We start from the raw sequence: 115,343 nt of genomic DNA on the forward strand, positions 1-115,343 counted from the left end.
TAAATTAAGTATACAAAAAAACCCCCTATAAAGTAGTCCTTTTTTCAAAGTGTCTACTCTATAGGGTGCATTTTAAATGATGCGGTCTTTTTTTCATTATAGAAAGCAAGAATAAGTAAGTTATCATTGAGCATGAGAGCACATCATATACATTTGCACTCTCACCATCTCTTCCTATGTGTAAGCAAAATTCGATAAGAGAGTCGGATACGGATTTTAGTGATTGATTGTAGGGGGTGTGTGGTTATTGGTGGATTTGTTGTGATTCGAGGCATGAGGCTGGATCTTTACCGAAGAAAATGAATAAAATGCAAAAAAAAGTAAATTTATTTTGGGATCTGTATTGCACTTTCCAGTCTAATCCTATAAAATTGAGTTGATAAGTCGGAATTAAAATTCATAAAATAGCATGAGTGTTTTGGAAAATTGTGGAGTACCATGTGTGAGAAATGGTATAATCAAAAATGGATTTATTATTCATGATATGAAAATTAATAGGTTTGAGGTAGTCGTAGGAATGGAGGGGGAAATTTTATGACACAACAATTGTCACATCTTGATCAACTTGAGGCTGAAGCCATATATATTATTCGCGAAGTAGCGGCAGAATGTGAAAATCCCGTGATGTTATATTCGATCGGGAAAGACAGCTCGGTGATGCTGCATTTAGCATTGAAAGCTTTTTATCCGGAGAAACCGCCGTTTCCTTTCATGCATATTGACACGACATGGAAGTTTAAAGAAATGATAGATTTCCGTGATAGAAGAGCGAAGGAATTAGGCATTGATATGATTGTGCATACCAATCAAGAAGGAAAGAAACAAGGGATTAACCCATTTGATCATGGGGCGAACTATACGGATATTATGAAGACGCAAGCGTTGAAGCAAGGTTTAGATAAGTATGGTTTTGATGCGGCGTTTGGCGGCGGTCGTCGTGATGAGGAGAAATCTCGTGCGAAAGAGCGCGTATTCTCTTTCCGTAACCAAAATCATGCATGGGATCCGAAAAACCAGAAGCCGGAAATGTGGAAACTCTATAATACTCGTATTCAAAAAGGCGAAAGTATGCGTGTATTCCCATTGTCTAACTGGACGGAAAAAGATATTTGGCAGTATATCCGCAAAGAAAATATTGAAATTGTGCCATTATATTTTGCCAAAGAACGTCCGGTTGTGGAACGGGAAGGCAATATTGTGATGATCGATGATGACCGTATGAAGCTAGAGCCTGGCGAGAAGGTTGTGAACAAGAAAGTTCGCTTCCGTACCCTGGGTTGCTACCCTCTAACTGGTGGTGTGGAATCCGATGCGGATACGTTGGACGAAATTATCGAAGAAACATTAGGTGCGGTATCGTCGGAGCGTACGAGCCGAGTGATTGACCAAGAAGCGGCTGGAAGCATGGAACGTCGTAAGAGAGAGGGGTATTTCTAAAATGAAGAGTCTATTAAAGTTTATTACATGTGGTAGTGTGGATGATGGAAAATCTACATTAATTGGACATATGTTATATGATGCGAAACTATTATTTGCCGATCAAGAAAAAGCGTTGGAACTAGATTCCAAGGTTGGCAGCCGCGGCGGCGAAATCGACTATTCGCTTTTGCTTGATGGATTGATGGCAGAGCGTGAACAAGGGATTACGATTGACGTTGCATATCGTTATTTCACAACAGATGACCGTTCGTTTATTGTGGCCGATACACCTGGTCATGAAGAATACACAAGAAATATGGCTGTAGGGGCATCTTTTGCTGATTTAGCCGTGATTTTAGTAGATGCCACCAAAGGGGTTATTACCCAAACGAAACGTCACGCGCGCATTTGTGCGTTGATGGGGATTAACCACATCGTTTTAGCCGTGAATAAAATGGACTTAATCGGCTATGATGAGAAGCGTTTTGAGGAAATTAAGCAAGACTTTTTACAAATGACATATGGATTGAATGTGAAAAGCATTCAAGTGATCCCTGTCTCCGCGACAGAAGGGGACAACATTACCGAAAAGTCTGATAACACCTTATGGTATCAAGGGGAACCGTTATTGCCATACTTAGAAAATATTGATGTCGATGATGACGCGAACCAAGAGCATTTTGTGATGCCAGTGCAGCGTGTGAGTCGTCCGAATCATACATTCCGTGGTTTCCAAGGACAGGTCGAAGCTGGTCAGCTTTCGGTTGGCGATGAGGTAATTACGTTACCGAGTCAAGAAAAAGCGAAGGTCAAAAGCTTGTTGAATACCGATCAAGAAGTCAAGGATGTTAGCGACGGCCAAGCGATCACCGTACAGTTGGATAAAGAAGTGGATGTGTCGCGAGGCTGTGTGTTAACGACATCGGAAAACATTCAAGTCACGGATATGTTCACGGCGAATATTCTGTGGATGGATGATACCGAATTAGTCGAAGGTCGTAACTATTTAGTCAAAGTCGGTACGAAGTTGCTTCCAGGTACGGTGATGTCGATTAAACATAAGATTGATATCAATACTGGAAAAGAAGTGCCGGCCGATCGTATTTTCAAAAACGAGTTGGTAGAATGTGATATTTCCCTTTCGGAAAATATGGTGTTCGATAAGTTCGCCAACAACGAAGCGATAGGCGGTTTGATTTTAATTGACCGTGTGACGAATATGACATCAGCTTGCGGTGTGATCGAGCATGCTTTACGTCGTTCGACCAATGTTGTTTGGCAAGAGACAGACATTACACGTGACTTCCGTGCGCAGCAAAAAGGGCAAAAGCCTTTAACGTTATGGTTTACGGGACTATCTGGTTCTGGTAAATCCACGTTAGCCAATGAAGTGGAGAAAAAGCTTGTGGCGACAGGCCATCATACAATGTTGTTAGACGGAGATAATGTACGTCACGGCTTAAACAAAAACTTAGGCTTTAAAGAAAATGATCGTGTCGAAAATATTCGCCGGATTGCCGAAGTGGCGAAGTTGATGAATGACGCGGGTCTGATTACATTGACTTCGTTTATTTCGCCATATGAAGCAGACCGTCAAAATGCGCGAAATGTTGTGGGCGATTCCTTTATTGAAATTTTTGTCAGCACACCATTAGAAGAATGTGAGAAACGAGATGTGAAAGGTTTATATAAGAAAGCAAGAGCGGGTGAGATTCCGAACTTTACCGGTGTTTCCAGTCCTTATGAAACACCAGGAAACCCAGAAATTGAAGTGGACACGAGTCAATACAGCCTAGAAGAAGCAACCGACTATGTCGTGAAAGAGATTATGAAATATTTAGATTAAGAACATGTTAGAAAAGCTACTATCAAGGTCAAGGTAGTAGCTTTTCTTTACATGTTAAGAAAAGTATAAAATTTTAGCACGAAGTTACTCGACGTAGTTAAAATTTTAAGGTGCGAAGTACGACGAACAGGACGTTCTAGTATCGGCGATGGTCACAGGACGTGACCGATATTAGCCGATGCAAGTGCAACTACGTCTCTGACTTCGCCAAAGGCTCGTCAATCGCCGAGTTTTCTTTACTATTTTGATTGTATGAAGGAAAGGGGTATTTCCCGATGACCCTGGAGATGATTTTTGTATTGGTGATGATTGTTGCCATGTTCGCAGCACTGATTTTAGAAGTGGCACGTGCTGATATGGTGATTTTTACCGTGTTAGTAGTGTTTGTGACGACTGGGCTTTTAACCACAGAAGAAGCGTTTAGCGGGTTTGCCAATGAAGGGATGCTGACGGTTGCCCTATTATTTATCGTCGCAGGAGCCGTGCAAAAGCATGGTGTAATCGAACAATCGATGAAAAAGTGGTTAAATAAAAGCAAACATGTCACCAACTCGATGCTGCGTTTTTTTCTGCCTGTCTCCTTTGCATCCGCCTTTTTAAATAACACACCGATTGTTGTTACCTTTACCCCGATGATTAAAAAATGGTGTGAGGAAAGAGGAATTGCCCCGTCCAAATTTTTAATTCCTTTGTCTTATGTGACGATTTTAGGTGGGACGATTACGGTCATCGGAACATCTACAAATCTAGTGGTGCATGGGATGCTCTTGGAAAATGGCTTGGATGGGTTTCATTTATTTCAGTTTGCCATTGTTGGGATCCCATTAGCGATCGTCGGGATTTTGTATATATTTACAATCGGCTTCAAGCTGCTTCCAGCATATAAAGGATTTCGTGATCGAATCCAAGAAGATACCAGAAAATTTATGGCGGAGATGTTTGTCACGCCAGATTTCCCTTACCATCATGCGACGGTAAAAGAAGCTGGCTTAAGAGATCTTAAAGGGTTATATTTGGTCGAAATCATCCGTGAAGAAGAAAGGATCTCACCAGTTAAGTCTACGACTGTCATCTTGCCAGGAGATCGGCTTATTTTTACAGGGCTTATTTCTACTATTGCTGAGCTGCAAAACATTAAAGGGCTTGAATTGGAAACGGGGACGCATTTAGAGTTAGATGATTTAAATAATGGGCATGTACAGCTGATTGAAGCCGTCGTATCACATCAATCGTCGCTTTTAACCAAATCGATTAAACAATCCCAATTCCGATCCCGATTTGACGCCGGAGTTTTGGCGGTTCACCGTAACAATGAACGGATCAAAAGCAAGATAGGGGATATTGTCCTCAAGCCAGGAGACATCTTATTGCTTTTAGCAGGTTCCGATTTTGTTAGAAAAAATCAGCAGTCCTCTGACTTTTATGTTGTTTCTTCCATGGACACTCCGTCCAACTTACAAGAGAATAAGGGGAAGGGCTGGTTTTCCGTCAGTGTGCTGATCTCGATGATTCTCTTGGTGACGTTTGGAGTCTTAAGCATGTTTAAGGCCATGCTTTTAGCTGTGATTATCTTTTTTGTTACCAAAGTGATTACAGTAGAAGAAGCCAAATCTTATGTCCAGTTTCATGTCTTGTTGCTGATCGCCAGTGCGTTTGGTGTAGGGGCGGCAATGACGAAAACCGGGTTAGCTTCATGGATAGCGAACGGTTTGTTAGCATTTGGAGAGCCACTCGGGATTATCGTTATTTTATTTTTACTTTATCTGCTCACTAATATTTTTACTGAGATTATTACCAATAGTGCTGCGGCTGTCTTAATGCTGCCAATTGGGTTGGAGATGGCCGAGGCTTTACAAGTTGATTATATGGGATTTGCGATTACGATTGCGATTGCTGCTTCGGCAAGCTTTATTACACCGATTGGTTATCAAACCAACTTGATTGTATATGGGCCGGGCGGTTATAAATTTAGCGATTATATGAAAATCGGGGCCCCTTTAAGTTTGATCGTGATGACGATTACGGTGATGATTGTAAATATAGTGTGGTTTTAAAAAGGAAGGAGTTTGTTGCAATGTTATATGATTTATTTCAAGTATCGTTAAAAGCTGGGGAAGAGATTTTAGATGTTTATGCGCATGACTTTGATGTTGAGTTCAAAGAGGATGATTCCCCGCTTACCCAAGCCGACCAACGAGCACATCAGGCGATTGTGGCAGGATTGAAAGGTGTCGGGGGAGAGATTCCTGTTTTGAGTGAGGAAGGAAAAGAGATCGATTATCAAGAACGTAAAGATTGGGATCAATTTTGGCTGGTCGATCCTTTAGATGGAACGAAGGAGTTTATCAAAAAGAACGGCGAATTTACAGTGAACATTGCTTTGATCGAAGGTAAATATCCAGCTTTAGGTGTTATTTATGCACCGGCATTAGATGAGTTTTATTTTGGCAGTAAAGAGAAGGGGGCCTTTAAGCTGGTTGATGCTTCGAAAGCGGTAATTGCTAATGAAGAAGATTTGTTGGAAAAGAGCATTCGCTTGCCAGAAGTGAAGCAGAATGACGTAACCAATGTGGTAGCGAGTCGTTCGCATATGTCGCCAGAAACTGAAGCCTTTATTGAGGAATTAGAGGGCAAAGTAGAAGTCGTGTCCTCGGGAAGTTCGTTGAAATTTTGTTTAGTAGCGGAAGGAAAAGCCGATTATTATCCTCGATATGCTCCTACAATGGAATGGGACACTGGTGCAGGTCAAGCGATTGTGGAAGCTGCAGGTGGTAAAGTCACCAGACATGAAGATGGAGAGCGTTTTTATTACAATCGTGAGGATCTGTTGAATGGATGGTTTTTGGTGAGTAAAACATAAATATTAGGTCGGTTTGTGCCTGTTAGTTCTGCGGATGAAAAAAGTAGAACTGGCAGGTATTTTATTATGACATATTAAGACGCGGGTCTAGTAATTTTGCCCGTGAAACCTCTCTCTAGGATTCTACGAATAATATAAGGTATAATAACATAGTCTTGTTTTGTAAAATGGTCTATTAAAGTTATTTAGTTTTATATGTATGTTTACATATGGGAGGGAATCCTTTGAAGCAAAATATTTATGACCATCCTGTTTTCTTTAAAGAATACACGTCTTTACGTAAAAGTAGTGTCACTTATAACGATTTTATCGAACAACCAGCGATAAAATCAGAAATTTCAACACTCCGTGATAAATCTATTTTGGATTTAGGATGTGGAACAGGTGAATTTGCAATGTATTGCATGGAGAATGGTGCAGCTAAAGTAGTCGGAGTGGATATTTCCGAAAATATGATAGAACAGGCTAAAAGGGAAAATCACCATGAGAACATAGAATATATTTGTATGCCAATAGAAGATTTGGCATTAGAAAATCAGAAATTTGATATTATTATAAGCTCCTTGGCCGTTCATTATATTGAGGATTATACAAGTCTTGTGGTGAAGGTAAATGATTGGTTAAAACATAATGGAGAATTCATTTTTTCAACAGAGCATCCGATCGTAACTGCTCGAAAAGAGGGAAATAATTGGGTAAAAGATGAGGATGATCATAAATTACATTGGGCGTTAGATCATTATCAAGAAGAAGGGAAAAGAGAGCAGCATTGGTATATTGATGGGGTCGTTAAATACCATAGAACCATTTCGACATTGGTCAATACCCTTATAGAGAATGGATTAGTACTAGAAAAAATAACAGAGCCACAGTCTATTCCTGATGGATTAGAGAGAATGCCTAAATTAGTAAATGAAAAACGGAGACCGTCTTTTATTGTGATGAAATCTAGGAAAAATAAGTGAATGTTATGCTTTATGCCGGTGCTATTCTGACAAGAAAAGGAGTAGCTCTATTTTTAATAGAATGGTGTAAACTTACGGATAAATCCTTAAAACTTTAGGATAAATCAAAATAGTCACGGATAAAATATCAAAACTTCCGGATAACAGGAGGGTACATAGTTGTATAAAAAAAGACTGCAAACTAAGCGTGATGCAGCCTAATGAGATTTCCCTATGAATTTTTATCTTTCATGAACTGTAAATGATTCGAAATATCTCTTAAAATTGCATTCTTTTCTTTTTGTGTTTTCATAAAAGCAACCGCAAACCAAATGACTAGACCAATCATCACGATCGAAAAAATAAAAGGTAAGATAGCGAACAAACCAAACAAGTTCATCGAATTATTAGCTGACTCTTGCACAACAGTATCTGACATATGTATCACCTCCACAGTTAATATATTAACAAATATTCCCTTTTATTAATAGCCAATAGTGTACTAACTTATTCTTCCAAGAATGTAATAATTAGCATGAGCGCATATTCATCTTTTTCGCGCTTTCCCTTATATCAATGTGCTCTCGTATCTCATTTATGCTCTCTTATCTCCATCAAGTGCTCTCTGATCAAAATTTACGCTCTTTCCCCATATGTGTGTGTAAGGTGCTAAACCTTCATCTAAAAATAGAGAAACGTTTTCATTTATGGTATGCTTTTATTTGAGGTGATACTATGGCAACGATAAAAGATGTTGCGAAGCTAGCGGGTGTAGGAATTAGCACGGCTTCGCGAGTTATTAATAAATCTGGATATGTGAGTGAAAGTACAAAAACGAAAGTCCAAGATGCTATTAATAAATTAGGATATGTTCCCAATGAAACGGCTAGAGCATTTGTGACCCAAGATAATAAAATTGTGGCACTATTTTTACCATCGATTCATCACGCTTTTTTCTCTGAACTTGCTTATTATATTGAAGATGAATTGGATAAAAACGGTTACAAGATGCTCTTATGTAACTCTACTGGCAACATTCAGAAAGAACTGAGCTATATCAGTATGCTTAAGCAGAACAAAGTATCTGGTATTATCGGGATTTCTTATAACGAAATTGAAAATGAAATTCATAATTCGATGCCAATTGTGTTGGTAGACCGTCATATTGGATCGATACCTTATGTATCTAGTGATAATTACGGCGGGGGAAAGATCGCTTTTCAAGTATTAAAGGACACGGGATGTCAGCATCTTGCTTATATTGGATCTTATTCAAACCATGTACTAACTGAAGTAGAAAAACGACAAAAAGGGTTTGAAGATGCAGCAAAAGAAGATGGAATGGATTATGTCATCTATACAGAAGAAGATCCGATTAAAGATCAAACAGCATTTTTAAAGCGATTTCTAACTCAATATAAAAACGTCGATGGGGTTTTTGCTGAGAATGATCTTATGGCATTAGAGCTTTTTGAACTTGCCAAGGAACAAAATATTAAAGTTCCCGAAGAGCTGTCTATTATAGGTTATGATGGCATTAAAGTTTATGAAGTGTTAAAATCAAAAATTTCATCGATCAGACAACCAGTAGAAGTAATGGGAAGAAGTTTGGTGGAATTATTAATCAAAAGAATAAATGGTTCTTATGTAACGCCAGTTATACATCCGGTTGAATTTGTGAAAGGGGAAACAACGCGTTAAGGGAAAAATATTAAAATATGGATTGACAATACGAAGGGGATTATATATACTAAACTCAAAGATGGAAACATTTCCACAAAGTTTAGAAAAGGGGTTATCCCCTTTTAAAATCCACTAATGTGGAAACGTTTTCTTTTAAAGAGGAGGAGAAGTTATGAAAAATATAATTAGTTTTCTGATGATCTTGTTGATTTTCTTGGCATTAGTTGCATGTTCTAACTCATCAAATAATGCTTCTGAAAACAGTGATGCAGAAGAGGAAGTAAAAGAGTTGGAAGTATGGGTACATGTTCCTGCTGATGACCCAGAAGGAGAAAACTATGATGTGAGAGCGAAAGAATTCGAAGAAGCTCATGAAAATGTAGACGTGACGGTAGAACATATCGTCAAAACAGGGGGAGGCAGCGGCTATAATGATCGGGTCAATGCAGCGATCACTACTGGAGAACTGCCAGACATTATTGCATTAGAGAGCGTATATACTGCTTCTTATACGGATTCTGACATTCTATTACCGCTGAATGAATATTTGGATGAAGCAACATTTGATTCCTACCTGGATACGATCATTTCAGCTGGCAGTGTAGGAGATAATATTTACGCCTTGCAATCTTTTGATTTATCATCACCCGTTTTCTATAACGAGGATTTATTTGAAGAAGCAGGCATTGAGGTGCCAGCAGATGAAAATGGCAATTGGACATTGGATTTAGCTTGGAGTTATGAAGAATTTTTAGAGAATGCGAGAAAGCTTAAAGATCACATGGGACAAGAACCTGTCCACATGTTTACCGAAAATAACGGTTGGCATATGTATGCACATTCCCCTATTATTTTTTCCAATGATGCGAGAATGGTCGGAGAAAATGGTCTTGATACAGAAGGTTATTTAGATAGCAATAATACAAAGGAAGCATTACAATTCATAGACACATTATTTAGAGATGGCATTGTAGCTTCCACTACTAGAGAAGATGCCTTTGCTTTAGAGGAAGCGGCGATCAGTTTTGAAGGACCATGGATGGTGGATGTATTTGAAAATGAGTATCCAGAATTGAATTGGTCGATCATGCCTTATCCGTATGGTAAAGATGGGCATCAATCAGCACCGCATGGCAGCTGGTATATCGCAGCAACGCAAAACACAGAATATCCAGAACTGTCAGCTGAGCTAGTAGCACATTTAACAAACAAAGATAGTGCGGTCAAAATGGAAGAAGAAGCTGGATTAATTCCAGGTCATCAGGAGTTGCTAGATTCCTCCGAAACATATAGTGATTATCCAAGAAAGCTTATGTTAGATCAGTTAGTCAATACGAACCATCTGAAGCCAAAATCCCCTATTTTCCCAGTGTTGGAAGATGCACTTGGTGACATTATGGAAGGAATTGCATTAGATAATGGATCACTCGAAAGTCTCATTAATGATGCGAAGGAAAAAGTAGAGCGTGAGGCAGATAGGTTTAAGTAAGGATTAGAAAATAGTGAGTGTACGCTAAGCCGTACACTTCCTATTCCATCAAAGGAGTATTTGTTATGCATAATCTCAAGCAAAAGATGAAACAGAATAAAACTCTTGATTTTATTTTTAGTGGAAAAATATTATTTTTGCTTCCGGCTTTTACACTGATCAGTATCTTTGTTATTTATCCACTAATGTTAGCCGTTGGTTATTCTTTTACTGATTATTATTTGCTGAAACCAAATGATATATCTTTTGTTGGATTTGATAACTACATGGAAATAGCTTATGACAAATATGCTAAGAAGGCTTTCTTTAATTCAGCGAAATACGTTATTTATATTGTGCCATTACAGGTTATTTTATCTTTATTTTTGGCCACTTTGATTGCGAAAAAGTCCAAAACGAACACACTTTTTCGAACGGCTTTCTTTTCACCATATATTTTGTCTATTATCGTTGTTTCCTTATTGTGGAAAAATATCTTAGATCCCAATTCAGGAATTGTAAACGAATTTTTGGCTTCATTAGGTTTTGCGAAACAAGAGTTTTTCTCTGACCCAAATTTGGCACTCCCGACCATTTCCTTCATTATTCTTTGGCAAGGGATCAGTTTTCAGATGTTAATCTTAATGGCTGCTCTTCAGGATATACCATCTTCTCTTTATGAAGCAGCTTCTATGGAAGGGGCAAATGCTTGGCAGAAATTCAAACATATTACGCTTCCTAGTATAAAAGGTCAGGTCGTATTTGTACTAATTGTCGTAACTACAGGAACTTTTAAAATCATCATTGAACCTTTAGTTTTAACAAATGGCGGACCACAAGGCAGTACATCAAGTATTCTTCTATATATGTTTGAACAAGGAACAAGGTATCGTCAAATAGGTTATTCCAGTGCCATCACTGTGATTTTTGCCTTCATCTTGATTTTCATTGCCTTTGTTCAAAGAAAGCTAGTAAAGGAGGAAGAAGGGTGAAAGGGTTTACGGTCATTCGTTTATTAAAATATATCGTATTAATCGCCTTTGCTATTTTGTTCTTATTTCCCACTGTTTGGATGTTTGTGAGCAGTACAAAAACCGTGGCGGAAATTTCAGAAGAGATAGGTTCGATACAAAGCTTTATACCGAACTTCAGTAATATTCAAAATTGGTTAGTGCCTTACCAAGAAATGTTTAGCCGATTTAATTTCTCGATCCATTTCTTTAACAGTGTTTTTTACACTTTTGTTATTGTATTCGGAAGCTTATTAGTGAATTCACTGGCAGGATATGCTTTAGCTGTATTTGATGTACCCTTTAAAAAGTTTATTACAGGCGCTTTAATTATTTTAATTATTTTCCCATTTCAATCTGTATTTATTCAAATTTTTATCATTATCAATCAATGGAATCTGACAAATACAGTTTGGGGATTAGCGCTTCCTCATATTGGAAGTGCCTTTTATATTTATCTGTTTATGGTATTTTTTCAAAAAATCCCTAAAGAACTAAGGGAATCTGCCTATATAGATGGAGCATCTAATTGGAAGATATTCACCAAAATAGTGATACCAATCTCCAAACCTATTTTTATGACCATTGGTATATTAGTTTTTGTCGGTGCCTGGAATGATTATGTTTGGCCGCTAATGGTTTTTACAGAAGAGAGTAAATATCCATTATCAGTTGCGGTAAATATTATGAATGAAACAAAGCCTGCTTATTTAAACCAAGTTATGGCAGGATTAACTGTTACCACTATTCCGATTCTATTAGTCTATATTATGGGGCAAAAATACATTACTCCTCAGAATTCTTCATCTGGGATTAAATAATGAGAGGTGTGTTATGAGTCTAATATATGATCTTCCTTTTCGTGAAGGAAAAGGTAATCAAACAAAAGAAGCGATTCGCGGCAATATATTGCCCATTCATTATGTATTCAATCATGCAAAATATAAAGCAAATTGTTCTCCTAATTGGGTGGAATCACCTGTTTCTGGATATGCAGTGGACTTTGATGGTTATTCCACTTATATCCAAGATCAACCTTTAGAAGTGAATGGATCTTTTTCTATATCAGCCTTTCTTGCACCTAGGTGCTTTGAAGCATGTCACGGGGATGTACCTACTACTATAATTGATCAGCTTGATCCGTCGAGTCAACAAGGATTCGCTTTAAGTATTTTCCGTCATGGGGAAGTGCAATTCGAATTAGGTGATGGCAGAAATATTTATCGATTTAGAACCGATAGACAACTTGAATTGTTTATAAAATCTTTCCTAACGGTGACATTTAACCAAGAAGAACACTCCGTTACGATTTATATAAATGGAAAGAAGGAAATAGAAAGTACAAACATCAAACATTTCCGGCCTGCTGATATCGCGTTATCCATCGGGTTAAATAATCACCCATTTGAGATTAGTGACGTGTTTAAAGGTGGTATGTTTGCTGGACTGATAGATTTTATAAAGGTATATAATCATGCACGGACAGATAAGGACATTCATAAAGAATATGAGAAAATACGTGACAAGCGATCAGTGCCATTAGAAGATATCGAGCTCGATGAACAAAAACTATTAGATGATGTACATCGCCCTCAATATCATGCCATTCCTCCGCAACATTGGATGAATGAGCCACATGCTCCTTTTTACTATAAAGGGAAATATCACTTATTCTATCAGAAAAATGCATCTGGTCCTTATTTTTCCCATTTACATTGGGGACATTGGACAAGTGATGATTTAGTATTTTGGAAAAATGAAAAAACGGCTCTCTTTCCGCAAAAGGGAGATTTGACACCATCGGGGGTATGGTCTGGTTCCGCCACCATAGGGCCGAATAACACGCCTTATCTTTTCTATACCTTTGCTAATTTCAACAAAACATACAATCAAGGTGTAGCAATTGCTCGTCCAGAAAATATAGAAGATATCCATTTAGTTGATTGGAAAATGGAACCACAAGGAGCCATTTATCAAACCGATCAACAAGGAATGCCTGCACAATTTCGAGATCCATTTGTTTGGAAAGATGAAACAGAAGAAAAATGGTATTTGATCATTGGAGGCGGTGTGAAAGATAAAGGGCCTACAGCTTGGGTATATACATCCACTGATTGTGAGAATTGGGATTTTGAAGGGGAATTATTTTCAGTAGATAGCAGTCTTTATCCATACCTCGGAACCAATTGGGAGCTCCCTGTTTTATTACCAGTACGTGATCAGCAGGGGCAAGTGAAGTATGCCTTTATTTTTATGAGTTTCTTTGATGATGAATCGAAATACGAAGTGGATACCTATTATTATTTGGGAGAATTCGATAAGCAAAAAGTCGAATTTATTCCGGATACAAAAGAACCGCAATTAATGGATTACGGTCGGTTTAAATTCAGCGGCCCAAGTGGATTTGTCGATCCTGTTACAAATAAAACGATTGTTTTCTCCATTCTTCAAGGAGATCGAAACGAACAAGAAGAATATGATGCAGGATGGGCCCACCACGCAGGACTGCCCATTGAGTTATTTTTGGAAAATCAGGAGTTACGCATTCAACCTTTAGAAAATTTAGCTTCATTAAGACAAGAGCTGTTAGTCCATGAAAACAATAAGTCTATGGAAGAAGTCAATCATAAATTGAAAAACATTCATGATAAAATGCTTGAGATCTTGATTGAATTTGAAGAAACAGAGAATCTAGTTGGACTAGAGTTAAAGAAGGATCCTACTAACCAAGAAAAAACAAAGCTTCTTTTTGATAAAGCAATCGAAAAAGTTTGGCTGGATAGAACGGAAAGCAGAAAGGATAAAGAGGGCGATATTCAAGGCGGACCACTAAAACTGGATGAAGGTTTGAAAGCCCATATTTTTATTGATCATTCTGCGGTGGAATGTTATTTGAATCAGAAAAAGATGATTTCCAGCAGAGCCTACCCTGTATTACCTAATAGTGATTATCTATCCATTATTGGTAACACGGATACTAGAATTAAATCTATCAAAATTTTTAAACTACAATCTATTTGGAAAAACGAAAGAGATGAGTGATTCAATATGAAAATCAATACGAAAAAGACAAACGAGACTTACCGACATCATTATCATCTAATGCCGGAATACGGCTGGATGAATGATCCTAATGGCTTTTCCTTTTTTAACAATAGATATCATTTATTTTATCAGTATTACCCGTATGATACTGTTTGGGGGCCAATGCATTGGGCTCATGCTGTTAGTGATGATTTAATGAAATGGGATCATGAAAAAATCGCTTTAAAACCTGATAAAAGTTATGACAAAAATGGTGTTTTCTCAGGATCAGGGCTTCAAGTAGGGAATGAACATTGGTTGTATTATACCGGGCATACTGATTCGTTCCTCGATATTTTATATGATCAAGATTTGAAAAAGAAAGAGGGGGTGATAGAAAGCGAAGAAGTTGTTCCTTATATTAGACAGGTTCAATGTTTAGCCAAGTCAGCGGATGGTATCACATATGAAAAATATGAACATAATCCAGTCATTTCTTCCCAACAGGTTCCCGCCAACATAAGAATGGAAGATTTCCGAGATCCAAAAGTTTGGAAGCATCATGATCGATTCTATATGATAGTTGGAGCAAAGAGTCATGAGGATGTTGGACATGTTTTATTTTACCAGTCTAATGATGGTGTCACGTGGGAATATTTAAATCAACTCTCTCTAGGTCCAGCGTATGGAACGGCATGGGAATGCCCGGATTTAATTGAATTAGATGGAAAGCATGTGTTGATTTTTTCTCCTCAAGAAATTCCGCGTATCGGGTATCGTTATGAAAACATTCATTCTACGATGGCATTAATCGGAGAGTTCCATTATGAGACAGGTGAATTCATAGTGGAAAACGAACAGGAACTGGACCAAGGCTTCGACTTTTACGCTCCGCAAACTACCTTGTCTGAAGAAGGAAAACGGGTGATGGTTGCTTGGATGAATATGTGGGATATGGAATATCCTTTACATTTACTAGGACATGGGTGGAATGGTTCCATGACACTGCCGCGAGAACTATCGTTGAAAGATGGAAAGCTTATTCAAAAACCGTATCATAAAATAGACAAATATAGAGAGAAAAAGATAGAGTGGAGTCATTTTAGCATAAAAGATGATTATATGAATGATAGGTTACTTGGGAATTGTCAGCAAATGGAACTTCAATTTCATATGGATGATAGTGATTATTTTAGCATGGAATTTTTTAAAGGGGACCGAGAAAAAATCTTATTAAGCTTTGATAAATCTAGGAATGAAATAGTCCTAGATCGGCGAAATGCTCAATTCCCTATTAAAAATTTAGTGATCCATAATGATTTTACGAGAAGTCAGTTTATAGATTTAAATCAGAAAGTTAAGCTAAACATTTTTTTAGATGTTTCTTCGATCGAAATTTTTGTGAATGATGGGGAACACGTATTTACTTCATTATTCTTTTCAAAAGAATTAGGAGAGCAAGTGTTGCTTCATTCAGAAGGTAAGACACATATCGATGAATTGATCAAGTGGGAACTTAGCTAACCATAAAGGGGTGAGTGTATAAACACCGCTCCAGAAATATACTTCGCTTTCCGGGGGCACGGCTTCAGCTTCCTCGGCAGCAAGCTGCCTGCGGGATCTTCAGCTCGCGCTGTTCCCCCAGGAGTCTACGTATATTTCTTCCGCTGATGTGAAGTGAAAATCATGATTATTTCTCACTCAAAACGAGCACTGATCCAAGCTGCGGAAAAATGCGAGACTCCTGTGGGAAAGGAACAGTCTGAAGACCCCGCAGCGAGCGTTTTTTGCTCGTGAGGAGGCTGAAGCGTTCCCCACGGAAAGCGAGTGTTTTTCCGCAGCGACGATTAAGCACTCATCTTTAAACGAGTGGGAGGAAAATATTTATAAGTTATTTCGCCGTTTATGGATTATGTGCAATTAGGCTTATTATAAAAAGCAACAGTTTTTTAGAAAACAGTCTTAAAATAAGTTTGAGTTGTTTAGTTTTTTAATGAATTTAAATGAAAGCGTTTTATTTTAGTTTAACACAAAGAGGAGGAAAGGAAAAAAGATGATTAAACAGATTAGTATATGTTTTATGATAATCTTGCTTTATTGCAGTCATTGGATGATTTCAGAAAATATAACGGTTGTAAAAGCTGCCAATACCATTACAAACCCAGGATTTGAAACAGGGGACTTGTCAGGTTGGGAGATCGTCGATGGCACAGCTTTTACGGACGCAGATATCAGCTCGGATTCAGAGTATTGGGACAAACAATCCTTTAATCAACGTAATTTCTGGCATATTTGGGGAGGAAGAGGAGACAATTCGAAAGTTGGCGTGATGCAAAGTGAGACTTTTACGCTTGGAGGAGATGGACAAATAGATTTTCTTACTGGAGGTGACAATGATTTAGATAATCTATATGTTGCCTTAGTAAGAGAATCAGATGGAGAAGAATTGATGAAAGCAACCGGTACAGGCACAGACACTTACAGTAGGGTGGAATGGGATGCATCAGCACATACTGGTACTGTCGTTCGAATAAAAATCGTGGATAATAGTACAGAAGGGCATATCAATCTAGATGATGTAAATGTACCGCCAACTCCGTCCTTACATGAGCATATTGAACCGTCGATCTATAACCATGATTTTGAGTATACAGCATTACCACCGAATGAAATAAGAGGGTGGGAAGTGGTGAGTGGTGATGCATTTGGCCCCGATAGTTTAGTCCATGAAAATGAATGGAGCCAAGGGGATATGTTTCATCATGAAGGGGATTACCATTTGTGGAGTTTTCAAGATGGTGGTGATGCACCAACAGGTGAATTGCATTCTGAAACCTTTACACTAGATGGGTCAGGCGGCATCGATTTTCTGATTAGCGGTGGTGAAGATGAAGAAAACTTATATGTGGCGTTAGTAAGAGAATCCGATGGAGAAGAGCTATTTAAAGAAACAGGGCGAAATACAGAAAAATATCAAAGGGTGTTTTGGGATGCATCCAAATATATAGGGGAAGCAGTCTATATAAAAATTATAGATAATGCAACAGGTGATTGGGGACATATAAATGTCGATGACTTCCATGTGTACAATTCTGTATATGATCAGGATTTAATTGGTTATTGGAATTTGGACGAAGGCACAGGAAAAGTCACGACAGAACAGGTATCAGGCATACAAAACCCAGTGGATTATCATTTGAATGAAGGCGCTTTCCAAACTTCACAAGATCCATTGTGGCGAAGTGACGGGATTTCCAATAGCGCTTTATTGTTTGATGGATATTCTACTTGGGTGACACAAACTCCGGATAAATTCCCTGCACCGGATAGCGCCATCACAGTGGAAGCATGGGTAGCACCACGTAATTTCGAACATGGTGATGAAGGCAGGTTATCCGCTATTGTCAATCAGCATGATCGGGAAGAAAAAGAAGGATTCATTTTAGGTAATTTTCGCCATGGCACTTGGGGCCTTAAGTTCGGAACTGGATCAGATTGGTATGAAGTCATGTCCGATACACTTTTACCTTTAAAAGAGTGGTCCTATATAGCGGCAACGTATGATAGTGCATCAGGGGAAGCCGTTCTTTATCAAAATGGTAAAAAAGTAGCTTCACGAGATTTCCCTGCTGGCCAAAAGATGAAACCAAGCGTGAAAGATTTATTAATTGGTAAAAACAATGATGGCATGTGGTTATATGGATATGATTTAAATATGTTCAGTGGTTTAATAGATGAGGTGAAAATTTACAATCAAGCATTAAGTGCAACAGAAATTCAGAATGCTTATGATTCATATCTAAGTCATTTGAATGGCAATTTACCCACTCCAGATATGAAAATGGATAGAAGTATTCTGGCAAATGATAAACATCGTCCGCAATTTCATATGTCACCTCCAAACCATTGGGGAAATGAACCGGGAGGACCTATTTATTTTAATGGACAGTACCATGTGTTTTATCAAAGTAATCCAAGAGGACCTTTTTGGAATCATATTCGTTGGGGACATTTAGTGAGCGATGACATGGTACATTGGCGAGATGTGGATGATGCTGTGATACCAGGTAAACATGATGTGGATCCTGATGGTGCCTGGGCTGGCGGAGCTGTCGTGGATGATAATGATGTACCGGTTATTTTTTATACCGCAGGAGATGATCGTGATTTTCCTAATCAGCGGATTAACATTGCGAGAAGTACTTATCCAGAAGATGGGGATAATGATTTAAATCGATGGGAAAAGAACCAGGAAGTAATATTAGAACAGCAAGAGGGAGAGGGAATTCAAGGAGAATTTCGCGATCCATTTGTTTTTAAAGATGGAGATACATGGTATATGCTGGTGACTTCAGGGAAAGAGGATGAAAATGGCGATCCTATTGGAGGTACAGCACTTGTATACTCCACGAAAGATTCTAGCTTTGAGAATTGGACATTTGAGGGAGATTTATTTGTAGGAGATTATGATCAGTATCCCAAAACAGGCCGTGTATGGGAATTGCCAATATTACTGCCATTGGGAGACAGTGGAAAGTATATCTTTTTAATGAATCCTGCTAAAACATCCAGACAAGAATATCAATCGAGATACACCTATTATTGGATTGGAACTTGGGATCCGGATACAGCTCGTTTTATTCCTGACAAGGAAGAGCCCACTTTATTAGATGTTGGGGAGCATTTTACTGGTCCAGCAGGTATGGTAACTCCAGATGGAAGAACGGTTATTCACAGCATAACGCAGGGACGAAGACCTGGTAATGATGATTATGATGCTGGCTTTGCTCATAATTATGGATTACCGCTAGAGGTTTCCTATCGATCAGATGGTAAATTGGGAATGCAGCCTATTCAAGAGCTGGAACAATTAAGAGGGGAACAATTAGTTGATATTACCTCAGATACATCATTTGACGATGCGAATCAGATTCTTTCTTCTGTAAATGGAGATATGTTGGAAATTGAATTAGAGATAGATCATGGCTCTGCTAATGAAGCGGGGATTAGTTTAAGACGTTCACCAAATGGAGAAGAAGAAACGATCGTGTATCACAAAGAAAGTAGCCAAGAACTCTGGATAAATCGTTTGAAATCCAGCCTTGATCCGGATGTGGAAAAATGGTATCAAGGTGGAAACGCAGATATAGGGACAGATAATATTAAACTTCATATTTATGTGGATCGTTCAGAGATTAATGCGTATTTAAATGGATTAAAAGGTTTAACGACAAGAGCATATCCAACTCGCGATGATGCGACTGGATTAAAGCTTTGGGCAAATGATAATAGGGATACTGTTGTAGTTAAATCACTTAAGGTTTGGGAAATGAATTCGGCCTATACCCCTGTAAAGGCTGCAGGAGTTTCGTTAAGTCCGAGTAGTATGGAGTTAATAGAAGGGGATAGTGAATTACTCACAGCTACTGTTACACCGTCTGATGCAACGAATAAAGAAGTGATTTGGACATCGGATAATCCATCGATTGCTACCGTTGTAAATGGTAAAGTAACAGCACATGCTGAAGGAAACGCTACCATAACAGCGAAAACAAGAGATGGAGGATTTACCGCAACTAGCAACATCAATGTCGTACCTGAACCAGAACATGATGAGTTAGTCAATCATGATTTTGAAACACCTGATTTATCAGGGTGGACGATATTGAGTGGAGACGCCTTTACGGATTTAGACGTGACAAGTGCAGACGACTGGGGATGGGGTGGACCATTTAATCATCAAGGAAACTATCATTTATATAGTATTGATGAAGGCGATGATTCACAAGTTGGTGAGATTCGTTCCCAAAAGTTCATCCTGGGAGGTAATGGACAAATAGATTTTCTAGTGTCGGGTGGAAATAATATTTATGATTTGTATGTGGCACTAGTGAGAGATTCTGATGGTAAAGAGCTAATGAAGGCAAGTGGTGGAGATCGAGAAGGATATACACGTGTTCATTGGGATGCTTCGGAGTATATAGGGGAGAAGGTTTATATAAAGGTGGTCGATCAAGCTACTGGTTCTTGGGGACATATTAACATTGATGATGTAAATGCTCCGGTGCAGCCCCCTGAGAAATATGATATCACCAATGCCAATTTTGAAAGTGGAGATTTAACAGGCTGGCAAATCGTGAGTGGAGATGCATTCAGTAATCAAGATGTCACAACAGATACAGAGTGGGGATGGGATTGCTGCTTCAATCACGAAGGAGATTATCATTTATGGAGTTTTAAAGATGGCGGTGATAGTCAGGTTGGAGAATTGCAATCCGAACATTTTACACTACGCGGAAGCGGATGGATTGACTTTTTAATAAGTGGTGGAAAAGATATTGATAATTTATATGTATCCTTAATTCGAGCATCTGATGGGGATGAACTATTTAAAGCAACTGGCTCAGAAGAGGAAGAATATCACAGAGTGTATTGGGATGCTTCAGATTATGTAGGAGAAGAAGTTTTTATTAAAATAGTAGATAATGTCACGGGTGATTGGGGGCATATCAATATCGATGATTTTAACGTATATAACACAGAAACGGATGTCACAACAAGTGATCGTTATCAGCAGTATCGCTCTAGCTTTCATTTTACCCCCGACAAGAAGTGGATGAATGATCCGAATGGTTTGGTTTATCATGATGGGGAATATCATCTTTTTTATCAGTATAATCCCACTAGCACGACATGGGGCCCGATGCATTGGGGACATGCTGTGAGTACGGATTTAGTAAATTGGGAGCGGCTTCCTATGGCATTGGAAAAAGATGAAAAGGGTTTCATTTGGTCAGGAAGTGCCGTTATCGATAAAAATAATACAGCTGGATTTGGGGAAAATGCAATGGTCGCAATGTTTACCCATGAAGAAGGCGGTGAGCAAAGCCAGAGCTTAGCATATAGTACAGATAAAGGAAGAACTTGGTCAAAATATACAGGCAATCCTGTCATCGATAATACGGAAAATCTCCCAGTATTTAGAGATCCGAAAGTATTCTGGCACGAAAATTCCAATAAATGGGTGATGTTACTCGCAGCAGAAAATGATGCACAAGAACAATTTGTCCAAATATATACATCTCCAGACTTGAAAAATTGGTCTTTTGCCAGCGATTTTGGTAAAACAGAGGGATCACATGATGGCGTATGGGAAATGCCTGATTTATTCGAATTACCGGTTGATGGGGATTCCAATAACACAAAATGGGTGTTACAAGTGAGCTTAAGTGATGGAGCTCCAGCCAAAGGATCGGGCGTTCAATATTTTATCGGGGAATTTGATGGGGAAACTTTTACGAATGATCACTCATCAGATACTGTCCTCTATTCAGACTTTGGGGCAGATTTCTATGCACCATTAACGTTTGAAAATATACCTTCTCATGATGGAAGACGTATCGAGATGGGGTGGATGAACAATTGGAATTATGGGCAAAGCATTCCTACATCCATTTGGAGAGGGAAAATGTCTATTCCTCGTGAATTAAAGTTAAAAAATATTTCTGGACAAGGAATACGTTTGGTTCAGGATCCAGTATCAGAATTAGAGGTATTACGTGATCAAGTGGATAGTTGGAATGATGAGACAATATCTCCAGATCAAAACCTATTATCAAACGTTACAGGGACAAATGTTGAGATCGTTGCTGAATTCCAAACCGATACAGCTACTGCATCTGAGTTTGGATTCAAGGTTAGAACAGGGAATGGTCATGAAACAACGATCGGTTATGATCAAGTAAATTCAAAGCTCTTTGTTGATCGCGCTGAATCGGGAAAAGCCCATTTTAGCACCGATTTTAATGTGAGACATGATGCCGATATGTCACCAGATAATAATACAATAAGTCTTCATATTTATATGGATCGATCATCGGTTGAAGTATTCGGAAATGATGGTCAAGTCGTCTTTACCAATCAAATATTTCCTGATTTAGACAGTGACGGCTTAGATGTATATGCTATAGATGGGGATGTTACCTTAAATTCTTTAGATATTTATCACTTAAAACCAGCAGAAATGGGAAATGAAGGTGGTTAAGGATAGATCGAATGAAATATCGGTGATGCGGAACAGTTTACTTAACGAAATATAATGATAGGTGAAAAAGGGTGGTGCCAGGCGCCGCCCTGTTTGTACGTTAGTAAATTAGCAGGGGAGTTACTAGACTTAATGAAAATTTTAAAGTTTGAAGGTTATTAATTAATATTCGACATATTTTTGCACAATTCTTCTTTTCATGTTCTATCTCTATTAGATTTTGGTAATAATCTAATAGAGGAGGTGATTTTATGTATCTTTTATTTATTTCAGTTTTGGTTTTTGGATTAGTTGTTTATTTCATGCCAAAGAAAATCACTTATTTTGAAATGTACACAACATCACTATTTTCAACTGTTTTACAACTAATAATTGATGTATATTTAGAATTTAAATATGATTTATATGGGTATTTTAGTCCAGGTGTTGACTATATTACACTTTGGGTCGTGTTTTGGATTTTTCCAACAGTTAATATTATATTTTTAAATTTTTACCCCAAATCCCGTACATTACTATGTAAAGTGTTTTATATTCTTGGTTGGAGTGCCTTTGCCATAACATATGAATGGTTTGCCGTATATCATTCAGATTTCTTTTACTATAATGATTGGAAGCTGTTGTATTCCGTTCCAATATACCCCATACTTTACATTCTTATATTGTTAAACTGGAAAATAATTAAAACGTTACATCTTAAAGCCTTAAAATAGTCATTTGCATTTTCGTTTACTAGATCGATAGAAGAATGACTTTAGCCATTATTTACCGAATATTATATAGACCTCCTATGGAAAAGAGGGAGGAGCGCGTAAATTTAAGTCAAAGCGCATTTTAATCGATTCGCGCTTTCTCATATACCAATGTGCTCTCATTTTCATTAATGCTCTCTCACGCGTATCATTCGCGCCCTCACCATGCTGCTAAGACAAGAACCGTTTCACATAATCCATATGCTTAGTTAATTCATAACTATAACTTTTATACAATTCCCTTACTAACCGGTTCGGATTTCCTAGAAAAAACCGTTCATATTGGGTTTGTCTGCTGCCAAATGCACTCATTGTGGCATCCCAAGCCAGCCGGAATAATTGGACCCGATCTTTTGCTTCTAAAGTGGCACTTTGCAAATATTGGTCAAGATCTGGCCTTATCTCTGATTCAAAATCTACCTGCGTTGGAATGGACACCATCCCGCTCGAACCTAATAATTGTACAATGTCCGCTATACGAGGATATACCTTTGTAAAAGTAGAAGTAGCTACTTGCAGTGGGGCGACTTCTGGACACATAAGGCCGAATGCGTCTTTCTTCGCATTGGATTCTGCTTTGATTAATAAAGCTGTCATTGTCTCATAGGCAGTAATCAATTCAGCCATCATTTCTTGCACATGCGGATATTCCCTTATGTTAATCGTATCAACGATCGATTCTGCTAGTCCCAGCATGAATTTCGTCTTCACGACCTGCCTGCTCACGATTTGATGCAAGGTGAACGGTGTAAAAGCACTTTCATTCTTAAAGGTGTTGGATACTTGTAAATGATGATAGAAAAATACCCGTTCCCATGGTACAATCACATGATCAAACACCACGATACTATCTGACTCCTCAAAACGGGAGCTAAGAGGATAATCATAAACAATGTCCCCACCCACGAAGGAATCGCGGCTAATGAATCTCAACCCATCTGTATCACTAGGAATCGCAAAAGCAAATGCGAAGGCCTTATCCGTCACACCGCCAGGAGAAAAAACGATGATCTCATCCGTAATACCGCCTTGTGTTGCGAGCAGCCGAGCCCCTTGTATCACCAATCCTTCTTCGGTTTCGTCAATAATTTTGGCAGCAATCGGCTCCTTGGAATCTTCAAAATATAGCTGCGAACGATTCACCTGCGGGCTGATAAATGTATGCGTAAAAGAAAAGTCCTCTTCTCTCGCCTTTTCATAAAAGTCAATCAGACGCTTCGGAAAACAATTCGTTTTTCCTTTTAACAATTTCGCTGATGCCGCCAAACTCATCAGCACCGTATTCATATAATCAGGACTCCGACCAAGCATGCCACCGCTCATACTCGCCCAATGCTGAAACATTTTCCGCCGCTTGATCAAATCCTCGATTGTTTTCGGCTGCAAATAAGAAGTCCCAACCGCATCCCCCGTTAAAGGCGAAGAATAAGTCATCACATCTTTGATATCCTCATCATGCTGCCGGTCATAAAGGGATGCCTGGCTTTTGATCACACCTTTAAAAGCAGGATGTTCCAAGATATCCTTCACTTTCTCCCCATTATGCCAAAGATCTATCTCACGATTTTTTAAACGATCCATATATTCCTTCCCTGTTATCGCTGGCATCCATTCGCACCCCTTTTTTACGGAAAATAAACTTACTTTATTATATTGGTTAGAAAAAAATATGTGCTTGCCCAAAAGACTGCTCCGTCAAGCTAGGCGTCAGAGCCTCCAAATCAAATGACCAAATGCTGCCCGATCACATATACTTTCATTATCGATTGATAGTGGAGGGATCGTAATGATTACCATGGCATCGAATAGCGAAATACAGTATATTTTATCCAATGCGAAGGATGTAGCGAATGAAGGGGCGGTATTAGATAATGTCATCAGCCAGGAACAAGCGGTTGAAATAGCATTGGCTGTATTGGATCAAGGCGGCTATTATCTCGTTTACCGAACCTCCCATCAAATGCTTGCCGGCTGGATTTTAATTGGAGAAACGATGGATTTTTTAACAGGGAAAACACATGCTTTTCTTTACGAATTGTATGTTCTCCCCGAGTATCGAAATCTGGGAATCGCCAAGCAATTAATGCATGCAGCGATGAGAAATTGCAAGAGGCGTGGGTATGAGGAAGTTCGGCTCAATGTGTTTGCCAATAATTTTGCAAAGGATTTATATGAAAGGATTGGATTTGAGGATTTACAAACGGTAATGTATAAGAAGTTATAGGGTTTAGACCTGTCACTCCTCATTCGGGAGCGGGCAGGTATTTTTATTTTTCATAAGAAAAAAATCCAAACAAAAGAAGACAAATACATCAAATAAATACATGTTATTTGTGATAGCTTTCCTTATATAATATTAAATGAAAGCGCTTTAAATTAGGTAAGGAGGGTTGGTGTATTTTTGAAAGCGCTTCAATGGGAAGGGAGGTTATTTATTCATGACATCTTTTCTTCAGCTTAACAAAACATCTAGGCTCGTTCTGATGATTTTTTTGCTCGTTTCAGCAGTTTTCATGGTACTTTTTGTTGGTACCGCAAGTGCATCGGCAGCCATCACCATTGATTCCCACACCGATGGTCAAGATGTACCAGTCGGAGTGGAACGTATTTCTGGTACCTATACGGATGCTTATAACATGGAGCTTGTTATTAATGGGACGAAAATGGTGAAAGTGCATATGGATGACCCTAACGGGGATGATGCAGGGACATGGTATTATGATTTAGATACTTCCAATTATGACGGAGATATAGAGTTAATTGCTAAAGGACAGGATGCGATTTCAAGGTATAATACATGGTCTGATTTTCTTCATATTCATGTGGATAATAAAGCAGCTAACGTTCCAGCAGTCTCGATTGATAGTCCTGCAGATGGCAGCAGTGTCAATGGAAGTGTGAATGTTCAGATATCTGTAGAGGCAAGAAATAGCTTAAATAGTGTGGAAGTCAGAATAAATGGAGGGGATTGGACGGAAGCTGCATTAAAAGGTTCCAACTATAAATACAATTGGGACACATCAGGTATTGGGGATAAAACATCCAGTATAGAGGCAAGAGCAATCGATTCGCAGGGCAATGTTGGGAAAAGCTTAACAACGTATGTGAAAGTAGGAGACGGAACAAATGAGACCATATCCGCTGTAAGTCAAGACCGTGCGATGTGGATTTGGGAAAAGGCTTCTTATCAATTGATTCTCAACCCCGGTTCAAGGACAGTGCTAGATGCGATGGCAAAGGATACCACTACATTTGATCAGGATCCGATTACGACATTATACTTTGGTGTGGATACTTTTAATGGAATGGATATGCTGGAAGATGAAAGGGAAAAAGTACGAGATTTTGTCAGTTGGGCCCATAACAAAGGCTATCAAGTACATGCACTCATTGCAGGGGGAACCGATCCACCTTATTTTGGTGCGTATAGCAGGTATCATGATTTAGCTATTCGTGAATTTGAGAAGGTTATCAATTATAATATTTCATCAGCACCAAATGAAAGGTTTGACGGGGTGAATGTAGATACGGAGCCTTATATATTACCAGATTTTAGATCTGATTATCCTTCCGTTCAGCTACAATATTTAGATTATTATGAAAAAATTATGCAAAGAAGGGACACAGCGGGTTATAGTCTGTTAGTAGGTCCAGCGATTCCAAGGTGGTATGATTCTTCTACGTATGCGGAGAATATAACTTGGAATGGCAGTACAAAGTGGATGTCTGAGCATATACAGGATATGGCTGATTATATTTCCATCATGGATTATCGAGATAGAGCAGATGGCAGTCCAGGTATCATTTCAGATGCACAAGGAGAAATGGATTATGCAAATCTTATCGGTAAGCCGAACTCTGTGATTATTGGTGTAGAAACGAAGGATATTGCAAATGGTGGTGATCCAGAGACTATCTCTTTCCGTGAAGAAGGCCGGACCTATATGGAATCAGAGTTAGATAAGGTTTATACTGCTTTTAATGGAGATGATGCCTTTGGAGGTATTGCATTGCATCATTATGACGAGATACGTGACTTGCCATCTTCCTGGGGACCCTTCGGTTATTTATGGGAACCGCCTTCTGATACAACAGCCCCTTCAGCACTCGAGAGAGATCCAATCGCCACTGCTTTTGACTTCCAAAGTATTGATATTGAATATGGCAGAGCTTCTGATAATACAGCGGTAGAGTTTTATCATATTTATCGCAGTACTACAAGTGATTTTACACCTGATGCTAGTAATCTAGCAGCAACATCAAGGGGTCTTTCCTATACGGATAAAGGTTTACTTCCAAACACGATGTATTACTATAAGGTAGCTGCTGTGGACGTACAAGGGAACATTGGTCCGGTATCTGCTGAAGCCTCTGCAGTTACGGACGATACGACATTAAAGCCTATGATTATTAACGGTATGGATGTGACGTATGATGGTGAAAGCGGTAAGGTTTCTCTACAAGTCGTAGATAAAGATACATTACAAGGGATTCAGGCTGATGTACATGGAAGATTTACTCATATGGGCGGAAAATATATCGATATATCGACAGGTACGAATGGAAATATGTCAGCCACATCCGAATCTGTGGTTGAAAATTCGGGAGAGATAGGATTTGAGCCGAGAAGAATCATGTCCGATGGATATTACTGGGCACAAGCTTATGATAATCCTCACACAACGTCCACCACATGGTTTCAAGAAACCTATACAGTTTCTGAAGATGCCCATGTCCGTGGAGGAGATTATGCAGACATGAACTTTGGTACAGACACCATCATTGAAATAAAAGATGCATCAGGAGGAACCTATTATGATCGGCTGGGATTCTTTAAATTTGACTATTCTAGCTTCTCTGGTTCAGCAGTAAATTCGGCTGTATTATATTTTTATTTAAATACTGGTGTAACGGATGAAACCGTTTCTTATGTGCCTGTAACCATAAGAGGGTTGCATACGGATAATTGGAATGAAAGCACGATAAACTGGAACAATCGCCCTAGTATAAGCGATTCTACTACCATCGGAACAATCGATGTCACTGGAGCAGGATGGTACAGTATGGATGTAACAAGCTTTATTAACAATGAAATGGAAGATAAAGTGGCCTCATTTAGATTTTCTGATGATGCCACAACGGATAGGCTGGTTAAAGTAGACAGTAAAGAGAATGCGAATCCGGCTTATCTTGTGCTGGAATAAAACGACGTTAAGAATGCGTTTAAGTGTTGGTATTTCACCGTTCGGGTTCGCTCTAGGCGGACGCTTTCACCTAAAGGCACAAGTGCAACATCTACTCAAGCACAAATCGCTTTCGTAGTGTTTTCTATGCCGCTAAGCATGGCCTCAGCCAGGGGGACTACTTGAAATAACATATTTGTTCCCTTGCACTATGGAGCCTACTACGAAGCTATACTAGAAGACACAGGTGCATCCTGCGGGGTCTTCGGACTCATGCTTTTCCCGCAGGAGTCGCCGCCTTCCTATACGGAAATAAAAAAAACTTTGTCAAAATAGTACTTAAACCACCATTAAGTACCAAAATGAATCACCTCACGACCAAAAATGACACTTATAACGGTGATAAGTGCCAAAATCAAGACTAGATCTAATAAACTTGGTACTTAACAGCTAAATAAATACCAAATCAATAAGAAATATAATGAAAATGACACTTATCGTCCACGATTGACGATCTATTTTTAAGTACAATAATTCACATACTCTCTATCATTTTAACATAAATTCCCAATATTCTTGATTAATCTTTATAAGTGCTGAGATTTATTAAATTTTTGCGAGCATGATAACAACACAATTAGCAGCTGATTTAGTCCATCTTTTAACAGGAGTGCAAAAATTATTGTATAAATGTGATTTGGTATGCTAAAAGGGGTGCTAATTCACATGTTGAAATAGTTTTTTTGCTCATAATCGTTGATATATCAACGAAAATAGGAGGTGCATTGGCATGCTAATGCACCTCTAAAAGCAGTGTTATTTCGTGTTTTCTCCCTATTAACCGAATGGGTTATTCTTAATTTCGGAGGGCTTTTTCAGTGGCTTTGAATGAGAGCTGCTGGTGGTCGGAAAAAACCATCGGTAAAGGAAGACTTAGAAAATCCCTTATTATTGCATTTGCTTTCGATATTCATTAGGTGTCAGACCATAATATTTTTTAAAAGATTTACTAAAATGCGGGTAATCTGAAAATCCTACTTTAAAAGCAATATCCGTAATTTTTAAATCAGAATCTTGTATCATCTCTTTCGCTTTTGCCAATCTTAATTTAATTAAGTATTTGATAAAACTAATGTTCATTTCTTCTTTAAAAGAACGACTAAAATAAGATTCAGAAACTCCAACATAATTAGCTGCTTCTTGTAATGATAACTCCTCTAATGCATAATTTTTTTTCATATATTCCACAGCTTTTAAAATGTTTTGACGTGAACCTAAATTTCGAGAGCCTTGAACAGTTTCTATCATATGACTAATTTCTTGTTTGGCTTTTTCCATCATTAATTCCCTTGTATTTGGCCATTTAATTTGTTCAGGAAGACAGTTTGGAAGACTTATGTTTCTATTAATTAATTCATTCTCTATATCTCTTAAAAGGTTTTCCAATAACTGTGATAGAGACAGGGGATTATTTGGTGTGTGATGATACCCTTCAACGATGGTGTTTATTTTTTCGTAAGCCTTCGCTTCATTCGATGTCCAAATATGTTCAACCATCTCTTTTTTATCTGTTTCCAGCAGTATGACCCAATCATTATACTCTGTATAGGAGCGTTCGTTTTTTTTCATTTGTGTATACATTTGATCCATGGTAGAGAGTATTTGATCTGGCACAATCGGCTTTAATATAAAGTCAGAAACACCAAAACGGATCGCTTTTTGAGCGTAATGAAAATCATCATAACCAGAAATGATGATAAACTTCATAGTTGGATCTATTTTTTTGGCCGCTTCTATGAATTCAAGACCGTCCATTTCAGGCATCCAAATATCTGTAATAACTAGATCGATCGAGTGGTTCTCTACCAATAAAAGCGCTTCTTTTCCATCTTCCGCAACCCCTGCTACGGAAAATTTATCCTCTATTTTTTCTAGAAGCTTTTGTAAACTTAAGTGAATCATATGTTCATCATCAACAATGATGACGTTATACATCGTTTTCCTCCTCCTTTCGATAGGGAAGCATGATTTCCACGATGGTTCCAGTACCTGAACTGCCATCTTTGATGTGCAATCCATATGGGGTACCAAAAGCTAAACGGGTTCTTTCATGAACATTCCATAGCCCAATACTTTTAAACTGTTTTTCTTTATCATAGATGTGTTGGTCATCTAACTCCTTAAAAGCACGGTTATAATCTTCTTTAATTTTTGGATCCATGCCATAACCATTGTCTATCACTTGAATGACATAGTAATCGGACTTTTTGAAGGTATGAATGCCTATATAGGAAGCTTTCCTTTTATGCTTTTGATATCCGTGTAAAAAGGCATTTTCCACTAATGGCTGCAACGATAAGCGTATGATGGAAATGGAATCGAGGCATTCATTATCTATTTGTATATCTACTTCTAAATGCCGATGCCTTTCTTTCTGAATCTCTAAATACGAATGGATATGGTCCATTTCTTCCCTCAACGAAACTACTTGCCTTGCATCACCAAGGTTATAACGAAACATATGTGCTAAAGAGGTCGTCATTTTACTGATGACCATATTATTTTCTAAGATGGCATGTGAGTTAATAATGCCCAGCGTGTTATAGAGAAAATGTGGATTGATTTGAGCCTGCATCGCTTGAAGTGCGGACTCTTTTTGTTTAATCTGCATTTGTTTTTCTTGTAATTGAGCAATATGAACTTCTTCATATAGTCTCTTTAGTTCATTCACCATCGTGTAAAAACTTCGAAACACATTTCCAATTTCATCTTTGCGTTCCTTCATGCTCAAGTTCGGAACAGTTAAATTTCCTAACTCCACTTTCTTCATCAATTTTTGAAGAGTGGAGAGGGAACCAGTTAAAGATAGAGAGAATCCTCCAAATACTGAAAGTGCTACTATAACAATAACCCCACCTAACAAAATCGTTAATGATCTTATTTTTAGTAAATCGCTAATAATTTTCTTATGGGGAAGTTGCGCAATTAAGACCCAATCGGTAGCTTGAAAATGCTCATATATAAAAATTTGTTTTTTATTGTTAGTTGTCGTTGTAAATACGTCACTTGTATTCGATAGATATCGATTTAATACAGAAGTGCGAACAAACTCTCCAATTCGATTAGGATTCGTATGATAAATGATTTGCCCGGTATCATCCATTATCCAAACATTTGAATTCTCGATGGACAGGTTATTACTTATATTGGAAATTTGACTCAGGTTGATATCCACAATTAGCAAAGCTTCGTATAAATAAGAATGGTTGCTGTGTATCTTTCTGGACACTGTTATAACGGGCTGCGAACCAATTTCCCGCAATCCGATGATGTTAAAGTTGTCCATTTCATTCCCACCTTGTAAAAGTTGATTATTCCTATTCCTGATGTGTTTCATATCTAATAATTCGGTACTCTGATAGAAATTTATCTGTCTGCCTTTTTTGCTAACTAAGGATATACCGACAATATCGGACCTTCCATCCATCATTTGTGTAAATAATTCTTTTTCAATTTGTTCGGACAAAATAAAAGAGTCATATTTGCTTAATATATCACTGTTGATAAACCTCTGTATTTGACGGTTAGAAATAAAAGGGTAAGTAGAATTTTCTATGTTGGAAATGTACAAGTTCAAGTAATCATTTACTTGCTGAATTAACTTTTTATTGGATTGGATAGCTTCTTGCTCAATGGTAGTTGTAGAGGTTTCAAACCAAATATAACCGATGATAGATATAGGTAAACATACAAAAAAGATAAAGATTAAAAAAAGCTTCTTTTTAATTGAATGTACTTTCATATAGGAAACATCCCTTACTATTAAAACTGAATGCTGTTGTTTTTGCCACCGTCGGGTTCGCTCTAGGCGGACGCTTTCACCCAAGGGCACAAGTGCAACATCTACTCAAGCAAAAATCGCTTTCGTAGTGTTTTCTATGCCGCCGGGCATGGCCTTAGCCAGGGGGACTACTTGAAATAACATCTTTGCTCCCTTGCACCGAGGAAGCGTACTACGAAGCTTTACTAGAAGACGCAGGTGCATCCCGCGGGGTCTTCGGACTCATGCTTTTCCCGCAGGAGTCGCCGCCTTCCGCTCTCCCGAACTGATGATTGTTTACACCAAAAGCTACAATGTTTTAGAACACGCGATAAAGAAAAATCATTCCGTATGGCTACAAGTTATTAATAATAATATATGTAATGGAAAGGTTGTCCATGTCTAATCATAGAGTACGATTCGTCCCTGTTAGAAAAGGAAAAAAACTTGAGAAGATCAAGGAGGCGTGTGTATATAAAGACGCAGAGGTTCTACAGCTGTTTTTCGGCCTACTGGACAACTTCTATTCAATTAAGAGCAAAAAAGGACAAGTGAACAAAGAAAAACCATTCCATATTGCAGGAAAATATTTAATAATCTATGTAAGCGCTATAATAAATGCTTAAAAATAGGAGGTTTTAAAGAATGAAGAAAAATTTATCTGTTTTATTTTCACTCGTAGTAGTATTGGTATTATTTGTGGCGGGATGTACAAATAATTCACCAACTGCAGAAAATTCATCATCTGATGAAAATGATACATCAAATTCAAAAGAGGAACAAGTGACTATTAACCTTGGTTATTATTCGGGAGGGAAATCTGATGAAAAAATGCAAGAGTTAATTGATAGATTTATGGACCAGCATCCCAATATTAAGATAACCACGCAGAGTGCGCCTTATGGGCAGTTCTTCCAAAAGCTAGATACACAAATTGCTGCTGATGAAGCCCCGGATGTTTGGTTATCAGATGGTGTATTAGTTATGAAGTACGCAGAGCGAGGAGCAGTTAAAGATTTAACGGATTGGATTAATCGAGATTTGGAAAAAGAAGACTATTATGGATTAGATTTTAATAAGGATGCAGACGGAAAGTATTGGGGGGTTCCGCAAGGGATTCAAATTGGAGCCTTGTATTACAACAAAGATCACTTTGATAAAGCCGGTGTAGAGTATCCTAGTGAAGACTGGACTTGGGAAGATTTAAAAGAAGCAGCGGCTAAATTAACATTAGATGCCTCTAATAAGAAACCAAAGGATGAAGGATTTAATAGTGAAAATATACAACAATTTGGTTTAACATTCTTTAGTATTACGGAGGGTTGGTTCTCTGTTCTTAAATCCTATGGTGGAGGGATCTTAGACGATTCATTAAATCAATCCATTATTAATACAGAAGAAAATAAACAAGCGTTTGAGTGGATGGTAGATGGCATGGATAGCGGTATTATAACAGACCCAGCTGATTTAAAAAGTTTCCAAAGTCCAATGGCCGTTTTCCCTAGTGGTTCAGCTGCAATGAGAATTGGCATTTATGCTCGTGTGTTAGCTGCCAACGAAGCCGGTTTAAATTATGATGTAACTTTGCTGCCAAAAGGTCCAGATGGTAAGAGGTTCTCACCCGTTATCGCAAACTCTTGGGTTATTAATGATAGTGCAAATGATAAGAAAGCAAAAGCTGCTTGGGAATGGGTGAAGTATTGGGCAACGGAAGATGAAGTGCAAAAAGAGTGGGCTGCCCTTGGAGAAGCGGTACCAGTTAAAAAGTCGGTTGCCAATTCTGAAATATTTTTAAACTCATCTGACACACCTGAAAACAAAGAGGCGTTTTTAGAAAGTTTTGATTTTGCAGGAACCCTTGATACCAATGCAGTATGGGGTGAATGGGTGGCAAAATTTAATGAGCATGCCCAACGCGCTTTCCTTCAAGAAACAACCATTGATGAGGCATTAGAAAATGCGGATAAAGAGGTGCAGGAAATTTTAGATGAATTCTATAACGAAGAATAATTGAAGGGGGCTGATCATATGGAAAGTGAACGTATCAATCGATCACCTACTAATCTGGCAGCAAAAAAACGTAGCTTATTAACTTACGAGGGGAAATGGGGACTTCTTTTAGTTTCCCCTTATCTCATTCAATTTATCGTGTTTGTGATTGGACCTTTAATTGCTTCCTTATACTTTAGTTTTTCAAAATACGATATGTTAAATCCTCCTCAATGGATTGGTTTAGAAAACTATGAAAAGCTGTTTAATGAACCTTTATTTTATAAATCTCTTTGGAATACACTCTATTTTGCCATTTTATTTGTTCCAACCCAAGCTTTCTTCGCTTTATTGTTAGCAGTAGCTCTTAATCAGAAAATCAAAGCATTAAAGTTATATCGTATGGCACATTTTATTCCAGTTATTTCATCATGGACAGTCGTGATGTATGTGGTAGATGCCATTTTCAATCCACGTTTTGGGTTTGCAAACTCTTTTCTTATAAAACTAGGCCTTGAACCACAACGATGGTTAAATGATGAGCAGCTGGTCATTCCTCTTCTAGTGCTAGTGGCAGTTTGGAAAGGAATAGGTTACATGATGGTCATTTATTTAGCTGGATTACAAAATGTTCCGAATGAACTATATGAAGCAGCTGACATGGATGGAGCTGGTACGATAAAGAAGTTTTCATCTATTACCCTGCCATTAATTTCACCAACTACTTTTTTAGTTATCGTTCTAAGTACGATTACCACCTTCCAAGCATTTGAACAGATTTATGTTATGACAGGTGGAGCTACTGATATTACGGCAGCAGGTGGGCCGAATAATGCAAGTTTAGTACTGATGCTTTACTTGTACCGGGAAGGCTTCTCTTTCTTGCATATGGGATATGCTTCAGCTATCGCTTGGATTCTGTTTACTATTTTATTTATCTTAACGCTGCTTCAGTTATGGGGGCAAAAGAAATGGGTTCATTATCAATAAATAAATTCGAACGAGAAGGAGGGGTTATATGAAGAAGAAGCGTAAGTTTTTTACAGCTAAAACTATAGGGTATATCATTATAACCATCAGTGCCTTAATTATGGTAATGCCGTTTATTACTGCGCTATTTAACTCTCTGAAAACTTATGCTGAGTTTACAGCCGTTCCACCTAAATGGATTCCATCAGTATTCCAGTGGTCTAATTATCCAGAAGTATTTAAGCTTGGTAATTTTATAGATTATACCATTAATAGTTTTATTGTGACGATTTTATCGGTTTTAGGTGCGGTCATTTCATGTTCCATGGTAGGATATGCGTTTGCTCGTTTAACATTTCCATTTAAAAATATGTTATTCGTCATGGTATTAGGAACGATGATGATACCGCCAATTGTTGTCATTATCCCACACTTCATGATCTTTCAACAGATGAACTTATTAGATACACTCACACCTCTTTGGCTTCTCGAATGTTTAGCACAACCATTTGGAATATTCTTAATGAGACAGACTTTTTTAAGTATCCCAAAAGACTACGAAGAGTCATCAAAATTAGATGGATGTAATCCCTTCCAAACATACTGGAGAATTTTCATGCCTATGGTAAAACCAAGTTTGGCAACAGTAGCCATTTTTACTTTTATGACGAAATGGAACGAAATTTTAGCTCCTTCTATTTATTTAACGTCTAATGAAAAATTCACGTTGCCAATTGGTATTTTATCACTTGGCGGTCAATGGTTTGGGAATGAACAATATATGGTGGCAGCTGCATTATTGAGCTTAATTCCTATTTTAATTGTATTCATGTTTGCCGAACGATACTTTGTCAGCAATTTTACAAACTCAGGTATTAAATAGGGAATCTGTATAACTTATACTACGCTCGTCTCCAATGAGTGCTTAATCGACGCTGCGGAAAAACACTCGCTTTCCGTGGGGAACGCTTCAGCCTCCTCGGAAGCAAAAAACGCTTCCTGCGGGGTCTTCAGACTGTTCCTTTCCCACAGGAGTCTCGCATTTTTCCGCAGCTTAGAAAGCTTTTCTATTGTATAAAGAAGGAATTCTTAAAATGTTTATTACAGGGACTTCCTCCTTTTATACATTAGACCATTACTACCAGCGGAGACAACATACGTAGACTCCTGCGGGAACAGCGCGAGCTGAAGATCCCGCAGACAGCGAAGAATGAGCTGTCGAGGAAGCTGAAGCCGTGCCCGCGGAAAGCGAAGTATGTTGTCGGAGCGGATTATAGCAGTGTCAAGATGAGGAAGATATAAGCACTAATATTTTACTATGTCGTATAATTGTTCTACTTTTCATTTATGCATGTAAAAAAACCGGGTTTTGCTCGTTTTTTCATTATTTTTTAAAAAAAGGAGTATGGTTATGAAATTTGCAGCTTTCAGCGGGGTGTTTATCGATTATAGTATTCAACAAGCAATGTCTATTTCTAAGGAATTGGGATTTGATGGAATAGAGATTGCTTGCAGAGAACCGCATTTATCTCCCAGCACATCACGTCAAAGAGTGGAGGAAATAAAGCATTTAGCTAGTAAATTGGATCTCGAAATTCCAGCTCTTGCAGGGTATATGGGGCATTTTTCTACTTCTAGTGATAAGGAATGTGAAAAAGCATTACAAGAATTCAAGCAACTGGTGAAATGGGCAGATATTCTTGGTGCGGATATGGTACGTGTATTTCCTGGAGGGCCCAATGCATTCCTAGCGGAGGATTATCATTATGAAAAAGCGGCTTTTTGGTTAAAGAAGTGTGTAGAGGAGGCCAAACCATATTCCATAAAAGTAGTCATGGAAATCCATAATCTTAGTCTGATAGAAACCGTAGAGCAAAGTAAGAAATTATTAAATATGGTGGGACACCATGATGATATAGGGGTGATTCATGACGCAGGAAACATGTATATCACAGACACTTCCTACAATAGAGACTCTATTCTTCATTTAGAAAATCATCTGTTTCATTTCCATGTAAAAGATGTAAAGAGAGTCGAAAAATCTGTAGCACCTGGTACATTTACGAATCTAACGAAAAACGGGGATGAACACTTCATGCAGTGTTTGTTAGGGGAAGGAGAGGTAGATCATCAACCATTATTCGATACATTAAATGAAATGGGATACAACAGGTGGATCACTTTGGAATGTGCTGCACCGTATCCGCCAAAGGAAAGAATGGAAGCAGACTTCCAAAAGGTTAAAGCAATGATAAATACGAATTCGTATTCTTAAGAAGGGATAGGAAAGGAAGTGATTTAGTGAGATTTTCGATCATAGGGTGTCAACATCCGCACATCAGTATATTTATTGAAGAAATGATTGGTTTAGGCCATGAATGTGTGGGGATTTATGAGCCTGAGAACGTACCCTTAGCGCAAACCATAGCAGAGAGATATTCACTACAAATCGTCCAGGATATGGAGCCCTTATTAGATGAAACAGTGGAAGTCGTCGGCTGTGCAAGCATTAATAATGAAAAAATAAATATTATCGAGAAGTGTGAGCGGTATGGAAAACATATCATGATTGATAAACCAGCGGTGGTAAATCGTCAGGATTTCAACAGGTTAAAAGCCGTAGCGGAAAGAGGGAACATTCAAATAGGAATGCTGCTTACAGAAAGATTTAGACCATCTATTTATACATTGAAAAAACAGATAGATGAAGGCAGTTTAGGAGATATTGTTAGTATTTCTATGAGAAAACCGCATCAGTTAAATCCTTCTAAGCGCCCATCGTGGCACTTTTCTAGAGAGCAATCCGGGGGAATTATTATAGATTTGTTTATTCATGATATAGATTTACTTCGTTGGTTGACAGGAGATGAAATAAATTCGATTTCCAGTTATATGGCAAAAAATATCCTTCCAGAACATCCATCTTTTTATGATGCAGCAGGACTTCAGATTGTCATGAATGATGGTGTTACCTCTCAATTATATGCAGATTGGCACACTCCGGATAAAAGCTGGACATGGGGAGATTGCCGTATTTATGTTGTGGGCACACAGGGAGTAGCAGAAATTCGATTGGAAGGAGATCCTTTTATTTCAGAAGATGATTTGTTGTTGCAAGTTAGTGACAAAGAGGAATTATCTGAAATACCGAAAATCACACCTCCATTTACTCTTACAGAAGATTTTCTGTATCGTATTCGTGGCGAAAAGGGAATGTTGGGACATCAGGATCTTCTGGCTGCTACAGAAGTTACCGTTTATGCGGATGAACAGGCAAGAAAGATTAAACGAACAGGATTGTGATAGTTGGAAACGAAACTTCAAATGGAGAGGATGATACAAGATGTCAAAAACAACAAAAACACATTTTGCTATATTAGGTTGCGGCATTATAGCAGAAGTGCATGCCCAGGGAATAGCAGAAACAGAAGAAGCAGCATTAATAGCTGTGTATGATACAAACCAGGAAGTTAGCGATCAATTTGCCAAAAAGCATGGCGCCATATCTTGTCAGAGCCTTGAACAAATGCTAGCAATGGATAATATTGATGTGGTGTGTATCTGTACACCAAGCGGTATTCATCCAGAGCAAACGATTCAAGTCGCTAAGGCGAAAAAACATGTGCTAGTAGAAAAACCGATGGCTATTAAACAAGAGGACATTGATCCGATGATTCAAGCTTGTGAAGAGAATCAAGTATTGCTTTCTACCGTTTTTCCACGACGCATGTCACCTCAAGCTAAATTTGCTAGAAAACTAATTCAAGAGGGAAAATTAGGAAAACTAAGCCTCTCTTCAGCTTATGTCAAGCTGTATCGAAATCAAGAATACTATGACAGTGCTGGATGGAGAGGAACATGGGAAGTAGATGGTGGAGGGGCAATGATGAATCAAGGAATTCATACGGTGGATATGCTTCAATGGTTAGCAGGCCCTGTTTCTTCTCTTTATGGAAAAACAAAAGCAGTTTTACGTGATATCGAAGTAGAGGATACCGCTACTTCCTTGTTACAGTTTGAAAATGGGGCAATGGGAATATTAGAGGTTACGACAACAGCATACGATGGCAAGGGGCAACGTTTAGCTATTCATGGTGAAAAGGGGACCCTTGAAATAGAAGAGGATGCTATTACGAAATTGGAAATAGAAGGGGAGAAAATAGAACTTCCAGAGTTTGAACCTTTTACTGTGATACCAGATGGGCATCGCTTGCAAATTAGAGATATGGCTTTAGCTGTGCAGGAAAATCGTACACCCTCCATTCCAGGAACAGAAGGAAGGCATTCATTAGAAATAATACTTGGCACCTATGAATCTAGTCGTCTAGCAAAAGAAATCCATTTAGCTCAAAAATCAAAATTGTAAGGAGGTGAGTGAAATGGAAACAGAATGGAAGCCATTAAAAGTAGCTCAAGTCGATCAACTAAGCATACGTGTTTTTAATAATCGGAAAGAAATGGGAAAAGTTGCGGCAAAAGATGTGGCATCAAAACTCGTTGAATTATTAGAGCAAAAGGAAACAGTACGAATGGTTTTTGCAGCAGCTCCTTCCCAGATTGAATTTTTACAAGCTCTAACAGCGGAGAAAGAGATTGAATGGGAACGTGTTATTGCTTTTCACATGGATGAGTACATTGGTCTTGAAGAACATGCTCCGCAAAAGTTTAGTGAGTTTTTGAAAGAGCATCTCTTTGGAAAATTAAATTTTAGAAAAGTGCACCTCATTGATGGCAGAAATGACTCTGGAGAAGAATGTCAAAGGTATGGGGAACTGATTCGTTCTGAGCATATTGATATTATATGCCTGGGGATTGGTGAGAATGGGCATATTGCCTTTAATGATCCTCCAGTTGCAGATTTCTGTGATGAAGAGATTATGAAAGTGGTGGAACTTGATGCTTCATGCAGACAGCAGCAGGTAAATGATGGTTGTTTTAAGCATGTTGATGATGTCCCAACACATGCATTAACATTAACAATTCCAACCATGATGTCGGGTACTTTCTTGTATTGTATTGTTCCGGGTCTATCCAAGAAGGAGGCAGTGAAAAATACATTAACTGGATCTATTTCAACCACATGTCCAGCATCGATTTTAAGAGAGCATTCCAATTGTAACATGTATCTGGATCGTGATTCATATGGCATCTAAAAACGTATTTAGAGGTATTCATTATAAGTCAAAGAGACCCATTGAAGTGACAGTACAAGAAGGTAGGATCTTTGAGATTAAAGAAGTGAACGATGTTAGCAATGCTTCTCTGCCTATCATTGCTCCTGGGCTTGTAGATCTTCAAATTAATGGGTATAAAGGAAGAGATTTTAATTCAAATCCTCTATCGAAGGAGCTCATTAAGGATGTTTCCCGTGCTCTATTTAAAGAAGGTGTCACCACATACTATCCAACTATTATAACAAATGGAGATAAAGAAATAGAAGAATCGGTAAATGTGATTACGCAAGCATGTAAAGAAGATGAAATGGTATCAAACACTATTGCAGGAATACATTTGGAAGGTCCCTTTATTTCACCAGAAGATGGACCGCGGGGGGCACATGGAAAAGAATATGTGAAAGCACCAGATTGGTCATTATTTGAGAGATGGCAGGCAGCAGCTAATGGAAAAATTAAGCTTCTGACATTATCCCCTGAATGGTCAAACTCATCGGAATTTATTCGTCATTGTACAAATAGCGGGGTTAAGGTTTCGATTGGCCATACGGCAGCGACCGTTGAACAAATCCAAGCTGCAGTAGAAGCAGGTGCTGAGATGTCTACCCATTTAGGGAATGGAGCTCATCTAATGCTGCCGCGTCATCCTAATTATATTTGGGAACAGTTAGCCCAGGATGATCTTTGGACTTGTTGTATTGGAGATGGCTTTCATTTGCCGGAGTCTGTATTAAAAGTAATCTTTAAATTGAAAAGGGAACGCGCTATTTTAGTTAGTGATGCTGTTTATTTAAGCGGATTAGAGCCTGGAAAGTATACCACGCACATTGGTGGTGAAGTAGTGCTTACGGAAGAAGGGAAACTCCATTTATCACAGCATCCAGATTTACTTGCCGGCTCTGTGCAAATGTTACAAGACGGAATACAAAACATAGTGGATCGTGGCATTTGTTCATTTGCGGAAGTTTGGGAAGCTGCTTCTATTAACCCTGCACGGTTAATGGAATTGCCTGTAAAAAAAGGTTTGGAGGAAGACGCACCAGCTGATTTTGTACTTTTACATCAAGGGCCAAAGTACCAAATAAAGCAAACGGTAAAAGCAGGATATACGGTATTTGCATGATTGTTACTTCGCGGGATGTATAAGAAATTGCAGGATGTCAACCTGTCACGCTCTCATTATGGGGAGCGGGCAGGTTTTTTATTTCCTTTTTTTACCCACATGCATGTTCAAATTTGATATAATATAGAAATCTCATCTACGCATATAACACAAGATTCAACCTTGCCATAAACCAACAAAACTCATCAAAAATCAGGGAGTGGCCACCCTTTTTTTACACGTTAGAAGTATAAAAATAATGCAAAAAATAACTGCGACGAACTTTAACGTGGCTTTCAACCATTCTTTCTTATCTGAATGCAAAGAATCGCTTCGGCAAGATACTTCGCTTTCCGCGGGCACGGCCTCAGCCTCCTCAGAAGCAAAGAACGCTTCTTCCGGGGTCTTCGGACACGTGCTGTTCCCGCAGGAGTCTACGTATCTTGCCTACGCTTAAAGTGATGTTCTAATTTTGAAAGTAGAAAGCTTCTAAAAATCAGTGTTCATGGAATTCCTCTCACTTGAAAAGAAAACCACAATAAGCTGCGGAAAAATGTGACACTCCTGTGTGAACAGCGCGAGCTGAAGATCCCTCGTGGTGAGCGGGCTTCTGCCGAGGAAGCTGAAGCCGTGCCCCCGGAAAGGGAGCGTTTCCTCAGCGCTGGACTAGCACCCATCTCTAAAAGAATGGGAGAAAGTCCCGCTGATGAGAATAGTTTATGTGCAGTTTTGTTCTGATACGAGTTAGTTCATGTAAGGTAAAGCGGATAGGATCGGGCGGGTTTGCTCCTTTTTATTAGAACTAACCATTTCTCTTTTTACCTAACCATTACGTGAATAAGCGGATAATGGAGGAAACGATAGGTGATTGGATAAATGGAAGATTGTTTATTCCGTTATGTAAGGGTTATCATTTGATCAAGTCCTAACGGAAAGGGGGTTGGTTATGGGAGGAAAAACGCAGCAAGTGTTTACGCAAAGATCTAAAGCCTTAGATCGCTTAAATCAAAATCGTCTGATCCGAAACATTCGTAAACATTGGATGTTATATCTGATGATTGTACCCGGGATTGTCTACTACATTATTTTTAAGTACATTCCACTATTAGGAAGTGTAATTGCCTTTCAAGATTTTCAAATTTTCAAAGGGTTTTTGGACAGTCCGTGGGTTGGTTTAGACAATTTTAAGTTCTTGTTCAACTATCAAGATTTTCACGAAGTGTTAAGAAATACGGCTTTGATTGCACTATATCAATTGCTCTTTCAATTTCCAGCACCGATTATTCTCGCTTTACTATTTAATGAGATCCGATTATTAGTTTTCAAAAGAACACTTCAAAGTTTATTTTACTTACCGCACTTTCTTTCCTGGGTTGTTGTCGGCGGAATTGTCTTTGAATTGCTAGCACAAGAAGGGATAATTAATGCGTTAAGAGAAATGGTCGGATTAGCGCCTATTCTATTCATGCAGGAAGAAGCATATTTTAGAACCATTGTGGTAATATCGGGGATTTGGAAGGAAGTTGGCTGGGGAACGATCATTTATCTAGCGGCTATTACAGCAATTAATCCTAGCTTATATGAAGCGGCCGTTATTGATGGCGCCAATCGATTAAAACAAACAATGTATATTACACTGCCTTTAATGCTCCCTACAATTACGGTATTGTTTTTACTTAATATTGGAAACTTCTTAGAGCTCGGTTTCGATCAGATATACAACTTATTAACACCTATGACATATTCCGTTGGGGACATCATCGAGACGTATGTGTATCGTGCCGGTGTGTTACAAGGTCAGTACAGTTTAACGACGGCGATTGGTTTATTCCAGTCTGTGATTGGGTTTGCGTTATTGTGGATCTTTAACAGGCTTGCAAGAAAATCAGAACAGGGGTTGTGGTAATGAAACAAACATTGGGAGAAAAGTGTTTTCAAATTTTAAATTATGCGGTATTAGCGTTGTTGGCATCTACGATGATCGCACCATTGCTTCATTTATTAGCCGTATCGTTTAGTTCTCCAATAGCAGCAGATTCCAAAAAAGTATTTCTCATTCCAGTCGAATTTACCTTTGCTACTTGGGAGCATATTTTACAAAATGAAGTATTATGGAGATCCTTTTGGATAACGGTTTTTATTACCGTAGTTGGTACCTTGTTGAGTATGTTGTTCACCGTTTTGACAGCGTTTCCATTATCAAGGAAAGAGTTTATGCTGCGAAAACCGATTATGCTTGCTATTGTGATTACAATGATTTTCAATGCACCGATGATTCCTTTTTTCCTTACGGTTCGAGAAGTAGGATTGATGGACTCGATTTGGGCACTGATTATTCCTGGTCTCATTAGTACGTTCAATATGGTCATTGTTCGCACGTTTTTTATGGGGATACCAGATGATCTGGATGATGCTGCTCGCATCGACGGATGTAACGAGTTTAGGCTTTTATTTCAAATTTATTTACAATTATCGAAGCCAGTATTAGCCACCATTGGTTTGTTTTATGCGGTGGGATATTGGAACACGTTTAAGACGGCGGTGTTGTTTTTAAGGGATCCTAGTTTATGGCCTTTACAAATGAGACTTCGTGCTTTCTTTACCGCGGAAGAAGAGTTAGCGGCAGTTGATTTGATTATGGGGGATTTTGATTTTAACACGACCACCTTAAAGGCTGCTACGATTATTTTTGCGACAGTTCCGATTGTCTTGGTATATCCATATTTACAAAAATATTTCGTAAAAGGTGCGGTATTAGGTTCACTGAAGGAATAAATGTTATTTAAGGAGGAGTTTGTATAATGAAAAAGAAAATGTTTTTATTTTTCTTATCTGCAATGATGTTGCTTTTACTGTTGGCGGTTGGGTGCAGCGATGATAGTACTACCTCGGAAACAGATGAGGACAACCAATCAACAGATTCCGATACAACTGAACAGGAAGGGGAAACGGATGAGGCTGCTACCGTAACCGTTTTTAAGAGTCACATTGGTAAAGGAACGATACCTGAAAGTGATGATCCACACGTGCAGTATGTGAAAGAAAACACTGGTGTGGAATATCAGTTAGAAACGACTCCTCCAGGATCTGAGCCGGCAGAATATATTAATCTAATGGTTGCTTCCAAAGATTTCCCAGATATATTACGACCAATTGGCGGTGTGGAACAGACGTTGATTACGCAAGGAGGAGCACTGGCATTAGACGATCTATTGCCTAAATATGCGCCAAACGTTTGGGAGCGTATTCCGGAAGAAGCGTGGAATATTGTTCGATCTGCTTCTCCTGATGGGAAAATATATTATGTACCTAAAGTATATTTAATTCCAGAACGTGCCGCTTTATTAAGACAAGATTGGCTCGACAATGTTGGATTAGATATGCCGGAGACTTTAGAAGAATACAAAGAGATGCTGATTGCTTTTCGTGATCAAGATCCAAATGGAAATGGCGAACAAGATGAACTTCCAACAAGTGGACGAGAGTTTGGCAGATGGATGGATCATTTATTTGCGATGTTTGGTGTGGCGATGTGGGAAGGGTATCCGGAATGGGATATTTACGATGGTGAAATTAATTATGCCGGTACCTCAGACAATATGAAAGCTGCAATTTCTTTTATTCGTGAGCTGTACGATGAAAAATTATTAGATAATGAGACGTTCCTAAATAAGGGTGATGTATGGACGGCGAAAATCAACAATAACCTTGTCGGAAGCTGGTACCACCTCCCAGCAAACCTTCGTGATCGATATGCTGCGATGAAAGAAGGAGACGAAAATGCTTATGTAGCTGGAATGCCAATGCCAGAAGTGGATGGATATGATGGCTTTATTACGCAAAAAAGCATGGGGGAACCAGAATGGATGATTCCTGTTGCATCTGAGGAGAATGCGGCAAATGCCTTGAAATTACTCGACTTTTTCTATGATCCTGCCAATGCTGACTTTATTCAGTATGGTATCGAAGGGGTACAGCATGAAGTCGTAGATGGCGAAAAAAGGTTATTGCCTTCTTCTGATGATAAACCTATTGCTTTAGGTATGCTGAACTTAACGACAGATGAATCGATGGAAGTGCGTATTAAGAACTCATTCCCAGAAGATCAGCAGCAAATGGTAAGAGATATTTTTGAGGTAAGCAAAGCGGATGCTAGACGTATCGCTGGGGACGGGATGCCTAGTACCGTTTATCAGGGATATCCAGATATTCAATCACATAAGTTATTCCAAGAATATTTGACGAAAATTGTGATCGGCGAGTGGCCGATTGATAAATTTGATGAATTCGTAGAAGAATGGCACCAAGCAGGCGGTGAAGAAGTCACACAAAGAGTACAAGAATGGTACGACACCGCTAAGTAATAGAATCACGGATGGAGCCGCCTCATTGCGGTTAACTAGAAATCAGCAACTGTAATATGCGAGACTTGCGGGACAAGCAACAGCTGAAGATCCCGCAGGAAGCGTATTTTGCTTCCGAGGAAGCTGAAGTGTTGCCCGCGGAAAGCGAGTATATTTCAGTTGCGTGATAGGGAGCTGACTTTACTTGACTTTCGAGGTGCTCCATCCTTACATACTGATATTCACTTTTTATATCATATAAAACAAAACTGAAAGTGGGTGATGATATGTTTCGTCGATGGATATCTGTTTTTAGATCTTGGCATCAGCGGCTCATGACACAAACACCAATTCGGTTACTGTTCATTTTAATGCTTCCGATTGGCTTAATCATTTTAACCGTTGGCTATTCATCCTATCATATTTCCAAAAGTGTGCTAGAAGAGGAATTAAAAGAACCGCAACAGCAAATGCTGCAAATCATTATGAAAGATATCGATAAATATTTAGTAGATTCTAACCAGGTTGCCGTCAAGCTAGCATTGGATAATGATGTATATACGTTTCTCACCAGTCCTTTTTCCCATAATTATCAAAATATAAAGGAAGTATATGAAAAACTAGAAACAATTACGAAAAATACCGGATTTATTAAAAGTATTTATATTTATGATATCCCAAAAGATAATTTTATCGCCGTGCCACAAGGTTTTAGCTCCAGCAGTTTAAATTTTAACGATGCCAATTGGGTAGAGGTCAAAGACGAGTTACAAAATCAATCTATGATAGTGAAATATCGTGATCTGCCAGATGGTGCCGTCAATAAAGGTTCCAACCTGACACTTTTTCGAAAGATTCATATAAAAGGGGAAGCCCGTGGACTTATTGCGATTAATTTACATGAAAAAGAATTATTTTCTAAGTTGAACCTTTCGGAACAGGCACCATCCAGCAGTATGCGTTTTATTGTAGATCAACATCATAATATCTTGCACACGACTAATGCACATCATTTTGATAAGGAAACCATCGCATTTGTTCAAAATGAAATCCGTAAAGGGCATGTGCACAACCTTTCCTATCAAGATAATATTTTTTTATCCCATCAATTGGAGTCTGCATTTACGGGATGGCAATTTATTTCGGTTGTCGATGAAGATAGTATATTAGCCAAATCTGAGACGATACGAAATGTCGTATTTTTTGTTTCGATCCTTGCCTTGATTATTGGTTGTATCGCGGTTTTATTGATTAATGTCACACAGCTTAAACCGATTGATCGGATTAAACAGTTACTGCCTAAAAATGAACAAAGCGGCTATCGCAGGGATTTGCTTCATTTAGAAACTTTGATTGATGACTTAGTCAGTGACCATGCGCAGCTATCTCAGTTGATCAAGAAAATGACCAAAGAAGCGAAGGCCAAATTTTTAAGTGATATCCAATCAGGCAAAATCCAAAGTGATGCTGAATTTCAAGAGAAATGGCATACCTATTTTAAAGGATGGAAGGAAAAACCCATTCATGTGGTTCTATTATCGATCGATGATTACCATTCATGGATGAACGAAACACCGCAGCAGTATCGGAAAGTGGCCAAGGCTGGGCTGATCAATATGATGGATGAAGTGTTATCCCCCCATTTCCTCGTTCATATGGTGAATCTAGATAACGATAAGATTTTGATGATTGCCCAATTAAAAGAAGGAAAAGTGAGTCTAAAAAACCATTTGAGGATCGCCCTTGATAATGTGGAAGAATTACTTGGTTTTTCCATATCCGCTGGGATGTGTAGTCATGGGGCACATGTTGATTTGTTAAAAGAAGCGTGCCAAAAGGCTGAACTTGCGTTAAGTTATCGATTATATCACGGATACGGTCAAGTGTTGGACTATACGGAAGTCGTGGAAGAGAACGAAGCAGAGATCACGAAAGAAGAGACGAAAACCCTTCAAGCCTTAATCACTGCGACCGAACAAGTTGGGCCACAAGATACGTTAGAAGAAGTAAATCGTTTCTTTGACTATGTAGAGGATAACATGATACATCCAGTCCCATCGTATCAATATGTGGCTGAAATGAAACAAACATTATTTAATTCCTTACATGTTCCATTTCCGATCGAGTTGGAAGCGATAAAAACCATGCACTTATCGGATGTGGCAAAAGTCTTTCAAGAACATATCGCCAAGCAAGTAGAAAATATCAACCATCTACAAGATGTTAAGCGATTCAATTATTGTGAGAAAATGGTGCACTATATGGCGGAACATTTAGACGAAGCGATTGGGATCCCGGAGATTGCGGAATCAGTTGGCATAAGTGTCAGCCTGGCAAGTCAATGGTTTAAAGAGGAGAAACAGGAAACAATCTATGGTTATTTAACGAAATTGAGAATGCAAAAGTCAGAGGAACTGCTTATGGATACAGATGCTAAAATTGCTGAAATTGCGTTAGCAGTCGGATATCAGCACGAGAACAGTTTTATTCGGAAATTTCGCGAGTATAAAAAAATGACCCCAGGAAAATTCAGAAAAATGCATGCAGCTGTGCATAACGAAAAAGAAATGTAAGGGGAGGAAATCGCAATGGATCGCAAGCGAATTGTCAAAAAGCATCATCCCATAGTGACAGGAGTGGAGAAGGATGCGCCTTTATCGATTGGCAATGGAAACTTTGGCTTTAGTGTAGATGTTACTGGGCTGCAATCTTTTCCTGATGCCTATGAAACACCGCTAGGAACTCAGTCTAACTGGGGGTGGCATCACACAGGTGGAAAAAATCAATATACAGATCAAGATATCAGCTATCAGTTATACGAATATGAGGATCGAAAAATCAAATATCCAATGAAACCGGGAGAGCATCCTGAGGCCTTTCATTGGCTCCGACAAAATCCTCACCGTATTCAACTAGGGCAAATCGGGTTTGCATTTTTTAATGAATCAGGCGATAAGCTTGGTATACAAGACATTTCTCAGATTCGGCAAGAATTGGATCTATGGAACGGCGTGATCACTAGCTCCTTTTCAGTTAATCAACAGCCTGTAGAGGTTATCACCGTTTGTCATCCTAAGCTCGATTTAATCGCGGTACAAATCAAATCGTCCTTACTTAAGAGCCAACAAATGAAAATTGTGCAGGACTTTCCAAATCCTGATGTCACGCATAATAGTTGGGATAAGGCAACCAAATTGAATTGGAAGCATCGAGAAGACGAGCGTACGAATCTCAAGCACCAAGAGAAGGATGTCACGCATAATAGTTGGGATAAGGCAACCAAATTGAATTGGAAGCATCGAGAAGACGAGCATACGAATCTCAAGCACCAAGAGAAGCAGGAAACTACATTAGAGCGCATCATCGATGAGGATTCCTATATCGTGCATTGGCATCATCATGATGGGGCGTTTCAACGTATCGATGACCATGCTTTTGAATTAATACCTCGTGATACGACGGATGACTTTACGTTTACAGTATCGTTTCATTCTGATAAGCAACAACATGTGCCTTTTGCAGAAGTGTTAGAGGCTAGTCAAAAATATTGGAAAGAATATTGGGAATCAGGAGCGTTTGTTTCATTCGAAGAAAGCACCGATGATAGAGCGGATGAATTAGAACGGCGGGTTATTCTGTCGCAATTTTTAACAGCGGTGCATAGCAGTGGATCGATGCCGCCACAAGAAACAGGCTTTATGTATAATAGCTGGTTTGGTAAAGCACATCTGGAAATGCACTGGTGGCATACGGCTCATTTTCCATTGTGGGGACGATCTCAGTATCTAGAGAAAAGTTTGAATTGGTATCAACAAATTTTGCCGATTGCCCGCCAGATTGCAGAGAAGCAAGGCTTTTCTGGGGTAAGGTGGCCGAAAATGGTCGGGATTGATGGGAAGCAGAGTCCTTCTCCTGTTGCACCAGGACTGATTTGGCAGCAGCCTCATCCGATTATGTTAGCGGAATTATTATATCGAGCAAATCCAAATAAGGAGACGTTAGAGAAATATCAAGACATCATCTTTCAAAGTGCTGATTTCATGGCGGATTTTGCTAGTTGGGATGAAGCAAGAAAAGTTTATGTATTAGGACCGCCGCTTATACCGGCACAAGAGTGTCACAAAATGGAGGAGACATCTAACCCAGCGTATGAATTAGAATATTGGAAATATGGATTGAGTGTGGCACAACAGTGGGCGGAGCGACTAGAGGTGAAGGCGAATCCAAACTGGTTAAAAGTAGCGGAGCAGCTTATCGAACCGAAGCATCTTGATGATGTGTATCTTGCACATGAACATTGTGCCGATACATTTACCGAGAAAAATCATGATCATCCATCTATGGTTGCTGCTTGTGGCATATTAAGAGGCAGTTTAATCGATCCTGAAATCATGCGGCATACATTGTGGAAGGTTAAGGAAGAATGGCAGTGGGATACAGCATGGGGATGGGATTTCCCTATGTGTGCCATGACGGCAGCGCGATTGAACGAACCGGAGTTAGCGATAGATTTTCTATTGATGGATGCGACCAAAAATACTTACATGGTTAACGGTCATAATTATCAACGACCAGGATTATCCGCTTATTTACCGGGTAATGGAGGGTTATTAACCGCCATCGCCATGATGGTAGCAGGGTGGGATGGCTATCACAGCGATGCAAATCCAGGCTTTCCAAAAAATCAGCAATGGAACATTCAAGCAGAAGGCTTCCATCGCTATATTTGATATTAGGTCCTTTTGATTTCCGATCAATCCATTGAAGGTTGAGTGCTAAATCACCGCTGCGGAAAAACACTCGCTTTCCGGGGGCAGCACCTCAGCCTCCTCGCTCACCAACCCCGTTCACTGTGGGGTCTTCTTAAGCTGCTCTTCCCCCAGGAGTCTCGCATTTTTCCGCAGCTTAGATTGATGTTCGTTCTAAGTTAGGAAAAAACATAAATATTTATGAAGTGGAGCATATCATCAATCTTACCTCTTAACAGCGAAGTATATTTCCGTAGCGTATTAACAGATATTTTAATGATGTTTACTTATTAAAACTAACAGTCGTTTTGAAAACAGCTTTAATGAAAAGGATGAGAAACATGTTTGAAGAGACGGTTAGCCGGCATAAGTTGTTGCTTGCTTATCCTGCGTCATGGTGGCGGAATATGTGGCGAGAGGCTCTGCCTTCTGGTAATGGAGAGACCGGGGCGGCAGTTTATGGTGGGATTCAGCATGAAACGATTCTGATTAACCATGCTGAACTTTGGCACTTAGGCCAAAAGCAAGCTTTGCCAGATGTAAGCGATACATTAAAAAGAGTCCGTCAATATATGGACGAAGGGGATTATCATCAGGCGAATTGGCTGCTTGCCAATACATTAAAAGAAAAGAAATACGAGGCGAAACTAGCCAAACCATTGCCACTCGTCCATTTAAACGTAACCATGGATATCCAAGAGAGTTTCACGAATTACCAACGCGGAGTCAATATGGAAACAGGGGAAGTGTCCGTAGAATGGACCGAAAAAGACACGAAGTACCAAAGAAATCTTTTTGTTTCTCGTGCTGATTCACTTATCGTTTACGAGATTCGCGCAGATCAGAAAAATAAGATAGATGCTAGTATCCGTTTAACGTTGCCGCCAACGGATACACCACGAATGCAACATATAGTACAGCAACGCGCTGAATCGACGGTAATCCAAACAGAGCCGGACTATTATTATTTCAAAGGAAAAGATGAAGATGGATCAGAATATGGAGCAGTTGCTAGAGTGATAGCCGATGATGGAGAGTGCGAAGAAACAAATGATCGTCTTCAATATAGGGAAGTAAGTAAATTATTTGTGCTTATCAAAGTTTTTACAGAAGATGAAACAGGGGATAAATGGGATGCACTAAAAGAAGAACTAGCATTAGAAAATCGAAGCTATCAGCAATTACTAAGCGAGCATGTGGCCGAGCATTCCACCCTTTTTCAATCCGCCGATTTTTCCCTAGAGGTAGATGACACCGAATTTAGCAATGAAGTCCTGTTATTGGATGCCTATCAAGGAAAAGTTTCCAATGCCCTTATGGAGAAGCTGTGGGCGTATGGACGTTATTTATTCATATCTGCTACCAAGGCGAGAGGTCAGCCCTTTAGTATGTATGGACTGTGGGCCGGTGATTATGACTTGATGTGGAGTCATCGGATGGCCAATGAAAACATCCAAATGATGTATTGGCATGCAGGAGTCGGGAATCTAACATCGCTTATTCCATCATTGTTTTCTTATTATGAAAGTTTGCTAGACGATTTCAGAGATAACGCAAGGAAACTTTTTGGCTGTAGGGGGATCTACATTCCAGCAGGAACGACACCTGGAAATGGAAAGCCCAATCAAATTGTTCCCGTCATTATGAATTGGACTTCCGCAGCTGGATGGTTAGCACAGCATTTTTACGATTACTATCAATTTACACAAGATCAGGATTTTTTAGAAAACCATGCGATTCCATTTATGAAAGAAACATTATTATTTTACCAAGACTTTTTAGTAGAAACGGAGGAAGGGACATATCAATATTATCCATCCGTTTCTCCTGAAAACACACCAAGTAATTATATGCCGAAAAATGGCGAAAATCTCGCTCATCCAATGCCGACAACCATCAATGCGACGATGGATTTTGCTATATTAAAAGAATTGTTAACTAATTTATTGGATAGTTGTACACACATATCGCACCCTGTAGAGGAAGTCAAAGTTTGGCGAGAAATGCTAGCCAAAATCCCAGATTATCAGCTTAATAGCGAAGGCGCTGTAGGGGAATGGATGAGTCCAAAATTTATTGATAACTATCATCATCGTCATTTATCACACCTTTATCCATTATTTCCAGGACAAGAGATTATTTTTGATAAAGAAGATTCTCTATCATTAGCATTCCAAAAAGCGGTAAATAATCGAAAGCTAGGAGCGCAAACCAGTTGGTCTTATGCGCATATGGCGGCAATATATGCGAGATTACAAGACGGAGAGAAAGCGTTGGAATGTTTAGAGAATATTACTCGCTCCTGTTTATTGCCCAACTTCTTCACCGTGCATAATGATTGGAGGAGAATGGGGATGAGCATGAATGTGCCCTACGCACCCGTTCAGTTAGATGCGAGCTTAGGAATAGTAAACGCGATTCAAGAAATGCTCCTGTTTGTTTCATCCAAAACAATGAAAATATTGCCATCATTTCCCGGGAAATGGCGAAAGGGAAATGTAAGAAATTTCCGTTTTCATACTGGTACGATTAGTTTTAGTTGGGATGTGGATCAAGAAATATTAGACGTGGAAATGACCGCGGATCAAGATACAGATATCCAAGTGCAACTCCCAAAATTTGTGTCATCGATTCAAGCAGATCACGCTTCATCATGGACACAAATCGATGTGGAACAAAACATTTTTCACATCACCTTACCAAAGCATCAAAAGGTTTTGATCTCTAGTACGTCTCGTTAAAGGAGGGGTTTGTATGCCATTTGAAGGGATATTAGGTGGAGTATATAAGCTTGCGGATTGGATATATACGATTATTTTCAGTGATCTGCTATGGGTATTATGTAATATTCCTGCGATTTACGTTCTATTTCAATTGTTGTTGGCGGATTCCATTTCGGTTATGTTCCCTTTAGCGTTCATGCTTGTGCTGCTCTTACCATTCACCTTTTTTCCAGCAACGATCGCATTGTTTGCTGTGATCCACGATTTGAATAATAGAGAAGACCTGTCGATTGTTCGATGCTACTGGCATAAATATCGAAGTTATTATAAACGTTCTGTGAAATTAGGACTCTGGTTAACATTGTTATGGGCGATGCTGGTTGTGGATTTTGTATACGTCCATTCCCTATTTAATGGAGCTATCGATTATATATTTTTAAGTCTGATCTTTTTTGCACTAATGGTTACACTACATATGCTAACTGCTTTGATCAACAGCGAGAATCCAACTGTCCGGATTCTCGCACTAGCCAAAACTGCTTTTAAAAAAATCACATCTCGTCCTTTAACATCATTCAGCACTATCTTCATCTTGATCGTATATAGTGCTATCTGCTTATATCTTGCTCCTATTCTCCTCGCACTAACAATTGGATCACTAACCGCACAATTGATGACAAAGGCAGATGGCAGCTTGGTGGTTTGAAGAAAAATAGAGTATAACCTTTAAATATACCGAAAAAGCATCCATCTTTTTTTTCAATGGATGCTTTTTAATCTGTTGAAAAATGCAAGATATACGATTTGGTGAGAAGGAACCTGGTTGTTGGTAGCATAATAGTATATGGGACTGAAAATGTTTATAATTGTTGGAAACAAACATAATAATCAATATAAAACATGAAATGTGTTGTAATTATGTGTGAAATATATTATTATAGTATTAAGGTGTTTAATTTTGTTTGATTTGGAGTTAATTCTAACATGAAAGGGTGGTAAAATTGACAAGAGTATCAATGGGAGAATTATTGGAGGATGCCAAAAAGCGAAAATATGCAGTGCCATGTGTTAATTCTATTAATCTAGATATGACAAGAGGGATTATTAGAGCCGCTGAAGAAGTAAATTCACCAGTTATATTGTGTCATGCAGAAGTACATTTTAAGTACACACCCTTGGAGGTCATTGGACCGATTTTGGTTCAAGAAATGGAACGGGCAAAGGTTCCTGTGGTAGCAATGTTAGATCATGGGAAAGAATTTTCAAATATTATGACGGCGATGCAATTAGGTTTCAATGCGATTATGTTTGATGGGTCTCAGCTGTCTTATGAAGAAAACGTGAAACAAACCAAAGAAATTGTCAAAATTGCTAAGGAATTTAATGTGTCGGTAGAAGGTGAATTAGGTTATGTCACTCGTCCGAAAAGTGGTGCGGCAGAAGGAGATGATGATGATTCTATCATAGATGATACGTCGATGTACACGGACCCTCAACAAGCAGCTGATTTTGTAGAAGAAACAGGTGTCGATACGTTAGCAGTGGCTTTTGGTACGGTTCACGGTATTTATCTGAAAGAGCCACAATTAGACATTGAACGTTTAGGGAAAATAAGTGATGCTACTGGTAAACCATTAGTGATGCATGGTGGGTCGGGGCTATCTACAGAAGATTTCAGTAATTCTATTGATCATGGAATTAGTAAAATTAATTATTATACGAATATGGCATTAGATGTGGGCCATCAATTAAAGAACGAGTTTTCTACACACAGTGGTCATTTATTCTATCATGATATCATGATGAAGACGCTTGATATTTATGCAGAGGAAGCTAAAAAGGTAATGGAAATATTCAGAAGTGGTGGAAAAGCATAGTTATTATTTTATTTTCATGAAATTACTTAATATAATGTATGTGAAAGTCCTATTAAGTAAAGTACTTTACTTAATAGGATTTATTATTAACATGAAAATGTTTGTTCAATATTTTAGATTGTTTATACATTAGAGGGAGATGCCATATGGTAGGAAATAAACGACAAATGGAGATGATACAGTTTATTAAAGAACGTATCAATGTGACAACGCAAGAATTGATGGAGCAATTCAACGTATCTGATATGACGATTAGAAGAGACTTGAAGAAATTAGAGGACGATGGGCATATTATAAAATTTCATGGTGGTGCGACGATAAAAGAAAAAGATAGCTCATCACCAGTTAGTGCTGAGGAATTTTCAAACTATGATATTAGTACCCAGATTAGAAGTGCCTCTTATATAGAAGAGAAAAGAAGAATTGCTAGTAAAGCAGTATCTATGATTGAAGATGGGGAAAGTATTTTATTAGATGCAGGTACAACCACGTTTGAAATTGCGAAACAGTTAGGTGAAAAGAAACATTTAACAGTAGTGACAAATGGAATTAATATTGCTCATTATTTACTGGGGAAACCCCATATAAATGTCATCATTCCAGGTGGAGATATGCGTCCAAGTTCAGAGTCATTAGTCGGACCGGCTACGGTAGATTTTCTAAGTAAATTAACAGTAGATCAAGCGTTTATAGGAAGTGCAGGTATTTCACTGGAAAGAGGTTTTAGTAATTCTAATATGATTGAAGGTAGTATAAAGTCTACGATGATAAAAATTGCGGCTAAATCGCATATTGTAGCTGATCCTTCCAAATTTCAACATAATACACTATATGTGTATGCGAATTTTGAAGATGTTACTTCTATTATTACCAATAAAGAATTAGATGAAAAAATTAAAGCAGATATTATGAATAAAGGAGTAGTGGACTTGATATTGAGTTAGGCAGGTATACATTAGTGAGGATGATATTCAATTGAAAATAATGAAAGTGGACAAAAAATAACTCCAACACTTTAATCGAAAAAGTATTGGAGTTATTTTTTTATGTGATATTGTTTTTAAATGGTGATATTGTCTTTACTTCCTGTCCAGAGCTGAAATTTATCTTTCCATTGGAAGGAGCTGTTGGTTGATGGTTGATTTTGTAACATAAGTTTTTCCCAATGATTATCCATTCTTTGCTCAATGTTATTTAGGTGTACGATACCGCCGGTACCTTCCATAGATTCCACACTATGAGCTCCTGTAGCTACAGATAAGTTCATCGTTTCTTCAATTGATTTTTCTTTTAACATACCAGCTAAAAATCCAGCAATTGTACAGTCTCCTGCACCTGTTGTCCCCATTACCTTTGTTTTAAAACATGGAGCCCATAATTCTCTATTTAACCAATTGTTTGACAGTTGTTGATTTTCGGCAAAAAGAGCGTTGGAAGAGGATCGGAAATATAAACCCAATTCACCGCATTTCAAAAGTACCGCTTTACACCCCATTCTTAATAATTTATTTGAAACAAATTGTAATAACTCATCATTGACAAAATGAATAATCTCGCTATGTTCTTGAGAGTTTTCAATTTTTTCTTTTAATTCTGTTTGAATATCTGGAAATAACATGTGTAAAATTTCTTCTATGCTTGGCATGAAAATATCAACGTAGGGTAAGGTGTTATGCAATATTTTTTCCCAATCAACTACTAACTCTGGTGGTGGCATTGCCATATCTAAAGAGGTATTAAGCTTCATATTTTTGGCTTTTTTCATGATGTCAACTAAATGTATTCCATTTTCTGTATGCATTTTTTCCATCAGGGGAGGATAGCCAAAATGAAAATGAGAATGATCTTGTAATAACTGTTCACTAATGTCTTCGGAATGAAAATGATCGTTAACACCAGGATGATGTAAAAAAATTCTATCATGTCCCGGGACGTTTAATACTGTGGTGTAAGAAGTATGATTACGGTTATCTATTACCATATAATCAGATAAGTTTTGGTCTATATGATTTAATTTCTCTTTTAGGATATGTCCAAATTCATCATTACCTATCTTTCCAATTAATGTGGGGCTAAATCCCATTTTATATAGAGCGAGTCCTGTATTAAGCACAACACCTCCAGTTGAAAATGTGGGAGAACCTATATGATGAAGTGATCCAGGTGTGAAGAAACTTTGTAAATGAACATTAGTCTTTGACTTTATTTCTGGGATAAAATCTATCGCAGTATGACCAGCAATGACTATCGATTTATTCAATCTTTCCCCTCCTTCATGAATAAATAACTTTATAAACTTTAGCGTGCTATATTTATAGAATATATTAATATAGCTATAATAAGTTTATAATAAATCACAAACCCAAAAAAATCAAACAAATTAAAACAACAAAAAATCATACAACTAAAATAAAGCGCATTCATTGATGTAAATGTTAATATATGTTGTTGAATCAGCATTGTTATAGTGATTTATTAACATTTTCGAACAAAAACGTTTAAAATGTGTTGACTTTTGTTTGGATGGTGATATAATGAATTTAAATCAAACAGAGGAGGTTGTTTAATGTCTTCAGTAACTGCAAGAATGAATCGATTGTTTGCAAGTGATGGTAAATGTTTTGATGTCGCGATTGATCATGGTTTTTTTAATGAGTTCACAATGTTAAAAGGTATTAATTCTATTAAAAATGCGGTTGAGGTTGTTCGAAATGCTAACCCAGATGCGATTCAGTTAAGTGTTGGTCAGGCACGAATATTACAAGACATCCCAGGTAAAGAGAAACCTTCATTGGTACTTAGAACAGATGCTGCTAATGTTTATAATAAAGAACTACCCCATTATGTTTATAGCAATTTAATTGATAAAGCAGTGGAACAAGCGCTTAGAGCAGATGCGGCATGTGTGGTTATTAACCTATTGCTTTTACCAAATCAACCAGAACTTCACGGGATGTGTGTCGACAACATTACTAAATTAAAAACACAGTGTGAAAGATATGGAATGCCATTAATGGTTGAACCGTTAGTCATGCAGCCAAATGATAAAGCTGGCGGATATATGGTAGATGGAGATATTACAAAAATTATTCCATTAGTTCGACAAGCTGTCGAGTTAGGTGCAGATATAATTAAAGCAGATCCTTGTGATGATATAGAAGAATATCATAGAGTAATAGAAACTGCATCAGGTATTCCTGTATTACCTCGTGGCGGCGGTGTTGCTTCGGAGTCAGAAGTATTAGGAAGAACTTATAGTTTAATTCAACAAGGAGCATCAGGAATTGTATATGGTAGAAATATTGTCCAACATGAAAAACCTAAAGAAATGACAGAGGCGTTGATGGCGATTGTTCATGATAATGCTACTCCAAACCAAGCATTGGAAATATTAAATCAGAAAAGTGAAGCTTATGGATAAAAAAATGATTAATTTTGCTGTTATTGGCTGTGGTTTAATGGGAAAGGAATTTGCAAGTGCAGTTGGACGTTGGTTACATTTATCAGGGTTAAATTTCAAACCGAGAATTATTGCTGTATGTGATCTTAATGATGATGCAATGAAATGGTTTACCGATAATTTGGATACTATTAAATATACAACAAATGATTATCAGGAAATTTTACAAGATAACGAAGTAGATGCGGTTTATTGTGCTGTTCCACATAACTTACATAAAAAGTTTTATGTGGATATAATAAATGCCGGTAAGCATCTACTTGGTGAAAAGCCTTTTGGGATAGATCAAGAAGCAAATCAAGAAATAATGAACGCCATTCAAAATAACCCCGATGTTTTAGTCAGAAGTTCCTCAGAAATACCTTATTACCCAGGAAGTTATGAAGTTTTTCATAAAGTTAAAAGTGATGATTTAGGTCAAATCATGGAAGTAGAAGCAGGGTTTTGGCATAGTAGTGATTTGAACCCTGAAAAGCCTATCAATTGGAAAAGAATCCAGAAAACGAATGGAGAATATGGTTGCATGGGTGATCTAGGGCTGCATGTATTACATTTACCTCTTCGTTTTGGTTGGGATCTGAAATTATTAGGAGCATCATTAAGCAATATTATGAAAGAAAGACCTAATCAAAATGGGGAAATGCAAGAGTGTGATACTTGGGATAATGCAGTGCTTTTATGTGAAGGATCATCAGAAGGAAATTCATTTCCGGTGACCGTTTCTACTAAAAGAATAGCACCAGGACATGCTAATACTTGGTTTATTAAAGTTTATGGTACAAAAGGTTCGATAGAGTATTCCACTCAAAACCCAAAGCTATTAAGAGTAATGGAATATGAACCAGGTGGAAAGCAGGTATGGAAAGTAGAAGATGTCCCACATCAATCAGCTTATGAAAGTATTACTGGAGGGATATTTGAATTTGGTTTCTCTGATTCTATTTTGCAAATGTGGGCAGCTTTCTGTGAAGAATTAATATATGGAAAAGAAAACATGTCTCAACCTTTGTATTGTGCTACTCCAGAGGAAGCGCAGAAGTCTCATGCACTATTTACAGATGCATTAAATTACTATAAAAGTGAAGTTAATTCTTGACCATTTATTTCAATTGATTTTTTTTGATAAAAATATATAGATTAGATTTTTCACATGGTATATATCTATCAGTAGGAAGAATATGCGAGACTCCTCACAATAAACGAGCCAAACGAACGGGAAAGAGGAGAGTGAGTATATTCTTCCTTAGTACCAGTAATTAAAAAAAGACTTGATTCTATCAAGTTTTTTCATCATATAATGAAAGCGTTTTATATTAGTGTTGATGCTATAAAAGAGGAGGTGATGGATGAGAGAAAAACCGTTTTATATGAAGGCTGAAAAGGGGTTAATAAAAAATAGGAGGTATCTGTAATGAAAAAAAAATGGACTATTGTCTTATTGATGACATTACTAGCCGTTATCATGGTTGCATGTAGTGGAGGGGATGTGGATACAACGAATGATAATGAAGGAGATAATAATGGGTCGGATAGCAGTGTAACAAATGATGAAGAAGTAACTGTCCAAGTATGGTTTGGTCGAGAAGATTTTATTCCAGATGATGCGTTCGAAACGTTCCATGAAGAAAATCCTAATATCAACGTGGAATATGATGTAGTGCCATTAGAACAGGCAGATGCCGATTTTCTTAGAAATAAAAATGCTGGGAATGCCCCTGATATATTTCAGGTTTTTCATGAATCAACACAAAATCTAGCAGCGCAAGGCGCAGTGTTAAATATGAGCGAATACTATGATAAATGGGCGGAAGAAGACCCAGATAGCTATAATAAATTATTAGATCAAGCATTTGATATCGTAAGTTATGAAGGAGATCCATATGGTTTAGCTATTCACTTTGGTCCATATTTTCATGTTCATCGAAACGATTGGTACGAGGAAGTTGGCTTAGATCCTGCTGGTCCTGAGACATGGGATGATGTCATTGAACATTCGAGAATGATTAAAGATGCTGGATTAAGTGATTACCCTTATGCAACTGTAGGTGGATCCAATGCACCGCCGCTTTGGTTCTCGTCTATGTTTGTATCTATGGGAGGAGAATATACCGACTCTAATGCTCCTATCATTGATTCCGAAGCAGGGCGTTATATATTTGAATGGCATCAAACGATGATGAAAGAAGAGTTAATGAATCCTGAAACGATCGCTTGGGAATCTGGTGAAATGCGTGGTGGTTTCATTAGTGGCAACGTGGCATATATGCCTGAAGCATTAAACATTTATCCAATTATTCAAGAAGAATTAAATTATGAAGAACAATGGTTGCCAACTTATCAGCCTGTTAGATCTGGTATGAACGATTACACTCCTGCAAGTTTTAGTTGGCCAATGTTAGTAAACTCAGATACTGAACATCCTGAAGCTGTAACGGAGGTATTGAAGTACTTAAGCAGTGAAGACATTTCGAAACAAGTAGCATTACGATACCAACCAACAACCAACGAGGCCGTTTTATTATCTGATGAGTTTGCAGAAGCACATCCATGGTTTGAAAGAGTGAAAGAAGGATTCTTAAATTCCGAAATTTTACCTAGTCATGTTCGTCAACCAGAAATCTATACGATTTTAAATGATTTTAAACAGGAGGCGTTAACGGATTTAGAGGCAGATCCAGAAGAGGTAACAAAACGTTATCAAGAATTAATAGATGAAATCGATGAATAATAATCAAACACTTAACGGCAACATATTAATTGTTGCCGTTAAGTTTAAAAAACGATGGATGCTAGAGGAGGTTTTTTAATTGGATGCTGCGATCAATTTAAAAAAGCAAAAAAGAAGAAAGTTATTAACTCCTTATCTGCTAATATTACCAGGTTTTCTCTTTGTTTTTGGTGTATTAGGATATGCGGTCCTTTATGGGACGCTTTTATCTTTGTTTGATATGGATTTAATGAAAGCGGAAACTGGTTTTGTATTTTTGGATAACTATATATACTTATTTCAAAATGCAGCTTTCTTAAATTCGTTGGTTCGTTCTTTAATCTTCGTGTTTGGCAGTGTGTCTCTAGGGTTAGTTTTATCACTTTTCTTCGCACTTAGTTTATATAGAGCAACTAGGTTCGGTAACTTTTTAAAAGGGTTAGCTTTAGTTCCTTACTTGGTTTCAGGTATTGCAACTGCTGTTATGTTTCGTTTTTTGTTCAGTGGTGATGTAGGATTGATTAATCAAGTTTTAATCACATTAAATTTAGATGCAGTCAATTTTTTAGCACATCCTAACTGGGCATTATTTGTTGCAGTATTAACAAATACTTGGTTTATTGTCCCATTTGCTACTCTTATATTATTAAGTGGTATTCAAAGTATTGACCCTGAATTATTCGATTCAGCAACTGTTGATGGAGCTTCTAAATCCAAAGTACTAACAAAAATTATTTTGCCCTTAATATCTCCGATGATGGGGATAAGTCTTGTGTGGCTCAGTTTTGCTAGTTTTAACATGTTTGATGTTATCTTACCTCTTACTGGAGGCGGACCTAATAGAGCAACAGAAGTATTGGCTGTTTATATGTATAATGTAGCATTTGATGAATTGAAATACTCATTGGGTAGTGCTGTTATGGTAATCATTCTCATATTTAATGTAGCAACTAGTGCATTGTATTTAAAAATATTTAATACGGATGATTAATGGAAGTGAGGAGGGCGATTATGTTAGCTAAAATTAAATGGAAATTATCAGAAAAAATGTATATTATTCCTTTGATTGTATTAGTTATTTGGACGGTAACACCTATGATTTGGGCTTTTTCAGCGTCTTTTAAAACAAAAGTTGAAGTGTACGAAACACCCCCAACTATTATTCCTAATTTAATGAATTTTAGTAACTATATGACCGTATTTAACTATGATCACTTCTGGAGATATTTATTTAATAGTACTTTTCTAGCTATTACTTCCACAATCATTGCAGTGGTGGCTAGTATTCTAGCAGGCTATGCTTTTGCGCGATATGCTTTTAAATGTCGTCACTTATTGTTAATGCTTATTTTAATTCCTAGAATTTTACCAAGAGCAAGTTTGATCGTGCCTTTATTTGCAGGTATCTCCATGGTAGGTTTAGCGGATACTTATTTAAGTTTAGTGATTACTTATACGGCCACAGCTATTCCGATGGCTACTTGGATTTTAGCTGGATTTTTTAAGGTGATACCGAAATCTTTAGAGGAAGCGGCTGCTATTGATGGTGCAAAATCATGGCAAATTATGTGGTATGTGATTGTCCCGATGTCTTTACCAGCCATTTTAACAGTCAGTATTTTTTCGTTACGTGAGGCGTGGAACGAATTCCCATTCGCTTTAGCATTTACGCAATCACAAGAAATGAGGACATTACCTTACCAGTTATTTATGTTACGAGATAGTATGGGGATGCAAGATTGGCCTGTAGTGTTGGCTTTTACGATTGTTTCCATTTTACCATTATTAATTTTATATTTAATTTTTGAAAAACGTGTGGTGAATGGTATAACGAGTGGGGCTGTAAAATAAATAAAATTATTTCATAAGGAATGATGGCAGTGAGAAATGATATGTATACCATTTTAAATACTTTCTGTATATGGTGTGTCCGGTTAACTTATGTCAATTTACTTTGGTTCACTTTTATTATACTAGGTTTCGTTATATTTGGTTTGATGCCTTCCACTGTTGCGATGTTTTCTGTGATCCGTGAGTGGAAAAAAGAAGAGCATGAAGTCAGAGTGTTTCGGGTATTCTGGTTAAGTTATAAGGAGAATTTTATAAAGTCTAATGCCATTGGTTTGCTTTTAGCTTTCATGGCTGTACCTATCTATTTGATTTATTACATGAGTCATTTACTTTTTGAAGTAGACTATAGGTTTTTAGGTTTTGCTTTAACAGTTGGGTACTTCATCATATTTTCTGTCATTGTCGTCTATATTTTTCCAGTTATGGCGCATTATAATGTAAGGGTATTCACGCAAGTTAAATACGCCTTTTTAATTGGTGTGTCCAATCCGATCACCACTTTGATTTTGATAGGGTTATGTTTGGCTGTGTTTTATGTTATTTATTATATTGGTTACGCCTTTTTCTTTGGTGGCAGCACTGTAGCAGCTATGATTATGTGGAAAGCGTATCATATTTTTAAAAAAATTGAGGGAATACAGGTCAGTGCTTAATGTATCGTGATAGCCTGCTTACTCTTTTGGATAGGGGGAGATCGGATTGTATTCTATCGGCATTGATATAGGTACGACACATATTAAAGTGGCAGTGGTCCATATTCAAAATAGAAGTATAGTAACTTTAAAGAAATGTGTGACCCCTGTTATACAAACAGATACAGGGTACTATGAGCGAAATCCTATTGAGATAAGGGATGCGGTATACAATTTGTTGTTGAAATGTACAGATGAATTAGATCATCATCAGATAACTAGCATTTCGACGGCAAGCTTTGGGGAAGAAGTTGTATTATTGGATGAAAAAAATTATCCGATTGGAAATAGCATAGCATGGTATGATCATAGAGGAATTAGTGAAGCAAAGGAATTTAATAGAAAAAATACACAGTATCATATTGATCCTTCTTTTTCTATATTCAAATTATTGTGGCTGCAAAAAAATAGACCGTTAGATTTAGAGAAAACAAATAAGATGATAGATATGGGAGGCTATGTATTAGGCAGTTTATGCGATCAATATGTAATGAATTGGTCTCATGCATCAAGAACAGGACTGTTTGATATAAAAAATAAGAGTTGGAATATGGACTTATTAAATAGAGTAGATATTTCAGTTGATGTACTTCCTGATTTAAAGCCTTCGGGAGTATGTATTGGTAATGTTTCAACAGATATAGCGAAAAAACTACATGTACCTAAAAATATGAAAGTCGTTACGGGTGGACATGATCATTTATGTGCGGCATATGCAAGTGGTGTAAATGGTGAGGGGAAATTATTTATTTCTGCTGGTACGTCTGAAGCGCATTTAATGTTAACCAAAAAATCTTATGATATGGAAGAATTATCATCTCAAACGGTTATGGGTTGCTTTGTGGATGAGGAACACTACTATGTAATGACTTCTCTTTCTTCTGGTCATATCTTTAAACAATGGAAAAGTTTTTTGTATAAAGATTCTGATGAAAAAGAGTTATATCAAGAAATAACAAAGGTACCTTCAGGGAGCAATGGTGTTATTTTTGAAATTTCTGAAGATGCCGAATATTATACATTTGATCATTTTAACCATTTAACAACAAGAGCAGAGTTTATGCGAGCTATTATGGAAGGAATTTCAAGGAAGGCAGTAAGGATGACAAATAGCTTACTTGAATTGACCGATACTTCTCTTAAACGAATTATTATTTCCGGTCATCCAACGAAACATGATATATGGAAAAGCATAAGAGCACAAGAGTATAAGAAAGGGTTCGAGATAGTGGAAGAGGAGGAACCAGCAGCTTACGGTGCTGCATTGTTAGCTCAAAAACCAATGAATAACCATAGCCATCAATATGTAGAGGTAAGTGTTTGGGAGTAAAAAATCTTACATGTAATATCGATTTAGTAGGTAGAATGATAAGTATATTCTACCTACGTACCTAGAAAAGTGTAAAAGAACCTCAATAACCCTTCCTTAATTTATTTTTTAGTTTGGCTGATATGCCTCTAGTAATAAATCTGCTAAATGAACTATTCTTACTTTATCTGCCATTCCTTCTCTTTCAACCCCTAATTTCATTTGCAGTAAGCATCCTGGATTTGAGGTTACTATGGTTGTTGCATGGGTCGCCTTCGTATTTATCATTTTTTTGTCTAATATTTTCATGGACATTTCTGACTCTGTAATATTGTATATTCCAGCTGAACCACAACAAGTATCTGCATCTTTCATTTCTTGAAAAGTTATATGATCGATCGCTTTTATTAACCTTCTAGGAGCATCCTTTATACCTAAAACATTTCTTAAATGACATGAATCTTGATAAGTAATCACTTGTTGATGAAGAAATAAATGATTTTGGTGAAAATCTAATGCTACCAAAATGGAGGAAAAGTCTATGATTTTGTTGGAAAGCTTTTTTGCTCGCCCTGACCATTCCTCATCCTCTTTTAATAAATGATCATAGTCACTTAGAAAAGCCCCGCATCCCCCGGCATTGGTTAATATATAATCAACATTTAATGCTTCAAATGCTTTAATATTTTTTTTAGCTAAATCCCTTGCCCTTTCTTTTTCTCCGCTATGACCATGCAGCGCACCACAACAAACTTGTTGATCCGGGATAACAATTTCGCACCCAGCTATTTTTAACAATTCTAACGTAGCATCATTGGTTTCACGAAACAAAGAGTCCATTAAACAACCAGTAAAAAACGCCACTCGTTTCTTTTTGGTGTTGACGGGAGTCATTATAGTCTCTCTCTTATTCATTTTCTTTTTATTAGGTGCTTGTGGCAAAACCTTTTCCATCGTAGCTAAAGTATCCGGAAACATGTTTAAAACACCAGTTTTATGCATAATATTTTGCATGCCTGTGCTTTGATAATAGCTTAGAAGATTCGTTAAGGTTTTAATACGATGATGATGAGGAAAGACATGATCAAACACGATTTTACGAAGCACTCGTGTTTTAAAAGGGAATTTCTTGTTTTGGTTGATAATATCTCTTACTTCTTCTAATAAGTGACCATAGGGCACTCCAGATGGACAAACTGGTTCGCATGCGCGACATCCTAAGCATAACTCTAGCGAACGTTCCACATCTTCATCTGGTTCTATTAGACCGTCCGACACCGCTTTCATAAGAGCGATTCTACCTCGAGGTGAATGAGATTCCTTGTAACCTGACTCTATATAAGTTGGACATTTAGGTAAACAAAAACCGCACCTCATACAATTTAATAACTCATCGTCATCTACGCGTTGATGAAATGCTTCTTGGATTTTTTGTTTTTCTTCAGGTGTTGTCATTATTTACCACCTCTTTCATCATAGATTCCTTTGAAAATACTTTCCCTGGATTCATTATGTGATGAGGATCGATCGCTGTTTTAATTGATTTCATAATGTCTAATCCGGATGCCCCGACTTTCAAGCCTAAATATTGTGCTTTCATGACACCTACTCCGTGCTCTCCTGTAATGGTGCCGCCCAACTCAATTGCTTTTTTAAAAATTTCCTCAAATGCAGCTTCAACTCTTTGCATTTCTTCTCTATCTCTTCCGTCTGTTAAACAGGTAGGATGTAAATTCCCATCACCCGCATGTCCGAATGTACATATATTGACATTGTATTTTTGGGCAATATCATTAATAGAGCGAACCATTTTCGGTATCTCAGATCTTGGAACAGTAGCATCTTCTAATATAGTGGTTGGCTTTAACCGTGCTAGCGCAGATAAAGCAGAACGCCTCGCTGTGCGCAATTTCTCTGCCTCTTCTTTTGTTTCAGCTACATGAACAGAAACGGCTTTATTCGAACTGCAAATCTCTGAAATAGATGCTATATCTTCTTCTACTACATTTTGATGTCCATCTTGTTCTATTAGTAAAACGGCTTCTACATCTGTAGGTAAGCCTACTTTTGCATAATCCTCTACTACATTTAAAGTGAGATTATCTAAAAATTCTAATGTGGAAGGTATGATTTTATTTGATATGATAGCGGATACAGTTTCTGCCGCATCTTCCATTCTGTCAAATATGGCCAATAGAGTCTTCGTATCATTTGGCTTAGGGATTAGTTTTAAAGTAGCTTCGGTGATAATGGCTAATGTTCCTTCCGATCCAACCATTAGACGAGTAAGGTCATATCCAGCGACATCTTTTGCTAATTTTCCGCCAGTACGAATGGTCTCCCCATTTGGTAAAACTAATTGAAGACCTAAAACGTAATCTGCCGTTACTCCATATTTCAAACCTCTTAATCCCCCAGAATTTTCATTAATATTCCCACCGATTGTTGAAATTTTCATTGAACTTGGATCAGGAGGATAAAAAAAACCTTTTTCTTCAACTGCTTCTATAAGGGAAGACGTAATGACTCCAGGTTGTACGGTTACCGTTAAGTTTTCTTCATCGATTTCCAAAATGTTGTTTAAATGTTTAAATAATAAAACAACTCCGCCCTCTAAAGGACAAGTACCTGCACATAAGTTCGTACCAGAGCCCCTTGGAACAATTGGTACTTTATAATCATTACATAACTTTACTATTTCAGTAATTTCTTCGGTGCTTCTAGGTGCAATTACAGCATCTGGCATGGCTTGAAAGCCAGGCGTAGCATCATATGAATACACCAGTTTTTCTGTATTTGTATCATCAAAATTTTCTTTGCCAACTACTTCGATTAGTGCTTTCCTAAAGTTTGAATCTATCATATCGCACCCCCAAATATAGAATTCATAAGATGAGTCTTATAACTAGATTATAAACATAGTATGATCTAAAAACTATATGGATTTATACGAAAAATGAACCCTTTTTCTGTGTCATAATTGTGGAATCATCCAAAAACGATAAGCATAAGTAAACTAGGACTACATTTCTTATTTTCTTCATACTTATGCCTGTAATGGTTTCTATTTTATTGATCCTGTAATGCAATGTATTTACGTGCACATGTAACTCCTTTGCTGTCGTTACATAGGACAAATCACATTTCAGAAAGACCTGAAGTGTCTCTAATAAATCAGAATCTTCTATTACACTGGATAAAGATCTCTCTAGCACCTTTTTTTGTGTCTCTGGCTGAATTTCACGAAGGTACAATTCCAAATCTAAGTTTTTTTCAAATACTATAGGTTTATAGGTGCTAGTTTCTTTATATGCTATGTAGGCTTCTTTCAAAGATAAATATATTTCATTAGGCTTTTTTTTATTACCAATACCTACAATGGCGAATAATTTATACTTCTCATAAATAAACTCTTGAATTTTATTTAGTAATTTAATGATACTATCATCACTTCTCCTATTTGAATATGCAAATAAGATTAAGAGTTTGTCCTTTTCCCATCTTACGATCAGATCGTCGTTGGACATGAAAAATTGATAGTAGACGTCTTCCCATATTCTCCGTTGTATCCAGTTACTTGTCTCTTGTGTATATCCCAGTAACACTACTCTTCGATGTAATGTTAGATTAATATGGAGAAATTTTGCTTGGTTATGTAGCTCTTTCATATCCACATCTATTTTAAGCCACGACTGAAGTAACATCTCTAAAGTTCTTGAGCGCCAATCCAATTGCTCATTATCATAATTTTCTTTTATTAATAATTCGGTCATTTTTTTCACTAATTGTCCATGTATAATAACATTATCAGGGTTACCAGTAATTCCAATGACTCCAATTATTTCCCCTAAAAAAACAATTGGCAAATTAATACCTGCTTTTACTCCTATCCATTTACGTGTGTCATCCTCTGTAATGATCAGTTGTTCCAGTTGATAATCTATCACTTGTTTAGCTCCTTCATGAAAATTATCAATTCTTTTACTTTCAGTACTTGCGATAATAACTCCATGTACATCGACAATGATCAAATCCTCATCTAAAACATCTGTTAATTCAGAAATCACAGAATTGGCTAATGATGAACGTATCAAATGGTACTCCTCCCAAAATAAATTATAACTATTTAATGTTTACATTTTAACATATAAAAGTTATAATTTGTTTAAATAAAACATATATTTCAAACAACAAACATTATCAAACAAATTGTGTAAAGATGGAGGCAATACCATTGTATCAAAAACAATATTTGAATTCTCGACAAGCAAAGATTTATGATGAAGTTTTACAGAATGGTGAAGTAAACATTCATGATCTCGTGAAGAAATTTTCTGTTGCAGATATGACGATTCGAAGAGATTTCGAGAAAATGGAGAAACTAGGTCTGATAAAGAGGACATATGGTGGTGCTATTCCCTCTACTGAACCTGATATAGAATTGGAACAAAGAGAAAGTATAAACTCAGAAGCAAAAAAACTCATCGGAAAATGTGCTGCTGATTATATTAAAGAGAAGGAAGCCATTTTCATTGATGCGGGAACCACAACACCTTATATTGTTCAATTTTTACCAACGGACTCGAATTTAACCATTGTTACGAATGCACTTAATGTTGCATCTCAAATAAAAGGCAAACAACAAGAAAAAATTCTAATTGGAGGGATGTTGCGAGATGTTACTTCTTCTCTTGTAGGCCCAATCGCAGAGTCTAATCTCGATAATCTATCGTTTGATAAAGCTTTTATCTCCGCATCGGGATTGTCTACAGAACATGGAATAAGTAATGCGAATATTTTTGAAGTTCAAATAAAAAAGAAAGTAATTCAAAATGCAAAAGAAGTCAATTTACTGGTTGATAGTAGCAAGTTTGAAAAACAATTTTTACACAAAATATGCTCTTTTGATCAAATACATCGTATCATTACAGACAAAGAGCCAGGGAATAATTATCGTGAAGTCTTTTCAAGCCATAACATAGATCTTGTGGTAGCTAGTAAAGTAAATTAATAGTTTTTACAATCTATTATTCAAGGAGGTTTCCAATGAAGGGATGGCACTTAGAAAACGTAGCTCAACTTCATTTCCGTGAAATCGAAACACCATTCCCTAAGTCAGAAGAAGTCATTGTTCGAGTGAAAGCATGTGGTGTCTGTGGTTCAGATATCCCGCGTATATTTGAAAAAGGAACCTATTCATTCCCCACTATACCAGGCCACGAATTATCAGGTGTAATTGAGAAAATAGGAGAAGGTGTATCAAATGACTATATTGGCAAAAAGGTAGCTGTTTTTCCTTTAATTCCTTGTCAAGAGTGTATATCATGTCAAATTGGTCAATACGCTCAATGTGAAAACTATAATTATATTGGTTCACGATGTGATGGTGGGTTTGCTGAGTTCGTTAAAGTTCCGTTATGGAATTTATTTGTACTCCCTGAAAATATAACATATGAAGAAGCGGCGATGATTGAACCAGCAGCTGTAGCGTTACACACTTTAAGGCAAGCACAATTAGATTTCAGAGACAATGTTTTAATATTAGGAGCAGGTCCTATAGGGCTTTTACTAGCATCGTTAGCAAAAGCTTGGGGTGCAAAAGAAGTTTTATTAATAGATATCGATGAAGAAAAAGTAGAATTCGCTGGAAAAATGGGGTTTAGTAAAACATTTCATGCAAAAGATAAAAGTTTATCTGAATGGATTATGAATGCAACTAATCATAAAGGGGTGGACATTGCTATTGAAGGGGCTGGTAGTTCAGTCGCATTACAACAATGCATTCAATTTGTAAGACAATTTGGAACCATTGTATTAATGGGGAATGCAAGTAATGACATGTTATTGCCTAAGGAAACTTATAGTCATATTTTAAGGCAAGAACTCACTATCAAGGGTACATGGAATTCCGTTGTGAGCCATTTGCCAAAAAACGAGTGGAAAGAAATTATTCATCTTATGTCTGATAAAAAACTAAATGTTACACCTTTCATCACACATAAAATAGAAATGAAACAATTAATGGAATATTTAGTAAAGATAAAGGAAAAGGAAATTTTTTATAATAAATTAATGGTAGTGAACTAATTTAGTTTTAAATAAATTAAAATGGAGTGATGTTGATGAAAGCGGCAGTTTTAGAGGATTTAAGACAAATGAAAGTGCAAAATGTTCCAACTCCTGATATTGATGATGATAGTATTCTAATGAAGGTTAAAGCTGTGGGTATATGCGGTTCTGATCTAAGAATCTATAATTCGGGAAACAATAGAGTGACCTTTCCGCAAATTATTGGTCATGAAGCTGCTGGTATAATCGAAAGAGTGGGGAAAAATGTTACAAAATTCAATGTAGGGGATCGTATTTGTCTAGGAGCGGATGTTCCATGTGGGGAATGTGAATTTTGTGAAAAAGGTATTGGAAATAATTGTCAAATTAATTATGCTATGGGCTACCAATTTCCAGGCAGTTTTGCGGAATATGTTGCATTAAACCGAAAAGTTGTAAATTATGGCCCTATTCACCGCATACCAGATCATATATCTTATGAAGAAGCAGCTTTAGCGGAACCTTTAGCATGTGTCATTAATGCATTAGAAATGTGTAATATTCAGTTAGGGGATACTGTAGTAGTTATTGGTGCTGGTCCAATTGGATGCATGCTAGTAGAAATCGCAAAACATATGGGAGCTAATAAGGTCATTTTAGTCCAAAGATCTAAAGAAAGGTTAAAACAAGCTAAACAATTTGGAGCAGATGTTCATGTTTGTACACTAGAGGAAGATAGTATCATGCGAGTGAAAGAAGAAACAAAAGGTTTAGGAGCAGATGTAGTGTTAACTGCTAACTCAACTCCTGATGCTCAAAAAATGGCATTACAAATGGCTAAGAATCGAGGCAGAGTCAATTTCTTTGGTGGTTTAGCAAAGAATGATTCTAATGTTACTTTAGATACTAATTTAATACATTACAAAGAACTTTATGTATTAGGCTCTCATGGATCTGTACCAGAACAACATAAACGTGCTGTTGATCTTATCTCTAATGGTATCATTAATATGAAAAGATATATTAGTGATCAATTTAAATTAATTGAAATTGAGAGGGCTTTCAACAAAGCAGCTGAAAGAAAAGGGATGCGCATCATGATCAGAAATGACAATGAATAGAAAGTATTGTATTTCGCGATGAAAGAGAGGTGAAAGATGAAGGGGATAGTAAATAAATAAGACTATAGAACATTCTAGAGTGTAGAAATAGTTGAATATATAAGGGAGGTAAGGGTAATGAAAGCAGTATTATACCAAAAGCCAATGGATTACATTGTAACAGATGTGGAGACGCCAACGATTAAGGAAAATCAAGTATTGATCAAAGTGAAATCTTGTGGTGTATGTAGAACAGATATTCATATCCATCATGGTGAATTTATTGCAGAATTCCCATTAACACCAGGGCATGAGTTTGTAGGAGAAATTGTCGCATTAGGGGAAAAGGTGAATCATGTAAAAATAGGAGATAGAGTTGCAGCTGATAATACCGTTCTCTGTGGCCATTGTTATTATTGTAAACGCAACCAACCTTTGTATTGTGAAAATTTTTATTCATTAGGAGTGACAGGTCCAGGTGGATTTGCGGAATATGTAGTGGTTAACCATGATAAAGTCTTTTTCATAGATGATTTAAGTTATGATCAAGCAGTCTTTGCAGAACCATTAGCATGTGCAGTGCATGGAATGGACAAAATTGATGTACAGCCGGGTGATGATATCCTCATGTTTGGAACAGGGCCTACTGGATTACTATTAGCACAGTTGTTAGTACATGGCGGGGCCTCTAACGTAGTCGTAGTAGCTTCAGATAAACGAAAATTAGATGTTGCGAAAAATCTTGGCGTCCATGAAACGATACAAATGGATAGGTCGGATTATTCTATTCATGAACAAGAATTAAAACAAAAATCCCCAAGAGGATTTGATATTATCATCGATGCCACAGGTGCAGAGGAAGTCATACAGCACTTACCTCAATTTTCTAAAAAAGGTTCCAAAATTGTTATTTATGGTGTAGCTTCACAAAGCGATAAGTTAGTATTAAGTCCCTATGAAATTTTTGAAAAAGAATTAAATATCATAGGATCGTTTGCACAAACACATTGCTTTGATCGCGCAATTAAATATTTACAGAATGGAGTAGTGAAGGTAGATGAATTAATTACACACCGTTTCAACTTAGATGATTTTCATAGAGGATTAGATCAAGTCGAAAATGGAAAGGGGCACATCAAAGTAGTCATTGATGTATAACTGCTTTTTGTTACATTGTATCATATACTAAGGAGTTGAAAATATGGTTCAAATTGGCCCTTCCATGATGTGTGCAGATATGAGTAATTTGAAAGTAGAAATGGAACAACTTGAAAAAGGTGGAGTAGATTATTACCACTTTGATATAATGGATGGTGAATTTGTCCCTAATTTTACAATGGGACCAGACCTTATTCATCGACTACGAAAATTAAGTTCAAAGCCTTTTGATGTACATTTAATGGTAGTAGATCCTGAAAGGTATATCGATACATTTATCGATGCAGGGGCAGACATGATTTCTGTACACGCAGAAGCTACCAAACATCTGCAAAGAACGTTGCAATCTATTAGAGATAAAAACATTTTGGCAGGTGTGGCTTTAAATCCATCTACCCCTTTATCTGTACTAGACTACGTATATGAGGACATAGATTATATTTGTATCATGAGTGTTAATCCTGGATTTGCAGGACAAACCTTTTTACCAACCATTTATAAAAAAATAGAACAATTAAAGCAAATTATTAATGAAAATAATTACCCTATTACTATTCAAGTTGATGGAAATATGAGCTACGAGACGATACCTAAAGTGATTGATAAAGGAGCAAATATGATTGTTTGTGGAACTTCTTCTATATTCTCGACAACCTCTAGTTTGAAGGATTCTGTACAGAATTTACAATGTATGATTAACAAATTCTCTAAAACATAACAAATATTATTTGGGGTGATGCCAGGCACTTCGTAGTTTTTTAGAGGGAAGTGGCTGGCCTTTTATTTTCGCATAGTCTGTATGTTTTACATTTTGTACAGTTCATTGTATCAAAATTTGGCATTGCGAACCAGTTATTAACGAGCTGCGATAAGAAAATGTAAGGATCGGATTTTTAAAATTTATAAACGGACATCAGGTTCCTTATTTGCTAAAGGAATCTCTCATTTACTAAGATATAACCTGAATAAGGAACTGTATGTCCGCATCCCCATGGAAAAGCAAAAATAGCGGATTGTATGTCCGTGAGCTATATAAAACGCTCAGAATTTAATTTCTGAGCGTTTTTGCTTGATTGTTATATTGCTAATTTTATTTTGGCCTTCTACATAGACCAGGAATAAGGAAGATATCGATGAAAAGCCAAATCCAAAGGACAACGAGCGGTACCCATCCAATAATCAGCCAAGTAGTTGCCCATCCCCCTAGACCAAGTAATAGTTGAGCGATCCCGCTGCCGACCCGTCCAGTATAGAAACGGTGAACACCAATTTGGCCGAAGAAGAACCATAATATATATGCTAAAGCAATGCTTCTTTGTTTCATGTTTTGCACCTCCTGTCTTATCATACGACGAAGATAGTATAGTACAGGGGAGTCATGATAGGATAGTAATTTGCTTATAAATTTATTTTCATGCATTAAAAACAGCTCTTGGTATAGAACCAAGAGCTGGTAATGTATATTTATATAATTTTTACATTAAGTCATAAACAGATTCCTCGAAATAGAGCCAGTGAAAATATTCAATCTGCTCGTCTGTCATGTTGAAAACTACTTCTTTGTTAAATTTGTTTTTCTCTAAAAGGTGTTCCATTTTGTAATTTCTCTCTAATTGGCTCATATTAAGTCCTCCTCTTAACTCCCAAATAAAAGGGATAATCCATTTTATTGAATGCGTTTTCATGTTGTTAATTACATTATACATCTCAATGTGAGATTATACAAATATCATTTTGAGAATGGTTTTGTGTGAAGTGATATGATGTAGTGATGGTTAAACTAAAGAATTAAGGTAATGGGCTCATGAAAAGGAAGTTAGCACTTAAATAGTAATGAAGCGAAATCTATCTCATAAACTATATTTAACCCTTTTCCTATGAAGAGGAAAAGAAGTAACTTAAAATAGTGTAAACGCTGACATACAATTAAACTAGAAAGGGGCAAGCAAAAGAAATGAAATTGCTAAATAAAAGAGAGGTGGAAATACTTCATTTATTAGCAAATAGTAAGGAATGCCAAACTGGTAAAAGCATTGCTTTATTACTGGAGGTTTCTTCTAGAACAATTAGAAATGATATGAAGAAATTAAATGCCGCATTAGAAAAGCATGGCGCCATGATAGTATCACATAAGGGGGTGGGATATGAGCTAGAGATTTGGGAGGAAGAAGTTTTCGATCAATTATATACGGAATACCTTGATACCGGTTCTAACCATTTAGATGGGAATGCAAACCATAGTGCTCATTTGGAAGATGAAATTGTGAAAAAATTACTAATGAACACATTAACGGATACTAGTATCCATCAGGAAGAGTTTGCGGAAGAATTATTTATCAGCTTGTCTGCCCTTAAGAGTTATTTACCTTTAGTCAAACAGAGAATGGCTGCATTTGATTTAAGTGTAACCACCGATAGATGTAATGGAATTAAGATTACAGGTAATGAAGATAAGATCAGATACTGTATTTCAGAGTATTTATTTAATCATCCGACCTCGCATATTTATCATGATTTATTTCCGAAAAATGAGATCGACCGTTTAAAGGAAATCACTCTAAATGCCTTATTAAAACACCAATTGAAATTAACAGATACAGCGTTAGAAAATCTCATCATTCATATGGAGATTACGATTAGAAGGTTTATGAATAAAAAGCCACTCAAATGGAAGGTCGATGATATAGAAAATATGAAAGGAACGAAAGAGTTTAAAGTCGCTAGTGACATTTTGAATGATATAAAAGAAACCCTTCATATTGATATGTATGACGAGATTTACTATATCACCCAGCACCTTTTGGCTAGCAGCAGATTATCGGGAAGCTATATTGATTCTAAAGAATACAAAAGAATAGAACAGATACTGCAGCATGTAATCGAAGAGATAAAAGAGAAAACTTCTATCGATTTTAGGGAAGATCAAAAGTTAATGGAAGGTTTAATTATTCATCTAAAAGTTGCCTTTAAAAGAATTGCCTATCAAATGAACATTCGAAATGAGGTTTTAAATAGCATTAAGAACAATTACCCACTTGCCTTTCAACTAGCGGTGATTGCGAGTCAAGAGATTTATAAGAGAACTAGTTTAGAGATTGATGAAAATGAAATAGGGTTTCTAGCGATTCATTTTGGAGTTGCCTTAGAGAAAAAAGGTTTAAATAAACAACAAATCAAAAAAATTATGATTGTATGCGGATCAGGTCTTGCAACCGCATCGTTAATCAGAGAGAAGATTTTAAATAACTATGGCCAACAAGTAAGTATAGTAGAAACAATTAGCTTAGCCGAACTACGTGAAGACATGCTTGATAAAGTGGATCTTGTGGTTTCGACTGTTCCGATCACTCATATTCATTCAGAAAAAATAGTGAAAATCAACCCAATTATTAGTCATAAAGATCTATCGACGATTAAAGCTAGAGTATTAGATGAACACAGTGATCAGAATATAAACAGTTACCGAAACATATATAAGCAGGATCTTTTTTTCAAAAATGTAGATTTATCTACTAAAGAAGAAGTTCTTCATTATATGACAGATGTGATGCAGCAGAAAAACTATATTGATTCCTATACGAAAGATTCCATTTTTGAACGAGAACAGATGGCATCAACGGAACTCTGTCACCTTCTAGCTATTCCACATCCGCTAGATAATAACATGACTAATACAGTTATTGCAGTATGTATTTTACAGAAACCAATTGTATGGGATAAAGAGAAAGTGCAAGTAGTGATTGTATTAAGTGTTCCAAAAAATCAGCAAAAAAGATGGGAAATGATGTTTAAACAACTCTACCATTTCTTAATAGAAGACTTCGGTATCACTAAACTTATATCGGAGTATAGTTATGAAGATTTTTTAAGGAATTTATCAAAGTATAAGGAGTAAAGCATATGTATGGGACTTATTTTACCGAAGATAATGTCCAATTTAATGTAGAAGCATTAGATTGGCGAGACGCTATTGAAAAAAGTGTCTCACTATTAAGGGAAAATGGGTTTGTGAATCGGGAGTATGCAAGTGAAGTCATCAAAAATGTGGAAGAGTATGGGCCTTATATTGTGATCTCACCTGGTATAGCCATCCCGCATACAAGACCTGAAAATGGTGCATTGAGAGTAGGAGTTAGTCTGATTACGTTAAAATATCCTATTTATTTTGAAGGTATAGAAGCACCTGTCAAAGTGATGATCAGCTTTTCAGCGACCGATCACCATAAGCACTTAGAGATCATTAAAATGATTGTCAATATTGTGGAGAATGGGTTAATTGATAACATCTCTAACATTGATTCGGTAAATGATTTAAATAATCTAATTGGAGAGGATAACAGATGAAAAAAGCAGCTCTGATTACAAGTGGAGGAGATGGCGCTGGGATCAACTCTGCAATTGAGATGATTTCGAGGTGTAAGGGAATCGACTTGTATGGGTTTGATGGAGGCTATGACGGGATCCTTCAACATGAACCGATTCATCTTACTTCAGCGTATTGCGAAAACCGTGCTTTAGATGGCAGGCACATCGTAAGAACCGCAAGAAGTAAACTCCCATATTCCAAAGAGGGGCGGGATAAGCTTCATCAAAAGCTTCGTTCAGATGGCTTTGAATATCTCATTGTATGTGGTGGAAATGGTTCGCAAAAAGCCGCTCAATTATTAAATACGGAAGGAACAAAAACCATATTTCTGCCCATGACGGTAGATAATGATGTGAATGGAACTGATTACACGATTGGATATGATACAGCTTTAAATCAAATATTTGAGGTGCTTTTTGGATTGCATGATACAGCTTCCAATATGCCAGGTAGAATTTTTATGGTTGAAGTTTTAGGTGGTAAAGCAGGAAATCTAGCATTGGAAAGTGCTGTTGCTGGGGCGTGTGATGTAGCGATTATACCGGAATGTTCGACTAATAGAAATAGTATTGCATCACTTGTACAAGAAAAGCTTCAACATAAAAAGTCAGTTATTATCATGTGTTCAGAATCCGCCTATGAAGAGAATAACTATCAAGATGGAAATCAAGGAGTATCATTTGATATTGCGGAAACCATTCAAGAAAAAACAGGAGTTCGAGTGCGAAAGTCGATTATGGGTTTTTATATAAGAGCTGGAAAGCCGTCCTTTCGGGATGCACACATTGCCTCTAGAATGGGGGGGCAAGCAACAAAATGTATACAGGAAGGAGTGTCTGGAGTGATGATTGGTGTACAAGGTGACCAAGTGCTGCCTATTAAATTGGATACGGTGATAGATACTGCCAATGGGATAAATCCATCTTTATTGGAAATAGCGAATCAACATCAAATGCTTGTTTATTAAAAGGAGGTGAAAAATATGTTGAACATTCTAGTTGTATGTGGAGCTGGGCTAGGTAGTAGTTTTGCTTGTCAAATGAGTGTAGAAGCAGTTCTTCAGGATTTAGGCGTAAAGGCATCCGTAGACCATTCCGATATTTCTTCTGCTGCTGGTTCTAGAGCAGATATTATCATCTCAGGGAAAAACTTTGAATCTCAGTTTATGAGATATGATCTGCCGATGGAGTTAATATTCCTAGATCGTTTAGTAGATAAAAACGAAATTAAAGAAAAATTAGTTCCCGTTTTAGAAGCAATAGGAAAGCTATAAAGAACAGGGGAGGGTTATGAATGGGCATTATAGATTTTATTATTGATAGTGTTTTAACGCAGGCTTCCATTACTATTGCTTTGATTGCATTTATAGGTTTGTTATTACAGCGGAAAGATTTTGGCGAAGTGATGTCTGGCAGTTTTAAAACAATGCTGGGTTTCTTAGTTCTTTCAGCTGGGGCATCTATCATTGTGAATTCTCTTATATACTTTGGAAAAATCTTTTCTGAAGGCTTTGGTATGCAAGGGATAGTCCCATCTATAGAAGCGATTAACGGTCAAGCAATGAATGATTTAGGGCTTGGCAACCAAATTGCGATTACCTTCTTAGCGATCTTTGTAGTTAATATCATTCTCGCTCGTTTTACCAAATGGAAATATATCTTTTTAACAGGGCAAGCCATCTTGTGGATGGCAACCATGACAACGGTATTTGGCAGTGTTGCAGGATTTTCTGGCATATCGTTAATTCTGATGGGCGGTTTAGTTGGTGGATTCTTCGCAGTTGCCATGCCTGCCATAGCACAGCCAATTGTTCGCAAAATTACTGGAACCAATGAGATTGCCTTAGGACACTTCTGTACCATCGGTTATGTTTTTGCTGCTGGAATTTCCAAAGTGATTGGGAAAGGATCGAAGTCTACGGAGGATATTAAATTTCCGAAAGGGCTTGGATTTTTATCCGACACGTACCTGTCTGTAGCGTTTGTCATGATTCCATTATATATGATAACGGCGGCTTTTGCAGGTGCTAGCTTTGGTGCTGAATTATCTGGAGACGTGAACTATTTAGTATATGCTTTCTTGCAAGCAGTAGAATTTGTTGTGGGTGTTTATGTATTACTAGCTGGTGTACGGCTATTATTGGCAGAAATTGTGCCAGCCTTTAGAGGTATTGCGTTAAAAGTCGTTCCAGATGCCAAACCAGCACTGGATTGCCCAGTTCTGTTTCCATATGCTCCAAACGCTGTAACTGCCGGTTTTGTTACGACAACGATCGGTACTGTGATTGCCATGTTTGTCCTTCCTTGGTTTGGGTTAGCGATGATTTTACCAGGCATGTTAACCAACTTCTTCGCTGGCGGGACAGCGGGTATATTCATGAATGCCGTAGGAGGAAGAAGAGGTGTGCTCTTTGGAGGGATTGCCCATGGATTCTTTATTACCTTACTGCCTGCATTACTTGTGCCGCACTTTAATAGTTTTGGCTTTGTTAATACTACCGCAACCGACGTTGATACAGTAGGTGCTGCGCTAGTCTTCCAATGGATTATTAGTCCAATCATGAGTCTATTTTCATAGAGAGGATGGCATAGATGTTTTTTAAAAAGAAGAAAAAGGTAAAAAATCAATCCCAACACGATCAACCTAAAAAAAATAAACAGCAGTTAACCGAAGAAATAGATTGGCAATTAGCTAAATTGGAAAAGGCAGATGGTAATGAGCGAATAGAAGTGTTAAATAAGTTAGGAAGTTTATATTTTGAACTACATGAGTTTGACAAAGCAATTGAATATTATGAAACAAGCATTTCAGAGAATAAAACTCTAGGTAAGGCATTTACAGACTTAACCAAGCTTTACAATATCAAAAGAAAAGAAGCAACAGTGGAGAATGATAAGGAAAAAGTGCAAGGGTACTTACAAAAATCAGATGAATTAATGAAATTAACGAAAGATTCTATTAGGGGAAGAGTATAGAAAGGAGTTTCACATGTTAAAAAGTCTAAAGCAGCTATTTGAAGAAAATGAAGGGAAACGAGCGATTGGTTCATTTAATGTCCACTGTTTAGAAATGTTGCCCGCAATGTTAGAGGGGGCAAAAGAATTGAATGTTCCGATTATTATTCAAACCTCACCCGGGACTGCTGCGTATATTGGTTTTGACTTATTAGTATCTAGTATCGAAACACTAGCGGAAAGGTTAGATGTCGATGTATGCTTGCACATGGATCACTGTAAAGATATTGAAGTACTAAAAGAGGCGATCCATGCAGGGTATTCATCGGTAATGTATGATGGTTCCAGTCTCTCGCTAGATGAAAATATCCAAAATACTAGAACAGTCGTCGAGTATGCCAATGCTAAGAATGTTTCGGTAGAAGGAGAGGTTGGGACAATAGGCGGTGCTGAAGAAGGAGTAGTAGTTTCTGAAGACGAAGCCATCTATACGAAACCAGAAGACGCTTATCGATTTGTCAGAGAAACAGGTGTAAATGCATTAGCTGTAGCAATTGGAACCACTCATGGACAATATAAATCAAAAGCCAAGATAAATTTTGCATTACTAGAAGAGCTTTCAGCGAATATGCCAGATGTCGGCATGGTCCTTCATGGCGGAACTGGAGTTTCTGATGAAGACATGAGAAGGTGTGTGTCATTAGGAATGAAAAAAGTAAATGTTGGAACAGAGCTAAATAAATCATATATCGAGGAAGTAAATAGAACCTTTGCCGAGGCCACTCCATTAACTTCCTTAAGGAAACTTCTATTACCTGCCAATAATAGAATAAAAGATATCGTGATCGAAAAATCCGCACTGTTCCAACTAATGTAAATTTATTATAACATATTAGAGTATGGGGAAAGCAACTTATCGAAAAGATCAAGCGATAAGTTGCCTTTTTCTTGTGTGTCTCTACAAAAGTTTTTGCTGAAATAAGGCGGTTTTTGTCGTTTAATAAAAAGTTTATTAAATCATTTTAGAAAGTGTTGACTTTCCAATTTTCCTGCTGTATATTGTAAAGAAACCGGTTACATAATAAAAGAAAGAGTTGGAGAAATTATGGAGCACAAGTCAATAACCATTTATGATATTGCAAAGGAAGCACAAGTTTCTTCCGCGACTGTTTCAAGAGTGATCGCTGGAAATTATCCCGTAAAGGAAGAAACAAGAAAAAAAGTGATAGATATCATTCACAAATATGATTTTCAACCTAATGCTGTAGCGAGAAGTCTATCAAAGAAAGAAACCAAAATGATAGGATTTATTTTACCTGACATAACAAATTCTTTTTTCTCGCAAGTGTTTATTGAAGCAGAAAAATATGCCTTAACGAAAGGATATACTCTTTTATTATGTAATTCCATGAATAATAGTGAGATGGAATCAAAATATCTGAAAATACTTGCCGAACGTCAAGTAGAAGGTATTATTTTAATGGGTGGAAGAATTAATAAAGCACTCCCTGACGTAATGGAAGTGAATGAATTATCACAAGTGATGGATAAAATGCCCGTTTTGATGATTAATGGAAAGATTGATGGGCTTGATTGTTACAGCATTCGAACGGATGAAGCTCATGGAATCGAAATCATTATTGATCATTTAGTCAGTCAAGGGCATGAAAAAATTGGACTTATTGGCGGTATAGAAGGGATCACAACTACTGACATTAAAGTCGAAGCATATAGAAATGCCTTAACAAAATACGGTTTACCAATCAGAGATAGCTGGCAAATCTATAGTGGTTTTGATATTGAACGAGGAGAAGAAGCAATAAACAATTTAATCGAGGTCAATAAAGAAGATTTACCAACAGCGTTAATTGGAATCAATGATTTGGTCATAATAGGTGCCTTAAAAGAATGCAGAAGAAAAAAAATAAACCCATTCGCTTTTGTAGGTTTTGATAATACAGATTTAGCTAAAAATTCGAATCCTGAATTGACGACTGTAAGTCATCCGTATAAAGAGCTGGGGGAAAATGCAATAGATTTACTTATTCAACCTCAACTGAATCAAAAGAAAAGTGAAAATAAAGACATACTTATGGAACCTTATTTAGAAGTAAGAGAATCGTGCAGAAAAATTTTTATAGAAAAATGAGGGTTATATGTCGTTCGTTTTAGCAACCGGTTACCAAATATTCATACATCTATAGCAACCGGTTTCTGTAAGAGTATTTTTTAAACAGTATATAGCAACCGGTTACTGAAAGGGGATGATGCCATGATGGATACTTTTAAAACAGCACAAACTATTGAAGGATTTGGCGCTTCCGGAGCTTGGTGGTCACAAGACATTGGAGGTTGGAGTGATCAAAATCGCAAAGAAATCATTGATCTATTATTTGATCGAGATGCCGGAATAGGGTTATCCATCTATCGCTATAACATAGGAGCAGGTTCGGGAGGAGATATTGCTGATTCGTGGAGACGCACGGAATCTTTTGAAGTAGAAAAAGGGGGTTATGATTGGGATAAAGATGAAAATGCGATAAGGGTACTAAAAGAGGTTTATCAGAAAGGTGTCCAACATTTCATAGCATTTGCCAATAGTCCTACAGCCAGAATGACGAAATCAGGATCTGTTACTGGTGAAGAACAAGGAATGTCCAACTTAAGAGAGGATATGTATGAAGATTTCGCACAGTATCTTATTGATGTGACCAATCAATTGATTGAAGAGGAAGGGATTCCAATTACCTATTTAAGTCCTATTAATGAGCCGCAATGGGATTGGAAACAGGAAAAAGGGCAAGAGGGATGTCATTACTCTCCCGAAGAGTGTGTGAACCTATTAAAGATTTTACATAATAAAATGAAAGAACAAACTGATACTTCCTTTAAAATAGCAGCTATTGAAGCAGGTGAATGGAAAACAGCGCAAAAATATGTTGATCACATATTTCAAGATAGCGAATTAATGACAGCGCTTACTCATTTTGATGTCCACTCCTATTGGTCTGAAGCAAAGGATAAAATTCAATTGGCTGATTATATGAAAGAAAATTTTCCCTCTATTTCATTAACCATGAGTGAATGGACGGAAATGAAACAAAAGCGAGACTATGGAATGGATTCAGCATTAGTACTCGCTAACACGATACATGATGATTTGACTCTAGCAAACGTTACCTCCTGGCAATATTGGATTGCTGTTTCTAAATATGATTTTCGGGATGGATTAATATATACCAATGCTGGAACAGAAGATATAGAAGAAACCAAGAGATTATGGGCAATGGGGAACTATAGTAAATTTATTCGGCCAGGCGCAAAGCGAATCATCCTATCGGAAGAACACAACAACACCAAAACCTCCGCATTTTACGATGAGAAGCTGCATCAATTCATTTATGTGGTGATCAATAATGATCCCAAACAAAAAAGTATCAAACTAAAGGGTGATCTATTAAATCAATTTGACTATATAGAATTATTTGAAACTTCTGAAAATTATAACTTAGCCAAGGTTCATGAAGGAGTTAGTAAAGAAACCTTTGATATACCGCCAAAAAGTGTCACAACTATTCTATTTAGAGTTAATAAATAAACTTTTTCCAAAACGATTTTCATCCTACATTTTGAAAAAACTCCAAGTTAGAAATCGTATAACATCTACAAATCAACACCACTGTTTAAACCACAACTTTTGTTTTTAGCAAATCCATTACTAACAAGACTTTTCATATGAAATTCATTTAAGGGGGTGATGCTGCCATTTAGCATCAGAAGTAAATGAATGGTATTTATGATGAAAAATCTACAATTAGGGGGAAGAATGAATGAGAAAAACAAGTATATTTCTTTTCGGTTTGTTCGCAATGATATTAGTACTTAGTGCATGCAGCTCTAATGATGACGATGTAGACGGAGATGGTGGTGGCAACGAAGGAAGTGAAGATGAAGACGTCGTAACACTTTCTTTCTGGAATAGATATCCAGAGCTTAGAGGTGGATTTGAACAGTTAATTGAAGAATTCGAAGCAGAACACCCAGATATAAAAATTGAAAGACAAGAAACACCAGAGCCTGAAACACAGCTTCGTACCGCACTATCTGAAGGAGACCTACCAGATATGTGGACTAATATCGTAGAAATGTCTGAATTAGTAGAAGTAGATGCGGTGAAAAATTTAGATGAAGTATTTACAGACGAAGTGAAAGCCCAGTTCCAAGATGGGACATGGTATGAAAATGGAACGACTGTAGATGGATCTGTTTACGGTTTTCCATTGGCATCACCAAAAAGTAAAGCAATGATTATGTACTATAATAAAGATGTTTTTGACATGTTAGGGCTAACGGAAGATGATATTCCTGAAACATGGGAGGAATTTAAAGAGCTTGGTCAACAGATTAGAGAGGATTCAAATGGCGGTGTCTATCCAATCGTATGGAACAATCCTGGTTGGGCTAATGAGCAGTTAGTCTCTATGATGGGAACAGCTATTACACCAGAAGTACCTTGGCAAGAAAATTTAAAAGAAGGTGAACCACAAGTATTGACAGAAGGTAAAATCGAAAGCGCTAAATTTTTAAAAGAATTGCTAGATGAAGACCTAATGGCTCCTCAAAGTGTGGAAATTGGCTTAGGGGAAGCGGAAGCAACCTTCTCTGTTGGTCAAAGTGCTTTCTTATGGAGTGGTGACTGGGTAGGAAGACAGCTATTCGTTGAAACGGAATTTGAAAATTGGGGTGTCGCTCCACTTCCAACCAAAGATGGTAAACCATATTATTATCGGGCAGGTTCAGAAGCAACAAGTATTCGTGTAAATAACGATACAGAGCATTGGGAAGAAGTAAAAACATTCCTAGAGTACTCCCTTGAAAACCTTCACAGAATTGTTTATGTGAATACAGGTGCTGGTCTCCCTGCTAAAAAAGATGTAGGCGGCGAACCTCCATTTGAACAATATCAAGACATTTTAGAGTTAGAAAGTGAATTAGCTATTCCAGTACCAAAACCAGCAGAATTTAATCCAGAGACGGTTGAGTTTAATAAAGCCTATCGAAATAAATTAGACGTTGGCGGTATTGGTGATGCTGTCGTGGGTTATCTCACTGGCAATATTGATGATCTCGAAGCAGAAGTAGGAGAAATTGATCAAGCAATGAAAGATGCTTTCTATGAAACTTTGGATGAATATCCAGAAGTTTCTCAAGAGGATTACATGTATCCAAACTGGGAACCTTTCGAACCTTATACAGTAGATAAATATGATGAGTTAAGGTAAGTACCATATAAATTACTATAGTCTAGTTTTGCTAGACTATAGTAATTTTATCCTTTTCATATCATTCCATTAGAAAGGATGAGGGTGTTTTGGCTAAAAATCTAGAGTTAGAACAGAAACAAAAGGCGGAGTCAAATTCCAACCTTAAAACATTAAAAAGAAAAAAAACTATATGGGCGTATATTTTTCTGGCCCCGCAAATTTTAGTATTCTTTATTTTCTCCGCGTACCCAATCGTCATGAGTTATGTGTATTCCTTTTATGAGTGGACGGGAATTGGGCCATTAGAAGATTTTGTAGGTCTTGGGAATTACCAACAGTTATTATCTTCTCCACGATTTTGGAATTCGGCGTTAATTTCGATTTACTATATTTTAGGAACAACGGTGCTAGGTGTTGGGGGAGCTTTGATCCTAGCTATTATTCTGAATGATCAAAAGATGAATGGAAAAGGCTTTTACCGAGCGATATACTTCCTGCCTGTTGTAACAACTACAGCGATTGTTGGGATTATCATGGGAAATATCTTCGGTATTACTGGTTTTTTTAACCAATTCCTTTTGAATTTTAATATTATTGATAAACCGATTCCATGGTTAACAGACCCTGTCCTTGCTTTAATCATCTTAATTGTGGTTGGATCTTGGAAAGGGCTTGGAATTAACATGGTTTATTGGCTAGCTGGTTTACAATCGATTCCTAATGAATTATATGAATCTGCCCAACTCGATGGAGCAGGATTCTGGTCTACCTTAAGACACATTACATTACCTCTGTTAAAACCGATGGCTGCGGTTATTATCTTATTATCACTAGTAAGCGGGATCAATGCATTTGACTTAGTTAAAACACTAACAAACGGTGGTCCAAACTTCGCAACAGAAACAATGGACCTATTTATCTATAATTATGCCTTTTCAAGCCAACTTGGCGGTGGACAAGTTCGAATGGGATATGCTTCGGCTGCGGGTGTTTTACTAGGTTTATTTACCTTCGTCATCAGTATGATATTTGGTGCTGCATCCTTTGGTAAACAGATTATGAAACTAAAAGGAAACAAAAAGAGCAAAGGTGGTGTAAAAGCATGATTTCAACTAAATCAGCGCGCCTTGTTATACATGTATTTTTAGTCCTTTTTGGTCTTGTTTGGATTTATCCTTTCATATGGATGGTGTTTTCTTCCTTAAAAACAAATCAAGAATTTTTAACAAGTGGTACAAAACTCATGCCAGAAGGAGAGTTTCAATGGGAAAATTACACAGATGCTTGGTTTACAGCAAATTTTTCCGGCTACTTTTTAAACACTGTCATTTTTACCGTAGCAACGGTTATGATTGTCATTATTCTATCCTCCTTAACAGGATATGCGTTAGGTAGAATTGATTTTCCAGGTAAAAAAACGATTATGGTTTGTGTTGTTGCGATTATGTTTATTCCGAAAGGCTACACCATTATCCCATTATTCAAGTTAGTAAATTACATGGGGCTGGATGATTCAATTCTTGGTATTATTGTTGCAGAGGCCTCTGGTGCTCACGTATTGTTTATTTTAATGTTTGCCTCTTTCTTTGCCAATTTGCCAAAATCGATTGAGGAAGCAGCGGAAATTGATGGCGCTGGATTTTTAACGATCTTCACCAAAGTGATGCTGCCGTTAAGTATGCCAATCGTAGCCACAACGGCGATCATGCAATTCATTTGGACTTGGAGTTCTTTCTTAGTACCTCTCGTATTAACGATTAGTAAACCAGAGCTGAGAACCTTAGCAGTAGGGATGCAAAACTTTGTTCAAACATATGCAGTGGATTTCTCCGGTATGGCTGCGGGTGCAACTATTTCCTTAATACCAGTAATGACTATCTTTATTATCATGCAAAGATACTTTATTGAAGGGGTAGCAGGAGCTGTTAAAAGTTAAGGATTTCTTAAATAGATGGAGGATTATTCCCACAGAAGTACGTTTATCAAGTCACTCTTTATAGACATTCCTGTGGGACATCTTTCTATTTCCCAAAAGAAAGGTATGATACAGGTGAATGGTTTTGGGTCTACATTTATTTATAAGTTCTCAGAGTGGATCATGCGGTTATGTTTTTTAAATTTACTATGGATTTTTTTCACCATTATAGGAATAGGATTTATAGGTTTATTTCCGGCTACAGTGGCCATGTTTACGATTGTTAGGCATTGGATTAAAGGGGATACTGATCTACCAATTTTTCAGACATTTTGGAAATCATTTAAAGAAACCCTTTTAAAAGCGAACATACTCGGATATATAAGTGTCATTGGTGGAGTTGTATTATATTTGGATTACGCCCTAGTTAAAAATACGAACGGTCCTTTTAGTATGATAATGATGCTTTTGTTGGTAACTGTTTCTTTTTATTATTTCATGGTAACATTTTTTCTCTTTCCCGTTTTCGTGCATTTTGACGTGAAGTTAAGGGAATGTTTTAAATATGCTTTCATTATTGGCGCTTCTTATCCGTTGCGAACCTTATATATGGCGTTTGCTGTCTTTGTCATCTATTATGTAACCGTATCCTACCCGGTTATCTTTTTATTTTTCTCAGGCAGTGTATTAAGCTTACTGATGATGCGTTTTACATATGTCGCTTTTGAGAAAGCGGAAGCGAAAAATAATAAGAATAACCTGGCCGAATCTGTCCAAGCGTGATATGGAATAAATTTAGAAGCATACCCTATAAATAAAAGGGTATGCTTTTTGTCTATTCTTAGAAATGGTTTAATGCATCGTGGAAGCTGTAACTTTTTCTTCTTTCTTAACTGGAATGGATAGTTGAGTTGTTTCTAAGCCTTCAGACTTGACCGTCACTGAAATGGTGCCTTCTTCTGTTTTGGAACGAAGAAAAGCTACGAGTTTGCCTTGGTAAGCTTTTCTATTATTGGAATTGTATGTTTGTAAGTCTTTGACATTGCCACTTTCCATTCCGATTAATTCTCCGGGTCCTTCAACAGAAAGCTCGATTCGATTATCGGCAAGATAAACAGGATTTCCATTCTCATCAGTAATTTGCATTTCCATATGCGTGATATCCTGGCCATCCGCTTTCAATTCTGGATAGTCTATTTCGATGTCTAGCTTCTTAGGGGCTGAAGCCGTCACAAGCTCATGTGTATGTTTGTTGCCATTACGATCTTTTGCCACTACTTTTAATACCCCTTTTTCAAAAGCAATGTCCCAGCTAAGGTAGCTTCCATCTTCACTCATTTGTTGTGTTCCTAAGGATTTATCATTAAGAAATAATTCTGCTTCTTGGCAGTTGGTATAGCAAAAGACTGCAAGCTCCTCTCCATCCTTCCAGTTCCAGTGAGGATCTCCCTGCCATCTAGGGTTCCGTTCTGATTCAAGAGCGTATTTTGGCATTGCTGCTAAGTATACCATTGGCTCCTTACTCCAAAAACTTTGGCGGTAATAATAGCTAGACTTTTTGTTACCGGCAAGGTCTAAGAATCCAGCCGGAGCAGCTCTTACCGGCCAGCCCTTTGCTTCTCCCAAATAATCGATGCCTGTCCAGATAAATTGAGCACAGATGGCATCATTGTCTCTTACCTTTAACCATGCATCATAACCAGGTTTGTTTTCACTGCCATAGATGACATGGTCTGGATACTTTTCGAGATCGTCTTCATAAAGATGTTCTTTATAATTGTAGCCGACAACATCCAATGCCTGTGCGTAACCAGTTAGATTGGACAGCTCTGGAAATGCCAAAGCAGATGTAACCGGTCTTGTCGTATCACACTCTTTCACATATTGGACAAGACGTTTCGCAATAGTTGTGAGTCTTTCCGCATTTGGTTTATTTGGATCATAGATTCTTTCCGCTGCCGGTTTCTTCGAATCATTATTTCCTGTCATGGTTTCGAAAGAAGGATGACAATATGGATCGTTCGGATAATCGATTTCATTCCCGATGCTCCACATAATAATTGATGGGTGGTTTCTGTCCCTTAATACCATTTCTTTAAGATCTGTTTCTCCCCATTGTGGAAAATCTTCATAATATCCGTAATGTTTAGGCGGATACACATTGTGTCCATTAAACCATTTGTTTTTCACACCTTCCCACTCGTCAAAGGCTTCATCCATCACAAGAAAGCCCATGCTGTCACATAGATCAAGCAAGTTTGATGCTGGAGGATTATGACTCATTCGAATCGCATTACATCCCATTTCTTTCAGGGCTTTCAGTCTTCGAACCCATACTTTTTTCGGAACAGCTGCTCCTAATCCACCGGCATCATGGTGAACACAAACTCCTTTTATTTTCATATTTTCATCATTTAAGAAGAAACCTTTTTTCGGATCAAATGAAAAGGATCGAATACCGGTTACAGTTGTTACATTGTCGATAACCTGATTGTTTTTGATAATTTCTGTTTTGACTGTATATAGATACGGGTTTTCAGGCGACCATAGTTGGGGTTCTTTTACATTAATCGATTGGTCCACATGTAAATTGGATTCTGCTAAAATATTAGTGATCTCTGAGGAGGAACCTACAGCCTCTCCATTTTGATCCAAGAGTGTATTTTTTATTTGAATATTCTCTGGATTACTTGTCTCATTGGTTAATTGCACATTCACTGCTACTGTAGCTTGTTCCACTGATACCTCTGGTGTTGTCACAAATACGCCATATTGGTCAATATGAATGGGGTCTGTGATAGTAAGATAGACGTCACGATAGATACCAGAACCTGTAAACCACCTGGAATCCGCAATATCTTTATGGTTCACCTTAACCGATATCACATTGTCTCTTTCAAAGGTAACAAAATCTGTAATGTCGTATGTAAAAGTACTATAGCCAAAAGGTCTTTTTCCAATGTAGTAGCTATTACACCAAACTTGTGAGTTATTATAGATACCTTCAAAGGTAATATAAACTTTTTTTCCTTTTAATTCAGAAGGAAGCTTAAAATTTTTCCGATACCATCCTGTACCTCCGGCTACGTAACCAGTTCCGCTTGAGTGCTCCTTTGAAAAAGGTTCTTCAACAGACCAGTCATGAGGAAGGGTGATATCACGCCACTCGGAATCGTCATGGCCTTTGTACCATGCTTTCGGTTCATCTCCTCGAGAAAATTTCCAATCTAAGTTTAGGTTACTTACGATTCTAGCTTCTTTCATCTATTTTCTCTCCTCTCTTTTATTTCTCTGTCATTTAGTATGTTGTGTCGAAGAATGCATTCACATAATTGTGATGTATGAAATTTTGGTCTGGATGCAGGATGAAGATTTGAAGAGATTTTATCATGGTGTACAATCTTCTGTAAGAACCTACTGATGAAAGTATCTCTTTATGTTATAGTTAATATAATTATAGCGTTTTCATAGAAAATATTAAATATATTATATTGCTAGAAATATACACAAAATTGCTATAAAGGGGGGAGTATATGATCAGTATCTCTGGAAATATATCGGATAAATGGGAGGAAGATGGAATTGAAGATAAGGACCGTTCGCTTTCTGTAAATTGTTGTGGGTACCAAAAATTAATCACGAAGCATTTGACTCGAAAACGTGATAAAGGTAGGTTAGATTTTCAATTAATCTATATAGTTGGTGGTAAAGGTACTTTTTATATGGAGAACGGGACAAGGCAGGTATCGAATGGACAGCTAGTCTTGTATGCTCCTAATGAACCGCAACATTATGATTATGATGCGAAAGATTTTACCGAAGCGTATTGGATTCATTTTACGGGATATGAGGCTTATGAATACTTGAACCAATTTGGGTTATTACATCCATCTATTCATTCAGTTGGAGTGAAAGATAAGATTATATCAGTGTTTGAGGAAATCATTCATGAATTAAACATGAACAAACCCTTAAGCGAATATATGACAAGCGCAAAACTATTAGAGTTACTTGCGCTATTAGGGAGAAATCTACGGAGTAAAGAGAAAGATAAAAAGTTTCATTATGAAGATATCAATAACATCATTCAATACATGCATGAACAGTATAGTCAAATCTTGCTTACAGAAGATCTTGCTAAATTATGTAACTTAAGTGTGTACCGCTTTATTCATAAATTTAAAGCAGTAACTGGTACCACGCCAATAAAATATATAACAGATATACGTATAAACGAAGCAAAAAGACTATTATCCGAAACGTCGTTTAATGTTTCAGAAGTTGCTATGATCGTAGGGTATGAAAATCCTTTATATTTCAGCAGAGTGTTCCGGAAAGTAGTTGGCATGCCGCCAAGCAGATACAAGGAGCAGTTTTAGTTTTTTTGCGACAGGGAAAGATAAAGATGCATTACGGAGATGTTAGTTAAGGAATTTGTCCATTTTTTTCATAAATAAGATTAGAGAGCATAATCTGTTTTAGAATGTATCTTCATGACTTGTTCTTTCTCATAAAAAATTATAAGTAATAAATGTTAAAAAGAAAGGTGAAGGCAGGAAGATCGAAGGACACAAAAGTGTTCGACTAACATTTAACGAAATAATGATAGAGCACCTAGATTGGTGCTTTTTTATTTCAGGTGTTCTAATCTCTAAATTTATTATAAGTAGAATGAGGGATATTATGGCTCGACTTATAAGAGAAACGACTAGGACTTTCAAATTCTTGGCTTTCCTTGACATTGTCTGTGTATTTTTTGCGGTGTTTTTCTTTATAAGTGCAATATTAGAAGGATTCCCTAACGATCTTATCATCCCAAGCTGGCAAATATATCTTTTTATATTTTTGCTTGGATTAACTAGTTTGTTCTCCTTCATGTGTAAAATGATGGAATGTGATCGTGGTATTAGTTTTGCAGCTTATTCTGTCTTAAGTTTTATTTTCTTTATCATGATTTACTACACTCCGCTATTTTTAGAATTTGCAAAAAGCTATTGGACTTTTTGGTCAGTCGGAATTTTGGTGGTTTTATCTATCGTATTGGGTATACGTGCTCTAGTAAAAGAGTATACCACTTCCTTCTGTACTGGGTTTTTCGTTTCTTTTTGGAGCTCGATTGCTTTTTATTTTTATTATGAAAAATTAAGCATTTTGCAATCTCTCATAATGTCGATTCAGTCATGGTGGTTATGTCTTATGATAGCAATCGTATTTCGTTTTATTTTGCAATCTCGTTTGATCTACTCTTATGAAGTAGTTTCGCATAGCCTTGATGATTGGATTCTGCCCAATTATTATAATCGTAATATTCATGATGACACGAAAGAAGAACAGAAAAATAGTTGGATTGACACAATAGAGGATGAAAAACCTTATGCATACCATTCAGCATCTGAAGCCTTACGCAAGCAAAAAGATTCGGGAACAGTGAACAATACCGGAGAATTCCATGATAAAACGAAATCAGATAGTATGAAAGATACGGGGGAGGTTGATGGATAATAAAGTCAGCGTGATGTAAGAAAAGTCGTCTGGGAATACTCACCTAAACCATCAACTAGATTTTTTTGCAGTTGTATCTGCCCATCTTCTAGTCTTTTTTGTCCTTGTTTTAAGTCATCGATATCAGTACGGATTTCTTTTAATTCATTAACGTTAGTACGCATTTCTTTTAGTTCATTAAGAACTTGATTCCATACCACAGAAAGAATTATTGATCATGTAAATGATAGAACGGAAGTCTTAAATAAGCGGGTGTTTAAATTGGAATCAGACGTAGAAAGGTTAAAGAGATAAGGGATGTCCCCATTTGATCGCTCCTTTTCTTAAGTTCCCCATATCTGCTTCTTCCCGATAAAAAACATATTCAACGTAATCTATATATATTCATTCTTTCATCAATCACTTCTCTGGATTCTTAATTGATTGTCTTTTAATCCTATTATTCAAGTTAGAATATATTAGAGGAATCTTCTATATATTACCATACCATAAGCTTTCATTGATTAATAATATGAATACCCATAAGCCATCCGACCTATTATAAAGAAATCCCCGTGAATATCAATCTAATACTATTGTTGTGTTTTTAAAAAAAAGCGCCCGACCTCTGATTTTTAATGGTTTTCCTCTGTTTTTTTGAATGACGAAAGGGGTTGTCCTTGTTATAATGCTTTGCACGAAGGGAGGACCGAGCAAGTGTAGCCAGATCATTGTTGTTAAAATTGAAAACGTTCTCTTATTCCGGTCTGGTTGGGGAAATTCCAAAAATTAGAGGAGTGATTATTTGAAAAAGGGATTGTTCACAAAAAAAGTAGTTAGTTCGATTACAGCTACGACTTTACTTCTTTCGGGTGCAGCCAGTGTCTCAGCAAATGATTATCATACAAAGCAACAGCCAGATTTTACAGAAAGTGTTCAACTAGAAAACTTAGACAGAGGGTTAGTCGCTGCTTCTACCTCTGAAGGTATATTTTTAAGTTGGCGACTTTTAGCAAATGAAGTTGCAGGGTATTCAGATAGCGGATTAACAGGCGTTGATTTTAATGTCTATCGTAATGGTGAAAAAATTGGAACGGTTGACGATAGCACGAACTATTTAGATGAAGAAGGTTCATCTAGTGATGAATATGCTGTTCATGCCGTTGTGGACGGTGAAGAAGTAGATGAGAGTGAAACAACACTGCCTTGGGACGAAGGATATTATGATATACCTTTACAAAAACCAGCAGATGGCGTAACTCCAGTTGGAGAATCCTATACTTATCATGCAAATGATATGAGTGTTGGGGATGTAAATGGTGATGGCCAATATGAATATGTGGTGAAATGGGAGCCGAGCAATTCTAAGGATGTATCACAGGTTGGCTACACTGGCAATACTTACTTAGATACGTATACCATTGATGGCAAACTGCTTTATCGAATTGACTTAGGGGTAAACATTCGCTCTGGTGCGCACTATACGCAATTTTTAGTATATGATTTTGATGGAAATGGCAAGTCTGAAATCATGTTTAAAACAGCTCCTGGAACAAAGATCATGAAGTATGATGAAGACGGAAAGGTAGAATCGGAAGAATATATCACAATGCCAGAAGAAGATATCGAAGCTGGCTATAGTCACGATGATGATTACCGTATGAGCAGTGACGATTATTACGAGTATACCGTGGATTTATTTATGAACTGGCATGAACAGGAAGAAGTGGTGAACGGTCAGTGGCCAGAGACATTGGAAGAAAGTTTTGGAATCGAGCCGCAATATGACTATCCGTTATCTAGAGAGGATGCGGAAAATTTAGCGGACTATTTCATGGATGAATATGCACCTTCACGAAGCGGCCGAAATGATTTAAGAAACTTTGAGGGCTTTGTTTTGGAAGGACCAGAATATTTAACAGTATTTGATGGAGAAACAGGCGATGAGCTAGAAACCATTGATTATAAACCAGCACGAGAAGACGATGGTTTGAGATGGGGAGACTATGCGATGTCTAGAATCGAACCAGGAAATCGAGTTGATCGCTTTTTAGCTGGTGTTGCATATTTAGATGGTAAAAATCCTTCCGCTGTATTTGCGAGAGGATACTATACAAGAACTACCTTGGTATCGTACGACTGGGATGGAGAAAATCTAACAGAAAACTGGTACGTAGATAGCGGCTGGACTCCAATGAGCAATCCGTTTAACGATGGTCCGCATGGAGTCGATGGAACAGATGAAGAGTTTGGAACGATTACAACACAAGGTTTCCACTCTTTAAGTGCTGCAGATGTCGATGGAGACGGAAAGCATGAAATTGTCTATGGTGGTGCAACGATCGATCACGATGGTTCGCTCTTGTATAGTACGTTCGATGAAATGCCAGAAGAAGGTGCAGCAGAAGGGATGGCACGGTTAGGTCATGGAGATGCGATGCATGTAACGGACATTGACCCGAACCGTCCAGGACTGGAAATGTACATGGTATTTGAAGGCGGGCCATGGGCACCATATGGTTACGCGTTACGAGATGCAGCAACTGGTGAAGTGATTTATGGTGCATATACTGGTAGAGATACTGGCCGTGGCATGATTGGTGACGTGCTGCCTGATGAACCGGGATTAGAAACATGGGCCGTAGGTATGCATACAGCTGACGGAAAAGAAATGGCAGATAGCTGGCGAGATGCTCCGGGAACGAATATGAGTATTAAATGGTCTAAAGATATGACGACACAAATTATTAACGGTTCTATCGATCAAACCCCAACAATTGATGACTGGCAAAAAGGTACGGTCCTAACGGCTGAAGGAACGAGAACCAATAATTGGACAAAAGGTAATCCAAGTTTAGTAGCCGATGTATTCGGTGATTGGCGCGAAGAAATGCTTGTACGAACAGCAGATAGCTCAGCGATTCGCATCTACCTTAGCACAGAGGTGACGGATCGTAAGTTGTATACGTTGATGCATGATAAACAATATCGTGCAGAGGTGGCTAGACAAAATACAAGCTACAATCAGCCTTCCTATACGAGCTTCTACTTTGGTTCTGATATCGATTGGTCAAAAGTACCAGTTCCAAATGTCTGGCTGCCAGTTGCTAGTTCCGATTTGCAAGAGCTCATGGAAAGCTATATCGAATCTGGTGACTTGAAAGGACCATTAGCATCACAATTAACCAACACGTATAAACAAGCGATTCATCATTATGAGAAAGGATCAGAAAGTAAATCGCTTAAGTTTATCGAGAAGTATTTAAATCAGATCGAGAAAACTCAGATGCAGGAGCATATTTCAGAAGGTGCAAAAGAAGTATTGGTGGAAGCAGCTGAAAATTTTGATGAACACTTGGGGCAATGAGCTCCCTCTTTTTGTATATATAGCGGACTGACCGATAAACGGTTAAAAGTGACCGATAACACGAGAAAACTGACTGATAAATAGGAAAAACTGACCGATAAAGCAATAAAACCGACCGATAAACAGCAAAAAGTGACCGATAAATTTTTACAGCTAACATGGTTCATACATTGTAATACCACAAACGAACAAATAATAAAGGGCGAGAAGTCAATTCTCGCCCTTTATTTATTCCTTAATTATTTTTATTAGAACCAAACAATTCGTCTCCTGTTACAATCGCAGGTTTTGGTGCTTCTTTCATGTTATAGCCTAGGAAAAAGCTAGTATGTGGTGGTTGGTTATACGCAACATTTTGCCATGCGATTGATAGACGATAAACCGGATCATGCATAAGCGTGTAAATTTTTTCTTCGGTCACATCTGTTGTCGTATAGATTCGTAATTCTTCGCTATCGGAAGAAGGCCAGATCACTTCTTCACGCCAGTCACCGAAGATATCTGCTTGTAAAGAAGGGTTCCCTTTCGTCCAGTTGCTGGTGCGTGTGCCTTCAGGAGTTAGTAAATTCACAAGCTTTTCGTTTTCATAATCCCACTTGTCAATTCGACCAACACCATGTGGGTCTGTGTTTGGATCAAAGGTATGATCTAGCAGTTCGCGACCCAAATCACCATCCCACCAAATAGCGTGGTTGACAGAATTCGGGATCGTATTAGTGATCACTTCTCCGTCTACTGCGTGCAGGCCAGTTCCATTACTACCATCCCATGACACTGATGCCCAAAATTCAGCACCATCATAGCGTGGGTCAATATCCGCTGCTAAACCTCTTCCGACATCTGCACTAATGTCGACACCAAATAATCGTTCTCCTGTTTCTGCATCACGTATACCATATCCGATTGGAATACCTGTACTTTCATGCACTTGATAAATTTCCATACCTGGACGATTTGGATCAAGGTCGCTCACATGATTGGCATCTCCATGCCCCCATCCAGTTGTATGAAGACCAGTACCGTCATCATCAACAACCATTGCACCGTAGATGATTTCATCTTTTCCATCTTTATCAACATCTGCTACGGCTAAGCTGTGGTTTCCTTGACCAGCATAGTCTTCATTGCCTTCGTCATCACTGTCAAACACCCATTCTAGGGTCAACTCGCCATCACGCCAGTTATAGGCAGCAAGAACTGTGCGTGTATAGTACCCCCGTGCCATCACGATACTTGGGCGTTCGCCGTCTAGGTAGGCAACACCAGCTAAAAATCTGTCAGCACGATTACCATAGTTATCTCCCCAGTCGTTTAAGTTGCCTCTAGGAGGTGTATAATCCGTAGTCGTAAGGGCTTTGCCTGTTTCACCTTCAAAAACAGTTAAGTATTCAGGACCTTCTAAAATACGACCACTGCTATTACGATAGTCAGCATTAGCATCCCCAATTACATTGCCTTCTCCGTCAATAGTGCCATCTGCTGTTTTTAATACAACCTCAGATTTGCCGTTTCCATCAAAGTCATAGACAAGGAACTGCGTATAGTGAGCACCTGCTCGGATATTTCTGCCAAGGTCAAGTCGCCACATTTTGGTGCCATCTAATTTATAAGCATCCAAATAAACATTACCAGTATAACCGGAATGGGAATTATCTTTCGAGTTAGATGGATCCCATTTTAAGATGATTTCATATTCGCCGTCTCCATCAAGGTCACCCACACTAGCGTCATTCGCACTATACGTGTAATCCACTCCATCTGGTGTAGTACCGCCTTCTGGTTTATCTAAAGCAACACTTAAATAATTTTCTGACCAAACATCGACTTCTTTGGTGATTTTTGCGCCGCTTCCCTTAATAATTCTTACTTGATAAGTAGAATCTTTCGTTCCATTTTCGTCAAAAAAGTTGGAGCTATTTTCAATAGGTTTCTTATTAATTTGTCTTCCATCTCGGAATACATTGAATTTCACATCGTCTGGATCTGTTCCAAGCACCTTCCAACCGACATACACACCATCGTCAGATTCAACTGCGACTAGTGCACGGTCTAATTGTTCCATTTGACGTTTTTGCACTTCTGTTACGGGCGATTCTATCACATCAGATGCTTCTGAAATGCCACCTTCGTTCACGGCACGAACCTGATAATAATAATGGTGATAAGTTAAAATGGTGTCATCGATAAAACTTGTATCTGTTGTGGTGGCAATTTTATCAAAGGTAACCGAACCTTCTGGATACTCATCCGGATTATATTTGGAGCGATAAATATAATAAAGACTTGCATCGTCCACCGCATCCCAATCTAACGTAACGTTATTTAGTTCAGCATTTGTTACAGATAGATTCGACGGCGCTTCTGGAGCGACCACTTCCTCATTTATGATCGTAGCTGTTACCTCATTGCTTTTTTCGGATTCGATGCCAGACGGGTGTACAAGTGTAACAGCATAGGTATAGCTGTAACCTAATTCCACCGTCGTATCTACATAGCCTGCATCCGTTGTATCATCTAGCTTTTCAAATGTTTCCTCTGACTCGCCTTTGCGGTAGATGTTGTAATGACCTGCATTTGGATCGTCATCCCATGCTAAGGTCACTTCACTGTCAGGCGTAAAAGTAATGGAATCAATTGCCAGACTGTCTATGTTGGTCATCGGAACAATCTCTAATCCATTAATACGTCCATTTTCTCCAATGTCTATGACAAGCTGCTCATCTGTTACCGTAAGATTTGTAGTGAGTTCTGAATATTCCCCTGCACTAGATGTAATATTGCCGTAATCTTCTCCATTGATGGCAAAACTGGAGCGATTAAATGCAATATCATCTCCTGCTATGATGCGTACGAAATACTCCCCATTTGGTATATCTAGAGTAAAGGAGTAATCTCCATCAATAACAAAATCACGGCGTACATCATCTGGGTTTCCGCGATCACGAGTAGCAGTAGACTTACTTAAGCCGTATCCTCTTTCCTCGTCATAAATGAGAGTATTTGATACCTGAGTATAACCATCTGCGACTGGACTATCCTCAGTACCAAAGTCAAATAGAAAACTATCATCTGTCTCTGCCTGAACTGTATGAAGCGCATGTTGTGGTAAAAGACTAAAAGTAAGAATAGCGATTAGAAATACAGACAATCTCTTCTTCAAAATGCATAATCCTCCTTTTATTTGATTTTTACGTTGTCGTTTGTGGTGACCTTGGTGTCGGAGAAAATTTTGATGGCATCACCTCCTTAAAGGAAGTTTTGGTTGTTTTGGAATTATTGATAACGTTTACATGATTGGAGTTTTAGTAGTAGTTTCTAGGTAGTGGATAAAGAAGACATAGTTTATCACGGTGAACAATCGTCCGTAATCCCCCACTTCAAGACTTAGAATAATGAAAAAAAGAATAAGTGGAGAACAACGGACGCTAGCACCCCGATAAGTTTCGCTAACCATCAGTTGGGATGAAGCCCCCCACTGATGGAAGTCTCACTTTATCTGATTATTATGGCAAGATGTGAAGTGATCGTCAACAAAATGTCTATTTTTTGAACAAAAATGCCGGATATTTGATGGGGAAGAGATTTTGTGTATAAAAAGTAGAGTGGATTTCCTATAAATGACTCCGGATAAATCAATGATTCATCTCTTTTTTTAAAAAAGGTCAATTTTATATCCCTTATCCGTCAATTTCATTCACTAAAAAAGATAGCACTTACATTTATAATGTAGGAAAGCGATTACAAAAACAGAAGAGGTGGTGCTACAAAGATGAGTTCATATGCAGAAAATAAAAAGGTGGATGTGCAAACAGGAAAAGAGCAGGCAATGGCTTCCAAAAGAAAGGCAAAGTTAAAGAAAATTTTATCTTATACTGCCTTTGTCGGCCCTGCACTTCTATTCTTTTTAATTATTCAAATTGCGCCTTTTTTCATGGGGGTATATTACTCCTTTACATCATGGAATGGGGTGAGTGCAGCTGTTGAATGGGTAGGCTTTGATAACTATATTAAAATTTTTACGGATGATCAAAATTTTTATAATTCCTTCCTTTTTACAACAAAATTTATGTTTGCAGCTGTTATTATTAGTAATGTAACGGGTTTTGGGCTTGCGTTGATATTAAACACAGCGTTAAAGACAAGAAACATTTTAAGGACAGTATTCTTTATACCAAATGTAATAGGCGGACTGTTACTCGGTTTTATTTGGCAGTTTATCTTTGTGAAAGGATTTGCTTCTATTGGCGATTTAACGGGCCTTCCTTTTTTTCAACAACCTTGGTTAGGGACAGAGGATACGGCTTTTTGGGGGATTGTGATCGTATTTGCTTGGCAAATTAGTGGATATATGATGGTTATTTATATTGCAGCCTTACAAGGAGTGGACAACTCACTTTTAGAAGCTGCTAAAATCGATGGTGCATCTTATTTGAAAGTGTTAACGAGAATTATTATTCCATTAATTTTACCAGCTTTTACAATTTGTTTCTTTTTAACGATCTCTATGGCATTTAAGATCTTTGATTTAAATATTTCATTGACAGGCGGCGGTCCATTTAATTCTACAGAATCTGTTGCAATTAATATTTATCAAGAAGCGTTTACCAATAATAGATACGGTCTTGGAACGGCGAAATCTATTTTATTTTTCATCGTGGTTGTCATCTTTACCACATGCCAAGTAATGTTCACAAAGAAAAAGGAGGTAGAAGCATGATAACAGGGAAATATACCAAAAGCACATTTATAATAGAAATGATTGCCATTGGTTTAGGTCTACTCTTTCTGGTTCCTTTTTACTTTGTTGTTGTAAACTCTATTAAACCATTCTCAGAGATTTTAATAGATGCAGCGGCATTACCAAAGGAAATCTTATTTAGTAATTACATGAAAGTCTGGGACATTCTAAATTTTCCAAAGGCATTTCTGAATTCTTTAGTGATTACTGTATTCAGCATTGCAGGTATCGTCTTTATTAGTTCTATGGCAGCATGGAAAATGGTCAGAACACCTAATAAATTAAGTAAATTCTTATTTATATTCTTTGTATCAGCAATGGTTATCCCATTTCAAACCGTGATGATTCCTCTGATGAAGCTTGGGGGAATGTTAGGAATAATGAATAGTATACATGGCATCATTCTAATGTACTTCGGTTTTGGAGTTTCCTTATCTCTATTCTTATTTCATGGTTTCGTGAAAACGATACCAAAGGAGATTGAAGAATCGGCAAGTATTGATGGGGCATCTGAATTTGGTATCTTTTGGCGAATTGTATTTCCATTACTAAAGCCGATTGCGGTGACTGTAATCATTTTGAATACGCTTTGGATTTGGAATGATTATTTATTACCACTTCTTGTGTTACAGGATCCAGAATTAAGAACCATTCCTTTAGCAACAAGCTCATTCTTTGCACAATATACGAAACAGTGGGATATGGGATTAGCTGCCCTGGTAATGGGGATTGCGCCGATTATTGTCTTCTTCTTATTTTTACAAAAACATATTATCAAAGGGATTGCAGCAGGCTCTATTAAATAAGTGGAGTTAGGGTGAACGTACTAAAGTATATCATTTTTGAGGCCATAAAAAGCTTCAGAAATTTATATAAAAATATCAAGGAGGTCAAAGGAATATGAAAAAATTTATGCTTTTATGTTTATCATTATTATTTGTCGTAGGTATACTGGCAGCTTGTGGAGGTGAGTCAGATGCCTCTTCAGACACGAAAGGTGATACAGGTGAAGATTCTGCAAGTGATGAATCAGGTTCTGAAACAACTGGAGACGAAACAGAACAGATTACCTTAGAGTTCTTTAATACGAAAGTGGAAATTCACGATCAAGCTTTAGAGATGATCGAAAAATTTGAAGAAGAGCACCCAAATATTAAAGTAGAATTAGAATCAGTTGGCGGGGGTGCAGATGGAGATGCCGCATTAAAAGCAAAATTTGCTTCAGGAGAAGCACCAGATATTTTTACCAATGGTGGTTATAAACAATTGGATCTATGGAAAGAGCATTTAGCTGACTTATCTAATGAACCATGGGCAGAACATGTATTGCCATTTGCGAAAGAACCAATGACAGATGAAGATGGGAAGCTTTATGGAAGACCGGTTAACTTAGAAGGATATGGATTTATTTATAATAAAGATTTATTTGAACAAGCAGGCATCACTGAAGCTCCTAAAACCATTTCCGAGTTAGAAGAAGCTGTTGAAAAGCTAGAAGCTGCTGGTATTACACCATTTGCAGCAGGTTATGGAGAATGGTGGATCATTGGACAACACTTATTGAATGTTCCGTTTGCACAACAGGACGAGCCAGCACAATTTATACAAGATTTATATGATGGAACTGAAACCTTTGAAGGAAATGAACATTTTGAGAATTTTCAAAAAGTGTTGGATTTAGAAACTCAGTATGGCAATGATAATCCTTTAACAACCGATTACAATACGCAAGTGACGTTATTTGCTAGTGGGGAAACAGCAATGCTTCAGCAAGGGAACTGGACAGAAAACATGATATATGAAATAAACCCTGATATCAATATGGCATTTTTACCAATTCCTTTAAGTGATGATCCCGATTCTAATCGTATCCCGGTAGGTGTTCCTAACAGTTATGTGATCAATAAAAATTCCGAGCATCTTGAAGAAGCAAAACTCTTTTTAAACTGGATGACCACTTCAGAAACAGGTAAGCATTACATGACAGAAGTGTTTGCATTTATTCCAGCTTTAGATAATATCGAACCTTCAGGATTAGGGGCATTAGGAAAGTCCATTTTGGAATATTCTAAAGAAGATAAGACGATTCCTTGGACTTGGTTTAGATGGCCAGAAGGTGCTAATAAGGAATTTGCAGCATCCATCCAAAAATATGTAACAGGCCAAATTGAATATGAGCAAGTATTAGAAGAGTTCCAAGCTACTTGGGATAACCTTAAATAATGATTGATAGAAAGCATATCTAATGTAGATATGCTTTCTATTTTGTCTTATACTAGTTTTAAAGACAAGATAGGAGGAACCATCTTGTTTAAGACAAGCATTAGAAATAAACTGATTGTTCTATTACTACTTATTACCATCATTCCGTTTGGATCTTCTGTGTTTGTGACTTTCTTTTATACAAAGGAAACGTTGACAGAGAAAGCTATTGAGGAAAATAGTAATTTACTATATCAAGGAAAAATCAATATTGAAAATTATTTAAACGAGTTAAATAGTCTTACTTTGACCATTTATAATAATCCGGATTTTATGAATCATTTAGCTGCTTCGGATTACCGGACAGATTATATGATGAGAGATGTCTTTAGCAATGTGATGCTTACTATTTTGTATGCAAATGAGAGTATCAAGAAAGTGACCATATCTAATCTGAATCAAAACTATCAATTAACGGTTTCGCATAGGTCTAATATTGTGTACTCGACCATGGGTATGAATAAAAAGTTAGATGTTTTCACCAAGGCAGAAGAGAGTCTTAATCATTTATATATTGAATCCAACAATCATCTCTTTTCAAACACGAATTCCTTACATTCGTTTACTTTACACAGAGCTATTGCAAATGTTCCATCGCCTCATATTCTCGGGTATATTTCATTAGAAGTTGATCCTAGTAAACTATCAGATCTAAGTAAGCGTCTTTATCATGAACCGACGGAATCGTTAGATATTGTGACTCCAGACGGATCTGTTGTTTTCAGCTCTGATGAGCGGGACTATACAGAAGAAGAAGCACCATGGAAGGAAGAATTATTAGCCTCTGAAGACGAGAGTGGTGTGCTGAAAAGGGATGATGAAAACTTTCAAGGTGTTATTGTCTATCATCGAATTTCAAAAGCATTAGGTGACTGGATTTTGATTAAGCGTTTACCGTATACCACGTTGCATCAAAGCGCTTATGATATCGGTTTAATTAATATTGGCTTTGGTTTAATTGGACTAGCCCTTGTCATTATAGCGACTTTTTTTGTTTCGTTTAAAATTACATCGCCTATTAGAGTGCTTGTTCAGAATATTCAACAAATTGAAAAAAACAATATTAAAGTAAAATTCGATTCGTTAGGAAACGATGAAATAGGAATACTCGGTGAAAGATTTAAACAGATGATTGAAAGAATCAATCATTTAATTAATCGGGAGTTTAGATTAGAAATTGAAAACAAAACGAATCAATTAAAAGTGCTGCAATCACAGATCAATCCTCACTTTCTGTATAATGCTTTGCAATCAATTGGGACATTAGCTTTGAAAAGCAATGCTCCAAAGGTTTATTCGCTGATTACACAGCTGTCTAAAATTATGAGATATGGAATGGATATGAAAGAAGATAAAGTTCCTTTAGATAAGGAAGTTCAATATATAAAGTCTTATTTGTTGCTATACCAAGAAAGATTAGGTGATGAGTTCACTTATACGCTGGACTTTGATTCTGATGTCATGGATGTCATGGTACCAAAAATGATTCTGCAGCCATTCGTTGAGAATTATTTTAAACATGGTTTCGAATCCTCCGACGATAAGGTTGGCTACTTACATTTAGAAGGGAAAAAGGAGGAAGATTATCTTATCATTTGTATCCATGATAATGGAAAAGGGATGACGCGAGAGCAAATAGAGGCAGTCAATCAATCTTTTCTTGACGAAACCGATATAAAGGATAAAGAACGGACAAATATTGGGTTGAAAAATGTGTACGACCGCCTCAAGTTGAATTATGAAGAACGAGCCAAACTGCAGCTGCAAAAGCGAGAAACAGGCGGTCTTACTGTGAAAATACGATTACCACTAAATGATGAAGGTGAAAGGTATGAAGTCGATAATCATTGATGATGAAAAGCATGTACGAGAAGGAATAGGATTATTAGCTGAATGGGACAAGTTCGGTATTCATCAAGTATTTGAAGCAAAAGATGGTGAGGATGCCAAAAAGATCATTATGGAACATCAGCCAGAAATTGTTTTCACAGATATGAATATGCCGAATGTAGATGGCATTGCTTTGTTAAAATGGCTAGATTCATTAGGGTATCTATATAAAGTGATTGTCATTAGTGGATATGATGATTTTCATTATATGAGAAACGCCTTATACTATGGCAGTTTCGATTACATTTTAAAACCGATTGAACCAGATGTCCTAAATGAAACACTAGAAAGAGCAGTAGATGAATGGCGAGAGCAGGATTTAAAAGATCAATCTCATTTAGAAAATAATAAAGTGATAAATGCAGTAAAACCAATATATTGGAATCATCTTTTTTCTGGAATTATCCATAAATCTAATATTTCAAAGGAAACGATCGAAAAAATTGAAGAAGAAATTAACGTGAATGTCGGTGCTGTTTCATGTACGGCTGCATTGCTCCATATCCGGTTTCTGATCGAGAAAATCTTTCATGGTGATGAGGATTTAGCTTATTTTACCCTGCTAAATATATGTCATGAGGTTGTAAAACAAGAGGGTGTCAGTTTTAGAAATATGAATAAACCGGATGAGATTGTCATTCTGATTTGGGATAACCAAAAAGCAAATTGTTTAATATCAAAAGTTCATGAATCGATTTTTACCTTTTCGAACATGTATGGCACTTGTGTGAGGGGAAAGGAAATGCCAAATCCTGCAGCTGCTTATGATTCAGCTTTGCATACGCTGTTAACCTTTAATTTAATACAAAATAAGCGGCGAAAACAGGTGATGACACATCTGGATACAGACTCTCGTCCAGTGTTTCACCTATTAGATTATTCACAAGAGTTAAGTTGGGCCTTACAAAGTGGAAGCAAAGTAAAAATTGATGAGATATTAAATCCAATTTTCAAGTCGATGGAAACAACTTATAATCTTTCAATCGAACAGCTTCAGGTTTGGGAAGAGCAATTGGAAGTCTTAAAGAACAATTGGTTGAAGGAATATGGGATAAATGTTAAGCAATTGCAAGCGAGACATGATTTTTGGCAAGAGGATGGCAGCTTTTCCTTTAAGCTGTTTCAAATCGAGAAGCGACAGGAATTCTATGATTTAATTGAACTATTATATGATATTAACTATCAAAAAAGTAAGAGCAGTATGCAAGAAATAGAAGCCTTTTTACAACACCATTATGATCAAGATATTAAACTACAGGATATTGCCGATCGTTTTTTTCTTAGTCGTGAGTATATCGCTCGAAAGTTTAAACAGGAGTATGGTGAAACGGTCATTGGCTATATTACGAAAATCCGAATGGAAAAGGCAGCAGAGCTATTGAAAAATCCACATTTAAAAATTGTGGACATCGCCTTTAAAGTTGGCTATCAAAATGAAAAATATTTCAGCAAGCTTTTCAAGAAGCGGGAGGGTGTATCACCGAAAAAGTACCGACAAATGAAGGTAGGAGATACAAAATAAAACAGAAGCGTTTTCAGTGAATCATATGGTAGTTAAAAAAACGGGTGGTGCCTTGCGCCGGCCGTTTTTTTGGTTCTTAGATATAAAAGGTAACATGATCTCTATGCGTTAAAAGTCTAGAATCCTTTTGCAATGGAAAGAATGTTGCTAAAGGATGGTGCGTATGAGATTTGATCTGGATTTGATTTTGGGATGGGACAAGCAGATACATTTTTTGAGTTACGGCATGCTTTCCATGATTATCGGTATAGTTGTGGTGATGTTATCAAATGGTGATAAAGTGAGCAGGCGGATGAGTTATGTTTGGATGGCATTAGTTACATTCGGTATAGCAGAGGAGTATCGTCAATTAACGATCGAGACACGGAGTGCAGAGGTATTGGATGCGGTCGCGAATATGCTCGGTGTTACTGTTGGATTGGCGATTCCGCTATGTGTTTATTATGTAATAAAGTTTCGTGGTCATTTTGTTGTAAGGCTGTTTTTGGTATATATGCTGTTTCTAGTTCCGATGTTCATTGGGCTGCTGTTGGTGAATGAAAGACCGTTTGTGGTGATAGAGGATGGAAGTTTTCGTGAAAAAATGCAGCATTTGATGGCAATGATTGGGGGATGATTTTACAGTTTAGAGCTCTCGTTGAAAAAATAAAAAGGAGATGTCCTAAAAGTTAGCTCATTGTACACGCAACTGGAATATACCCCCTTTCCGCGGGCAACGCTTCAGCTTCCTCGGAAGCAAAAATCGCTTACCACGAGGGATCTTCAGCTGTTGCTTTCCCGCAGGAGTGTCGTATAATCCAGTTGCTGAAAGCTAAAATTCCTAAAGAATGTCTTTTGAGAAAATCCCAACAATTCCTTCATTTTTGTCTCAATTTGTTCTATCAACCTTCGCTATTAACAGAAAGTATTTTTTCTTGGTTCAATCATACTTTGAAGCGTTTATCACTTCATAGTTAAGTCTAAGGTTATTTCTTTATTTCTATCACAAACAAGTCTATCATTTTCGATATCTAATTGTGCAACTTGAATCGATGATCGTTTAAAACGATAGGACTCCTCGTTTTTCTCTTTATGCCTATCAGGATGAGTAAAGTAGAAGATATATGCTTGATCATTATATACCAATACATCAGCATGGAATCCATAACCGGTATCGTCTGTTCGTGTTCCGCTTTCATCTAAGATTATCCCGTTTGTTTTCCAACTCTCCCCATCTTTAGAACGATAAACACCTTGTCCTTTCCACTGATCGATTATCAGCCAGTACCAACCTTTCCATTCGAACACATTGACTCCTTCATGCGAAAATCCCGTAATGACTGGACCAGCAACATTCCACTTATAAAGGTCATAGCTATCAGCAGCGTATGTGTGGCTGCGATTTGCTTCATCTTTATACCACATGCGCCAACGTCCATCAGGCAGCTTATGCACAGCTGCATCAATGACATAATTTGAACTAAGAGAGAGGGTGGATTCATATGTCCAATCCCACAAATCTTTACTCGTATAGTGAAGGATATTTCTTTCATGGCCTGGCCAATCATCTGGAACACCTTGAATATAGCTCACATACATATGATAAAGTCCGTCATGATACAAAACTTCAGGTGCCCAAAAGGTATTTCTACCTTTTTCGATGTTCAATCCTTTAATAACTCCTCTATATGTCCAAGCTTTCCCATCCTTTGATGACGCAATTCCTAAATCTGTACCGTGTACCCAAGAAACTTTAGGTCCTGGCGCAGTAGCACGTCGATTGGTATAAATCATCCACCATTCTTTCTCTAGGTGGTTCCAAATGATGGTAGGATCTGCAGCTCCATCATAAATAGGGTCTCTAAACAATGGTGCATTTGAGTGATTTGACATGGAATTCCTCCCTTAATAATTTTATCCTCCGACAATCTTTGTAACTTAATATTTACCGCATTCATTTATTCTTATTTCGAAATTTAGCTTATATTTATAGTATATCATTTTTATTTCAAATCTTAACTTGTAGAATGATAACATAAAATTGGTGAAACCTTTGAGGTTAGTATTTCGTAATAGTAGCAGCACTGATTATATAGAGTGGTTGTGATTCGTGTGGACTTGTTATTGGTACCGATCGCGACTGTGTTATTATAGTTTGTTGCTCGTTAAAGCTTCTACAGTAATGGAAGTATTGAGCATACTATTTAAATTTATTGGTGTTCTAAGTGATAGAATGAAGGAAAAAGAAAGGATGATCATCATGATCTTAGTCAATACTGAGACAGTTCCAGGGTATGAAATTACGGAAGTGAAAGGAATGGTTAGAGGAAATATTGTCCAGGCAAAAAACATAGGAAAAGACTTTGTGGCTAGTTTGCGAAATGTTATCGGCGGCGAAATGAAAGAGTACACAGAGTTGTTGACTGAATCCAGACAAATGGCCACACATCGTATGGTGGAAAAGGCGAAAGAAATGGATGCTGATGCAGTGGTTAATGTTCGATTTGTGACGTCACAAGTGGCGAATGGTGCTGCGGAGCTGCTGGTTTATGGTACGGCAGTTCGTTTAGAGAAAAAATAGTGGATATTGTGAATGAGCCTGGTGCTTTCCTTTGGTGAGGGAGTGGCAGGCTTTTCTTTTGCCGTATAGCCAAGTTTTTCTTTATTTGAAAAGGGATGGTAGTATTTTGTAAAGGAGTTTCTCTCTAGTTCTTTATTCCGATGAAACGCGTGAGTTTTTGCTCACGGACAGGTTATAGAAAACTTGCTCTTCGCATAAACGTTACTATGGGTTGTTTTTACGACGAATGTGAGGTCTTTATCTGTTTTATTTCAAATTGTTAAAAAATCCGGATTATCAACTGGCTTCTAGGGGTATAAGTTAGTACAGTCAATGTTTTCGTAGGGATCGTTTGGGTATTGTTTATCTTGGATAGGACAAAGGTGGGATTATATGGTGCAATCTAATATGCATATCATTTTACGTCTAGAAATACAAAAGAAAAATGTGAGCTTTGCGGAAATTACAGCTTTTTTAGAAGAATGTGGTGCAGACTTGGTAGCAATTGATGTGATTCGTGAATCCTCTAAAGAAACGATTCGAGATGTTACGGTGAAAATTGCGAATGAAAATGTGCAAAAGCAGATTGAAGATGGAATGCATTTGGTGGAAGGTGTGAGGATCAGGCACATTTCCGATCGAACATTTTTAGTGCATTTGGGTGGGAAAATTGAAATTAATACAAAGCTTGATCTGAAAAACCGGGAGCAGTTGTCGCACATTTATACACCAGAAGTAGCAAGGGTCAGCTCTGCGATTAACCACAATCCATTATTGGCTCACAATTTGACGATTAAAAAAAATTCCGTTGCAGTTGTATCTGATGCCACCGCTGTGTTGGGTTTAGGTCAAATTAGTCCGGAGGCAGCGATGCCTGTGATGGAAGGAAAGGCGATGCTATTTAAGCGTTTTGCGGATATTAATGCCTACCCGCTTTCATTAGACACAACGGATACAGAGGAAATTATCACCACCATTAAGGCGATTAGTCCTGCTTTTGGAGGCATTAATCTAGAAGATATTGCCTCTCCGAGATGCTTTGAAATTGAAAACCGATTAAAAGAAGAGTTAGATATACCGGTGTTTCATGATGATCAGCATGGAACCGCGATTGTTGCACTAGCGGGTATTTACAATGCTCTGAAGCTAACAAAGAGAGAATTAAGTCAGTGTAAAATTGTCGTTTGTGGTATAGGGGCTGCTGGAACGGCTATTACAAAGATGCTACTTGCGGCAGGTGCTAAAAATATTGTTGGGGTAGACAAAAATGGTGCGATCACCTCAACTCAAAAATACGACAATGACAATTGGAATTGGTATGCGAAACATACAAATCCTAAGAAAATATCTGGTTCGTTATCAACGGTTATAGAAGATGCAGATATTTTCATTGGCGTATCCAAAGGGGATATCGTATCATTGAAAGATGTGAAAAAGATGGCTAAGGATCCGATTGTATTTGCACTTGCTAACCCAATACCGGAAATTGCGCCTGAAGAAGCAAAGCAATATGCGAAGATTATCGCAACGGGAAGATCCGATTACCCGAACCAAATCAATAATGTCTTATGTTTTCCTGGTATTTTCCGTGGTGCGTTAGATTGTCGAGCATCTACAATTAATGAAGAGATGAAAATTGCTGCAGCGAAGGCGATTGCTTCGACTATTGGATCGGATGAATTGAGTGAAGAGTATATTATCCCAAGTGTTTTTAATCAAGACGTGGTGCAAAAAATAAGAACAGCGGTGGTCGACGCGGCTATTCGTACAGGCGTTGCTAAAGAAGTGTAGGGATTTTTCATATATAAGCAAAAACGGGAGGTGCTTGGCACTTCTCGTTTTTTTGCTTGTGGCCAGGGCTTCTAACGACGGCGTTTACAAGCACGGAATAACGTATTATTTTTAGCTTTTTGCTATAATGTGAGGAAATGTTGATAGGTTGGAGGAGTAATATGTCTACAATAACTGTAGTTGGCAGTATGAATATGGATATTGTTTTACAAGTGGATGCATTTCCGAAGCCTGGAGAAACGATTGCAGGGAAAGGAACAAAGATGAATCCAGGTGGGAAGGGAGCGAATCAGGCAGTTGCTGCTGCGCGTCTTGGCGGTAATGTGAAGATGTTAGGGGCGATTGGGGAAGATTCTTTTAGTGAACAATTATTACATTCTTTAAAGAAAGATCAGATTCAAATTAATGACATTGTACAGAAAAATAGCACTTCCGGTCTAGCCTTTATTACGGTGGCCGAAAATGGAGATAATCATATTGTGTTAGAAGAAGGGGCCAATGGAGAGCTTACGGTGGAAGATGTGAGGGAAAGGTTAGATTTCACCAATAAAAATCAAACCATCTTATTACAAAATGAAATTCCTTGGAATGTAAACGAATGTATTATAAAAGAAGCAAGTGCTAACCAAATTCCTGTTTACCTTAACCCAGCTCCTGCTAAAGAGATACCAAGTGAATTGTATCCATTGCTTACAGGTATCTTTTTGAATGAATCAGAGGCAAATATGCTGACAGGTGTTGAAGTGAGGGATCGCCATTCGGTTCAAGAAGCAATAGATATTTTATTACAAAGAGGAACGGAAGAGGTCATCATTACAATGGGGAAAGACGGTGCGTATTATGCGGACAACAGCGGGGAATTTTTTCATACTACGGCATCAGACGTTCGTGTAGTGGATACTACTGCTGCTGGTGATACGTTTATTGGGGCATATTTAGTCATGTTTACGGAAGGAAAATCGCCAAAAGAGCGGATAGAATTTTCATCGAAGGCTGCTGGAATTACTGTTACAAGAAGTGGTGCTCAGGAATCTATTCCTAGGATGGGAGAGGTTCAGCTCTAATATCAGTTTGGCACGAAAATTTCTATAAAAACTACTAATAAAACTGCTTTAATAGCAGTTTGAAGGTGAGTAGAAGAAGGAAACTGCTGATAAAACCTTTCTAATGATAGTTTTAAACCAAGTGCTAGAGGAAAACTGCTGATATAAACGTTTTAATAGCAGTTTTTTAACAAAAGCATATAAAAACTGCCAATAGAAGCTGGAAAAATAGCTGAGAAGCGATTCGTAGTGTTTAAATAGAAAAAGAGAGGAGCGAACCTCTCCTTTCTTTAGGCTTTTCTCTATACATTTTTGGTGTAATAACATCTTGAACTTAAAACTTACTCTTTTTGCCGAGCAAAAACATTACGCCATTAAAAATGATAACCAAAGCAAAAAGAAGAATTGTTAAGATACCTATTAAAATGACGAGCGGTTCTAATGGTTTAAAATATCCATGCAAAGGTACTTTTAATAGGGCAAAACCAGCCAAAATACATCCTAAGTATAATATTATTTTATAATTCAATTTCATCCCTCCTCAGTTAATGATATTCAATGAATGTCTAAACATTATAGAAGACATCAATCTTTTCAAAAAAGTTGTCCAACAACAACTCTGCAACCCGTTTGAATAGACAGAAGTTTACCGATTCATATAGGATAAAAGAAGAGGATTAATGATAAGCATTATGAAAGGAAAGGGTGGAGACAATGAAAATTCTTGTAGTTGGAGCAAATGGACAAATTGGAAAACACCTTGTTCGATTTATTCAAGATAGTGGAGATCATCAAGCATTAGCTATGATACGCAATAAGGACCAAGCCTCCTATTTTGAGGATTTAGGGGCGGAAACGGTTGTGGTTGATTTAGAGCGATCGATTGATGATATTGCAAATGCGGCAGATGGAGTAGATGCTGTTGTCTTCACAGCTGGATCAGGACCGCATACCGGAAAAGATAAAACCATTTTAGTTGATTTAGATGGTGCGGTAAAAACAATAGAAGCTGCGAAGAAAGCTAATGTAAAACGATTCGTGCTAATTAGTTCTTTCGATACTCGTCGCGAAAAATGGTTAGATGCTTCAGACTCATTTAAACCATATGCTGCGGCAAAGTATTATGCAGATGAATGGTTAAGGTCTACTGATTTAGATTATACTTTAATTCACCCTGGAAAGCTTACGAATGATAAAGGAACAGGAAAAGTGAATGCTGCTGAAGAAGTGGAAAGAGACGAGATTTCACGAGAAGATGTGGCACATGTTATTTACCAGACTTTAGCAGATGAAACAACGATAGGAAAAGAATTTCAATTAGTAAAAGGAAGTACACCGATTGAGGAAGCAGTAAAATCTCTTTAATTGTTATAAAAAGTGTCAGATGTTACACCTCGTGTAATGCTGACACTTTTTATTTGTTATCATCTATTTTGCTGTTCAATTTCTTGAAAAGCTTGTTTTTGCTGCGCTAAATCACGACGTGCTAAATCTATCGCACCTTCATCATCTGTTACATTCTCCGCATTTGCTAGTGATTTTTCTGCCCTCTCCATCGAATGCTTGATTTGTTCTATGATTTGTTCATCAGGATGGCTTTGCGCCTGAGTGATGGCATTGTGCAGATGTAGAATGGATTGTTGTGCTTGGGCTAATTGATTTTGATCTTGAAGGCTTGAAATGTTGTTTCCTTTTTTCAATGGGATTCCTCCTATAGTTTGGATGATCGTTTTTAGTGTGTATAGGAATAGAAGGAATATGCATGGGTTACATGGTATAATGGAGAGTAAATGTTACTTGACATTATTTGTCATAAGTTGTAAGGTAGTTAGCAATTACATAACGATTTCTTATCAATAAGGTGGAGGAACAGACCCTGAGTAGCCTTAGTAACAGACTGTTAGTACTGTCTCTAATTCTAGAAGTGTCTACTCTGATATGAGAAGAGATTGAAAGGATAGCCCCTCTTTTAAGGAATGGGGTTTTTATATTGCAAAAATTGGAAGGATGAGAGGAAATGTCAGAACTGATTACTAAAAAATCGCCGTTTGTGGCGGATCATGTAGGGAGTTTTTTACGATCGGAAAGGTTGAAAAAGGCTAGGTTAGAGAAAGAAAATGGGGAAATAACGGCAGAAGAATTGCGTAAGATAGAAGATGAAGAGATTACCAAGCTAGTCGAAAAGCAAAAAGCTGCTGGTTTGCAGTCTGTAACGGATGGGGAGTTTCGTCGCAGCTGGTGGCACTTTGATTTTCTTGGTGGATTAGATGGTGTGGAGTTTTTTGAAGCCGAGAAAGGTTTACAGTTTAAAGGCGTGGAGACGAAGGCACGCGGCATTAGAGTCGTGGATAAAATAGGCTTTAGCGATCACTACATGATAGAACACTTTCAGTTTTTGAAAAGTGTGGCTGGTGATGCGGTAGCTAAGTTTACGATTCCGAGTCCCAATATGCTTTATATGAGAGCGGAAGTTGAAGAGAGCGTTTATGATAGTGATGAAGCACTGATTGATGATTTGGTGGTGGCTTATCAAGGAGTGATTCAGCGTTTATATGAGGAGGGTTGCCGTTACTTGCAAATTGATGATACCTCATGGTCTTCTTTCTTCTCCGATGAGGGTAGAGACTCGATTAAAGCAAAGGGAATTGATCCTGATAAAGCGATGAAGCTTTGCGCTCGTGCTGTCAATGAGTCGATCGCGAACAGACCTGATGATTTATTGATTACGATGCATATTTGCCGAGGCAATTTTAAGTCGACGTATATGTCTTCTGGAAGCTATGAAGCGGCTTCAGAGATCATTTTTGGTGGACTAGATGTTGATGGGTTATTCTTAGAGTTTGATGATGAGCGTTCTGGCGGATTTGAGCCATTGCGTCATGTGAATAGAGATGATCTTTACATCGTG

Annotated in this window: 87 protein-coding genes (1 of these 87 running past the window's edge); 71 read left to right on the forward strand and 16 right to left on the reverse strand. The window is 37.5% G+C overall.

What is annotated here, in order from left to right:
* Nucleotides 1-534: 534 nt before the first annotated feature.
* From cysD to GHD00_RS06870, 5 genes are all read left to right on the forward strand, one after another.
* Nucleotides 535-1,437, forward strand: coding sequence for a sulfate adenylyltransferase subunit CysD (gene cysD / locus GHD00_RS06850; RefSeq protein WP_163537413.1), 903 nt, complete (start codon nucleotides 535-537; stop codon nucleotides 1,435-1,437).
* Between the two features lies 1 nt (nucleotide 1,438).
* Complete coding sequence (gene cysC, locus GHD00_RS06855; RefSeq protein WP_163537414.1) at nucleotides 1,439-3,265, forward strand: adenylyl-sulfate kinase; 1,827 nt, start codon at nucleotides 1,439-1,441, stop codon at nucleotides 3,263-3,265.
* A gap of 275 nt (nucleotides 3,266-3,540) precedes the next feature.
* Nucleotides 3,541-5,319: an SLC13 family permease gene (locus tag GHD00_RS06860; RefSeq protein WP_163537415.1), complete on the forward strand. Its 1,779-nt coding sequence runs from the start codon at nucleotides 3,541-3,543 to the stop codon at nucleotides 5,317-5,319.
* A gap of 20 nt (nucleotides 5,320-5,339) precedes the next feature.
* Nucleotides 5,340-6,125 (forward strand): 3'(2'),5'-bisphosphate nucleotidase CysQ, encoded by a 786-nt coding sequence (gene cysQ / locus GHD00_RS06865; RefSeq protein ID WP_163537416.1) that lies wholly within the window; start codon nucleotides 5,340-5,342, stop codon nucleotides 6,123-6,125.
* A gap of 224 nt (nucleotides 6,126-6,349) precedes the next feature.
* Nucleotides 6,350-7,090: a class I SAM-dependent methyltransferase gene (locus GHD00_RS06870; protein WP_163537417.1), complete on the forward strand. Its 741-nt coding sequence runs from the start codon at nucleotides 6,350-6,352 to the stop codon at nucleotides 7,088-7,090.
* A gap of 211 nt (nucleotides 7,091-7,301) precedes the next feature.
* Here GHD00_RS06870 and GHD00_RS06875 read toward each other — a convergent pair whose 3' ends face one another.
* On the reverse strand, nucleotides 7,302-7,508 hold the full coding sequence (locus tag GHD00_RS06875; protein WP_163537412.1) for a hypothetical protein: 207 nt from the start codon (nucleotides 7,506-7,508) through the stop codon (nucleotides 7,302-7,304).
* Between the two features lie 296 nt (nucleotides 7,509-7,804).
* On the opposite strand from GHD00_RS06875, the gene GHD00_RS06880 reads away from it, so the two are divergent.
* From GHD00_RS06880 to GHD00_RS06915, 8 genes are all read left to right on the forward strand, one after another.
* Entirely contained in the window at nucleotides 7,805-8,770 is a 966-nt protein-coding gene (locus GHD00_RS06880) for a LacI family DNA-binding transcriptional regulator (RefSeq protein ID WP_163537418.1), read from the forward strand.
* Nucleotides 8,771-8,924: 154 nt separating this feature from the next.
* Complete coding sequence (locus GHD00_RS06885) at nucleotides 8,925-10,241, forward strand: ABC transporter substrate-binding protein (protein ID WP_163537419.1); 1,317 nt, start codon at nucleotides 8,925-8,927, stop codon at nucleotides 10,239-10,241.
* Nucleotides 10,242-10,306: 65 nt separating this feature from the next.
* The gene (locus GHD00_RS06890; protein WP_163537420.1) at nucleotides 10,307-11,212 is read left to right on the forward strand and encodes a carbohydrate ABC transporter permease; all 906 of its coding nucleotides are present in this window, start codon (nucleotides 10,307-10,309) and stop codon (nucleotides 11,210-11,212) included.
* On the forward strand, nucleotides 11,209-12,051 hold the full coding sequence (locus tag GHD00_RS06895; RefSeq protein WP_163537421.1) for a carbohydrate ABC transporter permease: 843 nt from the start codon (nucleotides 11,209-11,211) through the stop codon (nucleotides 12,049-12,051). Before GHD00_RS06890 ends, GHD00_RS06895 begins: the two co-directional genes overlap by 4 nt.
* Nucleotides 12,052-12,064: 13 nt before the next feature.
* On the forward strand, nucleotides 12,065-14,272 hold the full coding sequence (locus tag GHD00_RS06900) for a glycoside hydrolase family 32 protein (protein ID WP_163537422.1): 2,208 nt from the start codon (nucleotides 12,065-12,067) through the stop codon (nucleotides 14,270-14,272).
* A gap of 6 nt (nucleotides 14,273-14,278) precedes the next feature.
* Nucleotides 14,279-15,778, forward strand: coding sequence for a glycoside hydrolase family 32 protein (locus GHD00_RS06905; RefSeq protein ID WP_163537423.1), 1,500 nt, complete (start codon nucleotides 14,279-14,281; stop codon nucleotides 15,776-15,778).
* A gap of 529 nt (nucleotides 15,779-16,307) precedes the next feature.
* The gene (locus GHD00_RS06910; protein ID WP_163537424.1) at nucleotides 16,308-22,298 is read left to right on the forward strand and encodes a GH32 C-terminal domain-containing protein; all 5,991 of its coding nucleotides are present in this window, start codon (nucleotides 16,308-16,310) and stop codon (nucleotides 22,296-22,298) included.
* Between the two features lie 251 nt (nucleotides 22,299-22,549).
* A complete protein-coding gene (locus GHD00_RS06915; protein ID WP_163537425.1) occupies nucleotides 22,550-23,011 on the forward strand; it encodes a CBO0543 family protein in 462 nt (153 codons plus the stop codon).
* Between the two features lie 210 nt (nucleotides 23,012-23,221).
* Here the strand turns inward: GHD00_RS06915 and hpaB are convergent, their stop codons facing one another.
* Nucleotides 23,222-24,658: a 4-hydroxyphenylacetate 3-monooxygenase, oxygenase component gene (gene hpaB, locus GHD00_RS06920; RefSeq protein WP_163537426.1), complete on the reverse strand. Its 1,437-nt coding sequence runs from the start codon at nucleotides 24,656-24,658 to the stop codon at nucleotides 23,222-23,224.
* A gap of 178 nt (nucleotides 24,659-24,836) precedes the next feature.
* Between hpaB and GHD00_RS06925 the strand changes: the two genes are divergently transcribed.
* Nucleotides 24,837-25,274 (forward strand): GNAT family N-acetyltransferase, encoded by a 438-nt coding sequence (locus GHD00_RS06925; RefSeq protein WP_163537427.1) that lies wholly within the window; start codon nucleotides 24,837-24,839, stop codon nucleotides 25,272-25,274.
* A 214-nt stretch (nucleotides 25,275-25,488) separates the two neighbouring features.
* Entirely contained in the window at nucleotides 25,489-28,254 is a 2,766-nt protein-coding gene (locus tag GHD00_RS06930; protein ID WP_240468632.1) for a CBM96 family carbohydrate-binding protein, read from the forward strand.
* Nucleotides 28,255-29,181: 927 nt separating this feature from the next.
* On the opposite strand, the gene GHD00_RS06935 is transcribed toward GHD00_RS06930, so the two are convergent.
* Nucleotides 29,182-30,228, reverse strand: coding sequence for a response regulator (locus GHD00_RS06935; RefSeq protein WP_163537428.1), 1,047 nt, complete (start codon nucleotides 30,226-30,228; stop codon nucleotides 29,182-29,184).
* Complete coding sequence (locus GHD00_RS06940; protein WP_163537429.1) at nucleotides 30,221-32,035, reverse strand: cache domain-containing sensor histidine kinase; 1,815 nt, start codon at nucleotides 32,033-32,035, stop codon at nucleotides 30,221-30,223. The genes GHD00_RS06935 and GHD00_RS06940 overlap by 8 nt, the downstream gene beginning before the upstream one ends.
* Nucleotides 32,036-32,698: 663 nt before the next feature.
* On the opposite strand from GHD00_RS06940, the gene GHD00_RS06945 reads away from it, so the two are divergent.
* The 17 genes from GHD00_RS06945 (at nucleotide 32,699) to GHD00_RS07025 (ending at nucleotide 55,922) form a co-directional block, all read left to right on the forward strand.
* The gene (locus GHD00_RS06945) at nucleotides 32,699-34,063 is read left to right on the forward strand and encodes an ABC transporter substrate-binding protein (RefSeq protein WP_163537430.1); all 1,365 of its coding nucleotides are present in this window, start codon (nucleotides 32,699-32,701) and stop codon (nucleotides 34,061-34,063) included.
* 18 nt (nucleotides 34,064-34,081) lie between these two features.
* On the forward strand, nucleotides 34,082-35,032 hold the full coding sequence (locus GHD00_RS06950) for a carbohydrate ABC transporter permease (protein WP_163537431.1): 951 nt from the start codon (nucleotides 34,082-34,084) through the stop codon (nucleotides 35,030-35,032).
* A 28-nt stretch (nucleotides 35,033-35,060) separates the two neighbouring features.
* Nucleotides 35,061-35,894 carry a carbohydrate ABC transporter permease gene (locus tag GHD00_RS06955; RefSeq protein WP_163537432.1) on the forward strand — a complete coding sequence of 278 codons (834 nt, stop codon included), beginning with the start codon at nucleotides 35,061-35,063 and terminating at the stop codon, nucleotides 35,892-35,894.
* A gap of 528 nt (nucleotides 35,895-36,422) precedes the next feature.
* On the forward strand, nucleotides 36,423-37,286 hold the full coding sequence (locus GHD00_RS06960) for a sugar phosphate isomerase/epimerase family protein (RefSeq protein WP_163537433.1): 864 nt from the start codon (nucleotides 36,423-36,425) through the stop codon (nucleotides 37,284-37,286).
* 26 nt (nucleotides 37,287-37,312) lie between these two features.
* Entirely contained in the window at nucleotides 37,313-38,314 is a 1,002-nt protein-coding gene (locus GHD00_RS06965) for a Gfo/Idh/MocA family protein (RefSeq protein WP_240468633.1), read from the forward strand.
* A gap of 40 nt (nucleotides 38,315-38,354) precedes the next feature.
* Nucleotides 38,355-39,377 (forward strand): Gfo/Idh/MocA family protein, encoded by a 1,023-nt coding sequence (locus GHD00_RS06970; RefSeq protein WP_163537434.1) that lies wholly within the window; start codon nucleotides 38,355-38,357, stop codon nucleotides 39,375-39,377.
* Nucleotides 39,378-39,390: 13 nt separating this feature from the next.
* The gene (locus tag GHD00_RS06975) at nucleotides 39,391-40,164 is read left to right on the forward strand and encodes a glucosamine-6-phosphate deaminase (RefSeq protein ID WP_163537435.1); all 774 of its coding nucleotides are present in this window, start codon (nucleotides 39,391-39,393) and stop codon (nucleotides 40,162-40,164) included.
* Nucleotides 40,154-41,308 carry an N-acetylglucosamine-6-phosphate deacetylase gene (gene nagA / locus GHD00_RS06980; RefSeq protein ID WP_163537436.1) on the forward strand — a complete coding sequence of 385 codons (1,155 nt, stop codon included), beginning with the start codon at nucleotides 40,154-40,156 and terminating at the stop codon, nucleotides 41,306-41,308. Before GHD00_RS06975 ends, nagA begins: the two co-directional genes overlap by 11 nt.
* Before the next feature lie 1,021 nt (nucleotides 41,309-42,329).
* On the forward strand, nucleotides 42,330-43,193 hold the full coding sequence (locus tag GHD00_RS06985; RefSeq protein WP_481810379.1) for an ABC transporter permease: 864 nt from the start codon (nucleotides 42,330-42,332) through the stop codon (nucleotides 43,191-43,193).
* On the forward strand, nucleotides 43,193-44,062 hold the full coding sequence (locus tag GHD00_RS06990; RefSeq protein ID WP_163537438.1) for a carbohydrate ABC transporter permease: 870 nt from the start codon (nucleotides 43,193-43,195) through the stop codon (nucleotides 44,060-44,062). The genes GHD00_RS06985 and GHD00_RS06990 overlap by 1 nt, the downstream gene beginning before the upstream one ends.
* A 26-nt stretch (nucleotides 44,063-44,088) precedes the next feature.
* Nucleotides 44,089-45,651, forward strand: coding sequence for an extracellular solute-binding protein (locus tag GHD00_RS06995; protein ID WP_205600719.1), 1,563 nt, complete (start codon nucleotides 44,089-44,091; stop codon nucleotides 45,649-45,651).
* 266 nt (nucleotides 45,652-45,917) lie between these two features.
* Nucleotides 45,918-48,203, forward strand: coding sequence for an AraC family transcriptional regulator (locus GHD00_RS07000; protein WP_163537439.1), 2,286 nt, complete (start codon nucleotides 45,918-45,920; stop codon nucleotides 48,201-48,203).
* A 15-nt stretch (nucleotides 48,204-48,218) separates the two neighbouring features.
* Nucleotides 48,219-50,360, forward strand: coding sequence for a glycoside hydrolase family 65 (locus GHD00_RS07005; protein ID WP_205600720.1), 2,142 nt, complete (start codon nucleotides 48,219-48,221; stop codon nucleotides 50,358-50,360).
* Between the two features lie 359 nt (nucleotides 50,361-50,719).
* Nucleotides 50,720-53,119 (forward strand): glycosyl hydrolase family 95 catalytic domain-containing protein, encoded by a 2,400-nt coding sequence (locus tag GHD00_RS07010; protein WP_163537440.1) that lies wholly within the window; start codon nucleotides 50,720-50,722, stop codon nucleotides 53,117-53,119.
* A 13-nt stretch (nucleotides 53,120-53,132) separates the two neighbouring features.
* A complete protein-coding gene (locus GHD00_RS07015) occupies nucleotides 53,133-53,807 on the forward strand; it encodes a DUF624 domain-containing protein (protein WP_163537441.1) in 675 nt (224 codons plus the stop codon).
* Between the two features lie 295 nt (nucleotides 53,808-54,102).
* Entirely contained in the window at nucleotides 54,103-54,978 is an 876-nt protein-coding gene (locus GHD00_RS07020) for a class II fructose-bisphosphate aldolase (RefSeq protein ID WP_163537442.1), read from the forward strand.
* Between the two features lie 146 nt (nucleotides 54,979-55,124).
* A complete protein-coding gene (locus GHD00_RS07025) occupies nucleotides 55,125-55,922 on the forward strand; it encodes a DeoR/GlpR family DNA-binding transcription regulator (protein ID WP_163537443.1) in 798 nt (265 codons plus the stop codon).
* Nucleotides 55,923-56,038: 116 nt separating this feature from the next.
* On the opposite strand, the gene GHD00_RS07030 is transcribed toward GHD00_RS07025, so the two are convergent.
* The gene (locus GHD00_RS07030) at nucleotides 56,039-57,238 is read right to left on the reverse strand and encodes a carbohydrate kinase family protein (protein WP_163537444.1); all 1,200 of its coding nucleotides are present in this window, start codon (nucleotides 57,236-57,238) and stop codon (nucleotides 56,039-56,041) included.
* 306 nt (nucleotides 57,239-57,544) lie between these two features.
* Between GHD00_RS07030 and GHD00_RS07035 the strand changes: the two genes are divergently transcribed.
* The 7 genes from GHD00_RS07035 to GHD00_RS07065 all read left to right on the forward strand — a co-directional run bounded on the left by GHD00_RS07035 (nucleotide 57,545) and on the right by GHD00_RS07065 (nucleotide 65,018).
* Entirely contained in the window at nucleotides 57,545-58,399 is an 855-nt protein-coding gene (locus GHD00_RS07035) for a class I fructose-bisphosphate aldolase (protein ID WP_163537445.1), read from the forward strand.
* Complete coding sequence (locus tag GHD00_RS07040; protein ID WP_163537446.1) at nucleotides 58,392-59,534, forward strand: Gfo/Idh/MocA family protein; 1,143 nt, start codon at nucleotides 58,392-58,394, stop codon at nucleotides 59,532-59,534. The genes GHD00_RS07035 and GHD00_RS07040 overlap by 8 nt, the downstream gene beginning before the upstream one ends.
* 315 nt (nucleotides 59,535-59,849) lie before the next feature.
* On the forward strand, nucleotides 59,850-61,166 hold the full coding sequence (locus tag GHD00_RS07045; RefSeq protein WP_163537447.1) for an ABC transporter substrate-binding protein: 1,317 nt from the start codon (nucleotides 59,850-59,852) through the stop codon (nucleotides 61,164-61,166).
* 79 nt (nucleotides 61,167-61,245) lie between these two features.
* Entirely contained in the window at nucleotides 61,246-62,136 is an 891-nt protein-coding gene (locus tag GHD00_RS07050) for a carbohydrate ABC transporter permease (protein WP_163537448.1), read from the forward strand.
* 20 nt (nucleotides 62,137-62,156) lie between these two features.
* Entirely contained in the window at nucleotides 62,157-62,996 is an 840-nt protein-coding gene (locus tag GHD00_RS07055; RefSeq protein WP_163537449.1) for a carbohydrate ABC transporter permease, read from the forward strand.
* Nucleotides 62,997-63,025: 29 nt separating this feature from the next.
* Nucleotides 63,026-63,649: a YesL family protein gene (locus GHD00_RS07060; protein ID WP_163537450.1), complete on the forward strand. Its 624-nt coding sequence runs from the start codon at nucleotides 63,026-63,028 to the stop codon at nucleotides 63,647-63,649.
* Nucleotides 63,650-63,695: 46 nt separating this feature from the next.
* Complete coding sequence (locus GHD00_RS07065; protein ID WP_163537451.1) at nucleotides 63,696-65,018, forward strand: FGGY-family carbohydrate kinase; 1,323 nt, start codon at nucleotides 63,696-63,698, stop codon at nucleotides 65,016-65,018.
* 108 nt (nucleotides 65,019-65,126) lie between these two features.
* Here the strand turns inward: GHD00_RS07065 and GHD00_RS07070 are convergent, their stop codons facing one another.
* The 3 genes from GHD00_RS07070 to GHD00_RS07080 form a co-directional block, all read right to left on the reverse strand.
* Nucleotides 65,127-66,452, reverse strand: a complete 1,326-nt coding sequence (locus GHD00_RS07070) for a (Fe-S)-binding protein (RefSeq protein ID WP_163537452.1) — start codon at nucleotides 66,450-66,452, stop codon at nucleotides 65,127-65,129.
* A complete protein-coding gene (gene glcD / locus GHD00_RS07075; protein ID WP_163537453.1) occupies nucleotides 66,439-67,860 on the reverse strand; it encodes a glycolate oxidase subunit GlcD in 1,422 nt (473 codons plus the stop codon). The genes GHD00_RS07070 and glcD overlap by 14 nt, the downstream gene beginning before the upstream one ends.
* 82 nt (nucleotides 67,861-67,942) lie before the next feature.
* Complete coding sequence (locus GHD00_RS07080) at nucleotides 67,943-69,091, reverse strand: CdaR family transcriptional regulator (RefSeq protein ID WP_163537454.1); 1,149 nt, start codon at nucleotides 69,089-69,091, stop codon at nucleotides 67,943-67,945.
* A gap of 140 nt (nucleotides 69,092-69,231) precedes the next feature.
* On the opposite strand from GHD00_RS07080, the gene GHD00_RS07085 reads away from it, so the two are divergent.
* The 5 genes from GHD00_RS07085 (at nucleotide 69,232) to rpe (ending at nucleotide 74,021) form a co-directional block, all read left to right on the forward strand.
* On the forward strand, nucleotides 69,232-70,008 hold the full coding sequence (locus tag GHD00_RS07085; RefSeq protein ID WP_163537455.1) for a DeoR/GlpR family DNA-binding transcription regulator: 777 nt from the start codon (nucleotides 69,232-69,234) through the stop codon (nucleotides 70,006-70,008).
* Nucleotides 70,009-70,043: 35 nt separating this feature from the next.
* Nucleotides 70,044-71,084, forward strand: a complete 1,041-nt coding sequence (locus GHD00_RS07090) for a galactitol-1-phosphate 5-dehydrogenase (RefSeq protein WP_163537456.1) — start codon at nucleotides 70,044-70,046, stop codon at nucleotides 71,082-71,084.
* 35 nt (nucleotides 71,085-71,119) lie between these two features.
* Nucleotides 71,120-72,166, forward strand: a complete 1,047-nt coding sequence (locus GHD00_RS07095) for a zinc-dependent dehydrogenase (protein ID WP_163537457.1) — start codon at nucleotides 71,120-71,122, stop codon at nucleotides 72,164-72,166.
* 117 nt (nucleotides 72,167-72,283) lie between these two features.
* Nucleotides 72,284-73,303, forward strand: a complete 1,020-nt coding sequence (locus GHD00_RS07100; RefSeq protein ID WP_163537458.1) for a zinc-dependent alcohol dehydrogenase family protein — start codon at nucleotides 72,284-72,286, stop codon at nucleotides 73,301-73,303.
* A 43-nt stretch (nucleotides 73,304-73,346) separates the two neighbouring features.
* On the forward strand, nucleotides 73,347-74,021 hold the full coding sequence (rpe, locus tag GHD00_RS07105; protein WP_163537459.1) for a ribulose-phosphate 3-epimerase: 675 nt from the start codon (nucleotides 73,347-73,349) through the stop codon (nucleotides 74,019-74,021).
* A gap of 372 nt (nucleotides 74,022-74,393) precedes the next feature.
* Here the strand turns inward: rpe and GHD00_RS07110 are convergent, their stop codons facing one another.
* Both GHD00_RS07110 and GHD00_RS07115 read right to left on the reverse strand, forming a co-directional pair.
* Nucleotides 74,394-74,627 (reverse strand): TM2 domain-containing protein, encoded by a 234-nt coding sequence (locus GHD00_RS07110; protein WP_163537460.1) that lies wholly within the window; start codon nucleotides 74,625-74,627, stop codon nucleotides 74,394-74,396.
* A gap of 151 nt (nucleotides 74,628-74,778) precedes the next feature.
* Nucleotides 74,779-74,925 carry a BH0509 family protein gene (locus GHD00_RS07115; protein ID WP_163537461.1) on the reverse strand — a complete coding sequence of 49 codons (147 nt, stop codon included), beginning with the start codon at nucleotides 74,923-74,925 and terminating at the stop codon, nucleotides 74,779-74,781.
* A 332-nt stretch (nucleotides 74,926-75,257) separates the two neighbouring features.
* Here GHD00_RS07115 and GHD00_RS07120 point away from each other — a divergent pair, with 332 nt between their 5' ends.
* The 13 genes from GHD00_RS07120 (at nucleotide 75,258) to GHD00_RS07180 (ending at nucleotide 88,585) form a co-directional block, all read left to right on the forward strand.
* Entirely contained in the window at nucleotides 75,258-77,198 is a 1,941-nt protein-coding gene (locus GHD00_RS07120) for a BglG family transcription antiterminator (protein WP_163537462.1), read from the forward strand.
* A 5-nt stretch (nucleotides 77,199-77,203) separates the two neighbouring features.
* Nucleotides 77,204-77,647 carry a PTS sugar transporter subunit IIA gene (locus tag GHD00_RS07125; protein ID WP_163537463.1) on the forward strand — a complete coding sequence of 148 codons (444 nt, stop codon included), beginning with the start codon at nucleotides 77,204-77,206 and terminating at the stop codon, nucleotides 77,645-77,647.
* Complete coding sequence (locus tag GHD00_RS07130) at nucleotides 77,644-78,636, forward strand: 6-phosphofructokinase (protein WP_163537464.1); 993 nt, start codon at nucleotides 77,644-77,646, stop codon at nucleotides 78,634-78,636. Before GHD00_RS07125 ends, GHD00_RS07130 begins: the two co-directional genes overlap by 4 nt.
* 15 nt (nucleotides 78,637-78,651) lie before the next feature.
* On the forward strand, nucleotides 78,652-78,942 hold the full coding sequence (locus GHD00_RS07135; protein ID WP_163537465.1) for a PTS sugar transporter subunit IIB: 291 nt from the start codon (nucleotides 78,652-78,654) through the stop codon (nucleotides 78,940-78,942).
* Between the two features lie 20 nt (nucleotides 78,943-78,962).
* Nucleotides 78,963-80,246: a PTS sugar transporter subunit IIC gene (locus tag GHD00_RS07140; protein ID WP_163537466.1), complete on the forward strand. Its 1,284-nt coding sequence runs from the start codon at nucleotides 78,963-78,965 to the stop codon at nucleotides 80,244-80,246.
* Between the two features lie 14 nt (nucleotides 80,247-80,260).
* On the forward strand, nucleotides 80,261-80,644 hold the full coding sequence (locus tag GHD00_RS07145) for a tetratricopeptide repeat protein (protein ID WP_163537467.1): 384 nt from the start codon (nucleotides 80,261-80,263) through the stop codon (nucleotides 80,642-80,644).
* 13 nt (nucleotides 80,645-80,657) lie between these two features.
* Nucleotides 80,658-81,500, forward strand: a complete 843-nt coding sequence (locus GHD00_RS07150) for a class II fructose-bisphosphate aldolase (RefSeq protein WP_163537468.1) — start codon at nucleotides 80,658-80,660, stop codon at nucleotides 81,498-81,500.
* A gap of 228 nt (nucleotides 81,501-81,728) precedes the next feature.
* Nucleotides 81,729-82,772: a LacI family DNA-binding transcriptional regulator gene (locus GHD00_RS07155; RefSeq protein ID WP_163537469.1), complete on the forward strand. Its 1,044-nt coding sequence runs from the start codon at nucleotides 81,729-81,731 to the stop codon at nucleotides 82,770-82,772.
* A gap of 126 nt (nucleotides 82,773-82,898) precedes the next feature.
* The gene (locus tag GHD00_RS07160) at nucleotides 82,899-84,221 is read left to right on the forward strand and encodes a glycoside hydrolase family 30 protein (RefSeq protein ID WP_205600721.1); all 1,323 of its coding nucleotides are present in this window, start codon (nucleotides 82,899-82,901) and stop codon (nucleotides 84,219-84,221) included.
* A 232-nt stretch (nucleotides 84,222-84,453) separates the two neighbouring features.
* Complete coding sequence (locus GHD00_RS07165) at nucleotides 84,454-85,905, forward strand: ABC transporter substrate-binding protein (RefSeq protein WP_163537471.1); 1,452 nt, start codon at nucleotides 84,454-84,456, stop codon at nucleotides 85,903-85,905.
* Between the two features lie 89 nt (nucleotides 85,906-85,994).
* Entirely contained in the window at nucleotides 85,995-86,993 is a 999-nt protein-coding gene (locus GHD00_RS07170; RefSeq protein WP_163537472.1) for a carbohydrate ABC transporter permease, read from the forward strand.
* Nucleotides 86,990-87,823 (forward strand): carbohydrate ABC transporter permease, encoded by an 834-nt coding sequence (locus tag GHD00_RS07175; protein ID WP_163537473.1) that lies wholly within the window; start codon nucleotides 86,990-86,992, stop codon nucleotides 87,821-87,823. The genes GHD00_RS07170 and GHD00_RS07175 overlap by 4 nt, the downstream gene beginning before the upstream one ends.
* 162 nt (nucleotides 87,824-87,985) lie before the next feature.
* The gene (locus GHD00_RS07180; protein ID WP_205600722.1) at nucleotides 87,986-88,585 is read left to right on the forward strand and encodes a YesL family protein; all 600 of its coding nucleotides are present in this window, start codon (nucleotides 87,986-87,988) and stop codon (nucleotides 88,583-88,585) included.
* Nucleotides 88,586-88,654: 69 nt separating this feature from the next.
* Here the strand turns inward: GHD00_RS07180 and GHD00_RS07185 are convergent, their stop codons facing one another.
* Nucleotides 88,655-91,066: a glycoside hydrolase family 2 TIM barrel-domain containing protein gene (locus GHD00_RS07185; protein ID WP_163537475.1), complete on the reverse strand. Its 2,412-nt coding sequence runs from the start codon at nucleotides 91,064-91,066 to the stop codon at nucleotides 88,655-88,657.
* A 269-nt stretch (nucleotides 91,067-91,335) separates the two neighbouring features.
* On the opposite strand from GHD00_RS07185, the gene GHD00_RS07190 reads away from it, so the two are divergent.
* Both GHD00_RS07190 and GHD00_RS07195 read left to right on the forward strand, forming a co-directional pair.
* Entirely contained in the window at nucleotides 91,336-92,181 is an 846-nt protein-coding gene (locus GHD00_RS07190; protein WP_163537476.1) for an AraC family transcriptional regulator, read from the forward strand.
* Between the two features lie 304 nt (nucleotides 92,182-92,485).
* Complete coding sequence (locus GHD00_RS07195) at nucleotides 92,486-93,304, forward strand: hypothetical protein (RefSeq protein WP_163537477.1); 819 nt, start codon at nucleotides 92,486-92,488, stop codon at nucleotides 93,302-93,304.
* A gap of 5 nt (nucleotides 93,305-93,309) precedes the next feature.
* Here GHD00_RS07195 and GHD00_RS07200 read toward each other — a convergent pair whose 3' ends face one another.
* Complete coding sequence (locus tag GHD00_RS07200; RefSeq protein ID WP_163537478.1) at nucleotides 93,310-93,468, reverse strand: hypothetical protein; 159 nt, start codon at nucleotides 93,466-93,468, stop codon at nucleotides 93,310-93,312.
* Nucleotides 93,469-94,088: 620 nt separating this feature from the next.
* Between GHD00_RS07200 and GHD00_RS07205 the strand changes: the two genes are divergently transcribed.
* Complete coding sequence (locus GHD00_RS07205) at nucleotides 94,089-96,650, forward strand: rhamnogalacturonan lyase (RefSeq protein ID WP_205600723.1); 2,562 nt, start codon at nucleotides 94,089-94,091, stop codon at nucleotides 96,648-96,650.
* Nucleotides 96,651-96,885: 235 nt separating this feature from the next.
* Here the strand turns inward: GHD00_RS07205 and GHD00_RS21250 are convergent, their stop codons facing one another.
* Nucleotides 96,886-99,810, reverse strand: a complete 2,925-nt coding sequence (locus tag GHD00_RS21250; protein ID WP_163537479.1) for a rhamnogalacturonan lyase family protein — start codon at nucleotides 99,808-99,810, stop codon at nucleotides 96,886-96,888.
* A gap of 666 nt (nucleotides 99,811-100,476) precedes the next feature.
* Here GHD00_RS21250 and GHD00_RS07215 point away from each other — a divergent pair.
* From GHD00_RS07215 to GHD00_RS07240, 6 genes are all read left to right on the forward strand, one after another.
* Nucleotides 100,477-101,367: a carbohydrate ABC transporter permease gene (locus tag GHD00_RS07215; protein ID WP_163537563.1), complete on the forward strand. Its 891-nt coding sequence runs from the start codon at nucleotides 100,477-100,479 to the stop codon at nucleotides 101,365-101,367.
* Nucleotides 101,367-102,194, forward strand: a complete 828-nt coding sequence (locus GHD00_RS07220) for a carbohydrate ABC transporter permease (protein ID WP_163537564.1) — start codon at nucleotides 101,367-101,369, stop codon at nucleotides 102,192-102,194. The genes GHD00_RS07215 and GHD00_RS07220 overlap by 1 nt, the downstream gene beginning before the upstream one ends.
* Before the next feature lie 94 nt (nucleotides 102,195-102,288).
* Nucleotides 102,289-103,611 (forward strand): ABC transporter substrate-binding protein, encoded by a 1,323-nt coding sequence (locus GHD00_RS07225; RefSeq protein WP_163537480.1) that lies wholly within the window; start codon nucleotides 102,289-102,291, stop codon nucleotides 103,609-103,611.
* An 84-nt stretch (nucleotides 103,612-103,695) separates the two neighbouring features.
* Nucleotides 103,696-105,501 (forward strand): cache domain-containing sensor histidine kinase, encoded by a 1,806-nt coding sequence (locus GHD00_RS07230; RefSeq protein ID WP_163537481.1) that lies wholly within the window; start codon nucleotides 103,696-103,698, stop codon nucleotides 105,499-105,501.
* Nucleotides 105,482-107,062, forward strand: a complete 1,581-nt coding sequence (locus tag GHD00_RS07235) for a response regulator transcription factor (protein ID WP_163537482.1) — start codon at nucleotides 105,482-105,484, stop codon at nucleotides 107,060-107,062. The genes GHD00_RS07230 and GHD00_RS07235 overlap by 20 nt, the downstream gene beginning before the upstream one ends.
* A 163-nt stretch (nucleotides 107,063-107,225) precedes the next feature.
* Nucleotides 107,226-107,678, forward strand: coding sequence for a VanZ family protein (locus tag GHD00_RS07240; RefSeq protein WP_163537483.1), 453 nt, complete (start codon nucleotides 107,226-107,228; stop codon nucleotides 107,676-107,678).
* A 326-nt stretch (nucleotides 107,679-108,004) separates the two neighbouring features.
* Here the strand turns inward: GHD00_RS07240 and GHD00_RS07245 are convergent, their stop codons facing one another.
* Entirely contained in the window at nucleotides 108,005-108,934 is a 930-nt protein-coding gene (locus tag GHD00_RS07245) for a glycoside hydrolase family protein (RefSeq protein WP_163537484.1), read from the reverse strand.
* A gap of 367 nt (nucleotides 108,935-109,301) precedes the next feature.
* Here GHD00_RS07245 and GHD00_RS07250 point away from each other — a divergent pair, with 367 nt between their 5' ends.
* The 3 genes from GHD00_RS07250 to rbsK all read left to right on the forward strand — a co-directional run bounded on the left by GHD00_RS07250 (nucleotide 109,302) and on the right by rbsK (nucleotide 112,456).
* Entirely contained in the window at nucleotides 109,302-109,622 is a 321-nt protein-coding gene (locus GHD00_RS07250) for a YbjQ family protein (RefSeq protein WP_163537485.1), read from the forward strand.
* Between the two features lie 372 nt (nucleotides 109,623-109,994).
* Nucleotides 109,995-111,392, forward strand: a complete 1,398-nt coding sequence (locus tag GHD00_RS07255) for an NAD-dependent malic enzyme (RefSeq protein WP_240468634.1) — start codon at nucleotides 109,995-109,997, stop codon at nucleotides 111,390-111,392.
* A gap of 161 nt (nucleotides 111,393-111,553) precedes the next feature.
* Entirely contained in the window at nucleotides 111,554-112,456 is a 903-nt protein-coding gene (rbsK, locus tag GHD00_RS07260; protein WP_163537486.1) for a ribokinase, read from the forward strand.
* Between the two features lie 313 nt (nucleotides 112,457-112,769).
* Here the strand turns inward: rbsK and GHD00_RS07265 are convergent, their stop codons facing one another.
* Nucleotides 112,770-112,964 (reverse strand): hypothetical protein, encoded by a 195-nt coding sequence (locus GHD00_RS07265; RefSeq protein ID WP_240468635.1) that lies wholly within the window; start codon nucleotides 112,962-112,964, stop codon nucleotides 112,770-112,772.
* Nucleotides 112,965-113,149: 185 nt separating this feature from the next.
* Between GHD00_RS07265 and GHD00_RS07270 the strand changes: the two genes are divergently transcribed.
* Entirely contained in the window at nucleotides 113,150-113,800 is a 651-nt protein-coding gene (locus tag GHD00_RS07270; RefSeq protein WP_163537488.1) for an SDR family oxidoreductase, read from the forward strand.
* 59 nt (nucleotides 113,801-113,859) lie between these two features.
* Here GHD00_RS07270 and GHD00_RS07275 read toward each other — a convergent pair whose 3' ends face one another.
* Nucleotides 113,860-114,135 (reverse strand): hypothetical protein, encoded by a 276-nt coding sequence (locus GHD00_RS07275; protein WP_163537489.1) that lies wholly within the window; start codon nucleotides 114,133-114,135, stop codon nucleotides 113,860-113,862.
* Between the two features lie 317 nt (nucleotides 114,136-114,452).
* On the opposite strand from GHD00_RS07275, the gene GHD00_RS07280 reads away from it, so the two are divergent.
* Nucleotides 114,453-115,343: the 5' portion of a 5-methyltetrahydropteroyltriglutamate--homocysteine S-methyltransferase gene (locus GHD00_RS07280; protein ID WP_163537490.1), read on the forward strand. The gene runs 219 nt beyond the window's last position; the window shows 891 of its 1,110 coding nt (coding positions 1-891); its start codon is at nucleotides 114,453-114,455; its stop codon lies beyond the right edge, outside the window.

It is taken from the genome of Gracilibacillus sp. YIM 98692 (assembly GCF_010993965.1).
GTDB lineage: Bacteria > Bacillota > Bacilli > Bacillales > Amphibacillaceae > Gracilibacillus.

Bases quoted from the DNA above. Each gene is read 5' to 3' on its own strand.
- cysD (WP_163537413.1), top strand. From the start codon at position 535: ATGACACAACAATTGTCACATCTTGATCAACTTGAGGCTGAAGCCATA.
- cysC (WP_163537414.1), top strand. From the start codon at position 1,439: ATGAAGAGTCTATTAAAGTTTATTACATGTGGTAGTGTGGATGATGGA.
- GHD00_RS06860 (WP_163537415.1), top strand. From the start codon at position 3,541: ATGACCCTGGAGATGATTTTTGTATTGGTGATGATTGTTGCCATGTTC.
- cysQ (WP_163537416.1), top strand. From the start codon at position 5,340: ATGTTATATGATTTATTTCAAGTATCGTTAAAAGCTGGGGAAGAGATT.
- GHD00_RS06875 (WP_163537412.1), bottom strand. From the start codon at position 7,508: ATGTCAGATACTGTTGTGCAAGAGTCAGCTAATAATTCGATGAACTTG.
- GHD00_RS06880 (WP_163537418.1), top strand. From the start codon at position 7,805: ATGGCAACGATAAAAGATGTTGCGAAGCTAGCGGGTGTAGGAATTAGC.
- GHD00_RS06885 (WP_163537419.1), top strand. From the start codon at position 8,925: ATGAAAAATATAATTAGTTTTCTGATGATCTTGTTGATTTTCTTGGCA.
- GHD00_RS06890 (WP_163537420.1), top strand. From the start codon at position 10,307: ATGCATAATCTCAAGCAAAAGATGAAACAGAATAAAACTCTTGATTTT.
- GHD00_RS06900 (WP_163537422.1), top strand. From the start codon at position 12,065: ATGAGTCTAATATATGATCTTCCTTTTCGTGAAGGAAAAGGTAATCAA.
- GHD00_RS06905 (WP_163537423.1), top strand. From the start codon at position 14,279: ATGAAAATCAATACGAAAAAGACAAACGAGACTTACCGACATCATTAT.
- GHD00_RS06910 (WP_163537424.1), top strand. From the start codon at position 16,308: ATGATTAAACAGATTAGTATATGTTTTATGATAATCTTGCTTTATTGC.
- GHD00_RS06915 (WP_163537425.1), top strand. From the start codon at position 22,550: ATGTATCTTTTATTTATTTCAGTTTTGGTTTTTGGATTAGTTGTTTAT.
- hpaB (WP_163537426.1), bottom strand. From the start codon at position 24,658: ATGCCAGCGATAACAGGGAAGGAATATATGGATCGTTTAAAAAATCGT.
- GHD00_RS06925 (WP_163537427.1), top strand. From the start codon at position 24,837: ATGATTACCATGGCATCGAATAGCGAAATACAGTATATTTTATCCAAT.
- GHD00_RS06930 (WP_240468632.1), top strand. From the start codon at position 25,489: ATGACATCTTTTCTTCAGCTTAACAAAACATCTAGGCTCGTTCTGATG.
- GHD00_RS06935 (WP_163537428.1), bottom strand. From the start codon at position 30,228: ATGTATAACGTCATCATTGTTGATGATGAACATATGATTCACTTAAGT.
- GHD00_RS06940 (WP_163537429.1), bottom strand. From the start codon at position 32,035: ATGAAAGTACATTCAATTAAAAAGAAGCTTTTTTTAATCTTTATCTTT.
- GHD00_RS06945 (WP_163537430.1), top strand. From the start codon at position 32,699: ATGAAGAAAAATTTATCTGTTTTATTTTCACTCGTAGTAGTATTGGTA.
- GHD00_RS06950 (WP_163537431.1), top strand. From the start codon at position 34,082: ATGGAAAGTGAACGTATCAATCGATCACCTACTAATCTGGCAGCAAAA.
- GHD00_RS06955 (WP_163537432.1), top strand. From the start codon at position 35,061: ATGAAGAAGAAGCGTAAGTTTTTTACAGCTAAAACTATAGGGTATATC.
- GHD00_RS06960 (WP_163537433.1), top strand. From the start codon at position 36,423: ATGAAATTTGCAGCTTTCAGCGGGGTGTTTATCGATTATAGTATTCAA.
- GHD00_RS06970 (WP_163537434.1), top strand. From the start codon at position 38,355: ATGTCAAAAACAACAAAAACACATTTTGCTATATTAGGTTGCGGCATT.
- GHD00_RS06975 (WP_163537435.1), top strand. From the start codon at position 39,391: ATGGAAACAGAATGGAAGCCATTAAAAGTAGCTCAAGTCGATCAACTA.
- nagA (WP_163537436.1), top strand. From the start codon at position 40,154: ATGGCATCTAAAAACGTATTTAGAGGTATTCATTATAAGTCAAAGAGA.
- GHD00_RS06985 (WP_481810379.1), top strand. From the start codon at position 42,330: ATGTTATATCTGATGATTGTACCCGGGATTGTCTACTACATTATTTTT.
- GHD00_RS06990 (WP_163537438.1), top strand. From the start codon at position 43,193: ATGAAACAAACATTGGGAGAAAAGTGTTTTCAAATTTTAAATTATGCG.
- GHD00_RS06995 (WP_205600719.1), top strand. From the start codon at position 44,089: ATGAAAAAGAAAATGTTTTTATTTTTCTTATCTGCAATGATGTTGCTT.
- GHD00_RS07000 (WP_163537439.1), top strand. From the start codon at position 45,918: ATGTTTCGTCGATGGATATCTGTTTTTAGATCTTGGCATCAGCGGCTC.
- GHD00_RS07005 (WP_205600720.1), top strand. From the start codon at position 48,219: ATGGATCGCAAGCGAATTGTCAAAAAGCATCATCCCATAGTGACAGGA.
- GHD00_RS07010 (WP_163537440.1), top strand. From the start codon at position 50,720: ATGTTTGAAGAGACGGTTAGCCGGCATAAGTTGTTGCTTGCTTATCCT.
- GHD00_RS07015 (WP_163537441.1), top strand. From the start codon at position 53,133: ATGCCATTTGAAGGGATATTAGGTGGAGTATATAAGCTTGCGGATTGG.
- GHD00_RS07025 (WP_163537443.1), top strand. From the start codon at position 55,125: ATGGTAGGAAATAAACGACAAATGGAGATGATACAGTTTATTAAAGAA.
- GHD00_RS07035 (WP_163537445.1), top strand. From the start codon at position 57,545: ATGTCTTCAGTAACTGCAAGAATGAATCGATTGTTTGCAAGTGATGGT.
- GHD00_RS07040 (WP_163537446.1), top strand. From the start codon at position 58,392: ATGGATAAAAAAATGATTAATTTTGCTGTTATTGGCTGTGGTTTAATG.
- GHD00_RS07045 (WP_163537447.1), top strand. From the start codon at position 59,850: ATGAAAAAAAAATGGACTATTGTCTTATTGATGACATTACTAGCCGTT.
- GHD00_RS07055 (WP_163537449.1), top strand. From the start codon at position 62,157: ATGTTAGCTAAAATTAAATGGAAATTATCAGAAAAAATGTATATTATT.
- GHD00_RS07070 (WP_163537452.1), bottom strand. From the start codon at position 66,452: ATGACAACACCTGAAGAAAAACAAAAAATCCAAGAAGCATTTCATCAA.
- glcD (WP_163537453.1), bottom strand. From the start codon at position 67,860: ATGATAGATTCAAACTTTAGGAAAGCACTAATCGAAGTAGTTGGCAAA.
- GHD00_RS07090 (WP_163537456.1), top strand. From the start codon at position 70,044: ATGAAGGGATGGCACTTAGAAAACGTAGCTCAACTTCATTTCCGTGAA.
- GHD00_RS07095 (WP_163537457.1), top strand. From the start codon at position 71,120: ATGAAAGCGGCAGTTTTAGAGGATTTAAGACAAATGAAAGTGCAAAAT.
- GHD00_RS07100 (WP_163537458.1), top strand. From the start codon at position 72,284: ATGAAAGCAGTATTATACCAAAAGCCAATGGATTACATTGTAACAGAT.
- rpe (WP_163537459.1), top strand. From the start codon at position 73,347: ATGGTTCAAATTGGCCCTTCCATGATGTGTGCAGATATGAGTAATTTG.
- GHD00_RS07110 (WP_163537460.1), bottom strand. From the start codon at position 74,627: ATGAAACAAAGAAGCATTGCTTTAGCATATATATTATGGTTCTTCTTC.
- GHD00_RS07115 (WP_163537461.1), bottom strand. From the start codon at position 74,925: ATGAGCCAATTAGAGAGAAATTACAAAATGGAACACCTTTTAGAGAAA.
- GHD00_RS07120 (WP_163537462.1), top strand. From the start codon at position 75,258: ATGAAATTGCTAAATAAAAGAGAGGTGGAAATACTTCATTTATTAGCA.
- GHD00_RS07125 (WP_163537463.1), top strand. From the start codon at position 77,204: ATGTATGGGACTTATTTTACCGAAGATAATGTCCAATTTAATGTAGAA.
- GHD00_RS07130 (WP_163537464.1), top strand. From the start codon at position 77,644: ATGAAAAAAGCAGCTCTGATTACAAGTGGAGGAGATGGCGCTGGGATC.
- GHD00_RS07135 (WP_163537465.1), top strand. From the start codon at position 78,652: ATGTTGAACATTCTAGTTGTATGTGGAGCTGGGCTAGGTAGTAGTTTT.
- GHD00_RS07140 (WP_163537466.1), top strand. From the start codon at position 78,963: ATGGGCATTATAGATTTTATTATTGATAGTGTTTTAACGCAGGCTTCC.
- GHD00_RS07145 (WP_163537467.1), top strand. From the start codon at position 80,261: ATGTTTTTTAAAAAGAAGAAAAAGGTAAAAAATCAATCCCAACACGAT.
- GHD00_RS07150 (WP_163537468.1), top strand. From the start codon at position 80,658: ATGTTAAAAAGTCTAAAGCAGCTATTTGAAGAAAATGAAGGGAAACGA.
- GHD00_RS07155 (WP_163537469.1), top strand. From the start codon at position 81,729: ATGGAGCACAAGTCAATAACCATTTATGATATTGCAAAGGAAGCACAA.
- GHD00_RS07160 (WP_205600721.1), top strand. From the start codon at position 82,899: ATGGATACTTTTAAAACAGCACAAACTATTGAAGGATTTGGCGCTTCC.
- GHD00_RS07165 (WP_163537471.1), top strand. From the start codon at position 84,454: ATGAGAAAAACAAGTATATTTCTTTTCGGTTTGTTCGCAATGATATTA.
- GHD00_RS07175 (WP_163537473.1), top strand. From the start codon at position 86,990: ATGATTTCAACTAAATCAGCGCGCCTTGTTATACATGTATTTTTAGTC.
- GHD00_RS07180 (WP_205600722.1), top strand. From the start codon at position 87,986: ATGCGGTTATGTTTTTTAAATTTACTATGGATTTTTTTCACCATTATA.
- GHD00_RS07185 (WP_163537475.1), bottom strand. From the start codon at position 91,066: ATGAAAGAAGCTAGAATCGTAAGTAACCTAAACTTAGATTGGAAATTT.
- GHD00_RS07190 (WP_163537476.1), top strand. From the start codon at position 91,336: ATGATCAGTATCTCTGGAAATATATCGGATAAATGGGAGGAAGATGGA.
- GHD00_RS07195 (WP_163537477.1), top strand. From the start codon at position 92,486: ATGGCTCGACTTATAAGAGAAACGACTAGGACTTTCAAATTCTTGGCT.
- GHD00_RS07200 (WP_163537478.1), bottom strand. From the start codon at position 93,468: ATGCGTACTAACGTTAATGAATTAAAAGAAATCCGTACTGATATCGAT.
- GHD00_RS07215 (WP_163537563.1), top strand. From the start codon at position 100,477: ATGGCTTCCAAAAGAAAGGCAAAGTTAAAGAAAATTTTATCTTATACT.
- GHD00_RS07225 (WP_163537480.1), top strand. From the start codon at position 102,289: ATGAAAAAATTTATGCTTTTATGTTTATCATTATTATTTGTCGTAGGT.
- GHD00_RS07235 (WP_163537482.1), top strand. From the start codon at position 105,482: ATGAAGTCGATAATCATTGATGATGAAAAGCATGTACGAGAAGGAATA.
- GHD00_RS07240 (WP_163537483.1), top strand. From the start codon at position 107,226: ATGAGATTTGATCTGGATTTGATTTTGGGATGGGACAAGCAGATACAT.
- GHD00_RS07245 (WP_163537484.1), bottom strand. From the start codon at position 108,934: ATGTCAAATCACTCAAATGCACCATTGTTTAGAGACCCTATTTATGAT.
- GHD00_RS07250 (WP_163537485.1), top strand. From the start codon at position 109,302: ATGATCTTAGTCAATACTGAGACAGTTCCAGGGTATGAAATTACGGAA.
- GHD00_RS07255 (WP_240468634.1), top strand. From the start codon at position 109,995: ATGGTGCAATCTAATATGCATATCATTTTACGTCTAGAAATACAAAAG.
- rbsK (WP_163537486.1), top strand. From the start codon at position 111,554: ATGTCTACAATAACTGTAGTTGGCAGTATGAATATGGATATTGTTTTA.
- GHD00_RS07270 (WP_163537488.1), top strand. From the start codon at position 113,150: ATGAAAATTCTTGTAGTTGGAGCAAATGGACAAATTGGAAAACACCTT.